At 49.5% G+C, this 81,757-nt stretch carries 71 protein-coding genes (1 of these 71 cut by a window edge); 39 read left to right on the top strand and 32 right to left on the bottom strand.

The window, feature by feature from the left end; translation table 11 throughout:
• A partial coding sequence (locus tag O3661_RS07440; protein WP_371492874.1) for a transposase occupies positions 1 to 410 on the top strand: 410 nt, incomplete at its 5' end.
• 62 nt (positions 411 to 472) lie between these two features.
• Here O3661_RS07440 and O3661_RS07435 read toward each other — a convergent pair.
• A complete protein-coding gene (locus tag O3661_RS07435) occupies positions 473 to 2,428 on the bottom strand; it encodes a PAAR-like domain-containing protein (protein WP_371492873.1) in 1,956 nt (651 codons plus the stop codon).
• A 251-nt stretch (positions 2,429 to 2,679) separates the two neighbouring features.
• Positions 2,680 to 3,054 (bottom strand): Mth938-like domain-containing protein, encoded by a 375-nt coding sequence (locus O3661_RS07430; protein WP_371492872.1) that lies wholly within the window; start codon positions 3,052 to 3,054, stop codon positions 2,680 to 2,682.
• A gap of 206 nt (positions 3,055 to 3,260) precedes the next feature.
• On the opposite strand from O3661_RS07430, the gene O3661_RS07425 reads away from it, so the two are divergent.
• The 3 genes from O3661_RS07425 to O3661_RS07415 all read left to right on the top strand — a co-directional run bounded on the left by O3661_RS07425 (position 3,261) and on the right by O3661_RS07415 (position 5,635).
• Positions 3,261 to 4,568 carry a homoserine dehydrogenase gene (locus O3661_RS07425; protein ID WP_371492871.1) on the top strand — a complete coding sequence of 436 codons (1,308 nt, stop codon included), beginning with the start codon at positions 3,261 to 3,263 and terminating at the stop codon, positions 4,566 to 4,568.
• A complete protein-coding gene (locus O3661_RS07420; RefSeq protein WP_371492870.1) occupies positions 4,561 to 4,995 on the top strand; it encodes a hypothetical protein in 435 nt (144 codons plus the stop codon). The genes O3661_RS07425 and O3661_RS07420 overlap by 8 nt, the downstream gene beginning before the upstream one ends.
• 145 nt (positions 4,996 to 5,140) lie before the next feature.
• Positions 5,141 to 5,635, top strand: a complete 495-nt coding sequence (locus O3661_RS07415; RefSeq protein WP_049328665.1) for a hypothetical protein — start codon at positions 5,141 to 5,143, stop codon at positions 5,633 to 5,635.
• Positions 5,636 to 5,681: 46 nt separating this feature from the next.
• Here O3661_RS07415 and O3661_RS07410 read toward each other — a convergent pair whose 3' ends face one another.
• Both O3661_RS07410 and O3661_RS07405 read right to left on the bottom strand, forming a co-directional pair.
• Positions 5,682 to 6,398 carry an S-methyl-5'-thioinosine phosphorylase gene (locus O3661_RS07410; RefSeq protein ID WP_371492869.1) on the bottom strand — a complete coding sequence of 239 codons (717 nt, stop codon included), beginning with the start codon at positions 6,396 to 6,398 and terminating at the stop codon, positions 5,682 to 5,684.
• A gap of 65 nt (positions 6,399 to 6,463) precedes the next feature.
• Complete coding sequence (locus O3661_RS07405) at positions 6,464 to 7,534, bottom strand: AI-2E family transporter (protein WP_371492868.1); 1,071 nt, start codon at positions 7,532 to 7,534, stop codon at positions 6,464 to 6,466.
• Between the two features lie 203 nt (positions 7,535 to 7,737).
• Between O3661_RS07405 and purM the strand changes: the two genes are divergently transcribed.
• On the top strand, positions 7,738 to 8,772 hold the full coding sequence (gene purM, locus O3661_RS07400; RefSeq protein WP_003686290.1) for a phosphoribosylformylglycinamidine cyclo-ligase: 1,035 nt from the start codon (positions 7,738 to 7,740) through the stop codon (positions 8,770 to 8,772).
• A 73-nt stretch (positions 8,773 to 8,845) separates the two neighbouring features.
• Here purM and O3661_RS07395 read toward each other — a convergent pair whose 3' ends face one another.
• The 10 genes from O3661_RS07395 to recO all read right to left on the bottom strand — a co-directional run bounded on the left by O3661_RS07395 (position 8,846) and on the right by recO (position 20,832).
• On the bottom strand, positions 8,846 to 10,057 hold the full coding sequence (locus O3661_RS07395) for an acetate kinase (RefSeq protein WP_311457626.1): 1,212 nt from the start codon (positions 10,055 to 10,057) through the stop codon (positions 8,846 to 8,848).
• Between the two features lie 214 nt (positions 10,058 to 10,271).
• Positions 10,272 to 11,441, bottom strand: a complete 1,170-nt coding sequence (gene prpF, locus O3661_RS07390; protein WP_049330884.1) for a 2-methylaconitate cis-trans isomerase PrpF — start codon at positions 11,439 to 11,441, stop codon at positions 10,272 to 10,274.
• 117 nt (positions 11,442 to 11,558) lie between these two features.
• On the bottom strand, positions 11,559 to 14,165 hold the full coding sequence (gene acnD, locus O3661_RS07385; RefSeq protein ID WP_128582363.1) for a Fe/S-dependent 2-methylisocitrate dehydratase AcnD: 2,607 nt from the start codon (positions 14,163 to 14,165) through the stop codon (positions 11,559 to 11,561).
• Positions 14,166 to 14,566: 401 nt separating this feature from the next.
• The gene (gene prpC / locus O3661_RS07380) at positions 14,567 to 15,721 is read right to left on the bottom strand and encodes a 2-methylcitrate synthase (protein ID WP_371492867.1); all 1,155 of its coding nucleotides are present in this window, start codon (positions 15,719 to 15,721) and stop codon (positions 14,567 to 14,569) included.
• A gap of 84 nt (positions 15,722 to 15,805) precedes the next feature.
• Complete coding sequence (prpB, locus tag O3661_RS07375; RefSeq protein WP_039862334.1) at positions 15,806 to 16,681, bottom strand: methylisocitrate lyase; 876 nt, start codon at positions 16,679 to 16,681, stop codon at positions 15,806 to 15,808.
• 765 nt (positions 16,682 to 17,446) lie between these two features.
• Complete coding sequence (locus O3661_RS07370) at positions 17,447 to 17,869, bottom strand: hypothetical protein (protein ID WP_371492865.1); 423 nt, start codon at positions 17,867 to 17,869, stop codon at positions 17,447 to 17,449.
• A 1-nt stretch (position 17,870) separates the two neighbouring features.
• Positions 17,871 to 18,671: an NUDIX domain-containing protein gene (locus O3661_RS07365; RefSeq protein WP_371492877.1), complete on the bottom strand. Its 801-nt coding sequence runs from the start codon at positions 18,669 to 18,671 to the stop codon at positions 17,871 to 17,873.
• Positions 18,672 to 18,824: 153 nt separating this feature from the next.
• Positions 18,825 to 19,202 (bottom strand): holo-ACP synthase, encoded by a 378-nt coding sequence (gene acpS, locus O3661_RS07360; protein ID WP_003686416.1) that lies wholly within the window; start codon positions 19,200 to 19,202, stop codon positions 18,825 to 18,827.
• 88 nt (positions 19,203 to 19,290) lie between these two features.
• Positions 19,291 to 20,019, bottom strand: coding sequence for a pyridoxine 5'-phosphate synthase (gene pdxJ, locus O3661_RS07355; protein ID WP_070814162.1), 729 nt, complete (start codon positions 20,017 to 20,019; stop codon positions 19,291 to 19,293).
• Positions 20,020 to 20,088: 69 nt separating this feature from the next.
• Entirely contained in the window at positions 20,089 to 20,832 is a 744-nt protein-coding gene (recO, locus tag O3661_RS07350) for a DNA repair protein RecO (RefSeq protein ID WP_371492862.1), read from the bottom strand.
• A 140-nt stretch (positions 20,833 to 20,972) separates the two neighbouring features.
• Here recO and O3661_RS07345 point away from each other — a divergent pair, with 140 nt between their 5' ends.
• Positions 20,973 to 22,430, top strand: a complete 1,458-nt coding sequence (locus tag O3661_RS07345) for a patatin-like phospholipase family protein (protein WP_371492861.1) — start codon at positions 20,973 to 20,975, stop codon at positions 22,428 to 22,430.
• A gap of 99 nt (positions 22,431 to 22,529) precedes the next feature.
• On the top strand, positions 22,530 to 23,264 hold the full coding sequence (locus tag O3661_RS07340; protein ID WP_371492860.1) for an epoxyqueuosine reductase QueH: 735 nt from the start codon (positions 22,530 to 22,532) through the stop codon (positions 23,262 to 23,264).
• Positions 23,265 to 23,315: 51 nt separating this feature from the next.
• Here the strand turns inward: O3661_RS07340 and O3661_RS07335 are convergent, their stop codons facing one another.
• Entirely contained in the window at positions 23,316 to 23,648 is a 333-nt protein-coding gene (locus tag O3661_RS07335) for a stress response protein (RefSeq protein WP_371492858.1), read from the bottom strand.
• A gap of 391 nt (positions 23,649 to 24,039) precedes the next feature.
• On the opposite strand from O3661_RS07335, the gene nrdA reads away from it, so the two are divergent.
• The 4 genes from nrdA (at position 24,040) to yfaE (ending at position 28,792) form a co-directional block, all read left to right on the top strand.
• The gene (gene nrdA, locus O3661_RS07330) at positions 24,040 to 26,319 is read left to right on the top strand and encodes a class 1a ribonucleoside-diphosphate reductase subunit alpha (protein ID WP_371492857.1); all 2,280 of its coding nucleotides are present in this window, start codon (positions 24,040 to 24,042) and stop codon (positions 26,317 to 26,319) included.
• A gap of 525 nt (positions 26,320 to 26,844) precedes the next feature.
• Positions 26,845 to 27,978, top strand: coding sequence for a class Ia ribonucleoside-diphosphate reductase subunit beta (gene nrdB / locus O3661_RS07325; protein ID WP_049331034.1), 1,134 nt, complete (start codon positions 26,845 to 26,847; stop codon positions 27,976 to 27,978).
• 75 nt (positions 27,979 to 28,053) lie between these two features.
• On the top strand, positions 28,054 to 28,431 hold the full coding sequence (locus O3661_RS07320) for a hypothetical protein (RefSeq protein ID WP_009427512.1): 378 nt from the start codon (positions 28,054 to 28,056) through the stop codon (positions 28,429 to 28,431).
• A 61-nt stretch (positions 28,432 to 28,492) separates the two neighbouring features.
• Positions 28,493 to 28,792: a class I ribonucleotide reductase maintenance protein YfaE gene (gene yfaE / locus O3661_RS07315; RefSeq protein ID WP_003686421.1), complete on the top strand. Its 300-nt coding sequence runs from the start codon at positions 28,493 to 28,495 to the stop codon at positions 28,790 to 28,792.
• Between the two features lie 77 nt (positions 28,793 to 28,869).
• Here the strand turns inward: yfaE and O3661_RS07310 are convergent, their stop codons facing one another.
• From O3661_RS07310 to gshA, 7 genes are all read right to left on the bottom strand, one after another.
• The gene (locus tag O3661_RS07310) at positions 28,870 to 29,439 is read right to left on the bottom strand and encodes an acetate uptake transporter (RefSeq protein ID WP_371492856.1); all 570 of its coding nucleotides are present in this window, start codon (positions 29,437 to 29,439) and stop codon (positions 28,870 to 28,872) included.
• Positions 29,440 to 29,574: 135 nt separating this feature from the next.
• The gene (aroD, locus tag O3661_RS07305; RefSeq protein ID WP_371492855.1) at positions 29,575 to 30,324 is read right to left on the bottom strand and encodes a type I 3-dehydroquinate dehydratase; all 750 of its coding nucleotides are present in this window, start codon (positions 30,322 to 30,324) and stop codon (positions 29,575 to 29,577) included.
• A gap of 27 nt (positions 30,325 to 30,351) precedes the next feature.
• Complete coding sequence (gene uvrC / locus O3661_RS07300; protein ID WP_070649733.1) at positions 30,352 to 32,193, bottom strand: excinuclease ABC subunit UvrC; 1,842 nt, start codon at positions 32,191 to 32,193, stop codon at positions 30,352 to 30,354.
• A gap of 64 nt (positions 32,194 to 32,257) precedes the next feature.
• The gene (gyrA, locus tag O3661_RS07295) at positions 32,258 to 35,029 is read right to left on the bottom strand and encodes a DNA gyrase subunit A (protein ID WP_371492853.1); all 2,772 of its coding nucleotides are present in this window, start codon (positions 35,027 to 35,029) and stop codon (positions 32,258 to 32,260) included.
• Between the two features lie 127 nt (positions 35,030 to 35,156).
• Entirely contained in the window at positions 35,157 to 35,639 is a 483-nt protein-coding gene (locus O3661_RS07290; protein ID WP_036490948.1) for an acyl-CoA thioesterase, read from the bottom strand.
• A gap of 114 nt (positions 35,640 to 35,753) precedes the next feature.
• Positions 35,754 to 36,824 (bottom strand): magnesium/cobalt transporter CorA, encoded by a 1,071-nt coding sequence (gene corA / locus O3661_RS07285; protein ID WP_371492852.1) that lies wholly within the window; start codon positions 36,822 to 36,824, stop codon positions 35,754 to 35,756.
• Positions 36,825 to 36,924: 100 nt separating this feature from the next.
• Positions 36,925 to 38,283 carry a glutamate--cysteine ligase gene (gene gshA, locus O3661_RS07280; protein ID WP_371492851.1) on the bottom strand — a complete coding sequence of 453 codons (1,359 nt, stop codon included), beginning with the start codon at positions 38,281 to 38,283 and terminating at the stop codon, positions 36,925 to 36,927.
• Between the two features lie 264 nt (positions 38,284 to 38,547).
• Between gshA and leuC the strand changes: the two genes are divergently transcribed.
• The 8 genes from leuC (at position 38,548) to leuB (ending at position 44,076) form a co-directional block, all read left to right on the top strand.
• Positions 38,548 to 39,957 (top strand): 3-isopropylmalate dehydratase large subunit, encoded by a 1,410-nt coding sequence (gene leuC / locus O3661_RS07275; protein WP_371492850.1) that lies wholly within the window; start codon positions 38,548 to 38,550, stop codon positions 39,955 to 39,957.
• 129 nt (positions 39,958 to 40,086) lie between these two features.
• Positions 40,087 to 40,308 (top strand): hypothetical protein, encoded by a 222-nt coding sequence (locus O3661_RS07270; protein ID WP_371492849.1) that lies wholly within the window; start codon positions 40,087 to 40,089, stop codon positions 40,306 to 40,308.
• A gap of 221 nt (positions 40,309 to 40,529) precedes the next feature.
• Positions 40,530 to 40,667 carry an entericidin A/B family lipoprotein gene (locus O3661_RS07265; protein ID WP_371492848.1) on the top strand — a complete coding sequence of 46 codons (138 nt, stop codon included), beginning with the start codon at positions 40,530 to 40,532 and terminating at the stop codon, positions 40,665 to 40,667.
• A 33-nt stretch (positions 40,668 to 40,700) separates the two neighbouring features.
• Complete coding sequence (locus tag O3661_RS07260) at positions 40,701 to 40,838, top strand: entericidin (protein WP_371492846.1); 138 nt, start codon at positions 40,701 to 40,703, stop codon at positions 40,836 to 40,838.
• Between the two features lie 71 nt (positions 40,839 to 40,909).
• Entirely contained in the window at positions 40,910 to 41,551 is a 642-nt protein-coding gene (leuD, locus tag O3661_RS07255) for a 3-isopropylmalate dehydratase small subunit (RefSeq protein ID WP_003677355.1), read from the top strand.
• A 64-nt stretch (positions 41,552 to 41,615) separates the two neighbouring features.
• The gene (locus O3661_RS07250) at positions 41,616 to 42,077 is read left to right on the top strand and encodes a YhcH/YjgK/YiaL family protein (RefSeq protein WP_371492845.1); all 462 of its coding nucleotides are present in this window, start codon (positions 41,616 to 41,618) and stop codon (positions 42,075 to 42,077) included.
• Positions 42,078 to 42,101: 24 nt separating this feature from the next.
• Complete coding sequence (locus O3661_RS07245) at positions 42,102 to 42,956, top strand: DUF1444 domain-containing protein (RefSeq protein WP_371492844.1); 855 nt, start codon at positions 42,102 to 42,104, stop codon at positions 42,954 to 42,956.
• Between the two features lie 49 nt (positions 42,957 to 43,005).
• A complete protein-coding gene (leuB, locus tag O3661_RS07240; protein ID WP_004520344.1) occupies positions 43,006 to 44,076 on the top strand; it encodes a 3-isopropylmalate dehydrogenase in 1,071 nt (356 codons plus the stop codon).
• A gap of 126 nt (positions 44,077 to 44,202) precedes the next feature.
• On the opposite strand, the gene O3661_RS07235 is transcribed toward leuB, so the two are convergent.
• Positions 44,203 to 45,627 (bottom strand): DEAD/DEAH box helicase, encoded by a 1,425-nt coding sequence (locus O3661_RS07235; protein ID WP_371492842.1) that lies wholly within the window; start codon positions 45,625 to 45,627, stop codon positions 44,203 to 44,205.
• 336 nt (positions 45,628 to 45,963) lie between these two features.
• Here O3661_RS07235 and O3661_RS07230 point away from each other — a divergent pair, with 336 nt between their 5' ends.
• The 7 genes from O3661_RS07230 to gloB all read left to right on the top strand — a co-directional run bounded on the left by O3661_RS07230 (position 45,964) and on the right by gloB (position 58,149).
• Positions 45,964 to 46,908, top strand: coding sequence for a class I SAM-dependent methyltransferase (locus tag O3661_RS07230; protein WP_371492840.1), 945 nt, complete (start codon positions 45,964 to 45,966; stop codon positions 46,906 to 46,908).
• Between the two features lie 112 nt (positions 46,909 to 47,020).
• Positions 47,021 to 48,202, top strand: coding sequence for an acetylornithine/succinyldiaminopimelate transaminase (locus O3661_RS07225; RefSeq protein ID WP_371492838.1), 1,182 nt, complete (start codon positions 47,021 to 47,023; stop codon positions 48,200 to 48,202).
• Positions 48,203 to 48,406: 204 nt separating this feature from the next.
• Entirely contained in the window at positions 48,407 to 49,342 is a 936-nt protein-coding gene (locus tag O3661_RS07220) for a dihydroorotate oxidase (RefSeq protein ID WP_371492836.1), read from the top strand.
• Between the two features lie 90 nt (positions 49,343 to 49,432).
• Complete coding sequence (gene rep, locus O3661_RS07215; RefSeq protein WP_371492835.1) at positions 49,433 to 51,433, top strand: DNA helicase Rep; 2,001 nt, start codon at positions 49,433 to 49,435, stop codon at positions 51,431 to 51,433.
• Positions 51,434 to 51,738: 305 nt separating this feature from the next.
• Positions 51,739 to 55,635 carry a phosphoribosylformylglycinamidine synthase gene (gene purL, locus O3661_RS07210; RefSeq protein ID WP_371492833.1) on the top strand — a complete coding sequence of 1,299 codons (3,897 nt, stop codon included), beginning with the start codon at positions 51,739 to 51,741 and terminating at the stop codon, positions 55,633 to 55,635.
• 655 nt (positions 55,636 to 56,290) lie between these two features.
• The gene (locus tag O3661_RS07205) at positions 56,291 to 57,376 is read left to right on the top strand and encodes a hypothetical protein (RefSeq protein WP_371492832.1); all 1,086 of its coding nucleotides are present in this window, start codon (positions 56,291 to 56,293) and stop codon (positions 57,374 to 57,376) included.
• 23 nt (positions 57,377 to 57,399) lie between these two features.
• Positions 57,400 to 58,149: a hydroxyacylglutathione hydrolase gene (gloB, locus tag O3661_RS07200; RefSeq protein ID WP_371492830.1), complete on the top strand. Its 750-nt coding sequence runs from the start codon at positions 57,400 to 57,402 to the stop codon at positions 58,147 to 58,149.
• Between the two features lie 71 nt (positions 58,150 to 58,220).
• On the opposite strand, the gene guaA is transcribed toward gloB, so the two are convergent.
• The 3 genes from guaA to dut all read right to left on the bottom strand — a co-directional run bounded on the left by guaA (position 58,221) and on the right by dut (position 60,905).
• Positions 58,221 to 59,786 (bottom strand): glutamine-hydrolyzing GMP synthase, encoded by a 1,566-nt coding sequence (gene guaA / locus O3661_RS07195; protein ID WP_003686344.1) that lies wholly within the window; start codon positions 59,784 to 59,786, stop codon positions 58,221 to 58,223.
• 148 nt (positions 59,787 to 59,934) lie between these two features.
• Positions 59,935 to 60,261, bottom strand: coding sequence for a hypothetical protein (locus tag O3661_RS07190; RefSeq protein WP_039862324.1), 327 nt, complete (start codon positions 60,259 to 60,261; stop codon positions 59,935 to 59,937).
• 191 nt (positions 60,262 to 60,452) lie between these two features.
• Entirely contained in the window at positions 60,453 to 60,905 is a 453-nt protein-coding gene (gene dut / locus O3661_RS07185; RefSeq protein ID WP_371492829.1) for a dUTP diphosphatase, read from the bottom strand.
• 111 nt (positions 60,906 to 61,016) lie between these two features.
• Here dut and pdxH point away from each other — a divergent pair, with 111 nt between their 5' ends.
• The 3 genes from pdxH to O3661_RS07170 all read left to right on the top strand — a co-directional run bounded on the left by pdxH (position 61,017) and on the right by O3661_RS07170 (position 64,711).
• Positions 61,017 to 61,649 (top strand): pyridoxamine 5'-phosphate oxidase, encoded by a 633-nt coding sequence (gene pdxH / locus O3661_RS07180; protein ID WP_371492827.1) that lies wholly within the window; start codon positions 61,017 to 61,019, stop codon positions 61,647 to 61,649.
• 159 nt (positions 61,650 to 61,808) lie between these two features.
• Positions 61,809 to 62,867, top strand: coding sequence for a pseudouridine synthase (locus O3661_RS07175; RefSeq protein ID WP_371492826.1), 1,059 nt, complete (start codon positions 61,809 to 61,811; stop codon positions 62,865 to 62,867).
• A 251-nt stretch (positions 62,868 to 63,118) separates the two neighbouring features.
• Positions 63,119 to 64,711 (top strand): von Willebrand factor type A domain-containing protein, encoded by a 1,593-nt coding sequence (locus tag O3661_RS07170; protein ID WP_371492825.1) that lies wholly within the window; start codon positions 63,119 to 63,121, stop codon positions 64,709 to 64,711.
• A gap of 53 nt (positions 64,712 to 64,764) precedes the next feature.
• Here O3661_RS07170 and rlmB read toward each other — a convergent pair whose 3' ends face one another.
• The 3 genes from rlmB to O3661_RS07155 form a co-directional block, all read right to left on the bottom strand.
• The gene (rlmB, locus tag O3661_RS07165) at positions 64,765 to 65,514 is read right to left on the bottom strand and encodes a 23S rRNA (guanosine(2251)-2'-O)-methyltransferase RlmB (RefSeq protein ID WP_004520319.1); all 750 of its coding nucleotides are present in this window, start codon (positions 65,512 to 65,514) and stop codon (positions 64,765 to 64,767) included.
• Between the two features lie 62 nt (positions 65,515 to 65,576).
• Complete coding sequence (locus tag O3661_RS07160; RefSeq protein ID WP_371492823.1) at positions 65,577 to 65,885, bottom strand: AzlD family protein; 309 nt, start codon at positions 65,883 to 65,885, stop codon at positions 65,577 to 65,579.
• Positions 65,882 to 66,592: an AzlC family ABC transporter permease gene (locus tag O3661_RS07155; RefSeq protein WP_371492821.1), complete on the bottom strand. Its 711-nt coding sequence runs from the start codon at positions 66,590 to 66,592 to the stop codon at positions 65,882 to 65,884. The genes O3661_RS07160 and O3661_RS07155 overlap by 4 nt, the downstream gene beginning before the upstream one ends.
• 102 nt (positions 66,593 to 66,694) lie before the next feature.
• Here O3661_RS07155 and O3661_RS07150 point away from each other — a divergent pair, with 102 nt between their 5' ends.
• Positions 66,695 to 67,669, top strand: a complete 975-nt coding sequence (locus O3661_RS07150) for a PhoH family protein (RefSeq protein WP_371492820.1) — start codon at positions 66,695 to 66,697, stop codon at positions 67,667 to 67,669.
• A gap of 120 nt (positions 67,670 to 67,789) precedes the next feature.
• The gene (locus O3661_RS07145) at positions 67,790 to 68,776 is read left to right on the top strand and encodes a malate dehydrogenase (protein WP_371492819.1); all 987 of its coding nucleotides are present in this window, start codon (positions 67,790 to 67,792) and stop codon (positions 68,774 to 68,776) included.
• A gap of 51 nt (positions 68,777 to 68,827) precedes the next feature.
• Here O3661_RS07145 and O3661_RS07140 read toward each other — a convergent pair whose 3' ends face one another.
• Complete coding sequence (locus tag O3661_RS07140) at positions 68,828 to 70,264, bottom strand: NAD-dependent succinate-semialdehyde dehydrogenase (protein ID WP_371492818.1); 1,437 nt, start codon at positions 70,262 to 70,264, stop codon at positions 68,828 to 68,830.
• Between the two features lie 329 nt (positions 70,265 to 70,593).
• On the opposite strand from O3661_RS07140, the gene dnaG reads away from it, so the two are divergent.
• Together dnaG and rpoD are read left to right on the top strand one after the other, a co-directional pair.
• Positions 70,594 to 72,366: a DNA primase gene (dnaG, locus tag O3661_RS07135; protein WP_371492817.1), complete on the top strand. Its 1,773-nt coding sequence runs from the start codon at positions 70,594 to 70,596 to the stop codon at positions 72,364 to 72,366.
• A gap of 194 nt (positions 72,367 to 72,560) precedes the next feature.
• Positions 72,561 to 74,513: an RNA polymerase sigma factor RpoD gene (gene rpoD, locus O3661_RS07130; protein WP_371492815.1), complete on the top strand. Its 1,953-nt coding sequence runs from the start codon at positions 72,561 to 72,563 to the stop codon at positions 74,511 to 74,513.
• Positions 74,514 to 74,627: 114 nt separating this feature from the next.
• Here the strand turns inward: rpoD and O3661_RS07125 are convergent, their stop codons facing one another.
• Complete coding sequence (locus tag O3661_RS07125; RefSeq protein ID WP_371492814.1) at positions 74,628 to 75,980, bottom strand: polynucleotide adenylyltransferase PcnB; 1,353 nt, start codon at positions 75,978 to 75,980, stop codon at positions 74,628 to 74,630.
• A gap of 215 nt (positions 75,981 to 76,195) precedes the next feature.
• On the opposite strand from O3661_RS07125, the gene O3661_RS07120 reads away from it, so the two are divergent.
• From O3661_RS07120 to O3661_RS07100, 5 genes are all read left to right on the top strand, one after another.
• Positions 76,196 to 76,381, top strand: a complete 186-nt coding sequence (locus O3661_RS07120; protein ID WP_003680728.1) for a DUF3460 family protein — start codon at positions 76,196 to 76,198, stop codon at positions 76,379 to 76,381.
• 12 nt (positions 76,382 to 76,393) lie between these two features.
• Positions 76,394 to 77,062 (top strand): class I SAM-dependent methyltransferase, encoded by a 669-nt coding sequence (locus O3661_RS07115; protein ID WP_371492813.1) that lies wholly within the window; start codon positions 76,394 to 76,396, stop codon positions 77,060 to 77,062.
• 14 nt (positions 77,063 to 77,076) lie between these two features.
• On the top strand, positions 77,077 to 77,832 hold the full coding sequence (locus O3661_RS07110) for a tetratricopeptide repeat protein (protein ID WP_371492811.1): 756 nt from the start codon (positions 77,077 to 77,079) through the stop codon (positions 77,830 to 77,832).
• Between the two features lie 80 nt (positions 77,833 to 77,912).
• Positions 77,913 to 78,398, top strand: coding sequence for a 5-(carboxyamino)imidazole ribonucleotide mutase (gene purE, locus O3661_RS07105; protein WP_003686478.1), 486 nt, complete (start codon positions 77,913 to 77,915; stop codon positions 78,396 to 78,398).
• 96 nt (positions 78,399 to 78,494) lie between these two features.
• Positions 78,495 to 78,827: a hypothetical protein gene (locus O3661_RS07100; RefSeq protein ID WP_371492809.1), complete on the top strand. Its 333-nt coding sequence runs from the start codon at positions 78,495 to 78,497 to the stop codon at positions 78,825 to 78,827.
• A gap of 81 nt (positions 78,828 to 78,908) precedes the next feature.
• On the opposite strand, the gene O3661_RS07095 is transcribed toward O3661_RS07100, so the two are convergent.
• A complete protein-coding gene (locus O3661_RS07095; RefSeq protein ID WP_070814198.1) occupies positions 78,909 to 80,702 on the bottom strand; it encodes a 2-isopropylmalate synthase in 1,794 nt (597 codons plus the stop codon).
• Between the two features lie 225 nt (positions 80,703 to 80,927).
• On the opposite strand from O3661_RS07095, the gene O3661_RS07090 reads away from it, so the two are divergent.
• Positions 80,928 to 81,757, top strand: partial view of a methyltransferase gene (locus O3661_RS07090; protein ID WP_371492808.1) — the 5' portion only. The gene runs 286 nt beyond the window's last position; 830 of the gene's 1,116 nt are visible here — the first part of the coding sequence; the start codon lies at positions 80,928 to 80,930; its stop codon lies beyond the right edge, outside the window.

Here is an 81,757-nt window from a genome sequence, read left to right as displayed (position 1 = left end):
CGGAAGTCTATATCGAGAAACTGCACATTACCCCCGCCAATACCCATGAGTGCAAACACCTGTCGCCTTTGTTGGAAGGTTTACCAAAAGGTACGACCGTCTATGCCGACAAAGGCTATGACAGTGAGGAAAACCGGCAACATCTGGAAGAGCATCAGTTGTTAGACGGCATTATGCGCAAAGCCCACCGTAAACATCCACTGTCGGAAGCACAAACCAAACGCAACCGATATTTGTCGAAGACCCGTTATGTGGTCGAACAAAGCTTCGGTACGCTGCACCGTAAATTCCGCTATGCGCGGGCAGCCTATTTCGGACTGATTAAAGTGAGTGCACAAAGCCATCTGAAGGCGATGTGTTTGAATCTGTTGAAAGCCGCCAATAGGTTGAGTGCGTCTGTTGCCGTCTAAAAGGCGGTCCGGATGCCTGATTATCAGGTATCCAAGAGGATTAAGAGGGTATTTGAGTAGAGTCAGTGGATATTTGAAACAAAAACAGCCGAAAACCTGTGTTTAGGTTTCGACTGTTGGGTGGAAGGACTTTTTTGCAAAGGTCTCAGTTTGTCGTACTCGAACAGGGTCGTACCCGTCTGCTGGTCGGTGCTGTAGGTCAGGTTGCCGGTGCGGTCGTAGCCGTAGCTGCGTTTGACGGCATAGACCGATGTTACTGCATTTTTAGCTGTTTCGGTCTGCGACAGCTCGTTGAGTGCGGCAATTTGTTTTTTCAGACGGCCTAAGGGGTCGAGTTCGTAACAGCTGGCGAGTTTACCCTGGGTGCGGTAGATTTCGCGGTGCAGCTTATCGCGTTCAATGTCGGAGATGACTTCGTCGTCGAGGCTGATTTGGTGTAGGTGGCCGCTGCCGTAATACAGGTAGTTGATCTGTCTGCCGTCGGGCAGGACGGTGGCGGTACGGTTGCCGTTGAAGTCGTAGTGGTAGCGGATGCTTTCGGTAACGGGCAGGTACAGCATATCGTACTGCGCATCGCGCCAGTCAGTTTCGGGCAATCCGTTTCGGGCGTTCTCTTCCTTAGCCGGTACTTTCCATTGGTGCTGGCCGATGATTTGGCCGTTGCCGTTGTAGTCGAAGCAGGTAATGCTGTGACTGTTGGCGGCGCGGACGAGGTTGCCGTCCAGGTCGTATTGGTAAGCGGTTTCCTGAACCTTGTCGTTATCGCGGGCAAGGGTGTGGATTAAACGTCCCAATACATCGCGTTTGAACTCGGTAATCCGCAGCGGGGTTTGGCTGTCGAGGCCGTCTGAAAGCGGGGCGGCTTCTTTTTTGGGGACGGGTTGTCCGCCCAGCTGCGCCATCAGTTTGGCGGCAAGGGAGGCTTCGTCGCCGAATTCACGCTGTTCAATCAGTTCGTTGCCGGCATTGTAGCGGTAGCCGGTCAGCTTATGGTCGAAACCGCTTTCTGCAATCAATCGGTCGAGGATGTCGTAGGCAAAGCGGTAGCGCGCACCGTTTTCATTGGTGAGGCCGACTAAGCGGCGGGCTTGGTCGTAATGGTAGCCGAAGGTATGGCCCAGCGCATTGGTGCGTTGGGTCGGCAGGCCGTCCTGGCCGTATTCGTAGGAAGTGGTATGGCCTTCGGCATCGGTATGGGTGGTCAGACGACCTGCACCATCATAGCCGAAGGTCTCTTTGCTGCCGTCGGGATAGAGGGCGAGGGTGAGGTTTTGGTCGGCGTCGTAGTGGTATTCGGTGTGCTGCCCCAGCGCATCGGTAATACGCGCCAACTGTCCTTCGGGGGTATAAGAGAGTTTGGTTTCGTAACCCGAGCAGTCGGTAATCCGGTCGGGCTGATGGTTTTCGTTCAATCCGGCCGCATCACGGATGATGCGCTGGCAGCCCGGTACGCTCCAACCCTCGCCGAGCCAGCCAGTACCGTCTTGGTCGGAATAATAGCTGCGGCTCCATACCAGCGGCAAAATGCCTTCAAAGGCAAAGTCGGCTTCACCCTCCAAAAACTTCAAACCGTGTATCGGATTGACCGGACGGCCGGCACCTACCGCACCCTTACAGGACAAACAGGTTTTAGGGGGGAGTCTTTTGCTGAACTTGCCGTTCATATGGAACATATCGCCGGTACGCACGATATAGCGTTTGCGGATTTTAACCGAGGAAGAATGACGCATCGGCCAGGCTGGCTTGGTGGCAGTACGGCTCTTTACCCCTTTACGGCCCGGAAGGGCGATTTCGTCGCCATAAGTTTTATCCGTCTTACTGGCATTAAAGACAAAAGTAGGTTTGCGGTTGAGGCGTACGTCTTTGGCAACGGTCTTGGCACCGCCGAGGTCGGCAAAGAGTGGGAAGGGGATGGGTGGAACGGAAGGCGGAGCGGGAGGAGGCGGCCAACAGAAATCGGGGACGGTAAAGACAACGCGGAACTTGCTGCTTTTACGGGCGATTTTATTGACGGCCATGGGGTGCTTTACTCCAGAGATTGGATGGTGATATGAAGATTAATATCCGTTGACTGAATCTTACTTTATTTAGATATGAAAAGAAAAGCGTAAAAAGGTCATCTGAAAAATTTCAGGTAAGCTTTTTGTAAAAGTTATTGTACGACTAGGAAAAACAGGAGTTAACAGGCTGAAATACTAGCATTATAAATTTAACATAATATAAATTATGCGAACCTGAGCTAGCATGATACAGTAGTCTTTTCTTCAAATTATGGCCACAACCAAGCCCATGCGCTTCGGCCTTCTCCTTGCAGCAAAACTAAAGTTCGGCAAGCTGAGGCTGTGTTCATGCATTCGAAGCCGATTCCGTAGGCTGATAAGACTGCAGCAATTTTGGGATGCAGAAATTTTTGTTTTTCTCCTGTACCTATAATAATGACTTCTGGACGGTTTTCTGCTGTTTCAATTGCTGATATAAAAATTTGTTCGTTTAATTCTCCGATGGTTGTTTGAGGAATGATGCTCACTTTGCTATCTTGCCAGCAAATAGGTTCTGAGTATGTTTGTTCACCGATTTGCAATATGCCTTGTGAGGATGAAAAAAATGATGTGGCTTCATCGATATGGTTTTCTGTGATTTTCATAGCAATTCCTGTTTTTATGGTAGAACGATTTTTCAGACGGCCTTGGGAAACTTGCAAAAAAAGGTGCAAAATCAAGCAATATCAGGTAGGATTCAACGTTTGACCTTGTGCATTGATGCTTTGCTCTGAATTTACGATTGCAAGCGATTATAACAAGCCTTGGTTTTTCGTGATTATTTTAAAGTATCGGCTCAAAAGGAGACACAATGAAGCCAGTAAATATCGGTCTTTTAGGTTTGGGTACAGTCGGTGGCGGTACAGCTACTGTATTGCAGGACAACGCTGCGGAAATCAGCCGCCGTTTGGGACGTGAAGTCCGTATTTCTGCTGTTTGTGATTTGAGCGAAGAAAAAGCCAAACAAATTTGCCCAAATGCTGCTTTTATCAAAGATCCGTTTGAGCTGGTTCAACATCAAGATGTTGATGTTGTTGTTGAATTGTTTGGTGGCACCGGTATTGCCAAAGATGCGGTATTGAAAGCGATTGAAAACGGCAAACACATTGTTACTGCCAATAAAAAACTGCTGGCTGAATACGGCAATGAAATTTTCCCTTTGGCGGAAGAAAAAAATGTCATGGTACAGTTTGAAGCTGCTGTTGCCGGCGGTATCCCTATTATCAAGGCTTTGCGTGAAGGCTTGGCTGCGAACCAAATCCGCAGTATCGCCGGTATTATTAATGGTACCAGCAACTTCATTCTGACTGAAATGCGTGAAAAAGGTAGCGCATTTGCAGACGTATTGAAAGAAGCTCAGGCTTTGGGCTATGCAGAAGCTAACCCTACTTTTGATATCGAAGGTCATGATGCCGGCCATAAAATCACCATTATGAGCGCATTGGCATTTGGTACGCCGATGAACTTTTCTGCCTGCTATTTGGAAGGCATCAGCAAACTCGACAGCCGCGATATCAAATACGCTGAAGAACTTGGCTACCGTATCAAGTTGTTGGGTATTACCCGTAAAACCGACAAAGGCATCGAGTTGCGTGTACACCCTACTCTGATTCCTGAAAGCCGTCTACTGGCAAACGTTAACGGTGTGATGAATGCTGTCCGTGTCAATGCCGATATGGTTGGTGAAACCTTGTATTACGGTGCGGGCGCCGGTGCATTGCCAACGGCTTCTGCCGTGGTTGCCGATATCATTGATATTGCCCGCCTGATTGAAGCAGAAACTGACCATCGCGTCCCTCACTTGGCATTCCAACCTTCGCAAGTTCAAGCGCAAAATATTCTGCCTATGGATGAAATCACCAGCAGCTACTATCTGCGCGTTCAAGCAACTGACGAACCTGGCACTTTGGGTCAAATTGCCGCACTCTTGGCCAAAGAAAATGTTTCTATCGAGGCTTTGATTCAAAAAGGCGTGATTAATCAAAGCACTGCCGAAATCGTGATTCTGACCCACACCACGGTGGAACACAATGTCAAACGTGCTATCGCAGCGATTGAAGCACTGAGTTGCGTGGATGCTCCGATCACCATGATCCGCATGGAAAGCCTGCATGACTGAGCAACAAACGGAAAGGCCGTCTGAAGAGCAACTGGCGGCCAGAAAAAAAGCCAAGGCAAAAATCCGTACCATCCGCATTTGGGCATGGATTATTTTGTCTTTGCTGGCTCTGACCGCCCTGCTCTCACAATGCGCTATGAACAAGCCGCAGATGAAACAAAATGTAGTGGAATCTTGCGTGAAAAACATTCCTTTTGCTGAAAAATGGCAAGCTGATTTGAAGGCAAAAGGTTTGGATGCGCAAAACGAGAAATTAGCTCAAGACTATTGCGTCTGCATGTGGGATCAGCCTTTAAGCAAACTCTCTGATGAGCAAATTCGAAACTTCGGCAAAATCAGCCCAGAGGAGCAACTCAAACTCTTGGGTGGCGCGGAAGCTTTTGAGGCACGCGATAAGCAATGCGTAGCTGATTTAAGGGCTGAGTAAACAAATATCGGTTTAAACCAAAGATACAAGGCTGTCTGGAATTTCAGACGGCCTTTCTTATATTAGATAAACAGTAATAAGAATTGATTTCATTATATTTTAAGTTTAAGATAGCTTGGTTAATTGCTTTTCTATGGTTGTTACCATGCGTTACCACTTTCCTATTGCCGTTGATATTTATGATTTTTTGTATACCGGCCGATTTGACTATCTGGAAATCGGACAATCGGCAGAGTCTATTTTGCAGATGTTTCCTGCGCCTGATTGCGTCCCTAAAGGCTTGTTGGTACAAAAAGGCTGGAATATTTGGCTTTATGGAGATATCGAACTGCATTTCTCCGACAATCGACTGACACAAATTCGTGCTGATTTTCAACCTGATGCTGCATTAAGCGGCGGCCGTTGGGTAAAGTTGAATCCGTGGTTTTTTGCAAATGGCTGCCTTGATGTTTATGCCGTCATTCAGCGCTTGGTACAACGCAATATTGACTTTATTAAAACGGAAACGCATACCAATTTGATTTTACAGCTGCAAAGCGGGGTCGAATTGATTTTTGAAAAATGTCGGGGCATGCAACTTGCCTCGTTCCGCAAACAAAAAGCTTCCCTGCCTCATTGGGCGCGTGAAACGGCTTCTTAACTAAAACAATGCCGTCTGAAAACATCATTTCAGACGGCATGATCAATTACAAACCATTCAATAATTGTCGGATTTTCGTCATCGCCATAGAAGTCTGTTCATTACAGCCCTCAGTACCTACTCCGCTATCAAAGCAATCAATGCTGCTGACGCTACAAAAGTGGGCATAGGCCATTTTCAACTCTCTGGCCAAAACAGCTTCGGGCATACCGGTCATACCGAGTACATCTACGCCGTCACGTCGATAACGGGCGATTTCTGCGCGGGTTGGACGGCGCGGACCTTGCAGGCAGCCATAAACGGCGGAATCGTAAATCGGAACATTGTGCGCTTTCGTGATATTTAACAACTTTTGTCGCAATTCATTGCAATAAGGGTTGAAAAAATCGGTATGGACAACCGGGCATTCTTGGCCTTCAAAAAAAGTATCTTTACGGCCATAGGTATAGTCGATCAAATCGTCCGGAAGCACCAAACTGCCGTTTTCAAAATCAGGGTTGATACCGACGACTGAAGAAATGGCAATGATGTTTTCAACGCCTAAAGAGTGCAACGCCCAGATATTGGCGCGATAGTTGATTTCATGCGGCGCGATGGTATGGCTGAAGCCGTGTCGGGCGAGGAAAACAATATCCAAGCGCCCCAACCTGCCGAATAAAATAGGGCTGCTGGTTAAGCCGTATGGAGTGCGTACGATTTTTCGTTCGGTAATTTCGAGTTCCGGCAGTTTGGTCAAACCGCTGCCGCCGATAATGGCTAACATATAGACTTCCTTTGTTATCAATGGCCGTCTGAAACTTAGATTTCAGACGGCCTTAATATTATCGATTATTTATGTTTGTAGAAATGGCTGCCGAAATAGGCAGATGCACCTTCACGCAATATAACCAGCGTCACGGCGGCAAGCGGCAAGCCGGCAAGCATACCGACAAAACCCATCAGTTGTCCGAAAGCCATCAACGAGAAAATCACCCAGAATGGAGACAAACCAATGCGGTCGCCAACGATTTTAGGCGTAATGAAAAAGCTTTCCAAGAATTGTCCGACACCGAATACGGCCCAGACCATCAACAAACCCTGCCATGAGCCATATTGCAAAAGCGCGGCAACTGTTGCCAGCAAAAGGCCGGTAAATGCGCCCAAATACGGAATAAATACCAAAATACCAGCAATCATACCGATGGCAAAGCCGGAATCCAAACCGACCAGCATCAAGCCCAAGCCATAGACCAAGCCCATAATCATCATAACCATCAGCTGGCCGCGCAGAAACTCGCCTAAGACTTCGTCCATATTGCCACTGATACGCGTGTAGGTCTCGATAAAACGGCGTGGAACCAGTTTGCTGATTCCGGAAGACCAGCGTTTCCAATCCAACAAGAAGTAATACAGCAGCAAAGGCAACAATACCAAATTGCTGACGCCGCTGATCACGTTACCGCTCTGGCGCATCAAGGTAGGAATCCATTCTTTGAGCGTATTGCTCAACTCATCAGTATGCGACTGCAACCATGCGATGATTGATTCTTGATCGATTTGAATATAATCCCCGCTGACGCTGTTGAGCCACGGCAGCAATTTGTTTTGAACAAAGCCTACGATTTGCGGCAGGCGTTCGGCCAGATTATTAAACTGATTTAACAGCATAGGTATAATAATCAGCATCAACGCCAGTAATATCAGCAAAGCAAGCGCCATAATAATCATAGAGGCCGGCGCGCGGCGGATACGCTTTAATTGCAGCCACTCGACCAAGGGATTCAAAACATAGGCCAAAACGGCGGCCACGATAAACGGCGTCAAAACATCGCCTAAGGCATATAAAAGCCAAATAAAGGTTGCGATAACGCAAGCCATAATAATCCACGGTTTTGCGCCGCGCGCTTTCTTTTGATACATAAAAAGGTGTTCCCCAGTTGATGCTTAAGGTCTTCAAAATAAATAAGCAGTATAACAGATTCAAAAAGGCCGTCTGAACGCGCGACGACTATTAAGATAAAATAAAAATTGTTGACAATAATGCCAAAAAATTCAGCATGAATCCTCCAATTTAAGATAAAATACGCTCCGACAATCTACCCATACCCTAATAAGGAAATCCAATGAGCACTTCTTTGAGCTATCGTGACGCAGGCGTGGATATCGACGCAGGCGATCAACTGGTCGAAAACATCAAACCTTTTGCCAAGCGTACTATGCGCCCTGAAGTGTTGGGTGATTTGGGCGGTTTCGGCGCTTTGGTCGAAATCGGTAAAAAATATAAAAATCCGGTATTGGTTTCCGGTACGGACGGCGTCGGCACCAAGCTGAAACTGGCTTTCGACTGGGATAAACACGATACCGTCGGCATCGATTTGGTTGCCATGAGTGTCAACGACATTTTGGTTCAAGGTGCAGAACCTTTGTTCTTCTTGGACTATTTCGCTTGCGGCAAGCTGGATGTTGCCCGCGCGACTGATGTGATTAAAGGCATTGCCCAAGGCTGCGAAGAATCCGGTTGCGCTTTGATTGGCGGTGAAACTGCCGAAATGCCGGGCATGTATCCCGAAGGCGAATACGACTTGGCCGGTTTTGCCGTCGGCGTGGTTGAAAAAGAACGCGTCATCAACGGCCGCAGCATTCAGGCCGGAGACGTTGTTTTGGGCTTGGCTTCCAACGGCGCACACTCCAACGGCTACTCTTTGGTACGCAAAATCATCGAGCGCGACAATCCTGATTTGGATGCGGAATTCGACAACGGCAAAACCTTGCGCGAAGCCATCATCGCCCCTACCCGCCTGTATGTGAAACCTATCCTTGCCGCTTTGGAAAAATTCACCATTAAAGGCATGGCCCATATTACCGGCGGCGGCATTACCGAAAACGTACCTCGCGTTTTGCCTGAAAATACCGTCGCACAAATCGATGCCAAAGCGTGGGAATTGCCTAAACTGTTCCAATGGCTGCAAAAAGCAGGCAATGTGGAAACCCAAGAAATGTACCGTACCTTCAACTGCGGTATCGGCATGGTCGTTATCATTGCTAAAGAAGATGCCGATGCAGTACAAGCATTCTTGAGCGAACAAGGCGAAACTGTTTACCGTTTGGGCGCAGTTCGTGAGCGCAACGGCGACGAACATCAAACCCAAGTGGCTTGATTGAGTTGTAATTAAAAAGTGCGGATGATGAATCCGCACTTTTTATTGTTTATTGTCTAGAAAAATCTTCGCCCTAGCCTGCTTCTTCCATAAAGCCGGCCAATTGAGCCGTATCGTGGGCAATCATCAGCTCTTCATTGGTTGGAACAACCAAGACAGCCGGAGAAGAATCGGTCGGGCTGATAATGCCTGAATTGCCGTAGCGTTTTTCCATATTGGCTTTAGTATCGATGTGCAGACCTAAGAAATCAAGATAAGAAACGGTTTTGGCACGGATGTTGCGCGAGTTTTCGCCGATACCGCCGGTGAACACAAGCGCATCTACGCCGCCGCAAGCCACAGCCATCGAAGCAATATATTTGGCAAGGCGGTAAGTCATTACTTCCAGAGCCAAACGTGCGCCTTCATGGCCTTCGTCCGCCGCGATTTCCAAAGAACGGCAGTCGTTGGAGAGTTCGGAAATACCGAGCAATCCTGACTTTTTGTTCAGCATTTCATCGACTTGGGCAACATCCAAACCGGCATGTGAAGTCAGATAGCTGTATACGCCCGGATCGATGTCGCCGCAACGGGTACCCATCACCAAGCCTTCAATCGGCGTGAAGCCCATACTGGTGTCAACGGATTTCCCGTTTTTAATGGCGGTAATGGATGCGCCGTTGCCTAAGTGAGCAATAATCATACGGATGTCTTCCAACGGTTTGCCCAAGATACGTGCGGCTTCAGGGGCAACGTAACGCATACTGGTACCGTGGAAACCGTAGCGGCGGAAAGCGTATTTTTTACGCAATTCGCGCGGAACGGCATAAGTGTAGGCACGCTCCGGCATGGTTTGGTGGAACGAAGTATCCATCACGCCGACATTGGGCAGGCCCGGGAAATGCTCTTGCGCAGCCAAAATGCCGTTGATATTGGCAGGATTGTGCAGCGGAGCGAGCGGAATGCAGGCATTGAGTTCGTCCATTACTGCTTGGTCGATCAAAACAGATTCGCTGTATTTTTCGCCGCCGTGGGCGATGCGGTGGCCGATGGCTTTAATGCGGTCGTGCAGGCCGTGTTTTTCAAGCTCTTTCAACAGCATACCTACTGCACCGGCATGGTCGTTACGGCCGGTCAAGGCTGTTTGGCATTTTTTGCCGTCTTTGCTGAACGTAATGACTGCTTCGGGCGTACCCAAACGTTCGCCGAGACAGCTTAAGAGAACTTTACCGTTTTTACGGTCGATAACGGCACCTTTGAGTGAAGAGCTGCCGCAGTTCAGAACAAGAATGAGTTGGTTGGACATGGTGTTTCTCCTTTGAATTTTTGATTGTTTTTTTGGCTTCAGGCCGTCTGAAAAGAGCAAAAACATTTGAGAGCTTTTCAGATTGCCTTTGGTTTGATGTTTAAGTCAGGCTTCATGCCCAACCCTAATCTCCATTGCAGGTATCGCTACCTGACTAAAATCTGCTTATTTGGTTTTCAGACGGCCTTGTTTAATGCTGCGGCCGTCTGAAAACTTAAAAGCAATCTTCCGGCACTCGGACTTGTCCTTCCATAATCACGCGTGCGCTACGGCTCATGACCGCTTTGGTGGCCGTCCATTGTCCATCCTGACATTCGGCGGCGGCACCGACACGCAACGTACCTGACGGATGCCCGAAACGGACTTCTTTACGCGCTCCGCCTCCGGCTGCAAGGTTGACCAGCGTACCGGGCACGGCGGCAGCGGTAGCGATGGCGACTGAAGCGGTACCCATCATGGCATGGTGCAATTTACCCATGCTCAGTGCGCGTACCAATAAGTCGATGTCGGCAGCTTTGACGGTTTTGCCGCTTGAAGCGGTGTAATCGGCCGCAGGGGCGACAAAAGCGACTTTCGGAGTATGGGCGCGGGTGGCGGCTTCGGATACGTCGCTGATCAAACCCATTTTCAGCGCGCCATACGCGCGGATGGTTTCAAATTTTTCCAGAGCCGCGGCATCGTTGTTGATGTCGTCTTGCAACTCTTTGCCTGTGTAGCCCAAATCTGCGGCATTCAGGAAAATGGTTGGAATGCCGGCATTGATAAGCGTGGCTTTCAGACGGCCTATATTCGGCACATCAATTTCATCGACCAAATTGCCGGTTGGGAACATACTGCCTTCGCCGTCGGCCGGATCAAGAAATTCAATTTGTACTTCGGCTGCCGGAAACGTTACGCCGTCAAGCTCAAAATCGCCTGTTTCCAAAACTGCGCCGTTTTGCATCGGCACATGGGCAATAATGGTTTTGCCGATGTTTTTCTGCCAGATTTTGACGGTACACAGGCCGTCTGAAGGGATTTTGGATTTATCGACCAAGCCTTGTTCGATGGCAAATGCGCCCACGGCGGCGGTCAGATTACCGCAGTTGCCGCTCCAATCGACAAAAGGTTTGTCGATGGAAACTTGTCCGAACAAGTAATCGACATCGTGATCGGCGCGTTCGGATTTGTCCAAAATCACGGCTTTACTGGTGGACGAACTGGCGTTGCCCAAACCGTCAATCTGTTTGCCGTAAGGGTCGGGACTGCCGAGTACGCGCAAGAGGATTTTGTCGCGTGCCTCGCCTGCTTCCTGCGCAGCGGCCGGCAGATCGGTGCGTTTGAAGAAAATGCCTTTAGATGTACCGCCGCGGTAGTAAACGGCTGGAATTTTAATTTGCGGCATTTCGAGTTCTCCTTTGTATTTCTAGTATGGTTTTTTCAGACGGCCTCTCAAACATTCGAGGCCGTCTGAAAACCTTTTTGAGCGTAGCCCGGGTATTTTGACGATACCCGATTTACCTTACGCTGCATTTCCTTCTAAGAAATCTTGTGCGAAACGTTGCAATACGCCACCGGCTTCATATACCAACACTTCTTCTGCGGTATCGAGGCGGCAGGTAACCGGAACTTCGACGGTTTCTCCGTTTTTACGGTGAATCACGAGGGTCAGATCGCAGCGCGGTGTGCGTTCGCCGACAACGTCGTAGGTTTCCGTACCGTCCAGTTGCAGGGTATGGCGGTTGGTACCCGGTTTGAACTGCAGCGGCAACACGCCCATACCGATCAAGTTGGTGCGATGGATACGCTCGAAGCCTTCGGCAACAATCGCTTCCACGCCGGCTAGGCGTACGCCTTTTGCAGCCCAGTCGCGGCTTGAGCCTTGACCGTAGTCCGCACCGGCAATGATGATGAGCGGCTGTTTACGGTTCATATAGGTTTCGATGGCTTCCCACATACGCATGGTCTTGCCTTCGGGTTCAACGCGTGCCAGAGAACCTTGGCGTACGCTGCCGTCTTCGTTTCTTACCATTTCGTTAAACAGTTTCGGATTGGCGAAGGTTGCGCGTTGGGCGGTCAAGTGATCGCCGCGGTGGGTTGCGTAAGAGTTGAAGTCTTCTTCAGGCAAACCCATTTTCGCCAAATATTCGCCTGCGGCACTGCTTGCCAAAATCGCATTGGACGGTGAGAGGTGGTCGGTGGTGATGTTGTCGGGCAAAATCGCCAGCGGACGCATGCCTCTTAATGTACGTTCCCCTGCCAGTGCGCCTTCCCAGTAAGGTGGGCGGCGGATATAGGTGGACATTGGACGCCAGTCGTACAGCGGGCTTGGTGCTTTTTGCGCTGTGCCGGTATCGAACATCGGGATATAAACGTCGCGGAATTGTTGCGGTTTCACATATTCGGCAACGATGGCATCGATTTCTTCATCGGTAGGCCAGATGTCTTTCAGGCGGATTTCGCGGCCGTCTGCAACGCCGAGTACGTCGTTTTCAATATCGAAACGGATGCTGCCTGCCAGCGCGTAGGCAACGACCAACGGAGGCGAAGCGAGGAAAGCCTGTTTCGCATACGGATGGATACGGCCGTCGAAGTTGCGGTTGCCTGACAATACGGCGGTGGCGTACAAATCACGGTCGATGATTTCTTTCTGGATTTTCGGATCCAGCGCGCCGCTCATGCCGTTACAGGTGGTACATGCGAAGGCAACGATACCGAAGCCGAGTTTTTCCATTTCAGGCAGCAAGCCTGCTTCTTTTAAATAAATTTCGGCTACTTTTGAACCCGGGGCAAACGAAGATTTCACCCAAGGTTTACGTTTCAAGCCGAGACGGTTGGCATTGCGTGCCAACAGCGCGGCGGCGACAACGTTGCGCGGATTGGAAGTATTGGTACATGAAGTAATCGCGGCAATAATCACTGCACCGTCAGGCATTTGGCCGTCTGAAGGCTCTTCGTAAGGTTTTGCCAAGCCTTTGCTGGCCAAATCGGCGGTCGCAAAACGGGCATGCGGGTTACTTGGACCTGCCATATTGCGCGTTACGCTGCTCAAATCAAATTTCAATACGCGCGGATAAACGGCGGTTTTCAAGGCATCTGCCCACAAGCCTGCGGTTTTCGCGTAGGTTTCTACCAATTTCACTTGCGCATCGTCGCGACCGGTCAGTTTCAAATAATCAATGGTTTGCTCATCAATAGCGAACATCGCGGCAGTCGCGCCGAACTCAGGGGTCATATTGGAAATGGTGGCACGGTCGCCGATAGACAGGCTTCTTGCGCCCTCGCCGAAGAATTCGACAAATGCACCAACCACGCGCTCTTTACGCAAGAATTCGGTCAGTGCCAACACGATGTCGGTGGCAGTAATGCCCGGCTGGCGTTTGCCGGTCAGCTCAACGCCGACAATATCAGGCAGACGCATCATGGAGGCACGGCCCAACATCACGGTTTCGGCTTCCAAACCACCCACGCCTACGGAAATCACGCCCAATGAATCGACGTGCGGCGTATGTGAGTCTGTACCGACACAGGTATCAGGAAATGCCACGCCGTTTTTGACTTGGACAACCGGAGACATTTTTTCCAAGTTGATTTGGTGCATAATGCCGTTGCCCGCCGGAATCACGTCCACATTTTCAAATGCGGTTTTTGTCCAGTTGATGAAGTGGAAACGGTCTTCGTTACGTCTGTCTTCGATTTCGCGGTTTTTGCGGAAGGCATCAGGATCGTAACCGCCGCATTCAACGGCCAAAGAGTGGTCGACGATGAGCTGGGTTTGCACCACCGGATTCACTTTGGAAGGATCGCCGCCTTTTTCGGCAATCGCATCGCGCAGGCCTGCCAAATCCACCAACGCTGTCTGGCCCAGAATATCGTGACACACCACGCGCGCCGGATACCAGGGGAAGTCGATTTCCTGTTTTCCCTCAATCAGCTGACCCAGCCAGCTTTGTAGTGTAGGCAGGTCGACTTTGTCTGCGCGGTTGACCAAGTTCTCAGCCAAGATACGGCTTGTATAAGGCAGCTTGTCGTAAGAGCCTGGTTTGATGTCTTCACACGCCTGACGCGCGTCGTAATATTCCAAATCCGTACCGGGCAAAGCTTTGCGGTAGCGTTGGTTGGCAGTCATGTCGGTTCTCCTAAATCTATTCTTTTTTTGGTTTTGGGGTTTCAGACGGCCTGTTGATTCGAACCTTAATGCCGTCTGAAACTATAAATTCTGTTTTATTGCTTGTTGTCTAAAATCTATTCGCGGTATGAAAAAAAATTGCTGCTCCGCTACCATCATTCCCGTATAGACGGAAATCCAAACTCAAATTTTTCGGCACTTTTTACAGCAGAACATTTCAACTTTTGAATTTCTGCCTGTATGGGAATGACGACAGCAGAGCAGCATGTTTTCCAAACGGCCGGCTCTCTCTCTCGCATACTGCACTAGGCCGTCGAAAAACGAAAACATCATTTATTCATTGTTTTCAAACGGCATTTCGAGATAGGGCGGGCTGGCGGCCCACCCTGCTGTTACGCGTATTAGCGGTCTTCAATCTCCACAAATGCCAAATCTTCAGGGCCTGTGTAGTTTGCGCTCGGACGGATGATTTTGCCGTCTTTGCGTTGCTCGAGAACGTGTGCGCTCCAACCGGTTGTACGGGAAATTACGAACAGCGGTGTGAACATAGCGGTCGGTACGCCCAATTTTTGGTAGGAAACGGCAGAGAACCAGTCCAGATTCGGGAACATTTTTTTCTCTTCCCACATCACGCTTTCCAAACGTTCGGCAATGTCAAAGAGGCGCATATCGCCGGTTTCTTTGCTCAAACCGCGTGCCACTTCTTTAATAACAACGTTGCGAGGGTCGGAAATGGTGTACACCGGATGACCGAAACCGATCACGATTTCTTTGCGGCCGATGCGTTCGCGGATGTCAGCTTCGGCTTCGTCGGCATTGCGGTAGCGTTTTTGAATATCGTAAGCCACCTCGTTCGCGCCGCCGTGTTTCGGACCTTTCAACGCGCCGATTGCACCGGTAATGCTGGAGTACATATCAGAGCCTGTACCGGCAATCACGCGGGCGGTGAAGGTGGAGGCGTTGAACTCGTGTTCCGCATACAGAATCAGTGAAACGTGCATGGCTTTGATGTGTGATTCGCTTGGGCGTTTGCCGTGCAACAGGTGCAGGAAATGACCGCCGATGGTCTCTTCGTCGCTTTCAACTTCAATGCGTTTGCCGTTGTGCGAATATTGATACCAGTACAGCAGGAGGCTGCCGAGGCTGGCAATCAGTTTGTCGGCGATGTCGCGCGCTTCACTTTCCGGATGGCTTTCACGTTCAGGATGAACGCAGCCCAGCATGGATACGCCGGTACGCATCACATCCATCGGATGGGTATGTGCAGGCAGGCTTTCCAAAACTTTAATCACACGGATAGGCAGGCCGCGCATGGATTTGAGCTTGGTTTTATAAGCGGCCAGCTCGAATTTGTTGGGCAGATGACCGTGAATCAGCAGGTGGGCGACTTCTTCAAACTCGCATTTTTGTGCCAAATCCAAGATGTCGTAACCGCGATAGCTCAAATCGTTGCCGGTACGGCCAACGGTACACAATTCGGTATTACCGGCCGCAACGCCAGAAAGCGCAACGGATTTTTTAGGTTTGAAAGTCGGGGTTTGAGTAGTTTCAGTCATGGTATTTCTCCTTTGTATTTTTGTGGGTTTTATTTTTCAGACGGCCGATGCGGATTTGTTGAAAGGCCGTCTGAAAGCGGTTACTTATTTTTGAAACAATTTATCCAGTTTTTGCTCGAAGGCATGATAGTTCAGATGCTCATACAGCTCGGCACGGGTTTGCATACTGTCAACCACTGCGGCCTGAGTTCCATCGCGCATAATCGCTTCATAAACATTCAGAGCGGCTTTGCTTGCTGCGCGGAATGATGACAGTGGATACAGCACCAGTGACACGCCGTTTTCAGCCAGCTCGCTTTGGGTATAAAGCGGAGTGGAACCAAACTCGGTAATGTTGGCCAATACAGGTACTTTCACTGCATCTGCAAATTGGCGGTACATTTTCAAATCGGTCATGGCTTCAGGGAAAATCATGTCTGCACCGGCTTCGACACAAGCCTGAGCGCGTTCGATAGCGGCATCCAAACCTTCTACCGCCAGCGCATCGGTACGCGCCATAATCACGAAGTTCTCATCAACGCGCGCATCGACGGCAGCTTTGATACGGTCGACCATTTCATCTTTAGATACAATGGCTTTGTTCGGACGGTGGCCGCAGCGTTTCTGCGCTACCTGATCTTCGATGTGAACCGCTGCAACACCAGCACGTTCAAAGTTGCGAATGGTACGGGCAATATTGAATGCACCGCCCCAACCCACATCAATGTCCACCAGCAGAGGCGTATCCACGTTGTCCGTAATGCGTCGTGCGTCAATCAGTACATCTTCCATTGTGGTAATACCCAAATCAGGGATACCGCAAGAGCAGGCTGCCACGCCGCCGCCGGACAGATAAATCGCCTTGAAACCGCTTTGGGTGGCCAATCGTGCAAAGTAAGCATTGACGCAACCGACGACGGCAAGAGGATTCGATTCTTTCACGGCTTGGCGGAAACGTGCTCCGGCAGAGTGTTGACTCATCATATTTCTCCTTTATAGACTTTTTTTCAGTATTAATCGGACGGCTCAGTTTTTTCACAACTTGAAACGAGCCGTTTAAAAAGAAACAATCGTTCTAAAAACTGTTTTCAGACGGCCTGTAAAATTTCAATCATCAACTATCTGAAAATTTAAAATCAATAAATACAAATAGTTATCAAAACTAATAAATACAATAAGGCTGAAGCGAAGGTATACGTTTTTTAATTTTTATTAATTAGTATATGAATGCTGTTGGGGATACAGATATTTTAAAACCCGAAGCGTTTGTAGGAATACGGAAACTGGATTCGGGTCGAGAGCCTTCAGACCGTCGGGACTGCCAATAAACTGGCGGCGACGGGAGCGGCAGAGATGGGAGAAAATCTATAACAAGAGAGAGTGGTTTGATACAGATTCATGATGATGTTCCTTTGTAGTGCGATGTAGTTTTTATTTATGGAAACAAATTTAAAAAATAAAACCGGTCTTGTCAAACACTTTTTTCAAAAAAATTATAAAAAATTCAGTTATTAATAAACGATTTTTTTACAACAAATGTAAAAAACGGACAGGCTGCACCACATCAAATCCTTATGTGGCCTAGCTTCTGTCCGTTTTGTACTTTGGGCTGATAGTCAGAATGATTGTAAACAATCTGCCTAAAAATAATTTATAATTGATTCATTTATAAGGAACTTTTAAATATGCCGTCTGAAAAAATTAAAATTTTTGCCTTTAAATTTTCAGACGGCCTTTGCATGATGACTACTCTGCACTAAATGCCGTCTGAAAAGTCTGTTTGCCAATGGTAATGTCGGCAGTGTAATCATGGCGGCCTTCGACGCAAAACGGCAAGCGGATTTGTGTAGCCTGCCAACTTTGCGGCGATTGTTGCGTCAGGTTATAGCGATTGAAGCCCATGTCCATGTTTTTCATACTGAAACTGATACTGACCGCACCCGTATTCTTCGGCACATTCTCCACTACAATATCGAAAGGCTCGTGTGTATTGATGGAGGTCGCTCGTACTGTTGAACCGTCAGGTAGAACGCAGCCTTGTGTCAGACTACATTCGACTACATTCGCTTTTATCTGTTGCCGCTGCCACCAATCCAGGAGCAACAGTTTGGCCGCCGCGAACACAATCAGTAAAACAGCGGCAATCAGAAGCTTTTGATTTTTACTCATTTCAGACGGCCTCAATGTCATTATCGGTCAAAACAGCATGCACACCCATGCTCTGCCACTGCTCGCGATAAATGGAAATGATACTTTTCGGAGCAGCCACAATCAGCGGCATAGCCACGCCTTGCGCCAAAATATCGACAACTTGCTTGGCTGCCGCTTCATTCGCTACTTTCCAAACGACAGCATCGGCATTTTGCGCCTGCTGCCATTGTTCGGCGTTTTCAATGATTGGCCATACGCTGGGCGCTTCTATCGGCTTGCCTTGTTGCCAATCGGCAAAATCCAGCAATACGGCAGAGGCGGTTTGATGAGCCAATCCATATGGCGCAACATGATATTCGCCCATGCTGTTTTGACCGCTCAAGCCGCTTTTCAGACGGCCTTGAAGCTGGCGCGGAATGGATAGGGAGCGTAATAATGCGCTATTGGCTGGCAACATCGGCGCAACGGTAAAATCCCCTGCCTTTTGCCAAGCCCATTTCTGCCCTTCCCTCGATTGGATTTCGCCTGTCCATTGGTCGGCTTCCACCCATAAAAAATGCAGGCGTACATGTGCGTGTTCGTAGGAATGGACTTTGGTCAGCCACGGCGTAGCGGCAAGGATACGGATGCCGAGTTCTTCTTCAAACTCGCGTTGCAAAGCTTGAAAATCGCTTTCGCCTGCCTCAACCTTGCCACCGGCAAATTCCCAATAGCCAGCATACGGCTTGCCCTCTGGGCGCGAACTGAGCAAGTAGCGGCCGTTTTGGTCGAGCAAAATTCCGGCAACCACTTGCACCAATGGACGTGTGTCTTCAGTCATCATGAGATTATTCTTATATGCGGCAGGCGGCGACACCTGCCGATTTATGCGTAAAAAAACGATGTCGGGCCTATACGCCCGACCTTCAACAAATACCTAACCCTTCAGGCCGTCTGAAAAGGATGCTCTATTTCAGAATACTTAAATCCGGCCTTATTTTTCCGCAATCACAAAAGCCATAACGGTATCCTCTTCATCGCTCATGCTCAGATGACAGCTTCGAATCCCCTGTTCTTCCAGCCATTTGGTCAAAGCCGGTGCAAAAAACAATTCAGGCTTGCCCAATGCGTCATGTCCGACACCGATATTGCGGAAAGACACCACGCCGCGTATGCCCGTACCGACGGCTTTGGCAAAAGCCTCCTTGGCGGCAAAGCGTTTGGCAAGATAGTTGACCGGTTTGCCTGCCTGCGGAAATTCCAACAGCTCTTCTGGACTGAGAATGCGTTGCGCAAATGCCAGTCCGAATTTTTTGTTCAGGCGGATAATGCGTTTAAGAGAAACAATATCCGTGCCTATTCCGTAAATCATGGGTCTGCTCCTTGTTTAAATAGTCAGGCCGTCTGAAAGTGTGGATACCGGCCAAAGCCAATTGCCTTAGCCGGTATAGCTGTTGCCGTTAAGGCAGCATTCTGGCTCTGAACATGACTTCCTTCATTTGGCGGACAGCTTCTGGCAGGCCAAGGAAGAGTGCTTGGGAAATCAGCGAATGACCGATGTTCAACTCGCGGATGGCGAGAATTTGAGCAATCGGCGTTACGTTGTGAATGGTCAGGCCGTGTCCGGCGTTGACGACCAAACCCAAATCGCTGGCGTAATGCGCGCCGTTTTGAATGCGCTCGAATTGTTTTATTTGCTCGGCGTGGCTGTGCGCATCGGCATATGCACCGGTGTGCAACTCGATAACGGGTGCGCCGACATCATAAGCAGCTTGGATTTGCGCATTGTCGGCATCGATAAACAAGGACACGCGGATGCCTGCATCGGTCAGAATTTTAGTGAACTCGGCCACTTTATCCTGTTGCGCCAATACGTCCAAACCGCCTTCGGTAGTTACTTCTTGACGTTTTTCAGGCACGAGGCACACATCTTCCGGCATGACGTTGAGCGCGTTTTCCAGCATTTCTTCCGTCAGCGCCATTTCCAAATTCAGACGCGTGCGGATGGCGTTTTTAACGGCGAACACGTCCGCATCTTTAATATGGCGGCGGTCTTCACGCAAGTGCATGGTAATCAAATCTGCGCCGTGGGTTTCCGCAATCAGCGCCGCTTCGACAGGGCTGGGATAAATCGTACCGCGCGCATTGCGGACGGTGGCAATATGGTCGATGTTTACGCCTAACAACATAATAATGTCCTTTCATTAAGGTTTCAGACGGCCTGAGCCATTACCTATCAAAGGCCGTCTGAAAAAAATTCAACTGCCCAAGCCAAACTGCTGCAACTGCTGCAAAACCTGCCGAGACTTGATGCCCTCGGGCAGAAGGTTGTCAATCAAAAGCCGCGTCACTTTCAAAGCCTGCCCCAGACTTTCCTGATGAACGAAACTGCCTTCCCTCAAATCAATTAACGTCGCGCCCAATATAGCAACGCCCTTATTGAGCGCATGGAAACGATCGGCCTCGGCTAGGGGAACCACAGCCTCTTCCGGCGTAAGCCAATAAGTTTCTCCGCCGTTGATTTCATTACCGTTGCCGTCATGAAACAAATCGGGGGCAAATCCCAAGCGTGTCAGCAGAGACCATTCAAAACGGCGCAAAGCGGCAATGTGGTTGGCCTCGCAACAGATGGTCTTCATGGTCTCTGCCAAAACATCATAAAGCTCGGGCAACGGGTCTTCGCGGACGGTCAACTTCAGCATCAACTCGTTCACATACAATCCGCTGAACAAAGCCCTGCCCTGCGGCTGCGGCCAACCGCCTATCCATTCGGCGCGATGCAGGGTCTTCAACTCTTGAGAACCATACCAAGACGCGCTCACCGGCACAAACGGCACCAACACGCCGCGCAATTCGCTCTGCCGTTTGCGCGCGCTTCTGGCCAACAAAGCCACGCGTCCATAACGGCGGCTGAAGGCCTCCACCCACAAGCTGCTCTCGCGCCAAGGGGCGGAAGCAAGCAGAAAGATAGGTTCGTGGTTGATGCGGTTCGGTTGCGCCATAAGGGTTTGGAAAGACAAAGATTGTGTCGATTATAACGGAAAATCGACACAAAAAGGCTGTCTGAAAGTCTACCTTCTATAAAGGCCGTCTGAAAACCTTTATAATCCGTTTTGAATGAACAACCGACCTTCCTGTGTTTATGCCGAAATTCCCTTTTAAATCCACTCTTTCCCTGCTCTCCGCAGCCCTATTATCCGCCTGCTCGCTGGTGAAATATCAGCCTGTCGCCGGTATTGATACGGTCGACCTAAAACGCGGCTACCGCTTTGAAACCAGCCGGCTTCAGCGCAACGACGAAGACGATACGCTTATTGTGTTGATGTTCTCCGGCGGCGGTACGCGCGCGGCGGCCTTGGGTTATGGCGTGTTGGAGCAGCTTCATAAGCAACAGATTACCATCGGCGGTAAAAAACAGTCTTTGATGTCGAATGTCGATGTGGTGGTCGGCGTATCCGGCGGATCAGTTTTGGCCGCCTATTTCGCATTGAAAGGCGAAGACACCATCCCATTGTTTTACAAACGCTTCCTGCATCAAAACTTCCAACGCCAAGTCGTCAAACAGGCATTTTCCATGTCCAACCTGCCCCGACTGGCCTCGCCTGAATACGGACGCGGCGATCTGTTACAGGAGCAGTTTGAAAACTACCTTTTCGGCAAAACCACTTTCCGTGATTTGGAAAAAAATGCCAAAGGCCCGTTTGCCATCATTTCCGCCACCGATATGGGCATAGGCGAGCGTTTCAATTTCACGCAGGAATATTTCGACCCGATGTGTATCGACTTGGGCGACTTGCGACTTGCCCGCGCCGTCGCAGCTTCAAGCTCCGTGCCTATGGTATTTGCACCGATCACCCTAAACAACAACGGCGGACGCTGTAGCTACACGCCGCCGATCAAAATCGAAGATGCAGACGACAGTGAAACAGGCAGACAACAAAGCCGCACCATAAAAGAATTTTACGAGCGCTTCCAAAAATACGCAGATGGGAAAAACCGACCCTACATCCACCTGATAGACGGCGGCCTGACCGACAATCTGGGTATGCGCAGCCTTTTGGATATGACGGAAATGTACCCGGAAAAAATCCTGACAAACAAAATCCTGCAAAACAACATCCGCCATATCGTCGTCATCAACGTCAATGCGCAAAACCAAGTCAGCAGCAATTTGGACAAAACCGCGGCCGTTCCCGGTTTCCGCGACGTCGTCTCCTCTATCGTCAATATTCCCATCGACCAAAACTCGCAAGAATCCCTGCGCCGTTTCCGTGCCTTCGTCGATCAGTGGAATAAAGACAAACAGAATGAAAACATCTATTTCTCTTTCGTCAGCCTGAATCTCAAAGACCTTCCGCCATCCCAGCTGAGGGACAAGGTATTGAATATCCCGACCAGTTTCTATCTGCCACCGGAAGACGTGGACAATCTGCGCACCGCCGCTGCCGAACTGATGAAACAATCGTTGGACTACCGCAACCTGCTGACAGAATTTGCAGCGCACCACAATCCCGACGCCATCTTTGCCGAACCGCCACCAGACGCTAAAGATTTCAAACTGTTAAACGAAAAAGAAACACAGAAACAATCTGTCCCATAAAGTATTGCTCTGTTAAAATAGACAAATAGATTTCAACCCCTTCAGACGGCCTCAGAGATAAAGGCCGTCTGAAAAAAATATCAAAAACAGAATACAACCATGACCGAAAAAATCACACCTATCGTTACCGATATTGACCGCCCTATTCTCGTTCCGCCCGGCGGCTATAAAAAAGTCCTGCTGCATTCCTGCTGCGCCCCATGTTCCGGCGAAGTGATGGAAGCCATGCTTGCCAGCGGCATTGACTACACCATTTATTTTTACAACCCCAATATCCATCCGCACAAAGAATATATGTTGCGCAAAGAAGAAAATATGCGCTTTGCGGACAAATTCGGCATCCCTTTTGTCGATAAAGACGATGACTACGAAAACGACCGTAAAGAATGGTTCGCCAAAGCCAAAGGCATGGAATTTGAACCCGAACGCGGTATCCGCTGCACCATGTGTTTCGACATGCGTTTTGAAAAAGCGGCGCAATACGCCCATGAAAACGGCTTCCATGTTTTCACCAGCTCACTGGGCATTTCACGCTGGAAAGACATGAAACAGATCAACGGCTGCGGCCATCGTGCTGCCGAGCCGTACGATGACTTGGTTTATTGGGATTTCAACTGGCGCAAAGGCGGCGGCAGCGCACGCATGATTGAAATCAGTAAGCGCGAGCATTTCTACCAACAAGAATACTGCGGTTGCGCCTACTCCCTGCGTGACTCCAATGCCCACCGCAAATCGCAAGGCCGCATCCCCATCAAGCTGGGCGTATTGTATTACGGTGATGAATCCACCCAATACGAGCCTCAAGCCGAAAACAAAATCATTGTTGAGAAATAAATATCAAAGGCCGTCTGAAACATTCAGACGGCCTTTGTTTAAATCAGACGATTAACGGCGGCGGAATTTGCCGTGATCAAAATCATCAAATGCCTGATAAGCGGCTTGGCATTGGATTTTTTGCTCGGCATAAGGCAAACCGCGGAACGCTTTTGCCGCTTTTCGGTTTTCCCTCAACTCGGCCTTGTTGCCTTTGTAGCGATACCAAGCTGCACGGCGCTCAAGGTATCTTTTACAAGCAGGATGCAATTTGTTTTTCTTCGCATACTGGTGTTTGCTCGCTTGATGGACGTTCGGTTTGGCCGCCGCTTCGGCAGAATAAGCACCCAAGCTCAATACGGCAACCGCCGCCAGTGCGGAACCTAAATTTTTCAACATTAACATGATTCGCCTCCTAAATAGTTTTTCCATTATATGTTTCGCCAGGGCACCGGCAAAACGCCCATTTTTTACATGACAAAAATGTGGTTAATTACTACATCATACTACTTGCTTTGCAAAATTTAACACACCTTCCATTTAGACGAAACCTGAATATAAATTTCTTTATTTCATAAGCCTCTAGCCAATGTCTGGCCAAATGTGATGCAAACTCAAAATAATGCCAAATCGCCACAAAGCCACATAAAATCTAGTTTAAGCCTCCCATCCCCTAATCCACACCCCGAAAAAAGCGCATTGTCAAGTCTAGTTAAACAAAGAAAAATACATTATATTGTGCCGTTCAAAGCAATCACATACCGTATCTTGTGTTTTTTAATGGGAAGACTGAACAATGAATGCAGCAACGAATATTAAAGTAACCAAACGCGACGGACGCTTGGAAGATATCGATTTAGACAAAATCCACCGTGTTGTTACTTGGGCGGCGGAAGGCTTACAAAACGTCTCCGTATCGCAAGTCGAGCTCAAATCACATATTCAGTTTTACAACGGTATCCGTACCGATGACATCCATGAGACCATCATCAAGGCCGCGGCCGACCTGATCTCACAAGATACACCCGATTATCAATATCTGGCCGCCCGCCTCGCCATTTTCCATCTGCGCAAAATCGCTTACGGCGAGTTCGAACCGCCTCACCTCTACGATCACGTTAAAAAACTGACCGAAGCAGGCAAATACGACCGCCACATCATCGCAGATTACAGCCGCGAAGAATTCGACGAGCTGAATGCCTATATCGACCACAGCCGCGATATGACCTTCTCTTATGCTGCCGTAAAACAGCTGGAAGGCAAATATCTGGTTCAAAACCGCGTTACCCGCCAAATTTATGAAACGCCTCAGTTCTTATACATTTTGGTGGCCATGTGTCTCTTCAGCAAATATCCGAAAGAGACCCGTTTGGATTACGTCAAACGCTTTTACGACGCCGTTTCCACATTCAAAGTATCGCTGCCTACTCCGATCATGAGCGGTGTGCGTACGCCTACGCGCCAATTCTCAAGCTGCGTATTGATTGAATGCGACGACAGCCTCGACTCCATCAACGCTACCACCAGCGCGATCGTAAAATACGTTTCCCAACGCGCGGGCATCGGCATCAACGCCGGCCGTATCCGCGGCTTGGGCAGCGAAATCCGTGGCGGCGAAGCGCAACACACCGGCTGTATCCCATTCTTCAAAATGTTCCAAGCGGCAGTTAAATCCTGCTCGCAAGGCGGTGTACGCGGCGGCGCGGCAACCTTGTTCTACCCATTGTGGCACATCGAAGCCGAGAGCCTGTTGGTATTGAAAAACAACCGTGGCGTAGAAGACAACCGTATCCGCCAACTGGACTACGGCGTACAAATCAACCGCCTGCTGTACACCCGTTTGATTAAAGGCGGCAATATTACCCTGTTCTCACCGAATGAAGTTCCAGGTTTGTATGATGCCTTCTTCGCCGACCAAGACGAATTCGAGCGCCTCTACACTCAATACGAGCAAGATCCAAACATCCGCAAACGCACGTTACCGGCAACAGAATTGTTCTCCACCCTGATGCAGGAGCGCGCCGGTACCGGTCGTATCTACATCCAAAACGTTGACCACTGCAACACGCACAGTCCGTTTGATCCGCGCGTTGCGCCTGTTCATCAGTCCAACTTGTGCATGGAAATCGCCCTGCCGACCAAGCCTTTGGACAACATCAACGATGCAGAAGGCGAAATCGCCTTGTGTACCTTATCCGCCTTCAACTTGGGCGCATTGAACAACTTGGACGAACTGGAAGAGCTTGCCGATTTGACCGTACGCGCACTTGATGCCCTGCTGGATTATCAAGACTATCCGGTTGCAGCCGCACGCACCGCGACCATGAACCGCCGCACGCTTGGCATCGGCGTCATCAACTACGCCTACTATCTGGCAAAAAACGGCGTACGTTACAGCGACGACTCCGCCCTCGGCCTGACCCACCGCACCTTTGAAGCCATGCAGTATTACCTGCTCAAAGCATCGGTAAACCTTGCCAAAGAATACAGCGCATGCCCGCTCTTCAACCAAACCGTTTATTCGCAAGGCAAACTGCCCATCGACACCTACAAAAAAGACTTGGATGCCGTGTGCAGTGAGCCTCTGCACTACGACTGGGAAAGCCTGCGCGCCGACATCGTCAAATACGGCCTGCGCAACTCTACCCTGACCGCACTCATGCCGTCTGAAACCAGCTCGCAAATTGCCAATGCCACCAACGGCATCGAGCCGCCACGCGGATTGGTAACGGTCAAAGCATCGAAAGACGGTATTTTGAAACAAGTCGTACCAGAATTTGAAACCCTGAAAGATGCCTACGAAACCCTGTGGCAGCTTCCCGGCAACGAAGGCTACCTGAAACTTGTCGGCGTAATGCAAAAATTCGTCGATCAATCGATTTCTGCCAATACCGCCTACGACCCGAACAAATTTGAAGGCAGCAAAGTTTCCATGAAACAAATGCTGAAAGACCTACTTACCGCCTATAAATACGGCGTCAAAACCCTGTACTACCACAACACCCGCGACGGTGCGGACGATACTCAAGCCGATATTCAAGATGACGGCTGTGCTGGTGGGGCTTGTAAGATTTGATAAAGAAGGAGTTCAGACGGCCTTTTGCATTTAAACTGCCGTCTGAACATAAGAAGTTTTCTAAAAAATGAAAATAGCTTGATACACGCCAATGTATCAAGCTATTGAAAGATTTTTAACGTACGCCAATACGTTAAAAATTTCTTTAGGTCATTCATGAGAAACCTAAAGACCTAACTCAATCGTATGATTTCATTAGATTTATTGCTAGAATTCGAATGATACTGCGATTTTAAGGTTAGTACAAGCTAATTCTCGTGAGCTCAATATAAGTGTTTATTTTTTGTAGAGTTTAGTTTTCTACATAAAAAATACACTTTGTGTTTTACGAAGGGAGCTTGAATGCGCGGGAAAACTGTTCCTGTAAGAGCTTATCGTCGTTTCCGTAATGGCAACTTCGAACATGTTCGCAAGCATTTTCGCCGACCACCATTACGGTAATCGGTTATAATAACCAGCTCGCAGTTTTTACTGCGGGCTTTTTTTATTTAAAGGATTTCTACAATGTCATGCGAACATTTAACTATGTCCTACAGCACCTTTTCCAAGACCAAAAACGACGCGCTTAAAGAGCCGATGTTTTTCGGTCAACCGGTAAATGTCGCCCGTTATGACCAGCAGAAATACGAAGTATTTGAAAAACTGATCGAAAAACAATTATCTTTCTTCTGGCGGCCGGAAGAAATCGACGTGTCGCGCGACCGTATCGACTATGCGAACTTGCCCGAACACGAAAAACATATTTTCATCAGCAATCTGAAATACCAAACCCTGCTCGATTCGATCCAAGGCCGCAGCCCGAATGTTGCGTTCTTACCTTTGGTGTCGATTCCCGAACTGGAAACTTGGATTGAAACGTGGAGCTTCAGCGAAACCATCCACTCGCGCAGCTACACTCATATCATCCGCAATATCGTGAATGATCCATCAGTCGTGTTCGATGATATTGTACAAAACAAATACATTATCGCCCGTGCGGAAGACATTGCCTGCTATTACGATGATTTGATTGAATACACCCAGTATTACAATCTGTTGGGCGAAGGTTCGCACAATATCGGTGGCAAGCTCGTTACCGTGTCTTTGCGCGAGTTGAAGAAAAAGCTCTATCTCTGCCTGATGTGCGTCAATGTATTGGAAGCCATCCGCTTCTACGTTTCATTCGCCTGCTCGTTCGCCTTTGCCGAGCGTGAATTGATGGAAGGCAACGCTAAAATCATCAAGCTAATTGCCCGCGACGAAGCCCTGCACCTGACCAGCACCCAGCATATGCTCAACCTGATGCGTGCCGGTGCCGATGATCCTGAAATGGCTGAAATTGCGAATGAATTGCAGGACGAGTGTTTCAATCTCTTCAAAAAAGCAGCCGAGCAGGAAAAAGAATGGGCGGCCTATCTGTTTAAAGACGGTTCCATGATTGGCCTGAATAAAGAAATTCTGGCTCAATACGTTGAATACATTACCAATCTGCGTATGCAGGCGGTTGGCCTTCCTGCCGGATTTGAAGGTGCGACCCAAAATCCGATTCCTTGGATCAACGCATGGCTGTCTTCTGACAATGTACAGGTTGCGCCGCAGGAAGTGGAAATTTCTTCTTACTTAATCGGTCAGATTGATTCGGAAGTCAGCGCGGACGATTTGGGCGATTTCGAGCTGTAAACCGCGTTTCAGACGGCCTTTGGGCGTAACCGGCCGTCTGAAAATCTCTTTTCAATCCTCAAGGTATAACCAAAAATGAAGATTTATGGCGACATTGCGGTAAAAGCAGCTGAATCATATTCTAAATATGAAGATATGGAACAAGCTTGGACAGAGATTGCGGCATCATTTCCCATCAAGGAGTCAATTAGAAAAAAAGGATGCCCAAAGAATGCATTTTTGGGATTGTGTCGTGCGGGGTTGGTTAAAGGAATCAACCCGGAAAAAGTCAAAACCAAACATTCCAAAAACGGAGAATATGCCGTTGCAGCGGTCAGCCTTTTAAAAAATGATCCCGAATGGGCAAATCAGAAAAAATCCGTTTTCTGGCGCGAAATTGTGGGTAATGAAAAAAAATATAACAGCCAGCTTCATGTCGTTTTGGCCTTGTGGGAAAAAGGCTTGATTATTTGAATTTATATATTTAAGGCCGTCTGAAACATTGTTCAGACGGCCTCTATGCCCTAAAACACACATGGCACTCATTAGCACACACGACAAAACCTTCCAACTCCAACAAGGCGAAACCTTATTGGAGGGCTTGGAGCGCACTGGACACGAAGTTGAATACCAATGTCGCAGCGGTTATTGCGGTTCATGCCGGGTTAAAATCTTGGATGGAAAAGTCTCTTATGATAATTTTCCGCTCGCTTTTGTCGCGCCCGGAGAAATTTTGCCGTGCTGCTGCCGGGTTACTGAAGACATCAAGCTTGATTGTCGGGAGCGAATTAAAGAGCCGGATTTATTTGATGTCGATTTATTTGAAGACAAATAAAAAATGCCGTCTGAACATTGTGGCCGAAATCTTTGATTTCATGTCCACCGTTCAGACGGCATTTTGTTTAAGCAACCTTATTTACGTTCGCCAACCGGCAAAACAGTACGGCCGAAAGATTCGTTGATGACCTCTGCCGCTGCCAAGTAGAACGCACCAAGTGCAGTTACCAAGCCTAAGCAACCGCCGATATGGACGATGCTATGATTTTCCATGCCATCGCCAATACCTAAAGCAAAAAAAGTCAGTGTCAAGAAAAAGAAAATACCGCTCAATACTTTAGGCTTGGTCAACGTAGCCACAAACATCATCAGCGAAAACATACCCCATGCGCAGAGATACCAACCGATAAATGCCGGGGCTGTTTCACCTTTAAAAAAGATGATAAACAAAGCCCATGTCCACCAGAAGGCGCCATAGCTGATAAAAGCGGTAAAGCCAAACGTATTGCCTTTCTTGAACTCAAACATACCGGCAATAACTTGAGCGATACCACCAAAGGCGAGAGCCATGCCCAAAACTAAGCCGACACCCTCTTGAGCAGTAAAAAAGCCGCCGTTAATCAGACTGAGCAACCAAGTTGTCAATGCAAAGCCACACAGGCCTACTGGACCTGGGTTCGCCAAGTTTTCTTTAGTAGTAGTCATTTTATTTCTCCTCTAGTTATTAGAAATAGGAAACCCATTGTTACAGGTTTTATTTAAAATTAAAAGAAATAAATTTAAAAAAATCAGGCCGTCTGAAAAATATTTTTCAGATGGCCTTTAATATTAATAATTAAACTATCCCAAAATTGCCAAGATTTTCCTCAATTCGTTGGCATCAATTTGTCCGGGGGCCGACGTTTTTTGTGCCGCACCAAAGGTAACGGCCGAGCCGAAAGTCGAGCCGACCAAGCGACTGACAGCTCCGATTTTACCCATAGACATAGTAATAATCGGGCGGTCGATAATTTGTGAAACATCATATGTTGCCTGTAATAAGGTCAATACATCTTGCGGCGATTGCGGCATGACGGCAATTTTGCAGATATCCGCGCCCCACTCAGCCATTGTTTTCAGACGGCCTGTAATGTCTGCCAAAGACGGCGTGGCTTGAAAATCGTGATTGCAAAGCAAGGCGGCAGTTTGATGTTCATGTGCCAAAGCTATGGTTTGTTTTACGCCATTTTCCTCGGCAAAAAGCTCAATGTCGATCATATCAGCTTGTTTGGACCGGATAATTTTTTCCAATAATTTAAAATAATAGTCGTCCGAACAAGGCGTATTGCCGCCCTCTTGCGCCCTTCTAAACGTAAATAGCAAGGGCTTGTCAGGAAAAGCCTGTCGAGCGATGCCTAATTGCTCGGCAATAAAATCGGCATCAAGCGCAGCTTGAAAAAAATCCGCACGAAATTCAATAATGTCAACAGCCGTATCTTTCAATACGTGCAAAGCCTGCTCCAATTCCTGCATATTGGCAGCCACCAGCGGCACGGCAATTTTAGGCAGGCCTTTGCCGATCTCGATATTTTTGATGATGACAGGTTTCATATTGTTCCTTTTTGCTCTTCAAGCCAATCAGTGCAGATGCTCGTAAATGGTTTCCGCCAATGCTTTGCTGATGCCTTCCACTTTTTCCAGGTCCTCGCGGCTGGCCGCAATCACGCCGCGCAGACCGCCGAATCGGGTAAGCAATGCTTGGCGGCGTTTGCTGCCGATACCGGGGATTTCGCTGAGTGAGGAAGTAACGCGTGCTTTGTCGCGTTTTTTGCGGTGACCTGTAATCGCAAAGCGGTGCGATTCATCGCGTACGGTTTGCAATAAATGCAAGGCCGGGCTGTTGGGTGGCAGGCGGAAGACTTCGCCGGTAAAAGGCAGTATGAGTTCTTCCATACCGGCTTTGCGCTCAGGGCCTTTGGCGATACCGACCAAAGGAATGTGCAGCCCAAGTTCTTCCCATACTGATACGGCTACGCCGATTTGCCCTTTGCCGCCGTCAATCAACACGACATCCGGCCATTTGACGGCCTCGCCGTTGGCTTCGGCTTCCTGCATTTTGCCATAACGGCGCGTCAACACTTCACGCATGGCGGCGTAGTCGTCGCCGGGCTTGGCGGTCGTGATGTTGTAGCGGCGGTATTGCGAAGGCTGGATGTTTTGCTCATCGTACACAACGCAGGACGCAATAGTGGCCTCGCCTTGTGTGTGGCTGATATCGAAACATTCAAGGCGGTTGAGGCCGTCTGAATCCATGCCGAGGATTTTTGCCAGTTCGTCAAGACGGTGTTGCTGGCTGCTTTGTTGCAGGCGGCGTTGTGCAATCGCCATTTGCGCGTTTTGTTCCGCCATTTTCAACCAGACTTTTCGTTCGCCTATGGTTTTGGTGACAAATTGCATCTGCTTGCCGTGTTCGCCTTCCAAAGCCTCTTTCAGCGCATCGGGAACGGGAAAGTTGCTGATGATGATGTCGGGTTTGCTTTTGCCCAGATAATGTTGGGCGACGAAGGCTTCGGCGTAATCTTGTCCGTTTGGCTCGGGATCGTTTTTGGTGTCGGGGAAAAAGCTTTTGTCGCCGACGTGCCGTCCTCCGCGGATGCTGACCCAGTGTACGCAAACCAGGCCGTCTGAAACCGCCAGCGCGAGCAAATCAATATCGTTGGGATTGTTCGGATTTTTACTGTCGATAAACTGATTACTCTGCATGATGCCAAGCGCTTGAATTTGATCGCGGTAACGGGCTGCTTCCTCAAATTGCAGATTGGCGGCGGCGGTTTGCATTTTGTGTTGCAAGGTACGCGTCAATTCGTCGGTTTTGCCATTGAGGAAAGTCGCGGCTTCACGCACGCTGTCACGATAATCTTCTTCGCTGATATGGCCGACACAAGGCGCGGTGCAGCGTTTGATTTGGTAAAGCAGGCAAGGACGATCGCGATGCTCGAATACGCTGTCTTCGCAGGTACGCAGCATAAAGACTTTTTGCAACACTTGAATGCTGTCGCGCACGGCATTGCTGTTAGGATACGGGCCGAAATATTGATTTGGTTTCTTCAGCGTGCCGCGGTAATACGCCATTTGCGGATATTGATGGCCGCTGAGCATCAAATAAGGATAGCTTTTGTCATCGCGGAAAAGAATATTGTATTTCGGCGACAAGGCTTTGATGAAGTTGTTTTCGAGAATCAGCGCTTCGGCTTCGGAACGCGTGATGGTGGTTTCGATATGGTGAACCTGTTTTACCATCAATGCGATGCGCGGCGAATGGTCGTTTTTTTGGAAATAGCTGGAAACGCGCCGCTTGAGATTGACCGCTTTGCCAACATACAAAACATTGTTGTCTTCATCAAAAAAACGGTACACGCCCGGCAGATTGGGCAGATTTTTCAGAAAAAGAGGTAAATCGAACGGTTCGGTTGCGCTCACGGGATTTTCTTTTGGAATAAGCAGGCCGTCTGAAAACTTTTCAGACGGCCTTTTTCATTGAGGTTTAAGATTCTTGAGACGGGGTATCTTCAGCTTCTACCACTTGGTTTTCAGCTGCATCGCTTTCCAGAGCAGCTTCATCTTCAGCCTCTTCGGCCACACGCTCCAAGCTGACCAAGGTTTCGCCTTCATCCAGATTAATCAGGCGGACACCTGCGGCAGCACGACCGGTCTCGCGGATTTGCTCAACTTTGGTACGAATCAGGACGCCGCCGCTGGTAATCAGCATCAGGTCGTCGGTTTCGCTGACCAAAGTCGCGGCAACCAAATCGCCGTTGCGCTCGCCGGTATTGATGGCGATATTGCCTTGGCCGCCTTTGTTTTTACGGCTGTAATCGGCAATAGGGGTACGTTTGCCATAGCCGTTGGCGGTAGCGGTCAATACTTGCAAATTGCTTTGTTCGGCTTCAGGGGCGAAGGTAATCAGGCTGACAATCTTGCCATCAGCCGGCAGGCGCATACCGCGCAAACCGCCGCTACCACGACCGGACGGACGGACACCGTGTTTGCCGCTTGGCAATGCGTTTTCGGCATTTTCATCATCCAGGCCGTCTGAATCTTCGTTTTCGGTTTCGATATCTGCATCTTCTGCTTCATCGTTACCGGTTTTTTCCCAATATTCGTTAAAGCGGATGGCTTTGCCCAAGTTAGAGAACAACATAATGTCGCCCGCACCGCCGGTTTGCGCTGCGCCGACCAAGTAATCGCCTTCTTTAAGCGCAATGGCTTTGATGCCCTGGCTGCGGACGTTTTTAAATGCAGACAGCTGGACTTTTTTCACCATGCCTTGTGCGGTGGCGAAGAAGACGTATTGGTCTTCCGGGAACTCACGGACGGCCAAAATCGCGCTGACTTTTTCGCCCTCTTCCAATTGGATAACGTTGTTAATCGGGCGACCACGGCTGTTGCGGCCGCCTTCCGGCAGTTTGTACACTTTAATCCAATGGCACTTGCCCAAATTGGTAAAGCACATCAAATAATCATGCGTATTGGCAACAAACAGGGTTTCGATAAAGTCTTCGTCTTTGGTTGCCGCTGCCTGTTTGCCGCGGCCGCCGCGACGCTGCGCCTGATAATCGGTAGTCGGCTGGGTTTTGATGTAGCCGCCATGAGTTAGGGTAACAACCATTTCACGTTGCGGAATCAGGTCTTCATCGGCAATATCGCCGCCAAACGGATTAATTTCGCTGCGACGTTCGTCGCCGAAGTTGGCTTTAATGTCTGCCAATTCTTCGCGTATGATTTGGGTAACGCGCTCTGGTTTGGAAAGAATATCCACGAAATCAATGATTTTGCTCATCAGGTTTTTATATTCGCCGACAATTTCTTCCTGATCGAGGCCGGTCAGGTTGCGCAGGCTCATGCGCAGGATGGCATCGGCTTGCAATTCGCTCAGATAATAGCCTTGGCTGTGCAGACCCAAATTATCTGGCAAGCCTTCAGGGCGCATCATGTGCATGTCCAAATCCGTACGGCAGAGCATGTCTTCAACCAAGCTGCTGTGCCATGGGCGGGACAGCAGTTTTTCTTTGGCTTCCGGCGCATTGGCAGAATCTTTAATCAGACGGATGATTTCGTCGATATTGGACAAGGCAACTGCTTTACCTTCGGCAATATGGCCTTCATGACGCGCTTTTTTCAGGCGGAACAAAGTACGACGGGTAACGACTTCGCGACGGTGGCGCAGGAACTCGGACAGGATTTGTTTCAGGTTCAGCAAACGCGGCTGGCCGTCAACCAAGGCCACCATATTAATACCGAAACTGTCTTGCAGCTGGGTCAGTTTGTAGAGTTGGTTCAAAACGACTTCGGCATTTTCATTGCGTTTCAATTCGATCACGACACGCATACCGGATTTGTCGGACTCATCGCGCAGGTCGGATACGCCTTCCAACGTTTTTTCGCGTACCAACTCGCCGATTTTCTCAACCAGCTTGGCTTTGTTTACTTGATATGGGATTTCATCGATAACGATGGCTTCGCGTTCACCGTTTTTACCGATAGGCTCGATATGGGTTTTACCGCGTATTACTACACGGCCGCGGCCGGTTTTATAGCCTTCGCGCACGCCGCTCAAGCCGTAAATAGTTGCGCCTGTTGGGAAATCGGGCGCTTGGATGATGTTGATCAGCTCGTCAATTTCAGTTTCAGGCTCATCCAACAAGCGCAGGCAGGCATTGATGGTATCGCCTAAATTGTGCGGCGGGATATTGGTTGCCATACCGACGGCAATACCGGACGAACCATTGACTAGCAGCGCGGGGAAACGGGTCGGCAATACCAGCGGCTCATGTTCGCTGCCGTCATAGTTGGAGCCGAAATTGACGGTTTCTTCTTCAATATCCGCCAACATTTCATGGGAAATTTTTTCCATGCGGATTTCGGTATAACGCATGGCTGCCGCGGCCAATCCGTCAACGGAACCGAAGTTGCCCTGACCGTCGATCAGCACATAACGCATGGAGAAATCTTGCGCCATACGGACGATGGTGTCGTAAACGGCCGTATCACCGTGGGGGTGGTATTTACCGATAACGTCACCGACGATACGCGCCGATTTTTTATAGGCGGAATTCCAGTTGTTTTTCAACTCGTGCATCGCGTACAACACGCGGCGGTGTACCGGCTTGAGACCGTCGCGGACATCCGGCAGGGCTCGACCCACAATCACGCTCATGGCGTAATCGAGGTAGCTCTTGCGCATTTCGTCTTCAAGGCTGACAGGCAGGGTTTCAAGTGCAAATTTATGGTCGTTGCGGATGGTTGCGTCGGTCATGATTATCTGTAATTTCGTATGGCAAAAATCTTGTTGATTCTACCACAAAACAAGCAGTTTATGGCTTTTGCGTGAAGGCCGTCTGAAACAGGATTTCAGACGGCCTTCATTATTTAATAAATTCAATTTAGTTGCAGCCAGAATCTTCGTTCGCAGCCTGCAGACTCAACTCTTTACGCTTTTTAGCCCTTTCATAACGGCAACGTTGGCGCGGTGTATTGATTTCCAAAGGCGGTACAGGAACCGGCTTACCGTCTTCAACGGCAACCATGGTGAAGTAGCAGCTGTTGGTATGACGCACTTTGCCGGTGTGGATGTTTTGCGCCTCAACCCGAATACCGACTTCCATAGAAGTACGGCCGGTGTAGTTGATACTGGCGTAAAAGGTTACCAGTTCGCCGACATGAATAGGCTCTTTAAACAATACTTTATCAACAGACAGAGTAACGCAATAGGTACCGCTGTAACGGCAGGCGCAGGAATATGCCACTTGGTCGAGCAGGCGCAAAAGATCGCCGCCGTGAACATTGCCACTGAAGTTTGCCGTATAAGGCATCATCAGCTCGGACATGATCAGTTCATGGGAAGGAAGTTGGCGTTCCGGTTTCATCGTTTATTCTCCTTTTGATATTTATTTTTAAATTGTCTGAAAACTTCAGACTGCACGTGTGCAAAATTATTCTACCGTTTTTAATCTTTGAATTTCAACCCCTTGCCTACCTGTTTACAGCCATTTTCTACGCGAAAAGAAAATCAGCAGTCCGATAATGATGCACAGCATCACACCCAAAACCATGAAATAGCCGTAATGCCAATGTAGCTCGGGCATATTGTCGAAGTTCATGCCATAGATGCCGGTAATGACGGTCAGCGGCATGAAGATGATGGTAATAACCGTCAACACGCGCATTTGCTGGTTCATGCGGTTGGATTGGAAGGAAAGGTAAATGTCCATCATGCTCAACACCATATCTCGAGAAGCATCAAGCGATTCGATAAGCTGCATATTGTGGTCGTACACGTCGCGCAGATAGACGGTCGATTCGCCTTTGAAAATGGCAAAATCGCCGCGTACGGCCAGTTGGTAGAACACATCGCGCAATGGTAAAAGCGTGCGCCGCAGACGGACGGCATCACGCTTGAGGCGGTGAATCTTACTGAGAATATCGCTGTTTTCATTTTTAAACAGGGACTTGTCTATTGCTTCGACACGGTTGTTGTACGACTCCAAAACAATGAAATAGTCGTCCACAATGCGGTCAAGCAGGCAATAAGCAAGAAACGCCGTATTTTTGTTCAAAATATTGTGCGGATTTTCGTGCATCTGCCGGCGCAGCTGGCTGAACAAGCCCAGCGGTTTTTGTTGGAAAGACAACACAAAATCTTTGCCTATAATCACATACACTTGGTCGGAATGGAGCTTGCCCGTGGTGGTGTAATGGTAAACCTGTGCGGCAGTAAACACATAGTTGCCGTAGTCTTCGATTTTCGGACGCTGTTTGCGGCTGAGAATGTCTTCAATAACCAGCTCATGGATGCCGTAAGGCTCAAGCGCGTGTTTGAGCAAAGCAGCATCGTTGATGCCGACAAAATGCAGCCAGTTGATTTGGCCTTCTCGAGGGCGTGCAATATCGGGCAAAGCCTTTCCGGCAAGATAATCATGCTGAATAAAGGTATCGGCGGAATATAAGGTTTGGTGGATGGCAGAACGCGGCGCATTGTCCGTGTTGCTGCGCTGCATGGCCTGCTCTTGCAGATTGTCGTTTGTCTCAACAGGATTGGCTGGTTTATTCATAAAAAGAAATCATGTTTATTGGTTTGAATGGATTGTACAGACATAAAAGGCCGTCTGAAAACTGATTTTCAGACGGCCTGATATATAGATGAATGTTTTATTAGGCTTGAGGCGCTGTTTGTTCCAACTCTAATGCCGCAGCGAGCAAGGACAAGCGTGCCATTACGCCGTAAACGTAGAGGCGGTTGTGTTCGTTATCCACGTCGCAGTCTTTTTCGGAGCGTGGCATACCGAGCGAATCCCATTGTTCGAATACGCGTTTGCAGGCTTCAGGGGCTTCTTGGGAGTTGTCGCCGCTGCCGGTGGGGATGCTGTTGGACAGTGGCACAAACACCATGCCACCGGCATTGAGGTTTTCGTCTGCGCCACGGCCTTCGTGTACACGGAAGAAACCGCCGATTACAAAACGGTCCATCATATACACGACAGGTTCGCACACGGCGCCGTTCATGGTTTCGTAGGTATAAATACCTTCTTGGACAATGACTTCGCTGACTTCCAAACCTTCTTTGACTTTCGCCATTTTATTGCGGTTTTTACGGTTCAAGCCGCGCACTTCATCCGCAGATTTAACGCTCATTACGCCCATGCCGTAAGTACCTGCGTCAGCTTTCACAATAACGAAAGGCTGGTCAGCAATACCCAATTCGTCGTATTTGGCTTGAATTTTCGCCAATACACGCTCTACCGCGCCTGCTAATGCATCCTCGCCTTCACGCTCTTGGAAATCCAAACCGCTGATTTTTTCAAAATAAGGGTTAATTTGCCATTCATCGATGTCAATCAATTTGGCAAAGTCGGCTGCAACTTGGTTGTACGCGCCGAAGTGTTCGGTTTTACGGCGAGTCGTCCAGCCGCCGTGCAATGGCGGCAAAACGGTTTGGTTGATACCTTTAAGGATTTCAGGAACACCCGCAGACAAGTCATTGTTCAACAAAACAACGCAAGGCGAGAAACCGTCGGCAAGATGTACACGCTCACGGGTACGCAATAAAGGCTCAAGCAAAATTTTGTCGCCTAATGCGGTTTCAAACTCGGTTGGCTCGGTCACTTCAGGATTCAGGCTGCCCAAACGGACTTCATATCCTGCAGAACGCAAAATCTCGCTGAGGGCGTAAACGTTTTGCAGATAGAATGTGTTGCGCGTGTGGTTTTCAGGAATAATCAATACGGATTTGGCCGTTTCACATGCACGCTGCACCGCATCTTGCGCGGCAACTGCCGCCAGCGGGATAAAGTTGGGATTCAAATTATTGAAGCCGCCCGGAAACAGGTTCATATCAATAGATGAAATTTTGTAACCGGCGTTACGGATGTCAACCGAACCATAAAACGGCGGACGGTGTTCGTTCCAATGCGAACGGAACCATGCTTCGATTTTGGCATGATTGGCAAGGACTTTTTTCTCAAATTCCCGCAATTGAGTCAGATGCTCAGGAGCCATTACCGGTAATTTCATTCTCTATACCTCTTGGTAAGTGTGGATGTTGAGTGAGAATGATAGAACTTTTTAGTACATTTCGACAAGCATTCTTTCAGATAAGATGCATCTTTTTGTCAACAATTCTACAATTTGTCTAATTTTTTACAAGTGTTTTTGAAACTTTGCAACAAATTTTAAAAATTGGACAAATTCCTATTGCGCAGCCCCTATAAAAAGCCTAAAATCCGCCCATAAACGCAAACCATCATTCATACCTACCAATAGCAAAGAATACTCATCATGAGCGCACAAACCCTTTACGATAAACTTTGGAACAGCCACGTCGTCCGCGAAGAAGAAGACGGCACTGTCCTGCTTTACATCGACCGCCACCTGGTTCACGAAGTAACCAGCCCGCAAGCATTTGAAGGCTTGAAAATGGCCGGCCGCAAACTCTGGCGTATCGACAGCGTAGTCTCCACAGCCGATCACAACACCCCGACCGGCGACTGGGACAAAGGTATTCAAGACCCGATTTCCAAACTGCAAGTCGATACTTTGGACAAAAACATTAAAGAGTTTGGCGCACTCGCCTACTTCCCGTTCATGGATAAAGGTCAAGGCATTGTGCACGTTATGGGCCCGGAGCAAGGTGCTACCCTGCCCGGCATGACTGTTGTCTGCGGCGACTCTCACACTTCTACCCACGGCGCATTCGGCGCATTAGCGCACGGTATCGGCACTTCCGAAGTCGAGCACACCATGGCAACCCAATGTATTACCGCAAAAAAATCCAAATCCATGCTGATTTCCGTTGAAGGTCGTCTGAAACCCGGTGTTACCGCCAAAGACGTGGCACTTTACATCATCGGTCAAATCGGTACGGCCGGTGGTACAGGTTACGCCATTGAGTTTGGCGGCGAAGCCATCCGCAGCCTTTCTATGGAAGGCCGCATGACCTTGTGCAATATGGCGATCGAAGCCGGTGCGCGCTCAGGCATGGTTGCCGTCGACCAAACCACCATCGACTATGTAAAAGGCAAACCTTTCGCACCTAAAGGCGAAGCGTGGGACAAAGCCGTCGAGTACTGGCGCACGCTGGTGTCTGACGAAGGCGCAGTATTCGATAAAGAATACCACTTCAAAGCCGAAGACATCGAACCTCAAGTAACCTGGGGAACATCACCTGAAATGGTTTTGGACATCAGCGGCAAAGTGCCTAATCCCGCCGAAGAAGCCGATCCGGTCAAACGCAGCGGCATGGAACGCGCCCTTGAATACATGGGCTTGGAAGCCGGTACGCCATTAAACGAAATTCCTGTCGATATCGTCTTTATCGGCTCTTGCACCAATAGCCGTATCGAAGACTTGCGCGAAGCCGCCGCCATCGCCAAAGGTCGTAAAAAAGCGGACAATGTACAACGCGTATTGATTGTTCCCGGATCCGGTTTGGTTAAAGAACAGGCCGAAAAAGAAGGCTTGCACGAAGTATTTATCGAAGCCGGTTTTGAATGGCGCGAGCCGGGCTGCTCTATGTGCCTCGCCATGAATGCCGACCGCCTGACCTCGGGACAACGTTGCGCCTCTACTTCCAACCGTAACTTTGAAGGCCGTCAAGGCAACGGCGGACGCACCCACCTCGTCAGCCCTGCCATGGCAGCCGCAGCCGCGGTGACCGGCCACTTTACCGATATCCGCACTATGGCTTAAAATATTTTCAGACGGCCTTTATTCATTAGGCCGACTGAAACAATACCTTGCTTAAGCAAGTTTTCTTATTATATTGCGCAAAACGTCCGAAAACCTTCTTAATCATTGATAACTTGAAAGGAATCTAGTATGAAAAAACTGTTTGCATTGGCTGCCGCAGCCCTTATCCTGTCAGCTTGTTCCAGCACTTGGTCCGGCGCAAAAGACGATACCAGCCGCAATTGGGACAAAACCAAAGAGACTGCCGAGCGCGTAGCCGATAAAACCGAAGAAGCCGTTAAAAAAGGCGGTAATGCCGTAGGTCGTGGCATGAGCCATGTTGGAGAAAAAATCGAAGAAGCAACCAAATAAACTTACCTTCTTTGAACAAGGCTGCCTAAAAATATATCTTCAGGCAGCCTGACACACAACCACCATGAATAAACTATAAAGATCGTTAATAAAATCCTTACTTTTATTCAGATCATTAGCATTTTTTCATTTATACGGGCTATTGCCTTTTGTGAAGATGCCGAATATTATTAGAGACACAGTAAAACAGACTGTACTTTTCAAACTATAAGGAGCTTCAAATGAAAAAATTCGCCCTCATCGCTTTGGCTGCCATGACCTTACTGTCCGCCTGCAACACTATTTCTGGCATGGGCAAAGACGTTAGTGCCGCCGGTAATGCTGTCAGCGGTTCTGCTGAGTCTGTAAAAAATTACTAATCTAAAATCCAATTTCACGTAGGAATTCATATTATGAAAAAATTTGCACTTATCGCACTGGCTACCATTACCTTGCTCTCTGCTTGCAATACCATTTCAGGTGTAGCTAAAGATGTCAGCGCTGCCGGTACTGCTGTTAGCAATACTGCCGAAAATGTCAAAACCTACTAAACAAATTTAAACATAAATGCCCCGAAAATCGGGGCATTTATAAATCCTCGACAAAACAAAAAGTACAGAACATGAAAGCCTTTACCAAAATTACCGCCATCGTCGCTCCGCTCGACCGCAGCAACGTCGATACCGATGCCATCATCCCCAAACAATTTTTGAAATCAATCAAACGCAGCGGCTTCGGCCCCAATGCCTTTGATGAATGGCGTTACCTCGACCACGGCGAACCAGGCATGGACAACAGCAAACGCCCGTTAAATCCGGATTTCTCTCTGAACCAGCCACGCTATCAAGGCGCACAAATCCTGTTGACGCGTAAAAACTTCGGTTGCGGCTCTTCACGCGAACACGCCCCTTGGGCATTGGACGACTACGGCTTCCGCGCCGTCATCGCCCCCAGCTTCGCCGACATCTTCTTCAACAACTGCTACAAAAACGGCCTTTTGCCTATCGTTTTGACAGAAGAACAGGTTGACCAGCTTTTCAAAGAAGTTGAAGCCAACGAAGGCTATCAGCTCTCCATCGATCTTGCCGAGCAAACCCTGACCACCCCTAGCGGCGAAACATTCACCTTCGACATTACCGAACACCGCAAACACTGCCTCTTAAACGGCTTGGACGAAATCGGCCTGACCTTGCAACACGCTGACGAAATTCACGCCTTTGAAGAAAAACGCCGCCAAAGCCAGCCTTGGCTGTTTAACGGTTGATATACAAAAGGCCATCTGAAAAATTTAAGTGTTTCAGACGGCCTTTAATCTATACAAATATACTATGATTACCGACACCATAAGCAATGCCACTCGCTACGCTGCCTTGCATCCCGACTTTGCCGAAGCCTTCCATCTGTTGCAGACCTTGGATTTTACCAAGCTGCCGGACGGTCAAGTGCCATGCGAGAATCCCAATATCCGTATTTTTATCGGCAGCGAGCCGATGAGGACTAAAGGCAAAGCCCAGCCAGAAGCGCACTTAAAACATATTGATATTCAAACACCGATTGATGGCAGCGAAACGTATGGCTGGATAGACAGAGGCCGTCTGAAAAACGGTTTAGGCTACAACGAAAAGCGCGATATCGAGTTTTTCAACTGCAAGCCGGAAACCTGGTTAACCTTGGAGCCCGGCGAATTTGCGCTATTTTTCCCGAATGATGCGCATGCTCCATTGGTCGGCGACAGGGCGAACATACGCAAAGTCGTTTTTAAAATCCGCATCGAGGCCGAACGCCTGTAAACCCTTTCAGACGACATCAACATTATGTCTTTATTGAAAAAACTCTTCAAATCCAAACTGATGGACTGGCGCGGGTTCGTCAGCTATTTTGCCGAACGTCTGCAATCCAAACACCGACTCGACACCGAAATCCGTTGGGGCAGCAGCTTGGACGACACCAGCGTTCTGATTCTGCTTGGCGAAGGGCAGGACAATCCCTGCGCCTATCTGGGCAACCACTACGCCCATTACCTGCAAAACCCCGAAGCTTTGGATGAAATCATCGCCCTAAATGCCAAAGTTGTCCGAGAAATGGCAGAAGCCGACAGCACAATGACCGTAGACAACATCCTGCCCATCATCAAAGATACCGCGTTTTTAAACAATCTGCTCAGCCAAAACCACGATCCCCTTCCCGACGCGGAAACGCTGCTGCTCTACCGTCCGCTGGCAGACAACCTGCTGGTGATGTACGTCGCACACATGGGCAACATCATACGTTCGTTCGGCACGAAAGACATGGAAAGACTCGGCATCCCCGATACAGATGCCCTGCACAGCATTGCCCTTGCCAACCTCAGGCGTGAAACTGCCGGCAAGCTCCGCACTGAACATCTCGAAAACGGCACACTGACGCAAGTTATCTCCAATGATGACAACGAATCCGCACTGATTCTGATATTGGACGACATCTTGGCAAATGACCGACAGCTTACGGCAGACCCCGTGTTCGCTATTCCCTCACGTGATTTTCTCGCATTGTGCAGCCCATCCGACCACGATGCTGTTGCCGCCATGTTGGAAATTGCCCGGGAAATCGCCCAAAACGACCCCTACGCTGTTTCCGAACAGCTTTACCAATACCACAATGGTACAATCACGCTTTTCCAACCCGTATGATACCGTTCAGACGGCATAGCCCCATTCCCCCAACTCAAGGAAAAACAAAATGACCAAACATATCGCTATCTTGCGCGGCGACGGCATCGGCCCTGAAATCGTTGCAGAAACCGTCCGTGTACTCGACAAACTTATCGAACAAGGTTTGGATGTCAGCTACGAATACGCACCTTTGGGCGGCGAAGCCTATGACGAATACGGCCATCCTTATCCAGAATTCACGCAAAACCTTTGCCGTAAAGCCGATGCGGTCCTGCTTGGTGCAGTCGGTTCTCCTCAATACGATAATCTCGACCGTCCACTGCGCCCTGAGCGCGGCTTGTTAGCCATCCGTAAAGACTTGAATCTGTTTGCCAACCTGCGCCCTGCCATTTTGTATAAAGAGCTGGCCAATGCTTCCACTCTGAAACCGGAAATCGTAGCAGGCCTCGACATCCTTATCGTACGCGAACTGACCGGCGATATTTACTTTGGCGAACCGCGCGGCATCCGTGTTTTGGAAAACGGCGAACGCGAAGGCTACAACACCATGAAATACAGCGAAAGCGAAATCCGCCGTATTGCCCACGTTGCCTTCCAATCCGCCCAAAAACGCAGCAAAAAAGTCTGCTCCGTAGGCAAAGCCAACGTTTTGGAAACCACCGAACTGTGGCGCGAAATCTTTGAAGAAATCGGCAAAGAATACCCTGATGTCGAGCTCTCCCATATGTACGTCGACAACGCCGCCATGCAGTTGGTACGCGCACCGAAACAGTTTGACGTGATTGCCACCGGCAACATCTTCGGCGACATTCTGTCTGACGAAGCGTCTATGCTGACCGGCTCCATCGGTATGCTGCCTTCTGCTTCTTTGGACGAAAACGGCAAAGGCCTGTACGAACCTTCTCACGGCTCCGCTCCTGACATTGCCGGTCAAAACAAAGCCAATCCGCTGGCAACCGTTTTGTCCCTCGCCATGTTGCTGCGTTACAGCCTAAATGACGAGGCACGCGCTCAACAAGTTGAAAACGCCGTACAAAAAGTACTGCAACAAGGTTTGCGTACCGGCGACATTTACGAAGAAGGTACCAAACTGGTTTCCTGCTCCGAAATGGGCGATGCCGTATTGGCCGCTTTGTAAGAGGCCGTCTGAAAAAAAGCGTGGGACTAATCCCACGCTTTTTTCTATACGAAACTTGAAATCATAAAAAAGGGCGTGTCTTCACACGCCCTTATGTCTTTTCAGATGGTCTTAAGATTGAAGCAATCAACCTTTTTTATGTTTGCCGCCAAAGCTATCGTTAGACTTGCGCTTGCCTTTAAAGCCTTCGCCGCCTTTTTTGAAACCGTCAGCTTTTTTGAAACCATCTTTCTTAAAGCCATCTTTCTTAAAGCCATCTTTCTTGAAACCGTCTTTTTTATGGCCTTCGCCGCGAGATTTGCCGCCGAAGCCTTCTTTAGCCGGTTTCTTATCGCCGCGCCAGCCTCCGGATTTACGATCGCCCCAGCCGCCTTTGCCTTTTGGTTTGCCGCCGGCAGATTTGCGTTTGCGTGTCGGCTCCATGCCTTCGATGGTCAGCTCAGGTAATTTGCGGCCGATGTATTTTTCAATTTTGTGTACTTTGACGTATTCGTTTACTTCGGCAAAAGTAATCGCAATACCGGTGCGGCCTGCGCGGCCGGTACGGCCGATGCGGTGAACGTAGTCTTCAGCCTGTTTGGGCAAGTCGTAGTTGATAACGTGGGTAATGGTCGGTACGTCGATACCGCGTGCGGCAACGTCGGTGGCAACCAAAATTTTGCAGCGGCCTTTGCGCAAGTCCATCAGCGTACGGTTACGCCAGCCTTGCGGCATATCACCGTGCAGGCAGTTGGCGGCAAAACCTTTTTCGTACAATTCATCCGCGATGACTTCGGTCATGGCTTTGGTGGACGTGAAAATTACGCATTGATCGATATTGGCATCGCGCAAAATGTGGTCGAGCAGGCGGTTTTTGTGGCGCATATCGTCGCAGTACAACAGCTGCTCTTCGATTTTGCCTTGATCATCCACGCGCTCAACTTCGATGGTTTCAGGGTCTTTGGTCAGTTTGCGCGCCAGCTTGCCCACTGCGCCGTCCCAAGTGGCTGAGAACAACAAAGTCTGACGGTCGCTCGGCGTTGCTTCCACGATGGTTTCGATGTCGTCGATAAAACCCATGTCCAACATACGGTCGGCTTCGTCCAGAATCAGCACTTCCAAACGATCAAAATCAACTTTACCGCTCTGCATCAAATCCATCAGACGGCCTGGAGTAGCGACAATCAGGTCAACCGGTTTGCTCAGAGCACGGGTTTGATAGCCGAAAGATGCACCTCCAACAATGCTGACAGTACGGAACCAACGCATATTTTTAGCATACGCCAGCGCGTTTTTTTCCACTTGAGCCGCCAGTTCGCGGGTCGGGGTCAATACCAAAGCGCGCGGGCCTTTGCCCGGTTTTTCGCTGCGCTTGGTCAGTTTTTGCAAAGTCGGCAGCAGGAAGGCTGCGGTTTTGCCTGAACCGGTTTGCGCCGAAGCCATAATATCGCGGCCGTCCAAAGCAAACGGAATCGCTTGCGCCTGAATCGGGGTTGGGCTTTCATAACCCTCGCTGCTTACGGCAGACAAAATGTTTTTATCAAGGTTCAAATCGGCAAATTTAATAGACATATCTATCCTAAGAGACAACAACGCGCACGCCTGAACAATTTCAGACGACCTGAAGCAAAGGAAAGTAACGATACGGAAAATGTGAAGTTACAGGGTTGTCGCAAGCATCTTGCTTGTGGTTAACATCGACGACAACCTGCACAGAAAAGGCTTTGCAAATATGCAAGCAATAAAAGAAACGCGCCCGAAACAGCGGTTTAGGTTGGATGACGATGGCTTCGTATCAAAAGGCGAACAGCGGATAATATAGATTTTATGGATAACAGTCAAGCAAAAAGGCATCAAGTGCGTTAAAATCCAACCCCTTCCCAATACTTATTCAGGCCGTCTGAAACCATGACCGACATTACCCCCTTTGCCAACCGCTTGGGCAAAAACATCAAACATCTTATGAAATGGGCCAAACACAACAATATCGAAGCCTGGCGCATTTACGACCGCGATATTCCCCAATTTCCCTTTGCCGTCGATGTTTACTGCGACCAAATCCACCTTCAGGAATACGATACCGGCTGGCTGATGCAGCCCGAAGAATACGAAGCATGGCTTGCCGATGTATTGGAAGCTATTGGTTTTGTGACCGGTTTTGCGCCCGAACAAATCCACCTCAAACGCCGCGAACGCCAAAAAGGTTTGCAGCAATACGAAAAAACCGGCAAAACCGGCGACGATTTCGTCATCACTGAAAACGGCCGCAAGTTTTGGGTCAACCTCGACAAATACCTCGATACCGGCCTTTTCCTCGACCACCGCAACACGCGCAAAAAAGTCGGCGAAACCGCAGCGGGCAAATGCTTCCTCAACCTGTTTTCCTACACAGGCAGCTTCACCGTCTATGCCGCAACCGGCGGCGCGGTATCCAGCGAAACCGTCGATTTATCCAACACTTATCTCGAGTGGGCAAAACGCAATTTTGAACTCAACGGTATCGACACCGAACAACACAAAATCGTCCGCGCCGATGTGTTCCAATACCTGCAAAATGCTGCAGACGAAGGCAAAAAATTTGACCTGATCGTTATGGATCCTCCCAGCTTTTCCAACAGCAAAAAAATGCTCGACATCCTCGACATCCAGCGCGACCATAAAAAGCTGATTGACGGCGCAATGAGCCTGCTCGCTTCAGACGGCATTCTGTATTTCTCCAACAACTTGCGCAGCTTTGTGTTGGACGATTCGGTCGCGGAACAATACGCCGTCAAAGACATTTCCAAGCAGTCCGTTCCCGACGATTTCCGCAACAAAAAAATCCATCAATGCTGGGAAATCAAGCATAAATAAGCATCAGGCCGTCTGAAAGCCAGTTTTCAGACGGCCTGATTGCCATATTGAATCTCGCAACCAATAGGCGCATAATTCAAGAGATTGTTGACAATATCAAAAGGAAAAGAACATGCAAAACTACCTGACACCCAATTTCTCATTCGCCCCCATGATTCCGGAACGCGCGCTCGGCAGCCGGGTTTGGGATACCGAAGGACGAGAATACATTGACTTGTCAGGCGGTATTGCTGTGAACGCGCTAGGCCATTGCCATCCCGATTTGGTCGCAGCCTTGGCCGAACAATCGCAAAAACTCTGGCACATTTCTAATATCTACACCACCCAATCGGCGCAAGAATTGGCCAAAAAATTGGTCGAAAACACCTTTGCCGACAAAGTGTTTTTCTGCAATTCCGGCGCAGAGGCCAATGAAGCCGCGCTGAAACTGGCGCGCAAATACGGCCGCGATCATTTTGGCGAACACAAAACCGAAATCATCTCCTGCCTCAACAGCTTCCACGGCCGCACCCTGTTTACCGTATCCGTCGGTGGACAGCCCAAATACAGCAAAGATTACGCACCGCTGCCGTCAGATATTACCCATGTTCCATTTAATGATATTGCCGCATTGAAAGCAGCTGTCGGCGACAAAACCTGCGCCGTGATTATCGAGCCGATTCAAGGTGAAAGCGGCATTCTGCCTGCCACTCAAGAATATCTGCAAGCCGCACGCCGTTTATGCGACAAACACGGCACCTTGCTGATTTTGGACGAAGTACAAACCGGCATGGGTCATACGGGCAAACTGTTTGCCTACGAGCATTACGGCGTAAGACCCGATATTCTCAGCTCCGCCAAAGCCTTGGGCGGCGGCTTCCCGATTGGCGCAATTCTGACAACCGATAAAATCGCCCCAACCTTCGGCCCCGGAACACATGGCTCGACCTTTGGCGGCAATCCGATGGCGTGCGCAGTCGGCAGCCGTGCGTTTGACATCATCAATGCGCCCGAAACATTGGCACACGTTCAGCAACAAGGCCAAAAACTTCAGACGGCCTTGCGTGAATTGGGCGTGAAAACCGGCGTATTTAAAGAAGTCCGCGGCATGGGCCTGCTGCTCGGCTGCGTGTTGGCAGACGAATACGCAGGCAAGGCATCGGAAATTACCGCCGCCGCTTTAAAACACGGCCTGATGGTACTGGTTGCCGGCGCCAATGTGGTGCGCTTTGCTCCCAGCCTGCTGCTGAACGATGAAGATATGGCCGAAGGCTTGAAACGTTTTGAAGCGGCTTTGAACGAATGGTTGGCCTGATTTTCAAAACCCAATAGCCAAATCAGCCGACAGCTTAGAGAAGGCCGTCTGAAAGACCGTTTGAGTTTTTCAGACGGCCTTTTTTCAATATTGAAAACAACATCCGCCTACATGCTTTGTCATTTGATGTTTGTTAAAAATCATACCGCTTCTTCGTGTTACGCTTGTCAAACATTTTGATTTTGCGAAGAAAAGGAGCAGGAGATGGTATCGTTGAAAACCCAAATCGCCGGTTTTTCTTTTGACAACTGCCTGATGAATGCCGCTGGTGTGTCGTGTATGACTGTTGAGGAATTGGAAGCGGTCAGACAGTCTTCGGCAGGCACTTTCGTTACCAAAACCGCAACGCTTGCCTCCCGTCAAGGCAATCCTGAACCGCGCTATCACGATGTCCCTCTCGGCAGCATCAATTCTATGGGCTTGCCAAACCAAGGCATTGATTACTATCTGGATTACCTGCTTTCACTCCAAGAGGCTCATCCGAAAAGGGCTTTTTTCCTCTCGCTGGTCGGTATGTCGCCCGATGAAACGCACACGTTGCTAAAAAAAGTGCAAAACAGCGGATTCAACGGCATTACCGAACTCAATCTTTCCTGCCCAAACGTCCCCGGCAAGCCGCAAATCGCCTACGATTTTGAAACCACCGAGATGATTTTGGATAATGCATTTACCTACTTCGACAAGCCATTGGGCATCAAGCTACCGCCGTATTTCGATATTGCCCATTTCGATCAAGCAGCAGAAGTGTTCAACCGCTATCCCCTAAAATTCGTCAACTGCGTCAACTCCATCGGCAACGGCATGTATATCGAGGACGAATCCGTTGTTATCCGCCCGAAAAACGGCTTCGGCGGCATAGGTGGCCAATACATCAAACCGACCGCACTTGCCAATGTCCATGCGTTCTATCAAAGACTGGATCCGTCTATCCAAGTCATCGGAACAGGCGGCGTTTACAGCGGCCGAGATGCGTTTGAACACATCTTGTGCGGCGCAAGCATGGTACAGATCGGCACGGCGCTACACCAGCAAGGCGTAGACATTTTTGAACGGGTTTCCCTTGAATTAACAGCCATCATGGCGCAAAAAGGTTATGAAAAAATAGAAGACTTCAAAGGCAAATTGAAATATTTTGAATAGGGTTTACTCTAAAAAACGCCCAAGGCCGTCTGAAAATTTCAGACGGCCTTGTTGTATAATTGCTCCCCACATTACCCGTCTTCCCCTTCAATGAAACTCAACCCCCAACAGCAAGCTGCAGTCAAATATCTAGGTGGCCCCCTGCTCGTCCTTGCCGGCGCAGGTAGCGGCAAAACCGGCGTGATTACGCAAAAAATCAAGCATTTGATCGTCAATGTCGGCTATCTGCCGCATACCATCGCCGCGATTACCTTTACCAATAAAGCCGCCACGGAAATGCAGGAGCGCGTCTCTAAAATGCTGCCCAAGTCGCAAACGCGCGGGCTGACGATTTGCACCTTCCACTCTTTGGGCATGAAGATTTTGCGCGAAGAAGCCAATCAAATCGGTTACAAAAAAAACTTTTCCATCCTCGACTCTACCGACAGCGCGAAAATCATCGGCGAACTCTTGGGCGGTACGGGTAAAGAAGCCATATTCAGAGCGCAGCATCAAATTTCCCTTTGGAAAAACGATTTAAAAACGCCTGAAGAAGTCGTTCAGACGGCCTCTAATGTGTGGGAACAACAAACAGCGCGCGTCTATGCAAGTTATCAGGAAACCCTGCAAAGCTATCAGGCAGTAGACTTCGACGACTTAATTCGCCTGCCTGCCGTGCTATTGCAGCAGAACAGCGAAGTACGCAACAAATGGCAGCGGCGGCTGCGTTATCTGTTAGTTGACGAATGTCAGGACACCAACACCTGCCAATTTACCCTGATGAAGCTTCTGACCGGCGCGGAAGGCATGTTTACCGCCGTCGGCGATGACGACCAGTCCATCTACGCATGGCGCGGCGCAAACATGGAAAACCTGCGCAAAATGCAGGAAGACTATCCGCAGATGAAGGTTATCAAGCTGGAGCAAAACTACCGCTCCACCGCGCGGATTCTCAAAATCGCTAATAAAGTGATTGAAAACAACCCCAAACTCTTTACCAAAAAACTTTGGTCGCAGTTCGGCGAAGGCGAAATCGTCAAAGTCGTTGCCTGTCAAAGCGAGCAGCACGAAGCCGACTGGGTTGTCAGCCAAATCGTCAAGCAGAAGCTGGTCGGCGGCGAAAAAACCCAATACGCCGATTTCGCCGTCTTATACCGCGGCAACCATCAGGCGCGGATTTTTGAAGAAGCCTTGCGCAGTGCGCGCGTCCCTTACCAACTTTCCGGCGGACAGAGTTTTTTTGACAAAGCCGAAATCAAAGACGTTTTGTCCTATTTGCGCCTGCTTGCCAACCCCAACGACGATCCCGCCTTCCTGCGCGCCGTCACCACGCCCAAACGCGGTATTGGCGACGTGACACTGGGCAAACTCAACACCTACGCGCACGAACACGAATGCAGCCTATATGAAGCCGCGCAAACCGAAGAAGCGCTTACCCTATTGAACCATACCAACCGCCAACACCTGCAAGCCTTCATGGATATGATTGAAAGCTACCGCGCCAAAGCCGAAACCAACGAAGCAGGCGAGTTTATTCATAACCTGCTGAAAGAAATCGACTACGAAAACCACCTGTTGGCCAACGAGGAAGGCAAAGCAGGCGAGATCAAATGGCGCAACGTTACCGACCTGACAGGCTGGCTGGAACGCAAAGGCGAGCAAGACGGCAAAAACATCATCGAACTCGCCCAAACCATCGCCCTGATGACGCTTTTGGAGGGCAAAAGCGAAGAAGAAATCGATGCCGTCAAACTCTCCACCCTGCATGCTTCCAAAGGTTTGGAATACCCCTACGTTTTCCTTGTCGGTTGCGAAGAAGGTATCTTGCCGCATAATGACAGCATCGAAGAAGACAATGTCGAAGAAGAACGCCGCCTGATGTACGTCGGTATTACCCGCGCCAAACGCCAGCTTACACTGACCCACTGCCTCAAACGCAAAAAGCAAGGCACATGGCAATTCCCCGAGCCGAGCCGCTTCATAGACGAAATGCCGCAGGAAGACATCAAGATTTTAGGCCGCAAAGGCGGAGAGCCGATTGTGAGCAAGGAAGAAGGAAAAAGCAATCTGGCAGGATTGCTGGATATGTTGGGAAACAAAAGAAAAGGATAAAGCAAGGCCGTCTGAAAGTAAGGTTTCAGACGGCCTTATTGTCAGCAAAATATCAAAGACAACAATCAAATAATTTTCACTTTATATCGTTACGTCTATCCGTCCCCCTTCTCCCGATTCTTCAAAAATAAACAAAAACAATCGAATAATCAGGTACAAAATAAAAAAGTAGGTGACACGATCACCTCATTTCCCTTCAATTTACAAGCAAAAATTGTCAACACTTGAAGTATAAATTCACAAGCAAAATTGCATTTTTCAGGTATAATAATGGATTCCCCAACTGCATTTTGTGAGCTGAATCCATGTCTGTTGTTCTGCCCTTGCGCGGTGTAACCGCCCTTTCCGATTTCCGTGTTGAAAAACTCTTCCAAAAAGCAGCCGCCCTCGGCTTGCCCGAAGTCAAATTAAGCAGCGAATTTTGGTATTTTGTCGGTAGCGAAAAAACACTTGATGCCGCGACAGTCGAAAAACTGCAAGCCTTACTGGCAGCGCAAAGCGTTGAACAAACGCCCAAAGCGCGCGAGGGCTTGCATTTATTTTTGGTAACACCCCGTTTGGGTACCATTTCGCCTTGGGCTTCCAAAGCAACCAATATCGCCGAAAACTGCGGTTTGGAAGGCATTGAACGTATCGAACGCGGCATGGCCGTATGGTTGGAAGGTGCGCTTACCGACGAGCAAAAACAACAATGGGCAGCCCTGCTGCACGACCGCATGACCGAAAGCGTGTTGACCGACATCGATGCAGCGGCGCAACTGTTCCACCACATCCAATCGGAAACCTTCTCCAGCGTAGATGTATTGGGCGGCGGCAAAGAGGCATTGGTCAAAGCCAATACCGAAATGGGCTTGGCGCTTTCAGCTGACGAAATCGATTATTTGGTTGAAAACTATCAGGCTTTAAACCGCAATCCGTCCGATGTTGAATTGATGATGTTCGCTCAGGCAAACAGCGAACACTGCCGCCACAAAATCTTCAACGCCGACTTCATCCTCAATGGTGAAAAACAACCAAAATCCCTTTTCGGCATGATTCGCGACACACACAATGCGCATCCTGAAGGCACAGTCGTTGCCTATAAAGACAATTCGTCCGTAATCGAAGGCGCCAAAGTTGAGCGTTTCTATCCGAATGCGGCGGAAAACCAAGGCTACCGTTTCCATGAAGAAGACACCCATATCATCATGAAAGTGGAAACGCACAACCACCCGACCGCCATCGCGCCGTTTGCGGGCGCGGCAACAGGTGCGGGCGGTGAAATCCGCGATGAAGGCGCAACAGGTAAAGGCTCGCGTCCGAAAGCAGGCTTGACCGGCTTTACCGTCTCCAACCTGAATATCCCTGGCTTGGAGCAGCCTTGGGAACAAGCCTACGGCAAACCCGGCCATATTGCTTCCCCTTTAGACATCATGATTGAAGGCCCGATCGGCGGCGCAGCGTTCAACAACGAATTCGGCCGTCCGAACCTCTTGGGCTACTTCCGCACTTTTGAAGAAAAATTTGATGGTCAGGTTCGCGGCTATCACAAACCGATTATGATTGCCGGCGGCTTGGGCAGCATTCAGGCACAACAAACACACAAAGATGAAATCCCCGAAGGCGCGTTGCTGATCCAACTGGGCGGCCCAGGCATGCTCATTGGTTTGGGCGGTGGCGCGGCTTCTTCCATGAATACCGGCACAAACGACGCATCTTTGGACTTCAACTCCGTGCAACGCGGCAACCCCGAAATCGAACGCCGCGCACAAGAAGTCATCGACCGCTGCTGGCAGCTCGGCGATAAGAATCCGATTATCTCCATCCACGACGTCGGCGCAGGTGGCTTGTCCAACGCCTTCCCCGAACTCGTCAACGATGCCGGACGCGGCGCGGTATTCAAGCTGCGCGAAGTGCCGCTGGAAGAACACGGCCTCAACCCGCTGCAAATCTGGTGTAACGAATCGCAAGAGCGTTATGTATTGTCGATTTTAGAAAAAGATTTGGAGACCTTCCGCGCCATCTGCGAACGCGAACGTTGCCCGTTTGCCGTAGTCGGTACGGCGACTGACGATGGTCATTTGAAAGTACGCGACGATTTATTCTCCAACAACCCCGTCGATTTGCCATTGAACGTTTTGCTCGGCAAACCGCCCAAAACCACGCGTACCGACAAAACGGTTACGCCGTCTGAAAAACCGTTTAACGCTGGCGATATCGACATTACCGAAGCCGCCTACCGCGTTCTGCGTCTGCCTACCGTAGCCGCTAAAAACTTCCTGATTACCATCGGCGACCGCAGTGTCGGCGGCATGACTCACCGCGACCAAATGGTCGGCAAATACCAAACCCCCGTAGCCGACTGCGCCGTGACCATGATGAGCTTCAATACCTACCGCGGCGAAGCAATGTCTATGGGCGAAAAACCGACCGTCGCCCTGTTTGACGCGCCCGCTTCGGGCAGAATGTGCGTCGGCGAGGCCATCACCAACATCGCTGCGGTCAACATCGGCGACATCGGCAACATCAAACTTTCCGCCAACTGGATGGCGGCGTGCGGCAACGAAGGCGAAGACGAAAAACTTTACCGCACCGTCGAAGCCGTTTCCAAAGCCTGTCAGGCATTGGATTTGAGCATTCCCGTGGGCAAAGACAGCCTGTCGATGAAAACCGTATGGCAGGATAATGGTGAACAAAAATCCGTGGTTTCGCCTTTAAGCCTGATTATTTCTGCATTTGCGCCAGTGGAAGACGTACGCAAAACTGTTACGCCTGAGTTGAAAAACGTCGAAGACAGCGTATTGCTGCTGGTTGACTTGGGCAACGGCAAAGCGCGCATGGGCGGCTCTGCATTCGGTCAGGTTTACAACAACATGACCGGCGATGCGCCTGATTTAGACGATACAGGCCGTCTGAAAGCGTTTTACAACGTGATTCAACAGCTTGTCGCCGAAGACAAACTCTTGGCATACCATGACCGCAGCGACGGCGGCTTGTTTGCCGCTTTGGTAGAAATGGCGTTTGCAGGCCGCATCGGCGTCAATGTGGATTTGACCTCGCTGGTTGCCAACCAAGCCGATGCCAACGAAGCCAGCATTCGCGCATTATTCAATGAAGAGCTGGGCGCAGTGATTCAAATTGCCAAACAAGATGTTGCGGCCGTAGAAGCCTTGTTTAAAGAAGCTGATTTGGCACTGCATACTGTTGCGACCATCGGTACTGACGAGAAAATCGTTATCCGCAATCAGGCAGGCATCATACTGGAACAAAACCGCGCCGACCTGCAACGCGCATGGCAGGAAACCAGCCACGCCATCCAACGCCTGCGCGACAACCCTGCCTGCGCCGACAGCGAGTTTGCCCTGATTGGCGACAACGAACGCAGCGCATTGTTTGCCGATGTGAAGTTTGATGTAAACGAAGACATCGCCGCGCCTTTCGTCAACAGCGGCGCGAAACCCAAAATCGCCATCCTGCGCGAACAGGGCGTAAACGGACAAATCGAAATGGCCGCCGCGTTCACCCGAGCTGGTTTCGATGCCTACGACGTGCATATGTCCGACCTGATGGCAGGCCGCGTTCACCTTGCCGACTTCAAAATGCTGGCGGCGTGCGGCGGCTTCAGCTACGGCGACGTACTCGGTGCAGGCGAAGGCTGGGCGAAATCGATTTTGTTCCACCCTGCTCTGCGCGACCAATTTGCCGCCTTCTTCGCCGATCCGAACACGCTGACATTGGGCGTGTGCAACGGCTGTCAAATGGTCAGCAACCTTGCCGAGATTATCCCGGGTGCAGAAACATGGCCGAAGTTCAAACGCAACTTGAGTGAACAGTTTGAAGCGCGCCTGAGCATGGTTCATGTTCCGAAATCCGCGTCGCTGATTCTGAACGAAATGCAAGGCTCCAGCCTGCCTGTCGTGGTCAGCCACGGCGAAGGCCGCGCCGACTTCGCGCTTCACGGCGGCAACATTTCTGCCAATTTGGGCATTGCGCTGCAATATGTGGACGGTCAAAACCAAGTGACCCAAACTTATCCGCTCAACCCTAATGGCTCGCCTCAGGGTATTGCCGGTGTGACCAACGCCGACGGTCGCGTTACCATCATGATGCCGCATCCGGAACGCGTATATCGTGCCGCGCAAATGAGCTGGAAACCGGAAGACTGGACGAAACTGTCCGGCTGGTACCGCCTCTTTGCCGGGGCAAGGAAGGCTTTGGGCTAAATCGTATCCTGATTGACTGATTTGAAAGAAAAAGGCCGTCTGAAAATAGGTATATCGGACTTCGCTCCAACCTGTTTCAGACGGCCTTTATGTCTTTTACTACTCTTCTCTGCATTGGCTACCACACAACATTTCATTTATGAATAAATAGGAAATTAAAATGAGTATCTTAGGTAAGATATTGATAAAGATTTTTGTTTCATTGGTTCTTATTTTTCAAATAGTCTATATTTTAAATGTTTTTTTAACAATTAAATATAAGATAGAAATGATGAGTTCCGCCGAAGATATACTCATTACAATCTATGATATAACTCAAATATTATCGATTTTTATTATTTTTGATATTTTAATTATATTGCTTTTGTTAATCTATATAAAATTAATTAAAAATATAAGCTAAATAAAATATAATAATATTTGAAATTAATAAGGCATAATTTAGACAATACCTATTATACTTTGACGCTAACTATGTTGAGATTTGAGTAATCAAATTAAAAATATTGGGGACATTTTAAAAGGAAGGATTAAGAATGAAAACAGCCGAAAATCTATGTCTAGGTTTCAGCTGTCAGGGAAATCTCCACATCATTCTGTATAATTCCCTCTTTTAAACTATAATCGACATATTCAGACGGCCTTTCCCGACATTATGACTCGACAAGCCTTTATCCTCAGCGATTGCGAATTTTCCGAATGCGGAGAAAAGCCTTACGCCCTGTTGACCGCAAATCCGACGAAGGAACACCACTTCATCGCCCAAACCGAGCAGCGGCAGCATTCGCATAATCCGCAGGTAAGCCCGCAGAATCAGAATGTTTACAAGCTACCCTTGTCCATGTTCCACACTGGCGAAAAAGCCCGCGGCAAAGAACAAAACCGCAGCGAAGCGATAAGTGTCAACATCATCGGCAACTTGGCGGCAAAAAACCTCTATACGCTGACCTTTGTCGAAGACTCTGCCAACCAATACAATCTGGAAAGCTGGTTCAACCGTCATGAAAGCGGCTACGAAGAAGCCTGCAATCATCTGCGTACCTTACCTGCAGGCCGTCTGAAAACACCTACGGCAAATGCCGAGACCGTCAAAGTACCGGATGCCTTGTGGCGGATATTGCGGCTGAAATTTCTCGGTATTCTGCGCAATCCGCACAACCATAAAAACCTGTTTGCCCACCGCCTGCACCAAACACTTCGGGCGCGGCTGCCGGAAGTCGGTTTTGAATTTGTCCGCTTGATCAGCAAACGCGATCCCAAGCGCATCGAAGCCATTATGCAGGACTACCGTTTCACTTTTCTCGGCTATGTTGATTGGCTGGGCGGGCTTTACGGTATGTTGAGCGAAGGCGTGGCGCAACCGTCGTTGTTTGAACGGCTATTTTGCAATATCTTTGCCGAACCCGAAGCAGTGAAAATCGAATTGTTCCGCTATCCGGAAAACACGGGGCTGTGCCTGTTTGGCGACAGCAGTTTCTGCCTGCAATCCTCGGCCAAACTATTCAGCGTCGGCGTTAATATCTCGCACGATATGTTTGCCATCATCCATCTGCAAACCGACCGTTGGCACGCGTTTAAAAACACCTTTCATCACGACGCGCCCAAACTGCAAGGCCAAGTGCGGATTATCGACGGCGACCAAACCCAAAGATTGCTGTTCAACCGACTGTGTATCCATCAAGCCCATGAAGCCGTATTCGGTCAAAGCTCGAATATCAAAGATTATCTAGAGGCCGTCTGAAACCCCAAACCAGAAGAAAGCATATGAAAATCACGCCAATCCAAGCCCTAAACGACAACTACATCTGGATGATTCAAGAAGGCAACCATGCTGCCTGCGTCGATCCGTCCGATACCACGCCCGTTTTGAAATTCCTCGTCCACAACCGCCTGATGCTGGCGCAAACATGGATTACCCATCCGCACCCCGACCATACCGGCGGCGCAAAAAGCCTGTTTCACGGCTTTTTGGAATCCCCGATCTATGGAGAAAGCGATATCGACGTGGCGACGCATACCGTCACCGCAGGTACGCAGTTCCCGTTTGGCGAGGGCTTGGTTACCGTTTGGGCAACCCCCGGCCATACCGACCGCCACATCAGCTATCTGTTGGAAAATTCAGACGGCCTGCACGTTTTCTGCGGCGATACCTTGTTCTCCGCCGGGTGCGGCCGAGTATTTACCGGCACAATCGAGCAGCTCTACGACAGTTTTCACCGATTCAACCAACTGCCCGAAGAAACGCTATTTTATCCGGCGCACGAATATACAGCCTCCAATCTGCGCTTTGCTCAGCATATCGAGCCGGACAATGCCGACATTCAGACGGCCTTAGCCGCAGCCGAACACACGCCGACGCTGCCTGTCAGCCTGGCGCACGAACGCAAAGTCAACCCTTTTTTACGCGTTCACCTACCCCAAGTTCAGGCACGCGCCGAAGAATTGAGCGGACGAAAATTAAACAGCGAACTCGAAGTCTTCGCCGCCTTGCGTGAATTAAAAAATCAATTTTAATTGGGCTTGCTCCCTAAAAAATAAAGGCCGTCTGAACAATATCTGTTCAGACGGCCTTTATTTTTTAGGGATTATTCCCATTCAATCGTGGCAGGCGGTTTGCCGCTGACATCATAAACCACGCGGTTGATGCCTTTGACTTCGTTGATGATGCGGTTGGACACTCGACCAAGCAGCGAGTATGGCAGCTCAGCCCAGTGGGCAGTCATAAAGTCGCTGGTAATCACGGCACGCAAAGCTACGACGTAATCGTAAGTACGGCCGTCGCCCATCACGCCGACGGATTTCACAGGCAGGAATACGGCAAAGGCTTGGCTGGTCAGGTCGTACCAAGATGTGCCGTTCTCATCGGTAGTATTGCGCAATTCTTGGATGAAAATATCGTCTGCTTGACGGAGCAAGTCGGCGTATTCTTTTTTCACTTCGCCCAAGATACGCACGCCCAAACCGGGGCCCGGGAATGGATGACGGTACACCATTTCACGCGGCAGACCCAAAGCCACGCCCAATTCGCGTACTTCGTCTTTAAACAAATCACGCAAAGGTTCAAGCAATTTGAGCTTCATGTTTTCAGGCAGGCCGCCGACGTTGTGGTGGGATTTAATGGCGTGGGCTTTTTTGGTTTTTGCGCCTGCGGATTCGATTACGTCAGGGTAAATCGTACCTTGCGCCAACCATTTAGCATTAGTAAGTTTTTTCTCTTCAGCATCAAATACTTCGATAAATTCCGCACCGATGATTTTGCGTTTTTTCTCCGGATCGGTCACGCCGGCAAGTTTCGCTAAAAACTGCTCTTCGGCATCAACGTGAATCACACGTACGCCCAAGTTGCGGGCAAACATGTCCATTACCATTTTGCCTTCGTTCAAACGCAACAAACCGTGGTCAACAAACACGCAGGTCAGTTGGTCACCGATGGCGCGGTGAATCAGCGCGGCGGCTACGGAAGAGTCCACGCCGCCGGACAAACCTAAAATCACTTCGTCGCTGCCGACTTGTTCGCGGATTTTGGCAACGGCTTCTTCGATGTAGTTCGGCATGGTCCAGCTTGGTTGTGCGCCGCAGATGTCCAAGACAAAACGGTTCAACAGCGCGCGGCCTTGTTTGGTGTGGGTCACTTCAGGGTGGAATTGGATGCCGTAGAATTGTTTCTCAGCGTTTTCCATCATGGCAATCGGGCAAGACGGTGTGTCGCCGATAACAGAGAAGCCGGTAGGCAGTTTGGAAACTTTATCGCCATGGCTCATCCAAACATCGAGCGTATTAGGCGCATCGTCTTGAATGCCGCGTGTCAGCTCGCTGTCGATGGTTTTAACTTGCGCATAACCGAATTCGCGTTGGTTGCCCGGGCTAACTTCGCCGCCCAAGTGGTGCGCCATAAATTGCATGCCGTAGCAGATGCCCAAAACCGGAATGCCCAAATCGAAGATGCCGGTATCGGCTTGATAATCGGATTCGTAAACGGAATTAGGGCCGCCGGAGAGGATGATGCCTTTCGGATTGAAGGCTTTGATTTCTTCCAAAGGCATGTCGAAAGAATGCAGTTCGCAGTAAACGTGGGCTTCGCGCACGCGTCGGGCGATCAGCTGGGTAACTTGCGAGCCGAAGTCGAGAATAAGGATTTTATCTTGAGTCATGGCGGAAACTTTGCAAAATGTAAGAAAACGGTGCGGCTGGGAGGGTAAATTTCAAATTTAAACCACAATAAAAAAGGCCGTCTGAATCGGCGGATTATACCATTGTTCAGACGGCCTTTATAGGGCAAAACCCAAATCTCTCATCTTTCTATTTTGTATGTTTCTCAGGAATCATATCGCTGCGCGAGAGCAACAGCAGGCAACCCAATACGACCATGCCGATGGCTAATAATGGCGAGAGGTAAATCCAGTAGCTCATGTGCAGATAAATGGCTGTACCGATATAAACCAGCATCGGTCCGGAAACGATGGACTGTTTGTTGATGCCGTCCATAATCAACACGGCAAAGCCCAAAATAATTAATGCGCCGGCAATCATGGTCGATGTCGCAGGCAAAATATCCGTAGCACGTAAAAACCAAATCGCGCCAAAGATAATCAAAAACAAAGGCAGAAAAAGTGAGGGGCGGGACATAACAACGCTCCGTAAAGGTTTCAGACGGCCTGTATTATTGGGTGCGTCGGCCATGCAGGCAAGATATAAAAATGCAATCTTGTGTGTAATTATGCAAAGGTTGGTACAACAAGAAGGCCGTCTGAACAGCGGTAAATCGAAATCGAATATTTCAATTTATCCTGTTCCAGACGGCCTTTCAAATCATCACATCAGGCTTTGCCAGTGCTGCCGAATCCGCCTTCACCGCGCTCGCTGGCGGCAAACTCGTCCACAACCTTAAACGCGGCTTGGACAACCGGCACAATCACCATCTGCGCGATACGCTCCATCGGCTCGATGGTAAATGCTTCTTTACCACGGTTCCACAGAGAAACCTTCAATTCGCCTTGATAATCCGAGTCAATCAAACCGACCAAGTTACCCAAAACAATACCGTGTTTATGACCCAAGCCGGAACGCGGCAACAAAACAGCTGCGTAAGCAGGGTTCGCTAAATGCACCGCCAAACCGGTAGGAACGAGATATACATCGCCCGGCTGCAATACAATGGCTTCATCCAGGCAGGCACGTAAGTCCAAACCGGCAGAACCGGGCGTTGCATAAGCAGGCAGGGAATCGGCCATTTTCGGATTTAAGATTTTCAGTTCGACTTCGGTTTGCATGACAGGACTCCGTATTGTTCTATATTGGAAAGGGCTACGATTATACACAAATGCCCTTGAGGCCGTCTGAAAAAACGGAGTATGATTCAGTCAGACCTAAGGAGAAAAATCATGGATCTGCACAATATCCGCGAAGATTACAGCAAACGCGAGCTGTCGGAAGCCGAATGCCACGCCGACCCGATTGTCCAATTCGAGCAATGGCTGAACGAAGCGATTCACGCCGAAGTCAACGAACCGACCGCGGTCAACGTTGCCGCCGTGGGCGAAGACGGCAGACCCAACAGCCGCATGGTACTACTGAAAGAAGTCAACCCCAAAGGCTTTGTTTTCTTTACCAATTACCACAGCCGAAAAGGACGCTCCTATGCGGCACACCCTTTTGCCGCCATGACTTTTTTCTGGCCGGAACTCGAACGCCAAGTGCGCGTTGAAGGACGCATTGAAAAACTCGACGCCGCCGCTTCGGACGAATATTTTGAAAGCCGCCCGTATACTAGCCGTATCGGCGCATGGGCAAGCGCGCAAAGCGAAGTGATTTCAAGTAAAGCCGTATTGGTGGCCAAAGCCGCGGCCGTCGGTGTCAAACATCCCCTGCATGTTCCCCGCCCGCCGCATTGGGGCGGATACCTCGTTATTCCCGACCGTATCGAATTTTGGCAAGGCCGCCCCAGCCGCCTGCATGACCGCATCCAATACCGCCTGGTTGACGGCAACTGGATACGCGAACGCCTTTCGCCATAATTTTCGGATTTTCAAACAAAAATTTACTGGTTGAGTTACAATACAGCCTTTCATCGGCAGGCCGTCTGAATCTGATTTTCAGACGGCCTTTTCCCCCAATCCAACCCCTGCCGCTAATGCCGCAGAAGAACCGCTTTTTCAAGCGAGTTAGGAAAAATCATGTCCAAACAGCCTTCCAGCAAACGCCAATGGCGCGACGGCGTATCGTCTACCGCCAAAAAACCTTCCAAACCGGCCAAATCCTTTGCCAATAAAAAACGCCCAGACAACGAACGAAAAACATCTGGCAAACCTTACGGCCAAAAAGTTTCAGACGGCCCTAAAGCTCAAAATACCGCGCCTAAACAACGTGCCGCCAAAGCCAAAAAACTGGTTGTCCGCAACCCCAACCAAAAAATCATGGAGCACGCCCGCGATTTGAAAGAACGCCGCAGCGACCTTTCCCGCTTCGAACCCGAGCGCCTGCAAAAAGTCCTGGCCGCTTCCGGCGTCGGCTCACGTCGTGAAATGGAAGAATGGATTAGCAACGGCTGGGTAACGGTCAACGGCCGCGTAGCCCAACTGGGTGAAAAAGTCACGCCCGACGATCATGTTACCGTCAAAGGCAGCATCATCAAACTCAAATGGGCAGACCGCCTGCCACGCATCATCCTCTACTACAAACAAGAAGGCGAAATCGTTTCCCGCGACGACCCGCAAGGCCGCGTCAGCATTTTCGACCGCCTGCCGCAAGCAGCCAGCAGCCGCTGGGTAGCCATCGGCCGTTTGGACATCAATACCAGCGGCCTCTTGATCCTGACCACTTCAGGCGAACTCGTTCAACGCTTTGCCCACCCCAGCTTTGAAGTCGAACGCGAATACGCCGTACGCGTATTGGGCGAGTTGACCACCGAACAAATGCGCGTCCTGACCGAAGAAGGCGTCATGCTCGAAGACGGTTTGGCTAAAGTCGAACGCATCTACGAACAAGGCGGAGAAGGTGCAAACAAATGGTACAACGTCGTCATCAAAGAAGGCCGCAACCGCGAAGTACGCCGCATTTTTGAAAGCCAAGGACTAACCGTCAGCCGCCTCGTCCGCGTAGGCTTCGGCCCCATCGGCCTGCCAAACCGCCTCAAACGCGGCCAGTTCTACGAACTCAATCCGGCAGAAGTCGCCAACATCATCAAATGGGCAGATATGCTGCTGCCGGGCGAACGTCGCCGGAAGAAAAGTTAATGTAAGATAAATCGGGGCTGAGGCCTTTACAAAATCGTCTCAGCCCGACAAAATCTTGCACAAGTCATAAACATAGTGGGTTAAGTTTAAACCAGTACCGCATTGCTCCGCCTTGTCCTGATTTAAACTTAACCCACTATTCACACATTAAAATTCAAAAAAAGTGACTCAGCGCCAGCGTTGAATCTGCCAATACACTGCCAACAACACTTTTAATAATCAGCATGTGATATTTCCCAGGAGCTTAAATCATGCCCCGTTTATTCCTAAAGACCGTTTCCATACTCACTTTAGCAGCTTTGACTGCGTGTTCCGGCCCACTCGACCGATCAGACTCGTCAACCGAAAATCTTCATGGTATACCGGACTCAGCATTGCCTGCTGCTGCCGTTGCTGAAGAAAATCTGTCTCTTACAGAAAACACTGAACGCTACCAAGAACAACCCGACCAACCGGTTAAATCCGTTGCTCAAGAGCCTGTTTCCACATTCAGCATCGATGTCGATACCGGCAGCTACGCCAACGTCCGCCGATTTCTGAACAGCGGCGAACAGCCTCCTAAAGATGCTGTACGGATTGAGGAAATCGTCAATTACTTCCCTTATAACTATCCGCTGCCTACTGACGGCCGTCCATTTGCCGTTCACACTGAAACCATTGATTCTCCATGGCAACCGGAAGCCAAGCTAATCAAAATCGGTATCCAAGCACAAGACACGGCAAAGAAAGACTTGCCGCCTGCCAATCTTGTGTTCCTCGTGGACGTATCCGGCAGCATGGATGAAGAAAATAAACTTCCGTTGGTTCAAAAAACGCTGCGGATCTTGACCCAACAATTACGTCCTCAGGACAAAGTTACTCTGATTACCTATTCATCAGGCGAAGAGCTGGTACTTCCACCCACATCAGGTGCTGATAAAGAAACTATCCTGAAGGCCATCGACAAACTGGAGGCCGAAGGCTCGACTTCGGGCGAATCCGCTTTACGCATGGCCTACGAAGAAGCGCAAAAAGCCTTTGTACCCAACGGCATCAACCGTATCCTGCTGGCGACCGATGGCGACTTTAACGTTGGCGTATCTGATACCGAAACGCTCAAATCCATGGTTGCCGAAAAACGTAAAACCGGCGTTTCACTCAGCACGCTAGGCTTCGGTACGGACAATTACAACGAAGACATGATGGAACAAATTGCCGATGCAGGCGACGGCAATTACAGCTATATCGACAACGAAAAAGAAGCGAAAAAAGTTCTGCAGCAGCAACTGACTTCCACGCTTGCCACCGTTGCGCAAGATGTCAAAATCCAAGTCGAATTCAATCCTGCCACTGTCAAAGAATACCGTTTGGTCGGCTACACCAACCGCACTCTACGCAATGAAGACTTCAACAATGACAAAGTAGATGCGGGCGATATCGGCTCAGGCCACAGCGTGACCGCCATCTATGAAATCATTCCGGCAGGCAAAAACGGCTGGCTGAACAAATCACGCTATCAAAAAGCCCCTGCCGCTAAAGGCAGTAAAAACGAATACGCCTTTGTCAAAGTCCGCTATAAGCTACCTGGGGAAAAAGACAGCAAGCTGATGGAACAAGCAATCCCCGTTGGCAGCAAACCGCTGGAGCAAGCCAATAAAGACACCCTGCTCGCTCTTGCCGCAGCTTCCTATGCCCAAGCTCTGCGCGGCGGTGAATACAACGGCAAACTGGGCTGGAGCGACATCGAAAAAATGGCGCAGCAAGTCCAAGGCGACGATCCGTTTGAACTGAAATCGGAGTTTCTCCAATTGGTACGCATTGCCGCCGGTAGCGAAAAGAAATCAGGTCCTTTGGTTAAAGAATAAAACCTGAAAAAGGCCGTCTGAAGAACATTCAGACGGCCTTTTAATTAAACTTTTTATTTTTCCGATTTCAACACGCGTTGACGGCGGGTTTCGCTCAATACCATGCCTGCACTGACGGAAACGTTCATACTTTCGACTGTGCCAAACATCGGAATCGATACCAGCATATCGCAATGTTCGCGCGTCAGGCGGCGCATGCCTTCACCTTCGTTGCCCATTACCCAAGCCACGCTATCGGGCAAATCGCAGTGGTAAAGGTCGGAGTCGCCGCCCATGTCTGTGCCGACAATCCAAATGCCGTATTCTTTCAATTCACGCAAAGTACGGGCAAGATTGGTTACAGTAATATATGGCACGGTTTCCGCCGCGCCACAGGCAACTTTGCTGACGGTCGCATTCAGGCCGGCGCTTTTGTCTTTGGGCGCAATCACAGCATGCACGCCCATCGCATCGGCAGTACGCAGACACGCGCCGAGGTTGTGCGGGTCGGTAATGCCATCCAATACCAGCAAAAACGGTGGTTCGCTCAGATTTTCCAACACATCTTCCAAATGAACATGGTTTTTGGAAGCATCGATAAACCCGACCACGCCCTGATGACGCGCCCCTTTGCTGATGGCATTCAGGCGGTCGGCATCGGCGAAATGCACACGTACGTTTTCAGAGGCTGCTTTATCCAATACATCGCGGGTGCGCGCATCGGATTTGCCCTCTTGGATATAGAGTTCGGTAATCGATTTCGGGTTTTGCCACAAACGGGCATTGACGGCGTGAAAGCCATAGATGAGTCGTTGGTTTGCCATGTTTTTGCTTTATCAAAAAATTCAGACGGCCATTATAACAAGTAAGGCCGTCTGAAAATTTTTTATTTCATCAAATAACCGAGTATGCCCGAAGTGCCAACGCCGATTAATACCGTCACCAACATCGAAAACCGGCTGGCCGCCAATACCGTCAAAAAAATGGCAATCAGCTCATGCGGTTTATCCGACACAAAATAAGGCGCAATCACGGAAATCAACACGCAGCCCGGCGCGGCTTCCATAACCACTTGCGCACGACGGCTCAACGTACGGTTGCGCAATGCAAAAAAGCCGATTAATCGGGTTGAATAGGTAACGGCCAACATGCTTAAAAACAGAAAAAACGTTTGCAGCGACAACAAATCCTTCATTTTTGCTCTCCCCACACATACGCCGCCAACAAACCCGATAACGTTCCGGCCGGAACATACCATGCGCCATCCACGGTCAAATAGGTTGCACACGCCACAATCAGGCTGACAAACCAAGGGCGCGAAGCCGCAAAGCTCTTCCACATCCCGCGCAGCAACACCAAAAACACCGCAGGAAACGCCATGCCGAAGCCCCAAGCCGCTACATCGCCGAACATCGGGCCGACTGCCGCACCAAATGCTGCAAAACCAATCCAAGTTACATACAAAATAAAACACACGCCGGCATAAAACGGCATATTGAATGCAGGCAAACCTGCCGCCTTACGTTTTTGAATTTCAGCAAACGCCATTGCCCAGCTTTCATCACACATAAAAAACAGCGCGGGCATCGCCTTTTTCAGCGGCATATCCCTCATATACGGCGCAATCGCCGCACCCATCAGGATATGGCGCGAATTAATCATAAACGTTACCGTTGCAATCAGCAGAATCGGCAAAGGATTTGCCCACAAATTGACTGCGGCAAATTCCGAACCTCCGGCAAAGTTCATGCCCGTCATCATCAGCATTTCCAGCCAGCTCATGCCCTTTTGCCCGCCCTGCATGCCCAAAATCAGCGCCCACGGCAACAAGCCGATCAGCATGGGGGAACATTCTTTGATACCGCGCAGAAATTCCGATTGAGGAGAAGCAGTGTGATTCATTTTGATTGAAACGGTTTATTAAAAAGAAGCGACGTATTATAAATCAGGCCGTCTGAACAAGGGTATAATACGGAAAAATTAGATTTATTTACGGAAACCGATATGACCCACACCGTCCATCTGCAGTTTGAAGAAATTGACAATACCGTGTTGCAACGCCTGTGCGGCGCGCTCGACAGCAATCTTGAAGCCTTAGGCAAAGCCCTTGATATCCAAATCAGCCGCCGCTTCGAACATTTCACTTTCATGGGAGAACTGGCACACGCCGGCCGTCGTGCCTTGCTGTCACTAGCCGAAGCCGCAGAAAAAGGCGACTTGGACGACAACGCTATCAGCCTCGCGGTCGTTGAAGCAAAAACCGCAGATGAAAAACACGAAGAAAAACACCACGACCAACAATACTATTTCCGCACCAAACGCGGCAGCATCGGCGGCCGTACCCCGCGCCAAAACGGCTATATCCGCGCCTTGCTCAACCACGATGTCGTGTTCGGCTTAGGCCCGGCCGGTACGGGCAAAACCTATCTTGCCGTTGCCGCCGCAGTCGATGCCATGGAAAAACACCAAATCGAACGCATCGTGTTGGTACGCCCCGCAGTCGAAGCAGGCGAAAAATTAGGCTTCCTGCCGGGCGATTTGGCACAAAAAGTCGATCCCTACCTGCGACCGCTTTACGATGCGCTTTATGACTTGATGGGCTTTGACCGCGTAACCAAACTGATGGAAAAAGGTTTGATTGAAATTGCGCCGCTGGCCTACATGCGCGGCCGCACCTTAAATGGCGCGTATGTCATTTTGGACGAAGCGCAAAACACCACCCCTGAACAAATGAAAATGTTCCTAACCCGTATCGGCTTCGGTGCCAAAGCAGTCATTACCGGCGACATCAGCCAAATCGACCTGCCGCGCAACATCAAATCCGGCTTGAAAGATGCACGCGAAAAACTGCGCAATGTAGAAGGCCTGTATTTCCACACATTCACCAGCGAAGACGTTGTCCGCCATCCTTTGGTGCAGAAAATCGTCGAAGCCTATGAAGCAGCGGAAGAACAAGCCGAAAAGAAAAACGGCGAATAATCTTTTCAAACACTCAAGGCCGTCTGAAAATCAAATTTCAGACGGCCTTCTACATCATTCGCCACATAATACTGCTATAATCCGAAAATCAAGTAAAACAACGACTTCAAAAGGAAAAATATGACCCTCAAGCCACCCGTCCGAATCGCCGTTACCGGCGCGGCAGGCCAAATCGCCTACGCCACCCTCTTCCGTATCGCCGGCGGCATTATGCTCGGACGCGACCAGCCCGTTATCCTGCAACTGCTCGACCTGCCGCAGGCACAGCAGGCTTTGCGCGGTGTGATTATGGAAATGCAGGATTGCGCTTTCCCGCTCCTTGCCGACATCTTCACCACAGACGACCCCGAAGTCGCCTTCAAAGATGCCGACATCGCCCTCTTGATTGGTGCGCGCCCGCGCACACAAGGCATGGAACGCGCCAATTTGCTGCACGCCAATGGCGAAATTTTCAAAGTACAAGGCGCGGCATTGAACAAAGTTGCCCATCGCAACGTTAAAGTCCTCGTCGTCGGCAATCCGGCCAATACCAACGCCTACATCGCCATGAAATCCGCACCCGACATCCCGCCGGAAAATTTCACCGCCCTGATGCGTCTCGACCACCACCGCGCTGTCAGTCAAATTGCCGAAAAAATCAACCGCCCGATTACTTCCATCGAGCAAATGTGCGTCTGGGGCAACCACAGCCCGACCATGTACGCCGACTACCGCTACGCCACCAGCAATGGCGAGTCCGTCCAAGACATGATTACCGAACCCGACTGGAACACCGAAGTCTTCATGCCGAAAATTGCCGGACGCGGTGCCGCCATTATTGCCGCACGCGGTTCATCATCCGCGGCCTCCGCCGCCAATGCCGCCATCTACCACCTGCGCGACTGGTTGCTCGGTAGCAGCGGTAAATGGATAACCATGGGCGTTCCATCAGATGGCTCTTACGGCATTCCCGAAGGTTTGATTTTCGGCTTCCCCGTCATTTGCGACGAAGGCAGCTACCGCATCGTCCAAGGCTTGGATTTGTCGGACGAATTCAGCCAAAAACGTATCGCCGCCACGCTGGCCGAATTAGAAGAAGAACGTTCAGCCATCCAGGATCTACTCTAAAACAAAGGCCGTCTGAAAACCAACTATCAGACGGTCTTTACTGTGCAAGCCTTATTCCGCTACATCAATGCACAAATATTTCAATTCCAGATATTCGTCCGCACCGTATTTACTACCTTCACGTCCCAAACCGCTGCGTTTTACGCCACCAAACGGTGCTACTTCATTACTGATTAAGCCCGTATTGATGCCGACCATGCCGTATTCCAAGGCTTCGCCGACGCGCCATTGGCGGGCGGTATTGGAGGTAAAAAGGTAAGCTGCCAAACCGTATTCCGTATTGTTCGCAGCCTCGATGACTTCGGCTTCGGTTTCAAAACGGAACACCGGACACAACGGCCCGAAGGTTTCCTCGCGAGCTACCGCCATTTGCGCCGTAACGCCGCTTAAAACAGTCGGCTCAAAAAATGTTCCGCCCAACGCGCTGCGTTTACCGCCGGTCAGGCAGACCGCGCCTTTGGAGAGCGCGTCGGCGATGTGCTGCTCGACTTTCTCCACCGCTTTTTCCTCAATCAGCGGCCCTTGGTTTACGCCATCTTCCAAGCCGTTACCCAATTTAAGCGCCGCCACTTTTTCACTCAATTTGCGGCAAAATTCGTCGTAAATGCCGGATTGAGCGTAAACGCGGTTGGTGCAGACGCAGGTCTGGCCGCTGTTGCGGAACTTGCTGGCCAGCGCGCCTTCAACGGCTTTGTCCAAATCGGCATCATCAAACACGATAAACGGCGCATTACCGCCCAGCTCCAAACTGAGTTTTTTAATATCTGCCGCACTGTCGGCAAAAATTTTCGCGCCGACTTCGGTTGAGCCGGTAAAGCTAATTTTGCGCACGGTCGGATTTGTGGCAAATTCATGGCTGATTTCCGAAGCACTACCGCTGACAACAGGCAACAAATCCTGCGGTACGCCGGCTTCATAAGCCAAAACGACTAATGCATACGCACTCAAAGGCGTGAGCGATGCTGGTTTGACTATCATCGCGCAACCAACAGCCAAAGCAGGCGCAGCCTTGCGCGCAATCATCGCAGACGGGAAGTTCCACGGCGTAATCGCAGCAGTAACGCCGACGGGCTGTTTCAACACGACCAGTTTTTGCGACACTTTCACACTCGTCAACACATCGCCGTCAATCCGCCGCACCCCTTCCGCAAACCAGCGCACAAACGAAGCCGCATAATCAATTTCACCACGCGCCTCCGTCAGACTTTTACCCTGCTCCATCGTCATGATACGCGCCAGCTCTTCTTTGTTTTCCTTCATCAGAAAATACCAACGCCACAATACATCAGCGCGCTCCAACGCAGTTTTTGCCGCCCATAATTTTTGTGCCGCCTCTGCCTTTTGAATCAAAAGCTTCAGGCTGTCTGAACCAGTCTTACACACAAATGCCAAAGCCTCACCTGTTGCAGGGTTATCAACTTTAATGGCATTTGGAATCGGAGAAAAGGAAATATCGGGATGATTGAGCAAACGGGCAAAATCTTTCATGAGAAACGACCTTTCTAAAACCGAGGATATACGTTCATTATCATATTCATACCATGAAAGCGCAACTAATTCGAAAAATAAACCAACAGCAAAGGCCGTCTAAATATCTTACAGACGGCCTTTGCTTTAGCGACATCATATCTATCTTAATAATAAATGAAATACGCTTATTAATACTCTACCTCAAAAGGATAAGACACATGTATGACAACAATTTGCTATAATACAAAACTCAGTTCAACCCTCATCCAAAATTCCATTTTCAGACGGCCTTTGTCTGTTTATAAGGCCGTCTGAAATGTTTTCCGTCCATCCTCTTCTGCCGAGCCATGATTCCATCTGATTTCATTGACGAGCTTTTGTCCAAAGTCGATATTGTCGATATTATCGACGAGCAGGTTCCGCTGAAGAAAGGCGGGGCGAACTATATGGCCTGCTGTCCGTTTCACAAGGAAAAGACGCCGTCGTTTTCGGTCAGCCCGACCAAGCAGTTTTACCATTGCTTCAGTTGCGGGGCTCATGGTTCGGCGATTGGTTTTGTGATGGAACATCAGGGGCTGTCGTTTCCGGAGGCGGTGCAGTTTTTGGCTGATCGCGTCGGCATGACGGTACCTAAAGTTCGTGGGCAGGAAGACAACCCCGAAATCCGTGCCGAACGTAAAAAAAAGCAACAAACTTTGGAAGAAACAACGGCAGCGGCAGCGGATTTTTACGCGCAACAGTTGAAATTCAATCCAGCGGCGAAGGCTTATTTGGACAAACGCGGCTTGAGTGCGGAAGTTATTGCGCATTATGGCTTGGGCTATGCACCCGACGGTTGGCAGCCTTTGGTACAAGTGTTCCAACCCTATCCGAATACTGCGTTGGTGGATACGGGCATGGTCATTGATAACGAAGGCAAACATTACGACCGCTTTCGCCATCGGATTATGTTCCCTATCCGTAATCCGCGCGGTCAGGTCATCGGCTTTGGCGGTCGCGTATTGGACGACTCCAAACCCAAATACCTGAACTCACCGGATACGCCTTTGTTCGATAAAGGGAAAAACCTTTACGGGCTATATGAAGGGCGTGCTGCCGTAAAAGAGGCAGGACGGATTTTGGTGGTCGAAGGCTACATGGACGTGGTCGCATTGGCGCAGTTCGGCGTCGGCTACGGCGTAGCGGCTTTAGGTACGGCAACCACGGCGGAACATGTCAAAATCCTGATGCGTCAGGCAGACAGTATTTATTTTTGCTTTGATGGCGACAGCGCGGGACGTAAAGCGGCTTGGCGCGCGCTGGAAAATGCGTTACCGCAATTAAAAGACGATAAATCGCTGCATTTTCTATTTCTACCCGAAGAACACGACCCAGACAGCTACATCCGCGCCTATGGCAAGACGCAATTTGAAGATGCCTTGTTAAACCAAAGCAAGCCTCTATCCGAATACTTTTGGGAACATCTTTCAGACGGCCTCAACCTCAATACGCAAGAAGGCAAAGCAGAATTAGTCAAAACCAGTTCTCCGCTTTTGGCTCAGATTACCGCACCGGCATTGGGCTATCTTCTGAAACAAAAACTCAGCGAGCTGGTGGGCATTGACCCTGACAACCTCGCCCAGTTACTCGGACAAGAAGCGCCAAAGCGGCACGTCAAACAAAAAAGTTACAAACTGCCGCCTATTTCTGTCAAACAGCCAACCATGCTGACACTAGTTCAAAGACAGATACGCAGCCTCTTGATAAATCCGGCTTGGGCTTCATATATAGACCTGCCCGATTATCTGGCTTTAAGCGGCGACTTTGCCTGCCTTGCCAATCTGGCCGAAACCATCAAACATCACGATACGACTCCTGCAACCGCACAAGTGCTTGAATATATGCGCGGTTCGCCCTATGAGGAAACCGTTAATCAAATCTTTTTATCGACCCTTCATTCTGAAGAAATGGAAGGGGATAACGAAGAAGATTGCGAAAGTTTCCAAATCGGCATGAAAAAGTTGTTAAATGAATTAAAATACAGTCAAATCGAAACTTTAAAGCAAAAAAGTATTCAAACTGGTTTGACTGAAAATGAAAAAAGACTATTACTGTCACTTTTGACAGCAAAGCAAAACTAACCCCTCAGGCCGTCTGAACAATCTAAACACACGCTGCGAAACATGACACGCAGAACACTCCATCTGTAATATTTTCAGACGACCTCAGAGTATTAAAGTGAAATCTGATTTCACAACAAAAAGCTCTGCTCCGCCTTCAGGTACGGCCACATCACCGTAAACCGTCGGCATCCTATCAACCTAGAGAGCAATCCATGTCTAAAAATCAAAACTACGAAGAATACCAAGACCAAGACGACAACCGTCCCTTAAGTATCGAAGAGCAACGCGCGCGTCTGCGCCAACTCATTATCATGGGTAAAGAACGCGGCTACATCACTTATTCCGAAATTAACGACGCCCTGCCCGACGATATGTCCGATGCCGAGCAAATCGACAACATCGTCAGCATGATTTCCGGCTTGGGCATCCAAGTAACCGAGCAAGCCCCTGATGCTGAAGACATCCTCTTGAGCGACAACGCCGCCGCCATGACCGACGACGATGCCGTTGAAGAAGCCGAAGCAGCACTCTCCAGCGCAGATTCAGAATTCGGCCGCACTACCGACCCTGTGCGTATGTATATGCGTGAAATGGGGCAAGTCGATCTGTTGACGCGCGAAGACGAAATCATCATCGCCAAAAAAATCGAAAATGCACTGAAAAACATGGTGCAAGCAATCTCCGCCTGCCCTGGCTCGATTGCCGAAATTCTGGCTTTGATCGAGCAAGTCCGCAATGACGAAATCCGTGTGGATGAAGTGGTTGAGGCCATCATCGACCCTAATGAAGTCTTATTGAACGAATTGGGCTTAGGTCACTTGGAAAATGCCAAACCAGATGACGAAGAAGGCGAAGCCGTTAGCGATGATGAAGATGGCGACGAGGAAGATGAAGACGATTCAGGTAGCGACTCTGAAGCCATATCCGCCGCCCATTTGGCCGAACTGAAACAAAAAGTTTTGGAACACTTCGCCTTTATCGAGAGCGAATACGGCAAAATGATCAAGCAGTTGGAAAAATACGGTAGTCAGCACGCCAACTACCTGAAACACCGCGATGCCATTGCCAACAAACTGTTGGAAGTCCGTTTCGCCACACGTCAAATCGAAAACCTAAGCAGCAGCCTGCGCAGCCGCGTTGAAAACATCCGCAAACTCGAACGCGAAATCCGCGACATCTGTATCGACCGCGTCCGCATGGAGCGTGACTACTTCATCAAAAACTTCCTGCCTGCCATTACCGATTTGGAATGGGTTGAAAAAGAAGTAGCCAAAGGCCGTGTATGGGCAAACGCGTTGGATCGTTTCCGCCACGCCATCCTCGAAAAACAAACCGAGCTGGCAAATATGGAAGCCGAAACCCGCATTTCCATCGAAGAATTGAAAGAAATCAACAAAAACATGGTGTTGAGTGAGAAAGAAACCTCAGCAGCCAAACAGGAAATGATTCAGGCCAACTTGCGTTTGGTTATTTCCATTGCCAAAAAATACACCAACCGCGGCTTGCAGTTCCTTGATTTGATTCAAGAAGGCAATATCGGTCTGATGAAAGCGGTAGACAAATTCGAATACCGCCGCGGCTACAAGTTCTCGACTTACGCCACATGGTGGATCCGCCAAGCGATTACCCGTTCCATCGCCGACCAAGCGCGTACCATCCGTATTCCGGTTCACATGATTGAAACCATCAACAAAATGAACCGTATCTCGCGCCAATACCTGCAAGAAACCGGTGAAGAACCTGATTCCGCCAAACTGGCCGAGCTGATGGAAATGCCGGAAGACAAAATCCGCAAAATCATGAAAATCGCCAAAGAGCCGATTTCCATGGAAACACCGATTGGCGACGACGACGATTCGCACTTGGGCGACTTCATCGAGGATGCCAACAACGTTGCACCGGCAGAAGCTGCGATGTACACCAGCCTGCACGAAGTAACCAAAGAAATCCTCGAAAGCCTGACGCCGCGCGAAGCCAAAGTGTTGCGCATGCGTTTCGGTATCGATATGAATACCGACCACACTTTGGAAGAAGTTGGCAAACAATTTGACGTAACCCGTGAACGTATCCGTCAAATTGAAGCCAAAGCACTGCGCAAGCTGCGCCATCCTACCCGCAGCGACCGCCTCCGCAGCTTCCTCGACAGCGAAGAAAACAAATCATAAAAGCAAACCGCAGGTTGAAAGACCTGCGGTTTTTATTGGAATTCGAAGACCGTCTGAAAACCAAATCTCAAAAGATTTAATCGCTTCAGACGGCCTTAAATTTATTTTGATAATTTATTCAGCCTCAGTGGTTTTCTTTTTCGGACGACGGCGGCGACGTTTGGGTTTGCCGTCAGTTGATCCACTTTGTTTTTGACGTTTGTGATCATTGGCCGCAGTCATTTGCTGACGGGTTTCCTCATCAGCATGTTGGAAAGTTGTCCACCAAGAAGCCATCTCTTTATCAACCTCGCCAACCTCACTACGCAAAATCAGGAAATCATAAGCGGCTCGGAAACGGGCTTGCGATAGTAGGCGATACGGGCGTGCGCCGCGCATATTGTCGAATTGCGGCTGAAATTGCCAGATTTCACGCATGGTTGCAGAAAATCGTTGCGGTACTCCCCAACCTTTCTCCACTGTGTCACGCATGGTGTTCATCGCATCCATCAATGCAGGGACAGGTTTTTGCCCATAACTTAGATTGCGTTGCCACATAGCGTTCAGTGTCGGCCACAATACCGCCGCCAATACAAAACCGACGGAAACGGACTTATCCGCACGGATACGCTCGTCGGTATTTTTCAAGGCCAACATAATCATACGGTTTTCAGCCGCTTCAGCAGTTTTCAAGGCATCTAGAAGCGGATGGATGCCTTCGGGAATGCCCAACTCGTTTAGCCGTTTCAAACAGGCGCGGGAATGGCCAGAAAACAGGATTTTCAGAATTTCATCAAATAGACGGGCCACAGGCTCATTTTTCAGACGGCCTGCATATTCGGCAATCGGTAAAGCCGTTTGCTCTTCCACTTCAAAACCCAATTTACCCGACAAACGGACGGCACGAAGAATACGGACAGGATCTTCCTGATAGCGTTCGGCAGGATCGCCTATCATCACCAATTTTTTATCGGCAACATCAGCCACACCCTGATGGAAGTCCCAAATCTCCTCTTTAATCGGGTCGTAATACAGCGCATTGCAAGTAAAGTCGCGACGCATGGCATCTTCTTCAATGCTGCCGTAAGTATTGTCCTTCATAATTCGGCCTTGTGCATTTTGCTGAACCTTATCGCCACCGCGGAACGTTGTGACTTCAATAGTTTCAGGGCCAATCATCACATGAACGATTTGAAAGCGGCGGCCGATAATACGGCTGCGGCGGAATACTTTGCGGATTTGCTCCGGCGTGGCATCGGTTGCAATATCAAAATCTTTGGGCTCGACCCCGAGCAACAAATCCCGAACAGCACCGCCCACAACATAAGCCTGAAAACCGGCTTCATGCAGGCGTTTGGCAATTTTCTCCGCGGCAAAGCTCAACATATCCGCGCGGATACCGTGTTGCTCAAGCGGGATAATTTCCTTTTCGGGCAACGATTTGACGTGTTTTTTAGGCAACACTTTATGCAGCCATTTCTTTAACATAAGCAGCTCTTTTCACAATAAAAAGGCCGTCTGAAACTTGTCTGGCTTAAGCCTTTGCACAATATTCTGCTGCAGAAGGGGCAAAACATTGAGCAAAGGCTTCAGACGGCCTAAAAAAGACGTGCCATTATACCTTATGGAAGTTCGATTAATTAGCGTATTGGCAAAAAATATCGGCTATAATGACGGTCTGACAACGATTCAGGCAGAACATCATGTACCACTACAAATCCGAAGCTACCCAATTCCTCGACAAACTCATGGAAGACAACCCCGAAATGGAAGCGCAACGTCTCGAAAACCGCCATTTACTGTGGGATGTTACCCTCAATCCGACTGAACAGGCTGAATTTGAAGCGGCCAAAGTCAACAAAAAACCCTACACCTACTATCAAGACTAATCCCGTATCGGCATGACGACCAACACGCACAATACCGATCCGGTATTACAACATTACCTCAACAGCATCGGTCAATCCGAACATCCCGTTTTGACCGCATTGCGCGAGCGTACCCAATCACATCGTCTGGGAAAGATGGCTATCGCCCAAGAGCAGGCAGCCATGTTGGTGTGGTTGGCCAAATTATTGAATGCCAAAAAATATTTGGAAGTTGGCGTCTTTACCGGTTACAGCAGCGCCGCCATGGCACTTACCCTCCCCGAAGACGGCAAAATCACGGCTTGCGACATTAATGTAACCTTTACCGATATTGCTCGCGAAACATGGAAAGCAGCAGGTGTAGCGCATAAAATCTCGCTTCATCTGCAACCTGCTTTGCTGACTTTGGATGATTTGATTGCGCAAGGCGAATCGGAAAGCTACGACTTGGCACTTATCGATGCCGACAAACCGCCTACGCCGAAATATTTCGAACGCTGTTTGCAACTGGTACGGAGTGGCGGCGTGATTGCCATCGACAATATCTTATTGGGTGGGCGCGTCATGAATGAAGCTACTGAAAACGATCCGCCCAGCTTGGATATCCTGCGCCATTTCAACCAAAATCTGCCGCACGATACACGCATTATTCCCATTACCCTGCCTATCGGCGACGGTTTGACATTACTACTAAAAAAATAAAACGACACAATCCGATGAAAACATTATCACATTCCCTATTTCTTTTGCCGCTTACTCTATTGGCCGCATCATGTGCCGTTTCCCATCCTCCTAAACCTGCCGACAATGCCAACTTTGTCCTGCCGGATATTCCGCGCGAGCCTTTGCCTGAAAAAAATATTCCCTATCCGCGCTTGGACGAACAAACCCAGATTGACCACTTGGGCATACAAATCGCCCGACTGGAACGCACCGTTGAAGAATTAAATCAACGCCTGCACACATTGGAACAACAGCGAACCATCAAACGCCCAACCCCTTTGGCGCCCAAACCCAAAGCCCAGCGTTTGGACGACCACAAGCTGAAAATGAACTATTTGGCCAATGGTGGCGGCGTGCCGTCTGAAACAGACTCAGCCGCACAAAACGAGCTGCGCCTTTATAATCAGGCGCAAAAATACTACCAACGCAACAACTTCTCCGCCGCAGTGGCCATTTTGAAAGAGGCAGACGGCGGCAACGGCAGCGAAATTGCCCGCCGCAATATGTACCTGCTTCTGCAAAGTCAACAACGTCTGGGTAACTGCGAATCCGTTATCGAAATCGGCAACCGCTACGCCAACCGATTCCGCAACAGCCCGCAAGCTCCCGATGCCATGTACAGCATCGGTCAGTGCCAATACAAACTGCAACAGAAAGACATCGCCCGCAGCACATGGCGCAAACTGATACAAAGCTTCCCCAACAGCGAAGCGGCAAAACGCGCTTCCATCAGCCTTAAACAAAGATAAACGTTCAGACGGCCTTGTCATCTCCAAGGCCGTCTGAATATTTTTTTACCCTTAATCCATTCAAGCAAAAGGAACTCCTCATGATCCAAGTCGGCATTATTATGGGCAGCAACAGCGATTGGCCGGTGATGCAGCAGGCAGCACAATTTCTCAAAGAATTCGGCGTTGAATACGAAGCACGTGTCGTCTCTGCACACCGTACGCCTGATTTGATGTTTGAATACGCCGAAACCGCACGAGAACGCGGCATCAAAGCCATCATTGCCGGCGCAGGCGGCGCAGCGCATTTGCCGGGCATGGTCGCTGCCAAAACCACGGTTCCCGTCTTGGGCGTTCCCGTTCCCAGCAAATATCTGCGCGGCGAAGACTCCCTGCTTTCGATTGTGCAAATGCCCAAAGGCGTTCCTGTTGCCACATTTGCCATTGGCGAAGCCGGTGCGGCCAATGCAGCGCTATTTGCCATTTCACTTTTAGCCAACGAAAATCCTGAATTGGCTGAAAAATTGGCCGCTTTCCGTGCCAAACAAGAACAAACCGTTCTAGCCATGGAATTGCCTGAAGCATAACTGACAAAGGCCGTCTGAACGTTGTAAATGGAAGCTTTGATTTCGTTTTATGATTGTTCAGACGGCCTTAGTCTTTTATCAAATTGAATTAATGCCATGAAAACCCTAGCATTTCTCCTACTTTCCACCCTGCTTTGCGCCTGCCAAAGCCCAAGCACTCCCACTCAATCAACTGCTATTCCATCTCAGCAGCAAGCCCAAGATACTACTGGCAACCTGATTATCTTCTATGATGCCCAAATCGGTTCTGCGCCATTGCTAAAAGCAGTGAAAACCTCCGGTGCAACTTTAGTTTACGAATACAAAAACCTGCATGGCATTGCTATTCGTCCGTCCTCCAAGACCAATATTGAAGATGCCATTGCCTATTTCAAAAAAGTAAACGGCGTATTGTCTGTCGAACAAGACCGACTGCTTAAACTTCAATAAACAAACTATTTTTTAACCAAATAAAAAAGGCCGTCTGAAACGTATCACTACGATTTCAGACGGCCTTTACTTTTCAATAAATCAAATCATGCCGCTGCCTTGTGCTTTAGGCTTGGCTTGACCGAATTCCAATTTACTCAGCGCAGACAAATAGGCTTTGGCAGTTGCCACCAATACGTCGGTATCCGCACCTTGGCCGTTGACCACACGGTCGCCACGTTGCAGACGGACGGAAGTTTCGCCTTGGCTTTCTGTACCTTGAGTTACCGCATTGACAGAATAAATCTGCAAGGTTGCGCCACTTTGTGCTACGCTTTCAATGGCTTTGAAGATTGCGTCAACAGGGCCGGAGCCGGTAGCGGTAGCGTGTTTTTCTTCACCGCGAATACTGAACACAATATCGGCGCGCGGTTCTTCGCCGGTTTCAGTGCTGATTTTTTGGGAAATGAATTTGTAGCTTTCGGTATTCATATTGCCCATTTCGTCAGACACCAAAGCGTGCAGGTCTTCATCAAAGATTTCGCGTTTCTTATCCGCCAGCTCTTTGAAGCGTGCAAATGCAGCATTCAATGCCTCTTCACTTTCCAACTCAATACCCAAATCTGCCAGCTTGCTGCGGAATGCGCTGCGGCCGGAGAGTTTGCCCAAAGTCAGGCGGTTAGTTGACCAGCCGACTGATTCGGCAGTCATGATTTCATAGGTTTCAGGGTGTTTCAACACGCCGTCTTGATGGATGCCTGATTCGTGCGCAAAGGCATTTGCACCAACTACTGCTTTATTTGGCTGAATCGGATAGCCGGTAATGGTGGACACAAGTTTGGATACCGGCACGATTTGCGTGGTATCGATGCCAGTTTCCAAGCCAAACAAATCATGACGCACTTTCAACGCCATCACGATTTCTTCAAGGCTGGCATTGCCCGCGCGTTCGCCCAAGCCGTTGATGGTACATTCCACCTGACGCACGCCTGCCTGAACAGCGGCCAGCGAGTTGGCAACCGCCATACCCAAGTCATTATGGCAGTGGGTCGACCAAACTACTTTGTCGCCATTGGGAACGCTTTTGATGATGTTGCTGATACGCTCGTACCATACGGAAGGAATGGAGTAGCCGACAGTATCGGGAATGTTGATAGTAGTCGCCCCCGCTTCAATAACCGCCGTAAAGATTTTGGCAAGGAAGTCCAAATCCGAACGCACTGCGTCTTCGGCAGAAAATTCCACATCGTCAGTGTATTCTTTGGCAATTTTCACCGCTTTGACCGCCGCATCAATGACCTGCTGCGGCTTCATTTTCAGTTTGTGCTCCATGTGGATCGGGCTGGTGGCGATAAAAGTGTGAATACGTTTTTTCGGAGCAGGGGAAACAGCTTCGCCTGCTTTACGCACATCGTTTTCAACGGCACGAGCTAATGAGCAAACTGTAGATTTGGTAATGATTTTGGCAATCGCATTAACCGACTCGAAATCGCCCGGGCTGGCGGCGGCAAAACCCGCCTCAATCACATCCACGCCCATTTTCTCCAACTGGCGGGCAATGCGGATTTTCTCCTCTTTGGTCATGGATGCACCAGGCGACTGCTCGCCGTCGCGCATAGTGGTATCAAAAATGATAACGCGGTTGGTTTGTGTCATTTCTGTTCTCTCCAGAGATTCATTTTTTTGTAAAAAAGCATTCAAATCAAGCGGTCTGCCTTGTGCTTCCGCCAAAGCGGTCAGTTTTTGCAACTGAGCCAAAGGCAGGGAACCGCGTGTACGCCATTTGTAGATAGCCGCAGTGGTCGCAGCATTTTCCGGGTCGTGCTGTTTCAGGGCTTCGGCCAGCGCGTTGACGCCGCCAAAATAGGCAACCAAACGGTCAATGTCTAATTGCATGATGTTCCTTGTCCAAATCTGATTAAGATTATTGTGTTCTGGTTTTGCATTATACTCATTTTAGACAAAACGACAATCTATTTTTATCAAAATATTGGTATAATTTTTAAAACCTAAAAAATTTTATACATTTTGTCTAATTTAGACTATTAACAGCCCCTCTCGAACCGAACACATCCTAAATATAGTAAACTAATCCCCTATTTCCCTGATTTGAAACACATTATGTTCCACACCATCCCTACCGACCGTTCCGACATCGAATGGCGCAACGAAAGCACACAAAAGCCGCCTAAGCAGGCGGTTTACATACAAGAAGCAGGTGCAGCAGAAATTTTAAAAAATGCCCACGCGCAAACTGCAACCGTTTGGACTGGCGATTTTCACAATGCCAAGCAAGTCTTATCTGCAATGAAAAAACGTATCCGCAGGCCATCTGAAAAAAAGAAAGGCGCACCCGCCGATATTCAGACGGCCTTTCATGCCCACCGTATGAAACAGGCTCAGCAAAGCCGTTTGCTCAATATGCTTGCCGTTGAAATCCAACCGAATTTTCAACTGGACAATGCACGCGCACCCGACATCTACGCCGCCCTGTACGATGTTTACGACACACCAAACGACAAACCGTTTCTCTTACCGCTAAATCAATTACTGGGCTTTATCGGTGCGCACGAATGGCACAAAAAAGGCATAGACATTCCACAGCTAGACGGAAAAATCCATGTTCCTTTCGGCGTATTCTCTCCCCTGCGTGGCGAATATTTGGATTTAATCAGCCAAACACCACTCGCTCCCAATATTCAGACTGCCTTTGACATCGGCACCGGCTCAGGCGTTATTGCCGCTATTCTCGCCAAACGAGGCATACCCGACATCATTGCCACAGACACCAACCCAAAAGCAATAGCCTGCGCCACAGCAAACCTTGAGCGCCTAGGCTTGGATAAAGCTGTCGACATCCAATCGATTGATTTATTTCCCGAAACTTGCGCCGACCTTATCGTCTGCAATCCGCCTTGGCTGCCGGCAAAACCGACCTCCACTATTGAGAC

Source organism: Neisseria sp. 20925_1_37, assembly GCF_041433255.1.
Taxonomy (GTDB): Bacteria; Pseudomonadota; Gammaproteobacteria; order Burkholderiales; family Neisseriaceae; genus Neisseria; species Neisseria flavescens_D.
The sequence above is the reverse complement of the archived record's forward strand: the minus strand, read 5'-3'. Positions and strand labels throughout refer to the sequence as shown.

Excerpts from the sequence above, each read along its gene's own strand:
- rep (WP_371492835.1), top strand. The coding sequence starts at position 49,433 with ATGAAACTCAACCCCCAACAGCAAGCTGCAGTCAAATATCTAGGTGGC.
- O3661_RS07435 (WP_371492873.1), bottom strand. The coding sequence starts at position 2,428 with ATGGCCGTCAATAAAATCGCCCGTAAAAGCAGCAAGTTCCGCGTTGTC.
- gyrA (WP_371492853.1), bottom strand. The coding sequence starts at position 35,029 with ATGACCGACGCAACCATCCGCAACGACCATAAATTTGCACTTGAAACC.
- O3661_RS07150 (WP_371492820.1), top strand. The coding sequence starts at position 66,695 with ATGACCCACACCGTCCATCTGCAGTTTGAAGAAATTGACAATACCGTG.
- gshA (WP_371492851.1), bottom strand. The coding sequence starts at position 38,283 with ATGAAATTACCGGTAATGGCTCCTGAGCATCTGACTCAATTGCGGGAA.
- O3661_RS07145 (WP_371492819.1), top strand. The coding sequence starts at position 67,790 with ATGACCCTCAAGCCACCCGTCCGAATCGCCGTTACCGGCGCGGCAGGC.
- O3661_RS07230 (WP_371492840.1), top strand. The coding sequence starts at position 45,964 with ATGACCGACATTACCCCCTTTGCCAACCGCTTGGGCAAAAACATCAAA.
- O3661_RS07320 (WP_009427512.1), top strand. The coding sequence starts at position 28,054 with ATGAAGATTTATGGCGACATTGCGGTAAAAGCAGCTGAATCATATTCT.
- O3661_RS07245 (WP_371492844.1), top strand. The coding sequence starts at position 42,102 with ATGTCTTTATTGAAAAAACTCTTCAAATCCAAACTGATGGACTGGCGC.
- leuD (WP_003677355.1), top strand. The coding sequence starts at position 40,910 with ATGAAAGCCTTTACCAAAATTACCGCCATCGTCGCTCCGCTCGACCGC.
- O3661_RS07205 (WP_371492832.1), top strand. The coding sequence starts at position 56,291 with ATGACTCGACAAGCCTTTATCCTCAGCGATTGCGAATTTTCCGAATGC.
- O3661_RS07250 (WP_371492845.1), top strand. The coding sequence starts at position 41,616 with ATGATTACCGACACCATAAGCAATGCCACTCGCTACGCTGCCTTGCAT.
- O3661_RS07365 (WP_371492877.1), bottom strand. The coding sequence starts at position 18,671 with ATGACTGAAGACACACGTCCATTGGTGCAAGTGGTTGCCGGAATTTTG.
- O3661_RS07265 (WP_371492848.1), top strand. The coding sequence starts at position 40,530 with ATGAAAAAATTCGCCCTCATCGCTTTGGCTGCCATGACCTTACTGTCC.
- pdxH (WP_371492827.1), top strand. The coding sequence starts at position 61,017 with ATGGATCTGCACAATATCCGCGAAGATTACAGCAAACGCGAGCTGTCG.
- O3661_RS07335 (WP_371492858.1), bottom strand. The coding sequence starts at position 23,648 with ATGTTAATGTTGAAAAATTTAGGTTCCGCACTGGCGGCGGTTGCCGTA.
- O3661_RS07175 (WP_371492826.1), top strand. The coding sequence starts at position 61,809 with ATGTCCAAACAGCCTTCCAGCAAACGCCAATGGCGCGACGGCGTATCG.
- O3661_RS07095 (WP_070814198.1), bottom strand. The coding sequence starts at position 80,702 with ATGCAATTAGACATTGACCGTTTGGTTGCCTATTTTGGCGGCGTCAAC.
- acpS (WP_003686416.1), bottom strand. The coding sequence starts at position 19,202 with ATGATTTACGGAATAGGCACGGATATTGTTTCTCTTAAACGCATTATC.
- aroD (WP_371492855.1), bottom strand. The coding sequence starts at position 30,324 with ATGAAACCTGTCATCATCAAAAATATCGAGATCGGCAAAGGCCTGCCT.
- O3661_RS07120 (WP_003680728.1), top strand. The coding sequence starts at position 76,196 with ATGTACCACTACAAATCCGAAGCTACCCAATTCCTCGACAAACTCATG.
- nrdB (WP_049331034.1), top strand. The coding sequence starts at position 26,845 with ATGTCCTACAGCACCTTTTCCAAGACCAAAAACGACGCGCTTAAAGAG.
- pdxJ (WP_070814162.1), bottom strand. The coding sequence starts at position 20,019 with ATGTTGTTAGGCGTAAACATCGACCATATTGCCACCGTCCGCAATGCG.
- acnD (WP_128582363.1), bottom strand. The coding sequence starts at position 14,165 with ATGACTGCCAACCAACGCTACCGCAAAGCTTTGCCCGGTACGGATTTG.
- O3661_RS07395 (WP_311457626.1), bottom strand. The coding sequence starts at position 10,057 with ATGTCCAACCAACTCATTCTTGTTCTGAACTGCGGCAGCTCTTCACTC.
- rlmB (WP_004520319.1), bottom strand. The coding sequence starts at position 65,514 with ATGGCAAACCAACGACTCATCTATGGCTTTCACGCCGTCAATGCCCGT.
- O3661_RS07345 (WP_371492861.1), top strand. The coding sequence starts at position 20,973 with ATGCCGAAATTCCCTTTTAAATCCACTCTTTCCCTGCTCTCCGCAGCC.
- purM (WP_003686290.1), top strand. The coding sequence starts at position 7,738 with ATGAGCACTTCTTTGAGCTATCGTGACGCAGGCGTGGATATCGACGCA.
- O3661_RS07140 (WP_371492818.1), bottom strand. The coding sequence starts at position 70,264 with ATGAAAGATTTTGCCCGTTTGCTCAATCATCCCGATATTTCCTTTTCT.
- corA (WP_371492852.1), bottom strand. The coding sequence starts at position 36,824 with ATGAATAAACCAGCCAATCCTGTTGAGACAAACGACAATCTGCAAGAG.
- prpC (WP_371492867.1), bottom strand. The coding sequence starts at position 15,721 with ATGACTGAAACTACTCAAACCCCGACTTTCAAACCTAAAAAATCCGTT.
- leuB (WP_004520344.1), top strand. The coding sequence starts at position 43,006 with ATGACCAAACATATCGCTATCTTGCGCGGCGACGGCATCGGCCCTGAA.
- rpoD (WP_371492815.1), top strand. The coding sequence starts at position 72,561 with ATGTCTAAAAATCAAAACTACGAAGAATACCAAGACCAAGACGACAAC.
- purE (WP_003686478.1), top strand. The coding sequence starts at position 77,913 with ATGATCCAAGTCGGCATTATTATGGGCAGCAACAGCGATTGGCCGGTG.
- O3661_RS07430 (WP_371492872.1), bottom strand. The coding sequence starts at position 3,054 with ATGAAAATCACAGAAAACCATATCGATGAAGCCACATCATTTTTTTCA.
- yfaE (WP_003686421.1), top strand. The coding sequence starts at position 28,493 with ATGGCACTCATTAGCACACACGACAAAACCTTCCAACTCCAACAAGGC.
- gloB (WP_371492830.1), top strand. The coding sequence starts at position 57,400 with ATGAAAATCACGCCAATCCAAGCCCTAAACGACAACTACATCTGGATG.
- O3661_RS07225 (WP_371492838.1), top strand. The coding sequence starts at position 47,021 with ATGCAAAACTACCTGACACCCAATTTCTCATTCGCCCCCATGATTCCG.
- dnaG (WP_371492817.1), top strand. The coding sequence starts at position 70,594 with ATGATTCCATCTGATTTCATTGACGAGCTTTTGTCCAAAGTCGATATT.
- O3661_RS07270 (WP_371492849.1), top strand. The coding sequence starts at position 40,087 with ATGAAAAAACTGTTTGCATTGGCTGCCGCAGCCCTTATCCTGTCAGCT.
- O3661_RS07160 (WP_371492823.1), bottom strand. The coding sequence starts at position 65,885 with ATGAAGGATTTGTTGTCGCTGCAAACGTTTTTTCTGTTTTTAAGCATG.
- leuC (WP_371492850.1), top strand. The coding sequence starts at position 38,548 with ATGAGCGCACAAACCCTTTACGATAAACTTTGGAACAGCCACGTCGTC.
- O3661_RS07290 (WP_036490948.1), bottom strand. The coding sequence starts at position 35,639 with ATGAAACCGGAACGCCAACTTCCTTCCCATGAACTGATCATGTCCGAG.
- O3661_RS07260 (WP_371492846.1), top strand. The coding sequence starts at position 40,701 with ATGAAAAAATTTGCACTTATCGCACTGGCTACCATTACCTTGCTCTCT.
- O3661_RS07415 (WP_049328665.1), top strand. The coding sequence starts at position 5,141 with ATGCGTTACCACTTTCCTATTGCCGTTGATATTTATGATTTTTTGTAT.
- O3661_RS07190 (WP_039862324.1), bottom strand. The coding sequence starts at position 60,261 with ATGTCCCGCCCCTCACTTTTTCTGCCTTTGTTTTTGATTATCTTTGGC.
- guaA (WP_003686344.1), bottom strand. The coding sequence starts at position 59,786 with ATGACTCAAGATAAAATCCTTATTCTCGACTTCGGCTCGCAAGTTACC.
- recO (WP_371492862.1), bottom strand. The coding sequence starts at position 20,832 with ATGGCGCAACCGAACCGCATCAACCACGAACCTATCTTTCTGCTTGCT.
- O3661_RS07235 (WP_371492842.1), bottom strand. The coding sequence starts at position 45,627 with ATGTCTATTAAATTTGCCGATTTGAACCTTGATAAAAACATTTTGTCT.
- O3661_RS07125 (WP_371492814.1), bottom strand. The coding sequence starts at position 75,980 with ATGTTAAAGAAATGGCTGCATAAAGTGTTGCCTAAAAAACACGTCAAA.
- O3661_RS07405 (WP_371492868.1), bottom strand. The coding sequence starts at position 7,534 with ATGTATCAAAAGAAAGCGCGCGGCGCAAAACCGTGGATTATTATGGCT.
- prpF (WP_049330884.1), bottom strand. The coding sequence starts at position 11,441 with ATGCCGCAAATTAAAATTCCAGCCGTTTACTACCGCGGCGGTACATCT.
- purL (WP_371492833.1), top strand. The coding sequence starts at position 51,739 with ATGTCTGTTGTTCTGCCCTTGCGCGGTGTAACCGCCCTTTCCGATTTC.
- O3661_RS07310 (WP_371492856.1), bottom strand. The coding sequence starts at position 29,439 with ATGACTACTACTAAAGAAAACTTGGCGAACCCAGGTCCAGTAGGCCTG.
- O3661_RS07425 (WP_371492871.1), top strand. The coding sequence starts at position 3,261 with ATGAAGCCAGTAAATATCGGTCTTTTAGGTTTGGGTACAGTCGGTGGC.
- O3661_RS07110 (WP_371492811.1), top strand. The coding sequence starts at position 77,077 with ATGAAAACATTATCACATTCCCTATTTCTTTTGCCGCTTACTCTATTG.
- O3661_RS07115 (WP_371492813.1), top strand. The coding sequence starts at position 76,394 with ATGACGACCAACACGCACAATACCGATCCGGTATTACAACATTACCTC.
- O3661_RS07155 (WP_371492821.1), bottom strand. The coding sequence starts at position 66,592 with ATGAATCACACTGCTTCTCCTCAATCGGAATTTCTGCGCGGTATCAAA.
- O3661_RS07340 (WP_371492860.1), top strand. The coding sequence starts at position 22,530 with ATGACCGAAAAAATCACACCTATCGTTACCGATATTGACCGCCCTATT.
- nrdA (WP_371492857.1), top strand. The coding sequence starts at position 24,040 with ATGAATGCAGCAACGAATATTAAAGTAACCAAACGCGACGGACGCTTG.
- prpB (WP_039862334.1), bottom strand. The coding sequence starts at position 16,681 with ATGAGTCAACACTCTGCCGGAGCACGTTTCCGCCAAGCCGTGAAAGAA.
- O3661_RS07370 (WP_371492865.1), bottom strand. The coding sequence starts at position 17,869 with ATGAGTAAAAATCAAAAGCTTCTGATTGCCGCTGTTTTACTGATTGTG.
- O3661_RS07100 (WP_371492809.1), top strand. The coding sequence starts at position 78,495 with ATGAAAACCCTAGCATTTCTCCTACTTTCCACCCTGCTTTGCGCCTGC.
- dut (WP_371492829.1), bottom strand. The coding sequence starts at position 60,905 with ATGCAAACCGAAGTCGAACTGAAAATCTTAAATCCGAAAATGGCCGAT.
- O3661_RS07420 (WP_371492870.1), top strand. The coding sequence starts at position 4,561 with ATGACTGAGCAACAAACGGAAAGGCCGTCTGAAGAGCAACTGGCGGCC.
- O3661_RS07170 (WP_371492825.1), top strand. The coding sequence starts at position 63,119 with ATGCCCCGTTTATTCCTAAAGACCGTTTCCATACTCACTTTAGCAGCT.
- O3661_RS07410 (WP_371492869.1), bottom strand. The coding sequence starts at position 6,398 with ATGTTAGCCATTATCGGCGGCAGCGGTTTGACCAAACTGCCGGAACTC.
- O3661_RS07220 (WP_371492836.1), top strand. The coding sequence starts at position 48,407 with ATGGTATCGTTGAAAACCCAAATCGCCGGTTTTTCTTTTGACAACTGC.